General features: G+C 65.3%; 102 protein-coding genes and 1 tRNA gene (1 of these 103 running past the window's edge). 69 read left to right on the forward strand and 34 right to left on the reverse strand.

The features are described 5' to 3' along the window. Positions 1-8: 8 nt before the first annotated feature. Positions 9-7,046, forward strand: coding sequence for an Ig-like domain-containing protein (locus API01S_RS17770; protein WP_255221302.1), 7,038 nt, complete (start codon positions 9-11; stop codon positions 7,044-7,046). A 52-nt stretch (positions 7,047-7,098) separates the two neighbouring features. Here API01S_RS17770 and API01S_RS17775 read toward each other — a convergent pair whose 3' ends face one another. Together API01S_RS17775 and API01S_RS17780 are read right to left on the reverse strand one after the other, a co-directional pair. Further along, positions 7,099-8,028, reverse strand: a complete 930-nt coding sequence (locus tag API01S_RS17775) for an N-carbamoyl-D-amino-acid hydrolase (RefSeq protein WP_006216952.1) — start codon at positions 8,026-8,028, stop codon at positions 7,099-7,101. A 281-nt stretch (positions 8,029-8,309) separates the two neighbouring features. Then, positions 8,310-8,735 carry an Lrp/AsnC family transcriptional regulator gene (locus API01S_RS17780; RefSeq protein ID WP_006216953.1) on the reverse strand — a complete coding sequence of 142 codons (426 nt, stop codon included), beginning with the start codon at positions 8,733-8,735 and terminating at the stop codon, positions 8,310-8,312. A gap of 124 nt (positions 8,736-8,859) precedes the next feature. Here API01S_RS17780 and API01S_RS17785 point away from each other — a divergent pair, with 124 nt between their 5' ends. Both API01S_RS17785 and API01S_RS17790 read left to right on the forward strand, forming a co-directional pair. Then, positions 8,860-9,912, forward strand: a complete 1,053-nt coding sequence (locus tag API01S_RS17785; RefSeq protein WP_050730483.1) for an ornithine cyclodeaminase — start codon at positions 8,860-8,862, stop codon at positions 9,910-9,912. Positions 9,913-10,094: 182 nt separating this feature from the next. Then, entirely contained in the window at positions 10,095-11,588 is a 1,494-nt protein-coding gene (locus tag API01S_RS17790) for an EAL domain-containing protein (RefSeq protein ID WP_050730484.1), read from the forward strand. A gap of 34 nt (positions 11,589-11,622) precedes the next feature. Here API01S_RS17790 and API01S_RS17795 read toward each other — a convergent pair whose 3' ends face one another. The 3 genes from API01S_RS17795 to API01S_RS17805 form a co-directional block, all read right to left on the reverse strand. Continuing rightward, positions 11,623-11,835 carry a DUF1059 domain-containing protein gene (locus tag API01S_RS17795; protein WP_039882624.1) on the reverse strand — a complete coding sequence of 71 codons (213 nt, stop codon included), beginning with the start codon at positions 11,833-11,835 and terminating at the stop codon, positions 11,623-11,625. 130 nt (positions 11,836-11,965) lie between these two features. After that, positions 11,966-14,050, reverse strand: a complete 2,085-nt coding sequence (locus API01S_RS17800; RefSeq protein WP_082306139.1) for a putative bifunctional diguanylate cyclase/phosphodiesterase — start codon at positions 14,048-14,050, stop codon at positions 11,966-11,968. A gap of 199 nt (positions 14,051-14,249) precedes the next feature. Beyond that, on the reverse strand, positions 14,250-15,359 hold the full coding sequence (locus API01S_RS17805) for a YcjF family protein (protein ID WP_061305645.1): 1,110 nt from the start codon (positions 15,357-15,359) through the stop codon (positions 14,250-14,252). 214 nt (positions 15,360-15,573) lie between these two features. On the opposite strand from API01S_RS17805, the gene API01S_RS17810 reads away from it, so the two are divergent. The 4 genes from API01S_RS17810 (at position 15,574) to API01S_RS17825 (ending at position 20,586) form a co-directional block, all read left to right on the forward strand. Further along, entirely contained in the window at positions 15,574-16,977 is a 1,404-nt protein-coding gene (locus API01S_RS17810; RefSeq protein ID WP_061305646.1) for a sodium:solute symporter family protein, read from the forward strand. A gap of 26 nt (positions 16,978-17,003) precedes the next feature. Next, positions 17,004-18,050: an agmatinase gene (speB, locus tag API01S_RS17815; protein WP_061305648.1), complete on the forward strand. Its 1,047-nt coding sequence runs from the start codon at positions 17,004-17,006 to the stop codon at positions 18,048-18,050. Between the two features lie 374 nt (positions 18,051-18,424). After that, positions 18,425-19,438 carry a hypothetical protein gene (locus API01S_RS17820; protein ID WP_050730487.1) on the forward strand — a complete coding sequence of 338 codons (1,014 nt, stop codon included), beginning with the start codon at positions 18,425-18,427 and terminating at the stop codon, positions 19,436-19,438. Further along, positions 19,435-20,586 carry a glycosyltransferase family 4 protein gene (locus API01S_RS17825; protein WP_050730488.1) on the forward strand — a complete coding sequence of 384 codons (1,152 nt, stop codon included), beginning with the start codon at positions 19,435-19,437 and terminating at the stop codon, positions 20,584-20,586. Before API01S_RS17820 ends, API01S_RS17825 begins: the two co-directional genes overlap by 4 nt. Positions 20,587-20,604: 18 nt before the next feature. Here the strand turns inward: API01S_RS17825 and API01S_RS17830 are convergent, their stop codons facing one another. Both API01S_RS17830 and API01S_RS17835 read right to left on the reverse strand, forming a co-directional pair. Continuing rightward, positions 20,605-21,714, reverse strand: coding sequence for an S-(hydroxymethyl)glutathione dehydrogenase/class III alcohol dehydrogenase (locus API01S_RS17830; RefSeq protein ID WP_050730489.1), 1,110 nt, complete (start codon positions 21,712-21,714; stop codon positions 20,605-20,607). 27 nt (positions 21,715-21,741) lie between these two features. Then, the gene (locus API01S_RS17835; RefSeq protein ID WP_006216970.1) at positions 21,742-22,032 is read right to left on the reverse strand and encodes a metal/formaldehyde-sensitive transcriptional repressor; all 291 of its coding nucleotides are present in this window, start codon (positions 22,030-22,032) and stop codon (positions 21,742-21,744) included. Positions 22,033-22,161: 129 nt separating this feature from the next. Between API01S_RS17835 and hutC the strand changes: the two genes are divergently transcribed. From hutC to hutI, 7 genes are all read left to right on the forward strand, one after another. Next, positions 22,162-22,905 carry a histidine utilization repressor gene (gene hutC / locus API01S_RS17840; protein WP_174544682.1) on the forward strand — a complete coding sequence of 248 codons (744 nt, stop codon included), beginning with the start codon at positions 22,162-22,164 and terminating at the stop codon, positions 22,903-22,905. Beyond that, positions 22,902-23,504 (forward strand): HutD/Ves family protein, encoded by a 603-nt coding sequence (locus API01S_RS17845; protein ID WP_061305650.1) that lies wholly within the window; start codon positions 22,902-22,904, stop codon positions 23,502-23,504. Before hutC ends, API01S_RS17845 begins: the two co-directional genes overlap by 4 nt. A 123-nt stretch (positions 23,505-23,627) precedes the next feature. Beyond that, positions 23,628-25,340, forward strand: a complete 1,713-nt coding sequence (gene hutU, locus API01S_RS17850) for a urocanate hydratase (RefSeq protein WP_061305652.1) — start codon at positions 23,628-23,630, stop codon at positions 25,338-25,340. Between the two features lie 82 nt (positions 25,341-25,422). Beyond that, a complete protein-coding gene (locus tag API01S_RS17855) occupies positions 25,423-26,835 on the forward strand; it encodes a purine-cytosine permease family protein (protein ID WP_050730491.1) in 1,413 nt (470 codons plus the stop codon). Between the two features lie 45 nt (positions 26,836-26,880). Beyond that, positions 26,881-28,410 carry a histidine ammonia-lyase gene (gene hutH / locus API01S_RS17860; RefSeq protein ID WP_050730492.1) on the forward strand — a complete coding sequence of 510 codons (1,530 nt, stop codon included), beginning with the start codon at positions 26,881-26,883 and terminating at the stop codon, positions 28,408-28,410. A gap of 116 nt (positions 28,411-28,526) precedes the next feature. Further along, positions 28,527-29,933 (forward strand): amino acid permease, encoded by a 1,407-nt coding sequence (locus API01S_RS17865; RefSeq protein ID WP_050730493.1) that lies wholly within the window; start codon positions 28,527-28,529, stop codon positions 29,931-29,933. A 57-nt stretch (positions 29,934-29,990) separates the two neighbouring features. Continuing rightward, entirely contained in the window at positions 29,991-31,208 is a 1,218-nt protein-coding gene (gene hutI / locus API01S_RS17870) for an imidazolonepropionase (protein WP_061305654.1), read from the forward strand. A 126-nt stretch (positions 31,209-31,334) separates the two neighbouring features. Here hutI and API01S_RS17875 read toward each other — a convergent pair whose 3' ends face one another. The 4 genes from API01S_RS17875 to API01S_RS17890 form a co-directional block, all read right to left on the reverse strand. Continuing rightward, complete coding sequence (locus tag API01S_RS17875; protein WP_061305656.1) at positions 31,335-32,933, reverse strand: methyl-accepting chemotaxis protein; 1,599 nt, start codon at positions 32,931-32,933, stop codon at positions 31,335-31,337. A gap of 150 nt (positions 32,934-33,083) precedes the next feature. Next, positions 33,084-34,502: an MFS transporter gene (locus tag API01S_RS17880; RefSeq protein WP_061305658.1), complete on the reverse strand. Its 1,419-nt coding sequence runs from the start codon at positions 34,500-34,502 to the stop codon at positions 33,084-33,086. A 194-nt stretch (positions 34,503-34,696) separates the two neighbouring features. After that, complete coding sequence (locus API01S_RS17885) at positions 34,697-36,799, reverse strand: site-specific recombinase (RefSeq protein ID WP_061305660.1); 2,103 nt, start codon at positions 36,797-36,799, stop codon at positions 34,697-34,699. Positions 36,800-36,814: 15 nt separating this feature from the next. Further along, positions 36,815-38,506, reverse strand: coding sequence for an MFS transporter (locus tag API01S_RS17890; RefSeq protein ID WP_061305662.1), 1,692 nt, complete (start codon positions 38,504-38,506; stop codon positions 36,815-36,817). 502 nt (positions 38,507-39,008) lie between these two features. Here API01S_RS17890 and API01S_RS17895 point away from each other — a divergent pair. Next, a complete protein-coding gene (locus tag API01S_RS17895; RefSeq protein WP_050730498.1) occupies positions 39,009-39,440 on the forward strand; it encodes a ribosomal maturation YjgA family protein in 432 nt (143 codons plus the stop codon). Between the two features lie 51 nt (positions 39,441-39,491). Here the strand turns inward: API01S_RS17895 and API01S_RS17900 are convergent, their stop codons facing one another. Then, the gene (locus tag API01S_RS17900) at positions 39,492-39,707 is read right to left on the reverse strand and encodes a hypothetical protein (protein WP_084802454.1); all 216 of its coding nucleotides are present in this window, start codon (positions 39,705-39,707) and stop codon (positions 39,492-39,494) included. A gap of 237 nt (positions 39,708-39,944) precedes the next feature. Between API01S_RS17900 and API01S_RS17905 the strand changes: the two genes are divergently transcribed. The 4 genes from API01S_RS17905 to API01S_RS17920 all read left to right on the forward strand — a co-directional run bounded on the left by API01S_RS17905 (position 39,945) and on the right by API01S_RS17920 (position 41,731). Beyond that, a complete protein-coding gene (locus tag API01S_RS17905; protein ID WP_006226804.1) occupies positions 39,945-40,676 on the forward strand; it encodes a TenA family transcriptional regulator in 732 nt (243 codons plus the stop codon). Between the two features lie 74 nt (positions 40,677-40,750). Continuing rightward, positions 40,751-41,050: a 2Fe-2S iron-sulfur cluster-binding protein gene (locus API01S_RS17910; protein ID WP_006216988.1), complete on the forward strand. Its 300-nt coding sequence runs from the start codon at positions 40,751-40,753 to the stop codon at positions 41,048-41,050. A 4-nt stretch (positions 41,051-41,054) separates the two neighbouring features. Then, positions 41,055-41,381 carry a hypothetical protein gene (locus API01S_RS17915; RefSeq protein ID WP_061305666.1) on the forward strand — a complete coding sequence of 109 codons (327 nt, stop codon included), beginning with the start codon at positions 41,055-41,057 and terminating at the stop codon, positions 41,379-41,381. 5 nt (positions 41,382-41,386) lie between these two features. Beyond that, positions 41,387-41,731: a 2Fe-2S iron-sulfur cluster-binding protein gene (locus tag API01S_RS17920; RefSeq protein WP_061305667.1), complete on the forward strand. Its 345-nt coding sequence runs from the start codon at positions 41,387-41,389 to the stop codon at positions 41,729-41,731. A gap of 35 nt (positions 41,732-41,766) precedes the next feature. On the opposite strand, the gene API01S_RS17925 is transcribed toward API01S_RS17920, so the two are convergent. Continuing rightward, entirely contained in the window at positions 41,767-42,492 is a 726-nt protein-coding gene (locus tag API01S_RS17925; protein ID WP_061305857.1) for a GntR family transcriptional regulator, read from the reverse strand. A gap of 79 nt (positions 42,493-42,571) precedes the next feature. After that, positions 42,572-43,315, reverse strand: coding sequence for a sulfite exporter TauE/SafE family protein (locus API01S_RS17930; protein WP_006216992.1), 744 nt, complete (start codon positions 43,313-43,315; stop codon positions 42,572-42,574). Between the two features lie 224 nt (positions 43,316-43,539). Between API01S_RS17930 and API01S_RS17935 the strand changes: the two genes are divergently transcribed. The 4 genes from API01S_RS17935 to API01S_RS17950 all read left to right on the forward strand — a co-directional run bounded on the left by API01S_RS17935 (position 43,540) and on the right by API01S_RS17950 (position 48,236). Continuing rightward, positions 43,540-45,072, forward strand: coding sequence for a hypothetical protein (locus API01S_RS17935; protein ID WP_006216993.1), 1,533 nt, complete (start codon positions 43,540-43,542; stop codon positions 45,070-45,072). Positions 45,073-45,265: 193 nt separating this feature from the next. Then, on the forward strand, positions 45,266-46,699 hold the full coding sequence (locus tag API01S_RS17940) for an aldehyde dehydrogenase family protein (RefSeq protein WP_061305859.1): 1,434 nt from the start codon (positions 45,266-45,268) through the stop codon (positions 46,697-46,699). A 33-nt stretch (positions 46,700-46,732) separates the two neighbouring features. Next, positions 46,733-47,212, forward strand: coding sequence for a GlcG/HbpS family heme-binding protein (locus API01S_RS17945; protein WP_061305669.1), 480 nt, complete (start codon positions 46,733-46,735; stop codon positions 47,210-47,212). Positions 47,213-47,225: 13 nt separating this feature from the next. Then, the gene (locus tag API01S_RS17950; protein ID WP_061305672.1) at positions 47,226-48,236 is read left to right on the forward strand and encodes a 2Fe-2S iron-sulfur cluster-binding protein; all 1,011 of its coding nucleotides are present in this window, start codon (positions 47,226-47,228) and stop codon (positions 48,234-48,236) included. Between the two features lie 3 nt (positions 48,237-48,239). On the opposite strand, the gene API01S_RS17955 is transcribed toward API01S_RS17950, so the two are convergent. Continuing rightward, positions 48,240-48,677: a universal stress protein gene (locus API01S_RS17955; RefSeq protein WP_050730502.1), complete on the reverse strand. Its 438-nt coding sequence runs from the start codon at positions 48,675-48,677 to the stop codon at positions 48,240-48,242. 184 nt (positions 48,678-48,861) lie between these two features. Here API01S_RS17955 and API01S_RS17960 point away from each other — a divergent pair, with 184 nt between their 5' ends. From API01S_RS17960 to API01S_RS17985, 6 genes are all read left to right on the forward strand, one after another. Next, a complete protein-coding gene (locus API01S_RS17960) occupies positions 48,862-49,077 on the forward strand; it encodes a TOBE domain-containing protein (RefSeq protein WP_046805592.1) in 216 nt (71 codons plus the stop codon). 117 nt (positions 49,078-49,194) lie between these two features. Continuing rightward, the gene (locus API01S_RS17965) at positions 49,195-50,673 is read left to right on the forward strand and encodes a DUF3300 domain-containing protein (RefSeq protein ID WP_061305674.1); all 1,479 of its coding nucleotides are present in this window, start codon (positions 49,195-49,197) and stop codon (positions 50,671-50,673) included. Positions 50,674-50,677: 4 nt separating this feature from the next. Next, complete coding sequence (locus API01S_RS17970; protein WP_082306148.1) at positions 50,678-51,550, forward strand: DUF2950 family protein; 873 nt, start codon at positions 50,678-50,680, stop codon at positions 51,548-51,550. A 173-nt stretch (positions 51,551-51,723) separates the two neighbouring features. Next, entirely contained in the window at positions 51,724-52,704 is a 981-nt protein-coding gene (locus tag API01S_RS17975) for a YVTN family beta-propeller repeat protein (protein ID WP_006217004.1), read from the forward strand. Continuing rightward, the gene (locus tag API01S_RS17980) at positions 52,688-53,536 is read left to right on the forward strand and encodes a polysaccharide deacetylase family protein (protein WP_156487133.1); all 849 of its coding nucleotides are present in this window, start codon (positions 52,688-52,690) and stop codon (positions 53,534-53,536) included. The genes API01S_RS17975 and API01S_RS17980 overlap by 17 nt, the downstream gene beginning before the upstream one ends. 2 nt (positions 53,537-53,538) lie before the next feature. Further along, positions 53,539-54,546, forward strand: coding sequence for a sterol desaturase family protein (locus tag API01S_RS17985; protein ID WP_061305678.1), 1,008 nt, complete (start codon positions 53,539-53,541; stop codon positions 54,544-54,546). Positions 54,547-54,679: 133 nt separating this feature from the next. On the opposite strand, the gene API01S_RS17990 is transcribed toward API01S_RS17985, so the two are convergent. Further along, a complete protein-coding gene (locus API01S_RS17990) occupies positions 54,680-55,180 on the reverse strand; it encodes an acyl-CoA thioesterase (RefSeq protein WP_006217008.1) in 501 nt (166 codons plus the stop codon). A gap of 79 nt (positions 55,181-55,259) precedes the next feature. Further along, positions 55,260-56,840, reverse strand: a complete 1,581-nt coding sequence (locus tag API01S_RS17995; protein ID WP_254598414.1) for a DUF1254 domain-containing protein — start codon at positions 56,838-56,840, stop codon at positions 55,260-55,262. Positions 56,841-57,068: 228 nt separating this feature from the next. On the opposite strand from API01S_RS17995, the gene fdnG reads away from it, so the two are divergent. The 7 genes from fdnG (at position 57,069) to API01S_RS18035 (ending at position 66,162) form a co-directional block, all read left to right on the forward strand. Then, positions 57,069-60,137: a formate dehydrogenase-N subunit alpha gene (gene fdnG / locus API01S_RS18005; RefSeq protein ID WP_156487134.1), complete on the forward strand. Its 3,069-nt coding sequence runs from the start codon at positions 57,069-57,071 to the stop codon at positions 60,135-60,137. Between the two features lie 10 nt (positions 60,138-60,147). Further along, a complete protein-coding gene (gene fdxH, locus API01S_RS18010; protein WP_006217013.1) occupies positions 60,148-61,047 on the forward strand; it encodes a formate dehydrogenase subunit beta in 900 nt (299 codons plus the stop codon). Continuing rightward, positions 61,040-61,672, forward strand: coding sequence for a formate dehydrogenase subunit gamma (locus API01S_RS18015; RefSeq protein WP_006217014.1), 633 nt, complete (start codon positions 61,040-61,042; stop codon positions 61,670-61,672). The genes fdxH and API01S_RS18015 overlap by 8 nt, the downstream gene beginning before the upstream one ends. Before the next feature lie 76 nt (positions 61,673-61,748). Then, on the forward strand, positions 61,749-62,681 hold the full coding sequence (gene fdhE, locus API01S_RS18020) for a formate dehydrogenase accessory protein FdhE (protein WP_061305684.1): 933 nt from the start codon (positions 61,749-61,751) through the stop codon (positions 62,679-62,681). A gap of 1 nt (position 62,682) precedes the next feature. Beyond that, positions 62,683-64,110 (forward strand): L-seryl-tRNA(Sec) selenium transferase, encoded by a 1,428-nt coding sequence (gene selA, locus API01S_RS18025; protein ID WP_061305686.1) that lies wholly within the window; start codon positions 62,683-62,685, stop codon positions 64,108-64,110. Beyond that, entirely contained in the window at positions 64,107-66,053 is a 1,947-nt protein-coding gene (gene selB / locus API01S_RS18030; RefSeq protein ID WP_061305688.1) for a selenocysteine-specific translation elongation factor, read from the forward strand. The genes selA and selB overlap by 4 nt, the downstream gene beginning before the upstream one ends. A 13-nt stretch (positions 66,054-66,066) precedes the next feature. Beyond that, positions 66,067-66,162: transfer RNA gene (locus API01S_RS18035), tRNA-Sec, on the forward strand. Positions 66,163-66,212: 50 nt separating this feature from the next. On the opposite strand, the gene API01S_RS18040 is transcribed toward API01S_RS18035, so the two are convergent. Continuing rightward, the gene (locus API01S_RS18040) at positions 66,213-66,752 is read right to left on the reverse strand and encodes a TlpA disulfide reductase family protein (RefSeq protein WP_006217018.1); all 540 of its coding nucleotides are present in this window, start codon (positions 66,750-66,752) and stop codon (positions 66,213-66,215) included. A gap of 19 nt (positions 66,753-66,771) precedes the next feature. Further along, entirely contained in the window at positions 66,772-67,875 is a 1,104-nt protein-coding gene (locus tag API01S_RS18045) for a transglutaminase-like domain-containing protein (protein WP_061305690.1), read from the reverse strand. Between the two features lie 166 nt (positions 67,876-68,041). Between API01S_RS18045 and selD the strand changes: the two genes are divergently transcribed. Next, entirely contained in the window at positions 68,042-69,103 is a 1,062-nt protein-coding gene (selD, locus tag API01S_RS18050) for a selenide, water dikinase SelD (RefSeq protein ID WP_061305691.1), read from the forward strand. Between the two features lie 18 nt (positions 69,104-69,121). Here the strand turns inward: selD and API01S_RS18055 are convergent, their stop codons facing one another. Then, positions 69,122-70,039 carry a LysR substrate-binding domain-containing protein gene (locus API01S_RS18055; RefSeq protein WP_061305693.1) on the reverse strand — a complete coding sequence of 306 codons (918 nt, stop codon included), beginning with the start codon at positions 70,037-70,039 and terminating at the stop codon, positions 69,122-69,124. A 141-nt stretch (positions 70,040-70,180) separates the two neighbouring features. On the opposite strand from API01S_RS18055, the gene API01S_RS18060 reads away from it, so the two are divergent. Genes API01S_RS18060 through API01S_RS18070 form a run of 3 tightly spaced genes read left to right on the forward strand, consistent with a single transcriptional unit; the run spans position 70,181 to position 71,299 of the window. Then, positions 70,181-70,429 (forward strand): DUF2917 domain-containing protein, encoded by a 249-nt coding sequence (locus tag API01S_RS18060; protein WP_050730514.1) that lies wholly within the window; start codon positions 70,181-70,183, stop codon positions 70,427-70,429. A gap of 3 nt (positions 70,430-70,432) precedes the next feature. Beyond that, positions 70,433-71,062: a 2-hydroxychromene-2-carboxylate isomerase gene (locus API01S_RS18065; RefSeq protein WP_061305695.1), complete on the forward strand. Its 630-nt coding sequence runs from the start codon at positions 70,433-70,435 to the stop codon at positions 71,060-71,062. Positions 71,063-71,113: 51 nt separating this feature from the next. Beyond that, complete coding sequence (locus API01S_RS18070; protein WP_050730516.1) at positions 71,114-71,299, forward strand: hypothetical protein; 186 nt, start codon at positions 71,114-71,116, stop codon at positions 71,297-71,299. Here the strand turns inward: API01S_RS18070 and API01S_RS18075 are convergent. Together API01S_RS18075 and adh are read right to left on the reverse strand one after the other, a co-directional pair. Beyond that, complete coding sequence (locus API01S_RS18075; protein WP_039882642.1) at positions 71,286-71,663, reverse strand: DUF779 domain-containing protein; 378 nt, start codon at positions 71,661-71,663, stop codon at positions 71,286-71,288. The genes API01S_RS18070 and API01S_RS18075 overlap by 14 nt on opposite strands. Positions 71,664-71,756: 93 nt before the next feature. Beyond that, a complete protein-coding gene (adh, locus tag API01S_RS18080; RefSeq protein ID WP_061305697.1) occupies positions 71,757-73,286 on the reverse strand; it encodes an aldehyde dehydrogenase in 1,530 nt (509 codons plus the stop codon). Positions 73,287-73,581: 295 nt separating this feature from the next. Here adh and API01S_RS18085 point away from each other — a divergent pair, with 295 nt between their 5' ends. Further along, the gene (locus API01S_RS18085; protein WP_061305699.1) at positions 73,582-75,471 is read left to right on the forward strand and encodes a sigma-54-dependent Fis family transcriptional regulator; all 1,890 of its coding nucleotides are present in this window, start codon (positions 73,582-73,584) and stop codon (positions 75,469-75,471) included. A 92-nt stretch (positions 75,472-75,563) separates the two neighbouring features. Here the strand turns inward: API01S_RS18085 and trpC are convergent, their stop codons facing one another. The 6 genes from trpC to rpe all read right to left on the reverse strand — a co-directional run bounded on the left by trpC (position 75,564) and on the right by rpe (position 81,249). Beyond that, on the reverse strand, positions 75,564-76,352 hold the full coding sequence (gene trpC / locus API01S_RS18090) for an indole-3-glycerol phosphate synthase TrpC (protein WP_006217031.1): 789 nt from the start codon (positions 76,350-76,352) through the stop codon (positions 75,564-75,566). Continuing rightward, entirely contained in the window at positions 76,349-77,380 is a 1,032-nt protein-coding gene (gene trpD, locus API01S_RS18095) for an anthranilate phosphoribosyltransferase (RefSeq protein ID WP_050730521.1), read from the reverse strand. Before trpD ends, trpC begins: the two co-directional genes overlap by 4 nt. Positions 77,381-77,397: 17 nt before the next feature. Further along, positions 77,398-77,964, reverse strand: a complete 567-nt coding sequence (locus API01S_RS18100) for an aminodeoxychorismate/anthranilate synthase component II (RefSeq protein ID WP_006217033.1) — start codon at positions 77,962-77,964, stop codon at positions 77,398-77,400. 43 nt (positions 77,965-78,007) lie between these two features. Further along, complete coding sequence (gene trpE / locus API01S_RS18105; RefSeq protein ID WP_061305701.1) at positions 78,008-79,528, reverse strand: anthranilate synthase component I; 1,521 nt, start codon at positions 79,526-79,528, stop codon at positions 78,008-78,010. 266 nt (positions 79,529-79,794) lie between these two features. Continuing rightward, positions 79,795-80,502, reverse strand: a complete 708-nt coding sequence (locus API01S_RS18110) for a phosphoglycolate phosphatase (protein ID WP_006217035.1) — start codon at positions 80,500-80,502, stop codon at positions 79,795-79,797. An 18-nt stretch (positions 80,503-80,520) separates the two neighbouring features. Then, positions 80,521-81,249, reverse strand: a complete 729-nt coding sequence (gene rpe, locus API01S_RS18115) for a ribulose-phosphate 3-epimerase (RefSeq protein WP_006217036.1) — start codon at positions 81,247-81,249, stop codon at positions 80,521-80,523. Positions 81,250-81,377: 128 nt separating this feature from the next. Between rpe and apaG the strand changes: the two genes are divergently transcribed. The 5 genes from apaG (at position 81,378) to API01S_RS18140 (ending at position 86,222) form a co-directional block, all read left to right on the forward strand. Then, positions 81,378-81,752: a Co2+/Mg2+ efflux protein ApaG gene (apaG, locus tag API01S_RS18120; protein WP_039882644.1), complete on the forward strand. Its 375-nt coding sequence runs from the start codon at positions 81,378-81,380 to the stop codon at positions 81,750-81,752. A gap of 35 nt (positions 81,753-81,787) precedes the next feature. After that, complete coding sequence (mltA, locus tag API01S_RS18125; RefSeq protein ID WP_050730523.1) at positions 81,788-83,089, forward strand: murein transglycosylase A; 1,302 nt, start codon at positions 81,788-81,790, stop codon at positions 83,087-83,089. Further along, positions 83,086-84,255, forward strand: a complete 1,170-nt coding sequence (locus API01S_RS18130; protein WP_061305703.1) for a UbiH/UbiF family hydroxylase — start codon at positions 83,086-83,088, stop codon at positions 84,253-84,255. Before mltA ends, API01S_RS18130 begins: the two co-directional genes overlap by 4 nt. 154 nt (positions 84,256-84,409) lie before the next feature. After that, the gene (locus tag API01S_RS18135) at positions 84,410-85,201 is read left to right on the forward strand and encodes a DsbC family protein (RefSeq protein WP_061305705.1); all 792 of its coding nucleotides are present in this window, start codon (positions 84,410-84,412) and stop codon (positions 85,199-85,201) included. 64 nt (positions 85,202-85,265) lie between these two features. Further along, on the forward strand, positions 85,266-86,222 hold the full coding sequence (locus API01S_RS18140; RefSeq protein WP_039882647.1) for a D-2-hydroxyacid dehydrogenase family protein: 957 nt from the start codon (positions 85,266-85,268) through the stop codon (positions 86,220-86,222). A 69-nt stretch (positions 86,223-86,291) separates the two neighbouring features. Here API01S_RS18140 and ttcA read toward each other — a convergent pair whose 3' ends face one another. Both ttcA and folB read right to left on the reverse strand, forming a co-directional pair. Continuing rightward, the gene (gene ttcA / locus API01S_RS18145) at positions 86,292-87,263 is read right to left on the reverse strand and encodes a tRNA 2-thiocytidine(32) synthetase TtcA (RefSeq protein WP_061305707.1); all 972 of its coding nucleotides are present in this window, start codon (positions 87,261-87,263) and stop codon (positions 86,292-86,294) included. A 2-nt stretch (positions 87,264-87,265) separates the two neighbouring features. Then, on the reverse strand, positions 87,266-87,625 hold the full coding sequence (gene folB, locus API01S_RS18150; protein WP_006217044.1) for a dihydroneopterin aldolase: 360 nt from the start codon (positions 87,623-87,625) through the stop codon (positions 87,266-87,268). A 123-nt stretch (positions 87,626-87,748) separates the two neighbouring features. Here folB and API01S_RS18155 point away from each other — a divergent pair, with 123 nt between their 5' ends. The 5 genes from API01S_RS18155 to API01S_RS18175 all read left to right on the forward strand — a co-directional run bounded on the left by API01S_RS18155 (position 87,749) and on the right by API01S_RS18175 (position 92,218). Then, complete coding sequence (locus API01S_RS18155) at positions 87,749-88,651, forward strand: NAD(P)/FAD-dependent oxidoreductase (RefSeq protein ID WP_050730527.1); 903 nt, start codon at positions 87,749-87,751, stop codon at positions 88,649-88,651. A 182-nt stretch (positions 88,652-88,833) separates the two neighbouring features. Further along, positions 88,834-89,802 (forward strand): Bug family tripartite tricarboxylate transporter substrate binding protein, encoded by a 969-nt coding sequence (locus API01S_RS18160; RefSeq protein WP_061305710.1) that lies wholly within the window; start codon positions 88,834-88,836, stop codon positions 89,800-89,802. Beyond that, positions 89,803-90,468: a 3-oxoacid CoA-transferase subunit A gene (locus API01S_RS18165; RefSeq protein WP_006217047.1), complete on the forward strand. Its 666-nt coding sequence runs from the start codon at positions 89,803-89,805 to the stop codon at positions 90,466-90,468. It begins immediately after the preceding gene. 16 nt (positions 90,469-90,484) lie between these two features. Further along, on the forward strand, positions 90,485-91,222 hold the full coding sequence (locus tag API01S_RS18170; protein WP_061305861.1) for a 3-oxoacid CoA-transferase subunit B: 738 nt from the start codon (positions 90,485-90,487) through the stop codon (positions 91,220-91,222). Positions 91,223-91,255: 33 nt separating this feature from the next. Further along, the gene (locus API01S_RS18175; protein WP_061305713.1) at positions 91,256-92,218 is read left to right on the forward strand and encodes a Bug family tripartite tricarboxylate transporter substrate binding protein; all 963 of its coding nucleotides are present in this window, start codon (positions 91,256-91,258) and stop codon (positions 92,216-92,218) included. Between the two features lie 146 nt (positions 92,219-92,364). Here API01S_RS18175 and API01S_RS18180 read toward each other — a convergent pair whose 3' ends face one another. Beyond that, complete coding sequence (locus API01S_RS18180; protein WP_061305714.1) at positions 92,365-94,137, reverse strand: M61 family metallopeptidase; 1,773 nt, start codon at positions 94,135-94,137, stop codon at positions 92,365-92,367. A gap of 39 nt (positions 94,138-94,176) precedes the next feature. Here API01S_RS18180 and API01S_RS18185 point away from each other — a divergent pair, with 39 nt between their 5' ends. Then, positions 94,177-94,953, forward strand: a complete 777-nt coding sequence (locus API01S_RS18185; RefSeq protein ID WP_006217052.1) for an enoyl-CoA hydratase — start codon at positions 94,177-94,179, stop codon at positions 94,951-94,953. Here the strand turns inward: API01S_RS18185 and API01S_RS29345 are convergent. Beyond that, positions 94,940-95,278: a hypothetical protein gene (locus API01S_RS29345; RefSeq protein WP_167351721.1), complete on the reverse strand. Its 339-nt coding sequence runs from the start codon at positions 95,276-95,278 to the stop codon at positions 94,940-94,942. The genes API01S_RS18185 and API01S_RS29345 overlap by 14 nt on opposite strands. Here API01S_RS29345 and API01S_RS18195 point away from each other — a divergent pair. The 15 genes from API01S_RS18195 (at position 95,208) to API01S_RS18270 (ending at position 112,323) form a co-directional block, all read left to right on the forward strand. Next, positions 95,208-96,761, forward strand: a complete 1,554-nt coding sequence (locus API01S_RS18195; protein WP_006217055.1) for a DUF1254 domain-containing protein — start codon at positions 95,208-95,210, stop codon at positions 96,759-96,761. The genes API01S_RS29345 and API01S_RS18195 overlap by 71 nt on opposite strands. Before the next feature lie 361 nt (positions 96,762-97,122). Next, positions 97,123-97,623: an ATP synthase subunit I gene (locus API01S_RS18205; protein ID WP_254598462.1), complete on the forward strand. Its 501-nt coding sequence runs from the start codon at positions 97,123-97,125 to the stop codon at positions 97,621-97,623. A gap of 87 nt (positions 97,624-97,710) precedes the next feature. Next, a complete protein-coding gene (gene atpB, locus API01S_RS18210) occupies positions 97,711-98,592 on the forward strand; it encodes a F0F1 ATP synthase subunit A (protein ID WP_006217057.1) in 882 nt (293 codons plus the stop codon). 118 nt (positions 98,593-98,710) lie between these two features. Next, complete coding sequence (atpE, locus tag API01S_RS18215; protein WP_003815363.1) at positions 98,711-98,953, forward strand: F0F1 ATP synthase subunit C; 243 nt, start codon at positions 98,711-98,713, stop codon at positions 98,951-98,953. Between the two features lie 144 nt (positions 98,954-99,097). Next, positions 99,098-99,568 (forward strand): F0F1 ATP synthase subunit B, encoded by a 471-nt coding sequence (locus API01S_RS18220; protein ID WP_039882659.1) that lies wholly within the window; start codon positions 99,098-99,100, stop codon positions 99,566-99,568. Positions 99,569-99,580: 12 nt separating this feature from the next. After that, positions 99,581-100,120, forward strand: coding sequence for a F0F1 ATP synthase subunit delta (locus API01S_RS18225; protein WP_006217060.1), 540 nt, complete (start codon positions 99,581-99,583; stop codon positions 100,118-100,120). 28 nt (positions 100,121-100,148) lie between these two features. Beyond that, positions 100,149-101,690 (forward strand): F0F1 ATP synthase subunit alpha, encoded by a 1,542-nt coding sequence (gene atpA / locus API01S_RS18230; RefSeq protein ID WP_006217061.1) that lies wholly within the window; start codon positions 100,149-100,151, stop codon positions 101,688-101,690. 99 nt (positions 101,691-101,789) lie between these two features. Continuing rightward, on the forward strand, positions 101,790-102,695 hold the full coding sequence (gene atpG, locus API01S_RS18235) for a F0F1 ATP synthase subunit gamma (RefSeq protein ID WP_050730534.1): 906 nt from the start codon (positions 101,790-101,792) through the stop codon (positions 102,693-102,695). A gap of 43 nt (positions 102,696-102,738) precedes the next feature. Next, positions 102,739-104,142 (forward strand): F0F1 ATP synthase subunit beta, encoded by a 1,404-nt coding sequence (atpD, locus tag API01S_RS18240; protein WP_050730535.1) that lies wholly within the window; start codon positions 102,739-102,741, stop codon positions 104,140-104,142. A gap of 9 nt (positions 104,143-104,151) precedes the next feature. After that, complete coding sequence (locus API01S_RS18245) at positions 104,152-104,577, forward strand: F0F1 ATP synthase subunit epsilon (protein WP_006217064.1); 426 nt, start codon at positions 104,152-104,154, stop codon at positions 104,575-104,577. A 195-nt stretch (positions 104,578-104,772) separates the two neighbouring features. Further along, positions 104,773-105,624 (forward strand): helix-turn-helix domain-containing protein, encoded by an 852-nt coding sequence (locus API01S_RS18250; RefSeq protein WP_254598412.1) that lies wholly within the window; start codon positions 104,773-104,775, stop codon positions 105,622-105,624. A gap of 133 nt (positions 105,625-105,757) precedes the next feature. Then, positions 105,758-106,831: a uroporphyrinogen decarboxylase gene (gene hemE / locus API01S_RS18255; RefSeq protein ID WP_061305724.1), complete on the forward strand. Its 1,074-nt coding sequence runs from the start codon at positions 105,758-105,760 to the stop codon at positions 106,829-106,831. Positions 106,832-107,182: 351 nt separating this feature from the next. Then, positions 107,183-109,276 carry a primosomal protein N' gene (locus API01S_RS18260; protein WP_050730537.1) on the forward strand — a complete coding sequence of 698 codons (2,094 nt, stop codon included), beginning with the start codon at positions 107,183-107,185 and terminating at the stop codon, positions 109,274-109,276. A 104-nt stretch (positions 109,277-109,380) separates the two neighbouring features. Then, complete coding sequence (locus API01S_RS18265) at positions 109,381-111,444, forward strand: UvrD-helicase domain-containing protein (protein WP_050730538.1); 2,064 nt, start codon at positions 109,381-109,383, stop codon at positions 111,442-111,444. A 39-nt stretch (positions 111,445-111,483) separates the two neighbouring features. Then, the gene (locus API01S_RS18270) at positions 111,484-112,323 is read left to right on the forward strand and encodes an AraC family transcriptional regulator (protein WP_050730606.1); all 840 of its coding nucleotides are present in this window, start codon (positions 111,484-111,486) and stop codon (positions 112,321-112,323) included. A gap of 40 nt (positions 112,324-112,363) precedes the next feature. Here the strand turns inward: API01S_RS18270 and API01S_RS18275 are convergent, their stop codons facing one another. Next, positions 112,364-113,425 (reverse strand): threonine aldolase family protein, encoded by a 1,062-nt coding sequence (locus tag API01S_RS18275; protein WP_174544683.1) that lies wholly within the window; start codon positions 113,423-113,425, stop codon positions 112,364-112,366. 117 nt (positions 113,426-113,542) lie between these two features. On the opposite strand from API01S_RS18275, the gene API01S_RS18280 reads away from it, so the two are divergent. Further along, the gene (locus API01S_RS18280) at positions 113,543-114,394 is read left to right on the forward strand and encodes a class II glutamine amidotransferase (RefSeq protein ID WP_061305726.1); all 852 of its coding nucleotides are present in this window, start codon (positions 113,543-113,545) and stop codon (positions 114,392-114,394) included. A gap of 170 nt (positions 114,395-114,564) precedes the next feature. Then, positions 114,565-115,185 carry a hypothetical protein gene (locus API01S_RS18285; protein ID WP_061305728.1) on the forward strand — a complete coding sequence of 207 codons (621 nt, stop codon included), beginning with the start codon at positions 114,565-114,567 and terminating at the stop codon, positions 115,183-115,185. Between the two features lie 134 nt (positions 115,186-115,319). Here the strand turns inward: API01S_RS18285 and dapD are convergent, their stop codons facing one another. Next, positions 115,320-115,343, reverse strand: partial view of a 2,3,4,5-tetrahydropyridine-2,6-dicarboxylate N-succinyltransferase gene (gene dapD, locus API01S_RS18290; protein WP_050730540.1) — the final stretch only. Its footprint extends 954 nt past the window's final position; the window shows 24 of its 978 coding nt (coding positions 955-978); its start codon lies beyond the right edge, outside the window; its stop codon occupies positions 115,320-115,322.

Genomic DNA, 115,343 nt, shown 5'->3' on the forward strand with positions numbered 1-115,343 from the left:
CCGTCAGCGTGACGGTCTCCGCGGTGGTGGACATTGCCAACGACTCGGTGACGACCAACGAAGACACCCTGCTCAACATCAACGTCAACGCCAACGACACCTTCGAGAACGCGGGCCATACCATCACGGCCATCGACGGCAACGCCATCGTGGCCGGCGCGCAGGTTGCGGTGGCCAACGGCACGGTCTTGTTGCGGGCCGACGGCACCTTGGACTTCACGCCCACGGCCAACTACAACGGCTCGACCAGCTTTACCTACACGGTGACCTCTGGCGGCGCAGTTGAGACGGCCACGGTGACGGTGGTTGTCGCATCGGTGCCTGATGCCCCGATGACGGTGGACCCTGCTGTTCCGGGTCAGACCTTCGACCCGGCCACGGGCAACTACGCCACCAGCACCACCGAAGACACGGCGGTGACCGGCCAGGTCTTGGCGACGGATGGCGATGGCGACCCGCTGACCTACGGCGTGGGCACCGCGCCTGCGCACGGCACGGTAACCGTCAACGCTACGACCGGCGCGTACACCTACACGCCGACGGCGGACTACTACGGTTCGGACAGCTTCATCATCAGCATCGATGACGGGACCGGCCATGTGACGTCGTCTACGGTCAGTGTGACGGTGTCGGCGGTGGTGGATATTGCCAACGATACGGTGACGACCAACGAAGACACCCCGGTCAACATCAACGTCAACGCCAACGACTCGTTCGAGAACGCAGGGCATACCATTACCGCGATTGACGGCAACGCCATCGTGGTCGGTACGCCGGTGGCGGTCGCGAATGGGATGGTCACGCTCAAGGCTGACGGCACGCTGGACTTTGCACCGGCCGCCAACTACAACGGCTCGACCAGTTTCACCTATACGGTGAGCTCGGGTGGTGTCGATGAAACGGCGACGGTAACGGTCAGCATCACGGCCGTGCCGGATGCGCCGATGACGGTAGATCCTGCGGTTCCGGGTCAGACCTTCAATTCGGCGACGGGCAACTACGCTACGACCACCAATGAGGACACAGCTGTTACCGGCCAGGTCTTGGCGACCGATGGCGACGGCGACCCGCTGGCCTACAGCGTGGGTACTGCGCCTGCGCATGGCACGGTGACGGTCAATGCAGCGACCGGCGCCTACACCTACACGCCGACGGCGGACTACTACGGCAGCGACAGCTTCGTCGTGGCGATCTCTGACGGCACGGGCCAGGTGACCCTGTCCACGGTGAGCGTGACGGTCTCTGCGGTGGTGGACATTGCGAACGACTCGGTGACGACCAACGAAGACACGACGGTCAACATCAATGTCAACGCCAATGACTCGTTCGAGAATGCAGGGCATACCATCACCGCGGTTGACGGCAACGCCGTCGTGGTTGGAACGCCGGTGGCGGTCGCGAACGGCATGGTGACGCTCAAGGCCGACGGCACTCTCGACTTCGCGCCGACCGCCAACTACAACGGCTCGACCAGCTTCACCTACACGGTGACTTCTGGTGGCGCGGTTGAAACGGCGACGGTCAGCATTACGGTGACGGCGGTTCCGGACGCGCCGATGACGGTGGATCCGGCAGTCCCGGGTCAGACTTTCGATTCGGCCACCGGCAACTATGCGGTGAGCACGACGGAGGATGCAGCAGTCAGCGGCCAGGTTTCGGCAGTCGATGGCGATGGTGACCCGCTGGCCTACAGCGTGGGCACGCCGCCCGCGCACGGCTCGGTGACGATCGATCCCACGACCGGCGCTTACACCTACACGCCGACGGCGGACTACTACGGCAGCGACAGCTTCGTGGTGGCGATCAACGACGGCACGGGCAATATCACGTTGTCCACGGTCAGCGTGACGGTGTCGGCGGTGGTGGATATCGCCAACGATACGGTGACGACCAACGAAGACACGCCGGTCAACATCGCCGTCAATGCCAACGATTCGTTCGAGAACGCCGGGCATTCCATCACCGCGATTGACGGCAACGCCATCGTGGTCGGTACACCGGTTGCGGTTGCGAACGGGATGGTCACGCTGAAGGCCGATGGCACGCTGGACTTCGCGCCGGCCGCCAACTTCAACGGTTCCACCAGCTTCACCTACACGGTGACCTCGGGTGGCGTCGATGAAACGGCCACGGTCAGCATCACGGTGACGGCGGTTGCCGATGCCCCGATGACGGTGGACCCGGCAGTTCCCGGCCAGACCTTCGATTCGGCGACCGGCAACTACGCCACCACCACGACGGAAGACACGGCTGTTACCGGTCAGGTTTCGGCAGTCGATGGCGATGGCGACCCGCTGGCTTACAGCGTGGGCACTGCGCCCGCGCATGGCACGGTGACGGTCAATGCAGCGACCGGCGCCTACACCTACACGCCAACGGCTGACTACTACGGCAGCGACAGCTTCGTGGTGGCGATCTCTGACGGTACGGGCCAGGTGACCCTGTCCACGGTAAGCGTGACGGTGTCGGCGGTGGTGGATATCGCCGACGACACGGTGACGACCAATGAGGATACGACGGTCAACATCAACGTCAACGCCAACGACACGTTCGAGAACGCGGGGCATACCATTACCGCGATTGACGGCAACGCCATCGTGGTCGGTACACCGGTTGCGGTTGCGAACGGGATGGTGACGCTCAAGGCCGATGGCACTCTGGACTTCGCACCCGCTGCCAACTACAACGGTTCCACCAGCTTCACCTACACGGTGACCTCTGGCGGTGCAGTTGAGACGGCGACGGACAGCATCACGGTGACGGCGGTGCCCGATGCGCCGATGACGGTGGACCCCGCGGTTCCGGGTCAGACCTTCGATTCGGCGACGGGCAACTACGCCACCACCACGACCGAGGACACGGCGGTCAATGGCCAGGTGTCGGCAGTGGATGGCGATGGCGATCCGTTGGCGTACAGCGTCGGCACCGCGCCCACGCACGGTACGGTGACGGTCAACGCCACGACGGGTGCTTACACCTACACCCCGACGGCCGACTACTACGGTAGCGACAGCTTCGTGGTGGCAATCAATGACGGCACCGGCAACATCACGTTGTCCACCGTCAACGTCACGGTCTCGGCAGTGGTGGATATCGCCAACGACTCGATAACGACCAACGAAGACACCCCGGTCAACATCAACGTCAACGCCAACGACACGTTCGAGAACGCTGGGCACACCATCACCGCGATTGACGGCAACGCCATCGTGGTCGGTACGCCGGTGGCGGTCGCCAACGGGATGGTCACGCTGAAAGCCGATGGCACGCTCGACTTCGCGCCGACTGCCAACTACAACGGTTCCACCAGCTTCACCTACACGGTGACCTCTGGCGGGGTCGATGAAACGGCCACCGTCAGCATCACGGTGACGGCGGTTCCCGATGCGCCGATGGTGGTAGACCCGGCAGTTCCCGGCCAGACCTTCGATTCGGCTACTGGCAGCTATGCGGTGAGCACGACGGAGGATGTAGCGGTCAGCGGTCAGGTCTCGGCGGTGGACGGTGACGGCGACCCCTTGGCCTACAGCGTGGGCACTGCGCCCGCGCATGGCACGGTAACGGTCAATGCAGCGACCGGCGCCTACACCTACACGCCGACGGCGGACTACTACGGCAGCGACAGCTTCGTGGTCGCGATCAACGACGGCACGGGCAACATCACCTTGTCGACCGTCAACGTCACGGTCTCGGCCGTGGTGGATATCGCCAACGACGCGGTGACGACCAACGAAGACACGACGGTCAACATCAACGTCAACGCCAACGACAACTTCGAGAACGTCGGTCACGCCATCACGGCAATCGATGGCAACGCGGTGGTCGTGGGAACGCCGGTCGCGGTGGCCAACGGGATGGTCACCCTGAAAGCCGATGGCACGCTCGACTTCGCGCCGACGGCCAACTACAACGGTTCCACCAGCTTCACCTACACGGTGACATCGGGTGGCGCAGTTGAAACGGCGACCGTCAGCATCACGGTGACGGCGGTTCCTGATGCGCCGATGACGGTGGATCCTGCGGTTCCGGGTCAGACCTTCAATTCGGCGACGGGCAACTACGCCACCACCACGACCGAGGACACGGCGGTCAATGGCCAGGTGTCGGCAGTCGACGGCGATGGCGACCCGCTGGCCTACAGCGTCGGTACTGCGCCAGCCCATGGCACGGTAACCGTCAATGCAACGACTGGCGTCTACACCTACACCCCGACGGCGGACTACTACGGCAACGACAGCTTCGTAGTGGCAATCGATGACGGCACGGGCAACATCACGTTGTCCACCGTCAACGTCACGGTCTCGGCAGTGGTGGATATCGCCAACGACTCGATAACGACCAACGAGGACACGTCGGTCAACATCGCGGTCAACGGCAATGACACCTTCGAGAACGCGGGCCACACGATCACGGCCATCGACGGCAATGCAGTTGTCGTCGGGACGCCTGTCGCGGTCGCCAACGGCATGGTCACACTCAAAGCCGATGGAACCTTGGACTTTGCGCCAACCGCCAACTACAACGGCACGACCAGCTTCACCTACACGGTGACTTCTGGCGGCGCAGTTGAAACGGCGACCGTCAACATCACGGTAACGGCGGTGCCCGATGTACCGATGACGGTGGACCCGGCTATCCCCGGCCAGACCTTCAATCCGGCCACGGGCAACTACGCCACCAGCACCACCGAAGACACGGCCGTCAATGGCCAGGTCTCGGCGGTAGATGGCGATGGCGACCCGCTGGCCTACAGCTTGAGCACCGGGCCGGCACATGGCACGGTGACGGTCAACGCCGCCACGGGGGCCTACACCTACACGCCGACCGCTGACTACAACGGCGCCGACAGTTTCGTCATCAGCATCAACGACGGTACGGGCAACGTGGTGCACTCGACGGTCAGCGTGACGGTGGCGGCGGTGGCGGATATCGCCAACGACGCCGTGACGACCAACGAGGACACGACGGTCATCATCGCCGTCAACGCCAACGATACGTTCGAGAACGCGGGGCACGTCGTCACGGCCATCGATGGCCAGGGCATCACGGTGGGCTCATCGGTAGCGGTCGCGAACGGCTCGGTAGTGTTGAGGGCAGACGGCACCTTGGCCTTCACGCCGGGCGCCAACTTCAATGGGGCCACCAGCTTTACCTACACGGTGACCTCGGGCGGCGTGACCGAGACGGCAACGGCGAGCATCAACGTGACGTCCGTCAATGACGTCCCGGTCCTGGGCACCACGCGGGTGGGCGGCCAGGTGTTCGATCCGGCAACGGGCGAGTACACCATTCAAACCACGGAGGACACACCTGCGGTCGCGGTGGTGGGAGCGGTGGACGCCGATGGCGACCCGCTGCACTACACGGTCAGCACCCTGCCCGCGCATGGCGTGGTGACGATCAATGCCACCACCGGCGCGTATGTGTACACGCCCACCGGTGACTACAACGGCAACGACCGCTTCGTGGTGACCATCGCCGATGGCAGCGGCGGTTCGGTGCAGGCGGTGGTGAACGTCGTTATCTCGGCGGTGGCAGATATCACCAACGACACGGTCAGCACCAACGAGGACACGACGGTCAACATCGCCGTCAATGGCAACGACACGTTCGAGAATGCCGGACATGTCGTAACCGCCATCGATGGCCATGCGGTCGCGGTCGGCGTCCCGGTTCTGGTGGGCAACGGTTCGGTGACGTTGAGGGCCGATGGCAGCCTGGACTTCTCGCCAGCGGCCAACTACAACGGCACGACCAGCTTCACCTACACCGTGAGCTCGGGTGGCGTGAACGAGACGGCCACCGTTACGGTGAACGTCGCGGCGGTGAACGATAGTCCGGTCGTGCCGGGAGGCTCGGTGGATCTGCCGCTGGCCAATGGCGTGGACGTACCGGCCAGCCAGGGCTTGCTGGTCGGCGCGACGGATGCCGATGGCGATCCCTTGCGCGTCACCCAGATCAGCGTGGACGGTGTGGCAGGAAGCTCGCCAGCCGGTACGCCGATCGTGGTGCCGGGTCGGGGCACCTTGCTGGTCCGGGCAGACGGCAGCTACGTCTTCACGCCATCCTCGGGCTTCGTGGGTGACCTGATCGTGCACTACACGGTCAGCGACGGCAACGGCGGACTGACCGAAGCAACCATCCGCTTGCACAACACCTACATCCCGCGGTTCATGGAGCCGGATGATCCGTTCCTCTTCTTCTCGTTGCCGGGTACGGGCGAGGCGGGCGCGGGTGGCTACGGTGGTCCGCTGGCAAGCCAGGCGGAGTCGCTGTTGATCCAGGCCGTCAATGGCTTGGATTCGCTGAACGGCACGCCGGACCTGACGGAAGCGGGAACTGGCGCGGTGTTGGCGGCGGTCGATGGTGTCAACAGCCTGGACAGCCTGGGCTCGTTCAAGACCCAGGGGGCCGTGCTGCAAGCCGTCAACGATATCGCTCCGCTGCGAGGCTCGGACGGTTTGGGTGCGCGAGGCGGCCTGCATCATCTGCTGGGATCCGCGCTGGGTGGCGGCTTGGCGGATGGTCAGTCGGTGTTGTCGACCCTGCCGCTGGGTGGCGGATTGCAGCTGGACCTGTTGGGACGCGGCGATCAGCTGTTCTTCATCATCAACGGAGGAGTCGGGGCGGCGGGCATGCGCATCACGCTGGCCAACGGGGCGGCATTGCCCGATTGGGTGCAGACGGATGGGCGTGGCGTCCTGGTGATCAACCGTCCGGCAGGCATGGAATCCCTGAGCCTGCGCCTGACGCCGCAGTCAGGTCCGGGAGCAGGCGTGGGCCGGGTGATCTCGCTGGACTTCCTGTCGGGCACGATGCGTGAGTTGCGCGCGCCGGAGCAGCCTGCCCAGCGGCCGGAAACCCGGACCGAAGTCCGGCCCGAAACCGGCCCCGAAACCCGACCCGAAACCCGTGCTGAAATCCGGCCCGGAGCGGGGGCTGCCATGCCGGTACGGCTGGCCGGTGCGCCTTTCTCGACGCAACTGGCAGAGGCCGCCAGCCAGCATGACGTGGAGGACGCCGCGTTGATGGATCTGCTGAACTGATCCCCGGACGCGGCCAAGGCGGGCGGGCGCGAGCCAGCCCGCCTTGTTGCGTTCAGACAGGTAGGGTGGGCAAGGGATCGCCAGCGCCAGTGCGTTCGGTGATGAGCTTGTAGTGCTGGGGGCTGCGATGCTTGGCGAAGTTGAAGACGTGTTCGCGGAAGGTCTGGCCCATGGCCAGGTCGATGCGGGCCGTGATGACTTCGTCTTCCTCGCCGCTGGAACGCGCGACGATTTCTCCGGAGGGCGCCACGATCATCGAGCTGCCGATCATGTGGTGGCCGTCTTCATGGCCGCACTTGGCGGCCGCGCCGACCCACACCGCGTTCTGGTAGGCGCTGGCCTGCAAGACGATCTCGTGCGTAGTCGTGCGCAGGTGCGCGGGCTCGTTCCAGTGGATGTTCAGCGACGGCGTGTTGTAGCCCAGCACGATGAGCTCGGCGCTTTGCAACGACATCACGCGATAGGTCTCGGGCCAGCGGCGGTCGTTGCACAGGCACATGCCGATCTTGACGTCGTTGGTTTCCCATACGCCAAAGCCCAGGTCGCCGACTTCGAAGAACTTCTTCTCCAGATGCTGGAACGGCGCGCCGACCTTGTGATCGGAATGGCCGGGCAGATGGATCTTGCGGTACTTGCCGATGATCTTTGCGCTGCGGTCCACCAGGATGGCGGTGTTGAATTGCCGGCCTTCCGGCGTCAGCTCTGCGTAGCCCAGGTAAAAGCCGATGCCCAGTTCGCGGGCCGTGTCGAACAGCGGCTGCACGTCGGCGTTGGGCATGGATTTTTCAAAGAAGCGATCCACGGCCTCGCTGTCTTCCATCCAGTAGCGGGGAAAGAAGGTCGTCAGCGCCAGCTCCGGAAAGACGACGAATTCCGCCTGGCGGGCGGCGGCCTCGCGCATCATCTCGACCATGCGGCGCACGACGACGGCGCGGCTGTCGGCCAGGTTCACGGCGCCCATCTGGGCGACCGCCAGGCCCATTTTGCGGGAGGGGGTGGTGTTGCTCACGGTGTCTATCTCCAGGTGCGCTTGCCGCGCTGCTCGCGGTTGAAGGCGCAAGCATGCACGCGCTGGCGCCGTTGCGAAAGCGCGCACGGCGGGGCGGCCGGGCCGCTGGCTTGCAACGCTAAGTGGCTGATTGGACTGGGGATTCAGCTTGCGGCCGGGCGCAGGTCAGGGCCTCGCGCATAACGTCGCATCATGGACGCCATGCAAAGTTATATATCGGGTTTACCCTTATCCGACAGGCAGGCGCAGCGGGCTCAGATGGCTTTGAAGGTCTTCAGATGAATGCTGGTCTCGGTGGCCGAGATGCCCTTGAGCGTGCGCAGCCGGTCCAGCACTTCGGACAGTTGATCGATGGTGGGCACGCGCAGCTCGGCCAGCAGGTCCCAGCGCCCGTTGGTGTCGTGCAGGCCGGCCACGCTGGGTTCGCCCATCAGCAGGTTCACGATCTTGCGGGTTTCGTGGCCTTCAACGGCGATGCTCATCCACGCCACGATGTCATCGGTTTCGGACTCGGGGCGCAGGCGCACGGTATAACCGACGATGACGCCGCGCTCTTCGAGTTTGCGGATGCGGTTGTCGATGGTGCCGCGCGACACGTCCAGCTTCTTGGCCAGCGTCGCGATCGACAGGCGGGCATTGGCGCGCAGCAGTCCAAGCAGGCTTTGGTCTAGCGTGTCCATTGTGAAAAGTGCCAACCCGTGCTGTCAAAGTGCCAGAATCTTAGCGTTTCGTGTTGAATGTTGTCACTATGAATTGATTTGGGCATCGGCCAGAATTTCCTTTCCATAACAAGGGGAGAAAAAGATGACGACATTGCTGACGACCTCGGACGTCGCCCACATCGTGGCCCGGCAAGGCGCTCGCGCCGTCTTCACGGAGCTGCTGGACTATGTGCTGGCGGACTTTTTGCGATGGCAGGAATTCGACAAGTGCGCGCGCCTGGCCAGTCATTCCCCCACCGGCGTCATCGAACTGATGCCTACCGCCGATAGCGAGCTCTACAGCTTCAAGTTCGTGAACGGCCACCCTGGCAATCCCCACACCGGCCTGTCCACCGTGATGGCCTTTGGCGCGCTGGCGCAGGTCAGCACGGGCGAACCGCTCCTGATCAGCGAGTTGACGCTGACCACCGCGCTTCGCACCGCCGTGACGTCGGCGCTGGCCGCACGCGCGCTGGCCCGGCCCGAGTCCCGGTCGATGGCGTTGATCGGCAATGGCTCCCAGGCGGAATTCCAGGCGCTGGCGTTTCATCATGTGCTGGGCATCGACCTGCTGCACGTGCATGACGTGGATGCACAGGCCACCCGCAAGCTGCAAGCGAACCTGGCGGCTGTCGCGCCGTCATTGCGCGTGGTGGCCTTCGGCAGCACTGCGCAGGCCGTCAAGGGCGTGGACATCGTCACCACCGTCACCGCCGACAAGGCCTACGTCACCATCCTGACCCCCGACATGGTCGAACCCGGCATGCATATCAACGCCGTAGGCGGCGACTGCCCGGGCAAGACCGAACTGCATGCCGACGTGTTGCGCCTGGGCCCCGTCTTCGTCGAATACGAACCGCAGACGCGCATCGAGGGCGACCTCCAGCAAATGCCCGCCGACTTTCCCGTGACCGAACTGTGGCGCGTGCTGACGGGCCAGTCGCCCGGCCGCCAGGGCGCTGGTGACGTGACGATCTTCGATTCGGTGGGCTTCGCGCTGGAAGACTTTTCCGCCTTGCGCTGGCTGCGCGACAACGCCGCCCGGCTGGGCATCGGCGCGCGCATCGAAGTGGCGCCGCAGTTGAACGATCCCAAGAATCTCTTTGATGTGGTGCGCGCCGCCGCGAACGCGAAGGCCACGCCCGGGCAGGCGTAGCGCCGAGGGTGGATTCGCCAAAATGCGACGCCGGGCTAGGGCGCCGGGATCTTTTTCTATTGGGATAAGGCGGATGCGGTTACATTGCCTTACGCGCAGGCGCTCCGATCGAGAGACGCCGCCAGTGCCCACCCCCTTCCCCGTCGATGTCACGAATCCGAACCGCGGCTGCCGTCCTGCTGATGTCGTCCCTGGGCTTTCTGGCGGGCCTGACCGGCGGACGCTTGTTCGACCTGAATCAGGTCGATGACCAGCTTGCCGGCCACAATTCCCGCTTGCTGGCGCACGCCATGCGCGTGGCCCATGAAAGCCGTCGCCTGATCGACGCCGCCACGCACGCCACCGACCTGTGTTCGCCGTCCGACGTGGCCACTTTGCGGGTGCTGCTGTTCAACGCCACCTTCCTGCGAGATGTCGGCCGGCTGCGCGACGGCATGCTGGTGTGCTCGGCCGCCTGGGGCGTGCTCCAGACCCCGCACGCACTGCCGCCCGCCGCCTTCGCCACGCGCAATGGCGTCAGGTTGTGGGTGGGTGCGGCCAACATCATGGACCGCCGCATCATCGGCGACATGGCGGCGCAAAACAATGTGGTGGTGTTCACCGCGCCGGGCGCGTTCGACGGCTTCCCGGAACCGGGCGCCGGCATCGACGCCAAGCTGATCACCCGCGATGGGCGGCACGTCTACCGGCGCTTCGGGCGCATCGACGGGCTGGACCTGCAAGACGGCCAGGCGCCCGCAAATTACAGCCTGCGCGCCGAACGCGTCATCGCCGAGTGTGCAGACGAGCCCGGTTCGCCGGACATCTGCGCGGTGTCGCGCACGTTTGCCCACGGGTGGTTCGGCCTGCCGGCCTTGATCCTGGCCTGCACCGGCGCATTGACGGGCGGGCTGCTGGCGGGTCTGTGCGTGCTATGGCGGCAACAGTCCAAGAGCGATCGCAGCGCTTTGCGCCGTGCGATCCGGCGCGGCGAATTGCAAGTGTGCTATCAGCCGTTGCGCGAGCTGGCCACGCGCCGGCTGGTGGGTGTCGAAGCGCTGGCGCGGTGGCGCACGTGCGACGGGCAGGACGTGCCTCCGGCAAGCTTCGTGCCGATGGCCGAAGACATAGGCCTGGGCCGCGAGCTGTCACGGCGAGTCACTGAAAAGGCGCTGCGTGAATTGTCCGCCCGGCTGCGCGCGAACACCGAGTTCTACGTCAGCATCAACGTATCGGCGCAAGACCTGCAGGACGACGCCTACTCGGACTTCCTGCTGCGCATGGTGAACGACCAAGGCATCGCGCCGCGCCGGGTGGCGCTGGAGATCACCGAAGGCACGCCGCTGTCCGACGCCCCGGTGCTGTCCACGATCCGCGCATTGCGCCGTCAGGGTTTCCGGATCCTGATCGATGACTTCGGCACGGGCAATTCAAACCTGAACTACCTGGCCGAGATACAGGCAGACGCCATCAAGCTGGACCGCCGCTTCACCCAGGCTATCGGCACGGATCAGGCGGGCACGCTGATCATCGACCATGTTGTGGATATCTCGCGCGAGCTGGGTTTGGGGCTGATTGTCGAGGGCATCGAAACCGAAGCGCAGGCGCAATACCTGGCACAGCGCCAGCCCGCGACCATCGGTCAGGGCTGGCTATTGGGGCGCGCCGTGCCCGCAGAGGATGTTCCGGGCGCATAGCGCCCGGGAACGGCGCTTCGGCGTCACGCCGGGGTTACGCGTGCCGGGGCGCGTCGGTGGGAGGCGTGCCGTCGTGGAACATCGCCTTCAACTGCGTGCGCAGTTCGGGCGAGTCGGCATGTTTGTGGACGGTGGTGGCATGCTGCACAGCGGCTTCGAGCAGTTCATTTTCGGAATCTGCGGCCAAGGCCACCGAGCAATTCATTTCGCTCGGGTACTCCCGGCAGTCGATGTATTTGCGGGTCATGATTGTCTCCTTGCGCAGCGCCCGGGGGGCGCTTGCGGCAATGGCACATCCGACGCGCGGCATGCGGTGGCATCGGGCAGGATGGCGCGTCGCAGCGCACCCGATGATTGGAAAAGTATAGATCCGGACGCTACGCCGTTTCATCTGGCGGTGCGTCGTGCGACACCGGCCGGCCCAGCAGGTATCCCTGGAAGTGCGAGCAGCCCTCCTGCGTCAGCCGGTCCAGCTGCGCCGCGGTTTCGACCCCTTCGGCGGTGGTGGGTATGTCCAGGCTGCGGCCGATGCCGTTGATGGCGCGGATGATGGCCAGCGCTTCCTTGCTGGACTCGACGTCCTGCGTGAACGACTTGTCGATCTTGATCTTGTCGAAGTCGAACGAGCGCAGATAGCCCAGCGACGAATAGCCCGTGCCGAAGTCGTCCAGCGCCACCTTCACGCCCAGCGCCTTCAAGCGGTTGAGCGTATTCAGATTGGTGGCCGAATTGGCCAGCAGCACCGACTCGGTGATTTCCAGCTCCAGCCGCCGCGCCGGCAGGCCGGACGTGGACAGCGCCGACTCCACCAGCGATACCAGCGCGCTGTTGGTGAACTGGCTGGCCGACAGGTTCACCGCCACCGTTTCGTGGTCGTCCCAGCGCATGGCTTCGTGGCAGGCCTCGTGCAAGGTGAAGGCGCCCAACTCGTGGATCAGCCCGGTTTCCTCGGCGATGGGGATGAAGTCGCTGGGCATGATCAGGCCCTTGACCGGGTGCTGCCAGCGCATCAGCGCCTCGCGCCCCACGACGCGCACGTGGCTGACATCCAGGATGGGCTGGTAGTACAGCTGTAGCTGCTGCCCCATGATGGCCTGGCGCAAGTCCATTTCGACCTCGTGGCGCTTGAACGCGGCGGCCTCCATTTCAGGCTTGAAGAAGGCCATGCAGTTGCGGCCGTTGCGCTTGGCTTCATACAGCGCCATGTCGGCGTAGCGCAGCAGATGGTCGGCGGTGTGGTCGGGCGTTTCGGCCAGCGCGATGCCGATGCTGACGCTCATCGGCACGGTGTGGCCTTCGACTTCAAAGGGCTGGCGCACGGCGTCGATGATCCGTTCGGCCATCTTGCGCACGTCGTCCTGCTGGCCGATGTTGGGCAGCACCACGGCGAATTCATCGCCGCCCAGACGGGCCAGCGTGTCCTGTTCGCGCAGCACCTTGGGCAGGCGCCTGGCGAACAGGCGCAGCAGCTCGTCGCCGCAGGGATGGCCCAGCGTGTCGTTCACGCTCTTGAAATTGTCCAGGTCCAGGCACAGCACGGCGGTGCGGCGGTCGTCCGCGCAGTGGTTCAGCGCGCGCAGCAGCTGTTCGCGGAACAGCCGGCGGTTGGGCATGCCGGTCAGCGTGTCGTGATGCGCCATGTAGCGCACCTGCGCGTGCGCCGCGTTCTCGTCGGTGACGTCATCCGAGATCAGCAGCGCGTAGCGCGAGCGCGGGTCGTTGCTGTGAAAGACCAGCGAGCGGGTGCGCAAGGTGCGCATGCCGCGCGCGGTGGCCAGTTCCTCTTCCGCTTCGCGCAGCGCGCCGTCCGAACGCAGGGCGTCGTTGGTCAGGCGGTCGAAGAACTCGAACACGGGCGCAGGCAGGCATTGCTGCGCCGTCTTGCCCAGCATCTGCGCGCGCGTGGCGCCGAAGGTCGCTTCCGCCTGACGGTTGGCCAGCAGGATATTGCGCGATACGGCGTCCAGCACGAGCACGCACGACGGTATGTGCGACACCACCGCATCCAGGAAGCTCGATAGCGAGGTCAGTTCCGAGTTGTAGTGCTCGGCCAGCTCTTTGGCACGGAGCAACTGCTGTTCGCGTTCGCGGCGTTCGGTGACGTCGCGCGTGACCTTCGCAAAGCCGATCAGGTCGCCCGCGTCGTCGCGGATGGGATCGATGACCACATTGGCCCAGAACAGCGTGCCGTCCTTGCGCACGCGCCAGCCTTCCGCCTCAAAGCGTCCCTGCTCGCGGGCAGTGGCCAGACCGCGTTGCGGCAAGCCGGCGGCCTGATCCTCGGCGCTGTAAAAGCAGGCAAAGTTCTTGCCCACGATTTCCTCTTGCGTGTAGCCCTTGGCGCGCTGCGCTCCGGCGTTCCAGTTGGCGACCGTGCCGTCCGGGTGAAGCATGTAGATGGCGTAGTCGACGACACCCTGCACAAGGTGCCGGTACATGACGTCGGAATTGTCGATGATCATTGGATAGGGGCGGCGGGTAGCGGCCGCGTCATGCGGGGCCAGCCGGCGTATACGTGGGCGGTCCCGCGAATGGACTGAGGGATATACGGCTTTACGTCGTGGCGGGCGCAATAGTTAAGGCGCCCGCTTGAAAAGGGCGGAATCTATCGAATCTTGTCGTAGAAACACGATTCGTTGCACGGGGAGCCAAGGGCGAGCCTCAGAGCTTCACCCGCTGCCGCAGCGCTTGCGCGATCATGCCGATGTCGATGTCCTTGCCGGGATTTTTCAGGCAGAAGTCGTACAGCACGGCCACGTAGGCGTTGCCCAGCAGCTTGGTGATGGCGCCGGCCGTCGTCGCGGCGATGGTGCCGCCCACCGCGCTGCCCGCGCCGGGTATGAATTTCAGCATGCCCGAGACTACCGACCGCCCGATCAGCGTGGCGGCCGATGCGCCCAGCGTTGACGTCACCAGCGTGGTGATCGCGGTGGTGTCCAGCTCCATGCCGAAGGTGATGCCGATCTTGGCGATCATGCCCACCTGGATCGGCACCAGCGCGAAGGCGTCGGAAAACGGAATGGGCGCGGCCGCGGCCGACGCCGCCAGACCCGCAGCCACGTTCACTTCTATCTCAGCCCGCTTTTTTTTTACTTCCAGGGCCTTCTTGTTGCGGGTGGACAGCGCATTGGCGTAAGCGCGCTGCTGCCCCTCGGGGATGTGCTCGGCCGTGACTTCGATCAGCGTGTCCAGGCCCATCGGCGGCAGTTCCGCGTCCAGTTCTTCGATCCATTCGGGCAGCGCGCGCACGGCCACCACTTGCTTGGCGCGCGGCAGCAGCTTTTGCGCCTCGGCGACGAAGGCGCTGTTCTTGCGCGCCTTGGTCAGCACCACCACGACCGGAATGCCGGCGTTGGCCAGCATCTCGGCCAGTTCGATTTCAGCGTCTTCCACGCGGTGGCTGCTGTCCTGGATGCAGAGCCAGGCCACGTGCACGTGCTTGTCCTGATCCTCCGAGGCCGAGCGTTCCTGGATGAGGTCCGCCAGCTGTTGGCGCGAACGCGCGTAGTCGCTCACTTCCAGCCCGCGCGTGTCGATGATGGTCAGCGGATGGCCGGGCTTGGTGTATTCCTGCGTCGTCTGCGTCACGGGCTTGCCCGCGCCCGTCTTGGCCAGTTCGCCGCGAAAGACCGCGTTGATCAAGGTGCTCTTGCCGACCCCCGTCTTGCCCGCGATCAGGATGTTCACGCGGCCCGCGCCGCGCGTGGCCGTGCTGATGGCGTCGGCGATGGCGTCCTGCAAGGCGGGGGAATCGGGGCGGAGGGGCGACATGGATTGGCAGTGAGAGCGAAACAGATTGAACAACGATATCAGAGGAATCTGACGTAATTGGGCAACGATATCAGAGGAGTCCGACATTTGCGGGTCTCGCGATCTTTTTATCGCCGCTTCAACGAAGATCCCGCCTGCGTGAGCGATCCGGGGGCCTGACAGGCGCCACGGAGGCAAAACCTGAAAGCCCGTCGCGCGGCGAGGAGACATTCAAATGGTGTGGGACATCGGAGTGGTGGCGCTCTACCTGGGCGGCATGCTGCTGCTGGGCTGGTACGGCATGCGGCGGGCGAAGACGCACGAAGACTATCTGGTGGCGGGTCGCAATCTGGGGCCGGGCCTGTACATGGGCACCATGGCGGCGACGGTGCTGGGCGGCGCCAGCACGGTGGGCACGGTGCGGCTGGGTTACGAATACGGCCTTTCGGGGTTCTGGCTTTGCGGCGCGCTCGGCCTGGGCATCATCGTGCTGAACCGCGTGCTGGCCAGGCCCTTGCTGAAACTGCGCATTTTCACCGTGACGCAGATCCTGGAACGGCGCTTCACGTCCGGCGCCAAACACGTCAGCGCGCTGGTGATGACGGCCTATGCGCTGATGCTGGCGGCCACGTCCGTCATCGCCATCGGCACGGTGATGCAGGTGCTGTTCGGCTTGCCGTTCTGGGTGGCGGTGCTGGTGGGCGGCGGGGTGGTCGCGGTGTATTCCACGCTGGGCGGGATGTGGTCGCTGACGTTGACCGACATCGTGCAGTTCGTCATCAAGACGGTGGGACTGATGTTCGTGCTGCTGCCGATCTGTCTGATGCGGGTGGGCGGCTGGGACGCGCTGGTCGCGCAATTGCCCGCCGCCAACTTCACGCTGACCCACATCGGCTGGCCCACGATCATCACCTACTTCGTCATCTACTTTCTGGGCATCTTGATCGGCCAGGAAATCTGGCAGCGCGTGTTCACGGCCCGCGATGAGCAGGTGGCGCGCGTGGCGGGCACCGCAGCCGGGCTGTATTGCATTGTCTATGGGCTGGTGGGGGCGGTGATCGGCATGACCGCCAAGGTGCTGCTGCCCGATCTGGACAACGTCAACAACGCGTTTGCCGCCATCGTGCAGGTGGGCTTGCCCGATGGCATACGCGGGCTGGTCATCGCGGCGGCGCTGGCGGCCATGATGTCCACGGCCAGCGCCGCCATGTTGGCCACTTCGACCCTGGTGGCCGAAGACCTGCTGCCGGCATTGCGGGGCGGCCGCTCGTTCACCGACGTGCGCGTGCACCGTGGCATCACCCTGCTGGCCGCGCTCTGCGCCCTGGCCATCGCGTTGGTGGTGGACGACGTCCTTAGTGCATTGACCTGCGCCTACAACCTGCTGGTGGGCGGCATGCTGGTGCCCTTGCTGGGCGCCATCTACTGGGGCCGCGCCACGACCGCCGGCGCGGTGGCCAGCATGCTGCTCGGTTGCGCGCTTTCGATTGCCTACATGCTCAAGGACGGCCTGGCGGCCAACACGCCTGTCTACGCGGCGCTTGCCGCCAGCGCCACGAGCTTTGTGCTGATCAGCCTGCTGGGCCGGCCGGGCGCGCCGTACCGCGATGCGCCCGTTCCCCGCACCGACGCCAAGTAACCCGGATTTCGACAGAGGAGCATTCCATGGGCTTTACGCCAGAACGTCTTGCCGCGCTGCGCGCCCGCTTCGGCGGCGACAACGAAGCCGTTATCCACGACCCGCATTTCCGAGAGGTGGCCGCCAACATCATCGATGCCGACGGCACGCGCAGCGCGCCTTACGCTGGCATGCCCACCTTGCTGGACGCGGCCGCGCGCGCCGTGGATTGGCAGGCTCCCGACTTCGGCGACCTGCAAGTGGCGCTGACCGGCGTGCCGATGGACCTGGGCGCCAGCAACCGCAGCGGGTGCCGCTTCGGCCCGCGCGCGCTGCGCGCAGTGGAGCGGGTTGGCCCTTACCACCACGTCCTGCGCTGCACTCCCACGCGCGAGCTGCGCGTGGCGGATATCGGCGACGTGCCGATGCGCAGCCGTTTCAGCCTGGAGCAGTCGCACGAGGATATCGAAAGCGCCTACGCCAAGATCCATGCGGCGGGCGTGATTCCGGTGTCGGTAGGCGGCGACCATTCCATCACCTTGCCGATCCTGCGCGCGCTGGGCCGGCGCAAGCCCGTGTCGCTGATCCACTTCGATGCGCACTGCGATACCGGCGGCCCCTTCGATGGCAGCCGCTTTCACCATGGCGGGCCGTTCCGGCAGGCCGTGCTGGACGGCGTGCTGGATCCCTGTCGCACGATCCAGATCGGTATCCGGGGCGCGGCCGAATACCTGTGGGAATTCTCGTACGAGTCCGGCATGACGGTCATCCACGCGGAAGACATTCCGCGCCTGGGCATCGACGCCATCATCGCCCGCGCGCGCGAGGTCGTGGGCGACACGCCCGTGTACGTCACGTTCGATATCGATTGCCTGGACCCGGCGTTCGCGCCCGGCACGGGCACGCCGGAGGTCGGCGGCGTCAGCGTGCGCGAGGCGCAGGCCATTCTGCGCGGGCTGGCGGGCGTCGACATCATCGGGGGCGACGTGGTCGAAGTGGCGCCCGCCTACGACGCCACGGCCAACACCGCGCATGCCGGCGCGCAGATGCTGTTTGAAATTCTCAGCCTGGTCAGCGTGCGGCAAGCGCGCTGATCCGGGCTCAGGCGCGTGGGTCCGTTGCCGGCCGCGCGCCTTGCAATCACCTTTCGCTTTGGCGCAAAAGGTAATGGAACGTACGGGTGGCCCTCCGGCCTGGGCACCCTAGGATAGTGCGTACGCCAGGGTAAGCGCGCATTGCGGCAACGCGCGTCGGAAAGATGTCGCCGACTTTTCTTGGCGCAGGCTTACCCGTTGATTCCGCGATGCGGGACGCTGCACCCGCTGTGTCTCACGGGTTGATAAAAGGGGCGCGATCATCGGACTTGTCATGCTGTTACATCTCAAATGTTTCGGTCGTCCTGGCGCCTGATTGCCTCTCTTAGAATCGGGCCCTCGTAGGTTTCGCCGCGCTTTCAGCGGCACCGTTCATGACCCGTTTTGCCCTCGTCCCCCGTTTGCTGCGCTCTCGCCCCTTGACCAAGGGCTTTCGCTATCTTTACCGCTATACGCGAGACGGCGCCTATCGGCATAACGAGACGCTGTGGCCGCTGGTGAAGATCCGCCGCGACGCGAGCGACCGCCTGACGGCCTGCGACCTGGTGGGCGTGCGTGGCCCGGCGACGTTGCCCATGGCTGACGTGCCGCGAGACCTGTCGGGCGACGCGCATCTGATTCTGAGCGGGCCTTCCGTTGCCGAGATCGACTACGCGCAATGCAGGCTGGCCGCCGTCATGGGCGTGAACGGGTCGATCGCGCTGCGGCGCTCGCAGCCTTCGTTGCGCTTCGATTACTACGCGATGCTCGATGCCGGCTTCGTGAAGCGTCGGCGCGATCTGGTCGCCGAGGTGCTGTCGCAGGACCTGCTGCTGTTCGTCACGCCCGAGGTGTACCGCTGGATCGCGTTCCTGTTCGACGCCGAGGCGGTGAAATGCCGCATCGCCGTGTTCGAGGAAGTGCATCAACGCGCGCTGCAAGCCCGGGCGCGGCCCGAAGAACTGGATGCGCAACTGGCGCATGACCCTGAGCTGGTGTTGTTCGATGCCCATCACCCGCAGCACGCCCATGGTTTCAGCCTGAACCCGGCGCGCGGCATGTTTGGCGGCGGCACGGTCGCGTACACGGGATTGCAACTGCTGGCCTGGATGGGCGCGCGCACGCTGTATCTGCACGGCCTGGACCTGACGGCAACGCAGGGCCCGCGCTTCTATGAAAGCCCCGGCGCGCAGTTGCCGACCGCGCTGGACCGCCAGTTTGCGGGGCATATCGAACCGGCGTTTCGTCAGGCCAGCCAGCTGCTGCGCGAGCGTGGCGTCAAGGTCTACAACCTGTCCCTGCACAGCCGTCTGGGCGAGGATGTTTTTGAAAAGCGTCATTGGAGCTGTTTGCTCAAACAAGGGGAGGCGCCGCCTTCCCCGCAACTGCTCTCGGGCCTGTCACGATGAAAATTCTTTACACCAACTTCCACCAGGGCGATGGCGGTGGCCACACCACCTACGTCATGTCGCTGGCGCGCATGCTGCGTGAGCGCGCGCGCATTACCGTGGCCGCGCCGCGCGGCAGCCGACTGTTGGCCGAAGCGCACGCGCTGCCTGGTGTGGAGTCGATCGACCTGGAGTTCAAGAGCCGCCCCTGGCAGCAATTGAGCGCGTTGCGCCGGTTGCGCGCGCTGCTGCGCCGCGAAAAGTTCGACGTGATTCACGTGAACGGTTCCGCCGATCATCGTCTTTGCATGCTGGCGGCGGTGGGCATGGGTGCGCATCGGCCCTTCATCGTCTACACCCAGCACACCGACCGCAGCGCCAAGAGCCTGGGCGTGCGCATGCGCGCCAAGTGGGGCACGAACCGCGTGATCTGCGTGTGCGGCCATACGTTTCGCCGGATGAAGGAATCGGTGTTCCGCGACGAAGACCTGCGCGTGGTGCACAACGGCGTGGACACGCTGGAATTCCAACCCGTCAGCGCCGAGCAGGCTGCCCAGGCGCGCGCGGCGCTGTTGCCCAAGGCCATGCAGCGCCGGCTAGTGATCGGCAGCAATGCCGGCACGGCCGTCTACAAGAACTGGCTGGACATGGTGACTGCCGTATCGCTGCTGCCCGAGCATCAGCGCGATCAGGTCGTGATCCTGATCGCCGGCAAGGAGCCCGACGCCGAACAGCGTCAGCGCGTGGCCGATCTGGCCATGACGGATCAGGTGGTGTTTACCGGACTGCTTGAGGACGTGCGCCCATTCCTGGCGGCGCTGGATGTCGGTTTCGTGCTGTCCTCGCGCCTGGAGACGATTTCATTCGCGTGCCGCGAGATGATGGCGGCGGGCAAACCGGTGATCGTCAGCAAGGTGGGCGGGCTGACCGAGAACGTCACCGATGGGCACAACGGCTGGGTCGTGCCGCCCGGTTCGGTCAGCAGCGTGCTGGCGACGGTGTCCACGATCCTGAATGACCGCGCCATTGCCGCCAAGATGGGCGAGCAGGCCCGCCACACGGCGCTGCACGAGTTTTCGCTCGCGCGCTTCGTGGGGCAGACCGAAGAGGTGTATCGGGAACGCGGGGGCGTCCGACCGTCAGCGCGAACTGACGCCCTGATGTCGTGACGCCCCGGATCGTGATCCTTAGAAGTGGATCACGGTGCGGATGGACTTGCCTTCGTGCATCAGGTCGAACGCTTCGTTGATGCGATCCAGCGGCAGCGTGTGCGTAATGAAGGGGTCCAGGTCGATCTTGCCGCTCATGGCGTCTTCGACCATGCCCGGCAATTGCGTGCGGCCCTTCACGCCGCCGAATGCCGAACCGCGCCACACGCGGCCGGTGACGAGCTGGAACGGACGCGTGCTGATTTCCTGGCCCGCGCCGGCCACGCCGATGATGATGCTTTCGCCCCAACCCTTGTGGCAGCATTCCAGCGCCGCGCGCATCACGTGCACGTTGCCGATGCATTCAAACGAGAAATCCACGCCGCCATCGGTGAGCTCGACGATGACTTCCTGGATGGGTTTGTCGTAGTCCTTGGGGTTGACGCAGTCGGTGGCGCCCATGGCGCTGGCCAGCACGAACTTGTTCGGGTTCGTGTCCACGGCGATGATGCGGCCGGCCTTGGCCTGCACCGCGCCCTGGATCACAGCCAGCCCGATGCCGCCCAGGCCGAACACGGCGACGGTATCGCCTTCCTTGACCTTCGCGGTGTTGTGCACGGCGCCGATGCCGGTGGTCACGCCGCAGCCCAGCAGGCAGACCTTTTCATGCGGGGCGGCCGAGTTGATCTTGGCCAGCGAGATTTCGTTCACGACCGTGTATTCGCTGAACGTCGAGCAGCCCATGTAGTGGTACAGCGGCTTGCCTTCGTAGCTGAAGCGCGAGGTGCCGTCGGGCATCACGCCTTTGCCCTGGGTGGCGCGCACCTTCTGGCACAGGTTGGTCTTGCCCGACAGACAGAATTTGCATTCACGGCATTCGGCCGTGTAGAGCGGAATGACGTGGTCGCCCGGCTTGAGCGAGGTGACGCCCTCGCCCACTTCGATGACCACGCCCGCGCCTTCGTGGCCCAGCACGGCGGGGAACAGGCCTTCAGGGTCATCACCGCTCAGGGTGAAGGCGTCGGTGTGGCAGACGCCGGTGTGCGTGATCTGCACCAGCACTTCGCCGCGCTGCGGGGGCGCGACGTCGATTTCAACGATTTCCAGCGGCTTGCCGGGTCCGAATGCGACTGCTGCGCGTGATTTCATAGTTGTTGCTCCACGAATGTCGGGGGATTACTTCAGATAGGAACGGACGATGCGCATCAGCTGATCGACTTCGGCTGCGGCGTCGATACTGGCGTCTTGCGGGCCGCCCTGGGAGGATTGCAGGAAGGTTTCCCGGAGATGGCTTTCCAGCACCTCGGCCATCAGGCCGGTGGCTGCGCCGCGCAAGGCGGCCAGCTGCTGCAACAGCGCCCCACATTCCGTGCCTTCGTTGACCGCGCGTTCCAATGCTAACGCCTGCCCCTGGATACGGCGCAAGCGGGTGACAACACGTTTCTTTTCTTCCGGCGAATGCGGCACGGCAGGCTCCGAAAACGATACAGGGGGGGAGTATACGAAAAGCCGGCGGGAATTCGCAAGCCATGTGTACCTGTCTATACTAGACGCCGATTTGCGCCGCCTTTTCGGCCCCCCACCCAGGATCATTCCGTGGCTTCTTCTCCCCCCCGATTGCCCGTCCAGGCCAACCCCCTGCCCGCGCCGCTGTACGCGCAGGTCAAGCAGATGATTGCGCAGCAGATACGTACCGGCGCGTGGCCCGCGCACTATCGGGTGCCCTCGGAAAGCGAACTGGTCGACGAACTCGGTTTCAGCCGCATGACGATCAATCGCGCGCTGCGCGAGCTGACTGCCGAAGGGCTGCTGGTGCGGATGCAGGGGGTGGGCACGTTCGTGGCCCAGCCCAAGGCGCGCTCGGCGCTGTTTGCCGTCAACAACATCGCGGACGAGATCGCCGCGCGCAACCATAAGCATCACAGCCGCGTGGTGCGCCTGGCCGAAGAGCCGGCCGGGCCCGAGCAGGCGCAGGCGCTGGACCTGCGCGTGGGGCAGCCGGTGTTCCATTCGGTCATCGTGCACTTCGAGGACGACGTGCCGATCCAACTGGAAGACCGCTACGTCAATGTGCGGCTGGCGCCCGACTACCTGAAGCAGGACTTCACGGAGCACACCCCCTACGAATACCTGACGCGCGTGGCGCCGTTGAGCGAGGGCGAGCACGTCGTCGAGGCCATTCTGGCCAAGCCGCGAGAATGCCAGTTGTTGCAGATAGACCGCGACGAACCTTGCTTGCTGATCCGTCGCCGCACATGGTCGGGCGACCGCGCGGTGACGCTGGCGCGCCTGATCCACCCCGGTTCGCGCCATCGGCTGGAAGGCAAGTTCACGACATGACCCAACCCGACATCCGTTTGTATCGCGCCGCCGACTATCCGCGCATGCCATGGAAGAACGGCGGCGGCACCACGCAGGAAGTGACGTGCAATCCGGGCGGCAGCACCGCCGCGTTCGATTGGCGCCTGTCCATCGCCGACGTCGCCCAGGAGGGCGGGTTTTCGGCGTTCACTGGCTTGCAGCGGATCATCACGGTGCTGCAAGGAAAGGGCATCCAGCTGACGGTGGACGGCCAGCAACAAGCTCCGCTGACGCCGCGCCAGGCCTATGCGTTCGACGGCAGCGCGGCGGTGCACTGCCGCTTGCTGGACGGGCCGATCCGCGACTTCAACCTCATCTATCGGCCCGAACGCTATCAGGCGCGTCTGCAATGGGCGTGTGGTGCGAAACCCTGGACCTTTCACAGCTCGGCGCAAAGCGTGCTGGTGCTGAATGCGGGCGCGGCGCTGACCGTGAACGTCGACGGCGCGGACCACGCGCTGCCCGCGCAATACGACTGCCTGCATATCGATGGCCGGCAGGCGCTGGCAGCGTATCGCCTCGTTGGCGAGGGTGGCGTGGACGCTTGCATCATCGAGCTGCATCCCCGCCAGGGATAAAGAAAATCTCACGCGGTATCTTTTTCTCATTGGGGAAATCCCTGAGATAAATACCGCTCGTCTGAGCTTGTATATACAAGCATAGGCATCCTATGATGCGGGCAACCGTCGCGCGGGGGATCGATGCGCGCGGCAGAACCGATCAAGGAGACTGTCTTGGACCAATCGAATCGATATCGCGATGTCGTCATCCGCGCCCCGCGCGGCAACCAGCTGACCGCCAAGAGCTGGTTGACCGAAGCGCCGCTGCGCATGCTGATGAACAACCTGGACCCGGACGTCGCTGAAAATCCCAAAGAGCTGGTCGTCTATGGCGGCATTGGCCGCGCGGCGCGCAACTGGGAGTGCTACGACAAGATCGTCGAATCGCTCACGCAGCTGAACGAAGACGAAACGCTGCTGGTGCAGTCCGGCAAACCGGTGGGCGTATTCAAGACCCACGCGAACGCCCCGCGCGTGCTGATCGCCAACTCCAATCTGGTGCCGCATTGGGCCAATTGGGAACACTTCAACGAACTGGACGCCAAGGGCCTGGCCATGTACGGCCAGATGACGGCGGGCAGCTGGATCTACATCGGCAGTCAGGGCATTGTCCAGGGCACTTACGAAACCTTCGTCGAGGCGGGCCGCCAGCACTACGGCGGCGACCTGACTGGCCGCTGGGTGCTGACCGCGGGCCTGGGCGGCATGGGCGGCGCGCAGCCGCTGGCCGCCACACTGGCCGGCGCATGCTCGCTCAATATCGAATGCCAGCAAAGCAGCATCGACTTCCGGCTGCGCACCCGCTACGTGGACGAGCAGGCGACCGACCTGGACGACGCGCTGGCGCGCATCGCCAAGTACACGAAGGAAGGCCGCGCGGTGTCGATCGCGTTGTGCGGCAACGCCGCCGACGTGCTGCCCGAGCTGGTGCGTCGCGGCGTCAAGCCCGACATGGTCACGGACCAGACCAGCGCGCACGATCCGCTGAACGGCTACCTGCCTTCCGGCTGGACTTGGCCGGAATACCGCGAGCGCGCCAAGCGCGAACCGGCCGCCGTCATCAAGGCCGCCAAGCAATCGATGGCCGTGCATGTGCAAGCCATGCTGGCGTTCAAGCGCCAGGGCATTCCCACCTTCGATTACGGCAACAACATCCGCCAGATGGCGCAAGAGGAAGGCGTGGCCGACGCCTTCGACTTCCCGGGTTTCGTGCCTGCCTACATCCGGCCGCTGTTCTGCCGTGGCGTCGGCCCGTTCCGCTGGGCCGCGCTGTCGGGCGATCCGCAGGACATCTACAAGACAGACGCCAAGGTCAAGGAACTGATCCCCGACGATGCGCATCTGCATCGCTGGCTGGCGATGGCGCGCGAGCGCATCAGCTTCCAGGGCCTGCCGGCGCGCATCTGCTGGGTGGGTCTGGGCGAACGCGCCCGCCTGGGCCTGGCCTTCAACGAGATGGTGCGATCGGGCGAACTGTCCGCGCCCGTCGTCATTGGCCGCGACCACTTGGATTCCGGGTCCGTCGCCAGCCCCAACCGCGAAACCGAATCCATGCGCGATGGCTCCGACGCGGTGTCCGACTGGCCCCTGTTGAACGCCCTGTTGAACACCGCCAGCGGCGCGACCTGGGTGTCGCTGCATCATGGCGGCGGCGTGGGCATGGGCTTTTCGCAGCACTCCGGCATGGTCGTCGTCTGCGATGGCACGGACGAGGCCGCCGAACGCATCGCACGCGTCCTGACCAATGACCCGGCCACCGGTGTGATGCGCCATGCCGATGCGGGCTACGACATAGCCATCGAATGCGCCAACGAGCAGGGCTTGAACCTGCCGATGGTCACCCGCCCGCGCTGATCCGCCGCTGACCCCTATCCTTCCAACCGCGTGGGGCCGTGACCGGCATCGGTCCGCCCCACGCCACCCTTGAGGCAATGCGATGGCGCAAAGCAGCGAGACAGGGACCACGCCGCTTATCGAGCGGCGTTCCATCGACTACATTCCGCCCTCCGAGCGGCACGGCAGGCTCTACAGCCAATTCACGCTGTGGATGGGCGCCAACCTTCAGATCACCGCGATCGTCACCGGCGCGCTGGCGGTGGTGCTGGGTGGCGACGTGTTCTGGTCGCTGATCGGGTTGTTCATCGGACAGGTCTTGGGCGGCGTGGTGATGGCGTTGCACGCGGCGCAGGGCCCCAAGCTGGGATTGCCGCAGATGATCTCCAGTCGCGTGCAGTTCGGCGTCTACGGCGCGGCGATTCCCATCGTGCTGGTGTGCCTGATGTACCTGGGCTTCACGGCCACGGGCACGGTGCTGTCCGGCCAGGCGCTGGGGCAGCTGTTCGGGGTCAGCGACACCGTCGGCATCCTGATCTTCGCGTCGGTCATCGTGGTGGCGACCTTGTTCGGCTATCGCGTGATCCACATCATCGGACGCATTGCCACCGTATTCGGCCTGATTGCGTTCGTGTATCTGTTCAGCCGCGTGATCGCGGTGGGCGATGTGGGCCAGTTGTTGCAGATCCGGCATTTCGCCTGGGGGCCGTTCCTGTTGGCCGTGTCGCTGGCGGCGTCGTGGCAGATCGCCTATGGCCCCTACGTGGCGGACTATTCGCGCTACCTGCCCAGCAGCACGTCTTCGGTCAAGACGTTCCTGGCGGTGGGCCTGGGCTCGGTGCTGGGCGCGCAGATCGCCATGGTGCTGGGCGTGCTGGCCGCCGCGATGTCGGCGGGGCAGTTCGCGGGGCGCGAGGTCGCTTACATCGTGGGGCTGGGTGGCACGGGCACGATGGCGGCGTTGCTGTATTTCAGCATCGCCTTCGGCAAGGTCACGATCTCGACGCTCAACTCCTACGGCAGCTTCATGTGCGTGGCCACCATCGTGAGCGGCTTTCGCGGGCATGTGGAAATTTCCCGGCGCCAGCGCGCGGTGGCCGTGGTGCTGATCGTGGGCGCGGCGACGGCGGTGGCCCTGGTGGGCCAGCATTCTTTCCTGAACGCATTCAAGTCTTTCATTCTTTTCCTGCTGGCGTTCTTCGTGCCGTGGAGCGCGGTGAATCTGGTGGATTACTACTTCATCAACCGCGAACGGTATGACGTGGCCGCGCTGTCGGATCCGAATGGCCGGTACGGGCGCTGGAACCTGCCGGGCATCGCGGTGTACGCGGTCGGCGTGTTGGTGCAGATGCCGTTCATCTCGACCAAGCTCTACACCGGCCCGATGGTCGAACGCCTGGGCGGCGTGGATGTGTCGTGGATCATCGGCCTGATCGTTCCCAGCATTCTTTATTACCTATTCGCCCGCCGCGACACGCGGCTTGCGGCGCACGAGCCGGCGCAACGTCCGGCATGACAACAACATTGCATCAAGCCGGCGAGCCGGCGTAGGAGACCCCACATGGAATTGCATCTGAAGCCCGGCCATCTGACCCTGTCCGACTTGCGTCGCGTGTACCAGGAACCGGTGCGCTTGAGCCTGGACGCGGGCGCGGCCGACGCCATCGACGCCAGCGTGGCGACGGTAGAGCGCCTGATCGCCGAGGGCCGTACGGTGTATGGCATCAACACGGGCTTTGGCTTGCTGGCGTCGACCAAGATCGCGCGCGAAGATCTGCAAGCGCTGCAAAGTTCGCTGGTGCGGTCGCACGCGGCGGGCGTGGGCGAGCCGCTGGACGACGCCATGGTCCGGCTGATCATGGTGCTGAAGATCAACAGCCTGGCGCGCGGTTATTCCGGCATACGCCGCCACGTCATCGACAGCCTGATCGCGATGGTGAACGCGGGCGTCTATCCGCATATTCCGTTGAAGGGTTCGGTGGGCGCGTCGGGCGACCTGGCCCCGCTGGCGCACATGTCGATCGTGCTGCTGGGCGAGAGCCGCGCGCGCTATCAAGGCGAATGGCTGCCGGCGCAGGAAGCGCTGGCGCGGGCCGGCCTGGTGCCACTGACGTTGGCGGCCAAGGAAGGGCTGGCGCTGTTGAACGGCACGCAGGTGTCCACCGCCTATGCGCTGCGCGGCCTCTTCGAAGCGGAAGACATGATGGCGGCGGGCTTGGTGTGCGGCAGCCTCAGCGTGGAAGCGATGCTGGGATCGCGCGTGCCGTTCGACGCCCGCATCCACGCCGCGCGCGGCCAGCCGGGCCAGATCGCGGTAGCTGCTGTGTACCGCGATCTGTTGGGTCAGGACAGCGAGGTCGGCCATTCGCACGCCGATTGCGAAAAGGTGCAGGACCCCTATTCCCTGCGTTGCCAGCCGCAGGTGATGGGCGCGTGCCTGACGCAGATCCGTCATGCCGCGCACGTGCTGCAAATCGAATCGAACGCCGTGTCGGACAACCCGCTTGTGTTCGTGGCGCAAGGCGACGTGATCTCGGGCGGCAACTTCCACGCCGAACCCGTGGCGATGGTGGCGGACAACCTGGCGTTGGCGCTGGCCGAGATCGGCGCGCTGTCGGAACGGCGCATTGCGCTGATGATGGACAAGCACATGTCGCAGCTGCCGCCATTCCTGGTCAGCAAGGGCGGCGTCAACTCGGGCTTCATGATCGCGCAGGTGACCGCGGCCGCGCTGGCCAGCGACAACAAGGCGCTGGCGCACCCGGCCAGCGTGGACAGCATGCCCACGTCGGCCAACCAGGAAGACCACGTCTCGATGGCGCCCAACGCCGGCAAGCGCTTGTGGGCCATGGCGGAAAACGTGCGCGACATCCTGGCCATCGAGTGGCTGGGTGCGTGCCAGGGGCTGGACTTCCGCGAAGGGCTCAAGACCTCGCCCCAGCTTGAACAGGCGCGCCGCGCGCTGCGCGAGAAGGTGCCGCACTACGAAGAAGACCGCTTCTTCGCGCCGGACATCGCTGCCGCCAGCAGCCTGATTTCGGCACAGGTGTTCAACGGCCTGATGCCGGTGGGACTGCTACCCAGCCTTTGATTTCAAGGTTGCGGCGCTCTTCGGGCGCCGCCTTTGCAGCGCTGTGCGCAAGCGGCCATAGAAGCCGCTCGCACAGCGTTTGATGCTGTACGCCTATAACAAGGACGGAGAAGACAATGCAAGCGCAAACGCAGGATCTCAAACGGGGGCTCAACGCCAGGCATATCCGCTTCATGGCGTTGGGATCGGCCATCGGGACAGGCTTGTTCTACGGATCGGCCAAGGCCATCCAGGAGGCCGGGCCATCGGTGCTGATCGCCTATCTGATTGCCGGCGCGGCCGTATACATGGTGATGCGCGCGCTGGGGGAAATGGCGGTGAAGGATCCCGTGTCGGGCTCCTTCGGGCATTACGCCACGTGTTACCTGGGGCCGATAGCGGGCTTTCTGACCGGCTGGACCTACGCGTTCGAGATGATCATCGTCTGCCTGGCCGACATCACCGCGTTTGGCCTGTACATGGGCTTCTGGTATCCCGATGTGCCGCGCTGGATCTGGGTGCTGTCCATCGTGCTCTTCATCGGCGCGATCAACCTGTGTTCGGTCAAGGTGTTTGGCGAACTGGAATTCTGGCTGTCGCTGCTGAAGGTGGGCGCCATCATCGCGATGATCGCGGGGGGGCTGGGCATCATGCTGTTCGGCCTGGGCATGGATGCGGGCAGCGCGGCGACGGGCGTGCAGAACCTGTGGCAGCACGGCGGTTTCATGCCCAACGGCGTAAGCGGACTGATTGCCTCGCTGGCGGTGGTGGTGTTCGCCTTCGGCGGCATCGAGATCATCGGCATCACCGCGGGCGAAGCCAAGGACCCCGCAAAGACCATCCCGCGCGCGATCAACGCGGTGCCGCTGCGCATCCTGCTGTTCTACGTGCTAACGCTGTTCGTGCTGATGTCGCTCTTTCCGTGGACGCAGATCGGCAGCCAGGGCAGTCCGTTCGTGCAGATCTTCGATGGGCTGGGCATCAAATCGGCGGCAACCATCCTGAACATCGTGGTGATCTCGGCTGCCGTGTCGGCGATCAACAGCGACATCTTCGGCGCGGGCCGCATGTTGTACGGCATGGCTCAACAGGGGCAGGCTCCCCGCGCGTTCGGAGCGGTGTCGAAGTCCGGCGTGCCGTGGATGACGGTGGTGGTGATGACCGTGGCGCTGTTGCTGGGCGTGCTGCTCAACTACCTGATCCCCGAAGACGTCTTCATGCTGATCGCCTCTATCGCCACCTTTGCGACGGTGTGGGTGTGGCTGATGATTCTGTTGTCGCAAGTGGGCATGCGGCGCAAGATGAGTGCCGAGGAGGTTGCCCAGCTGAAGTTCCCGGTGCCCTTCTGGCCCATCGGTCCGGCGCTGGCCATCGTGTTCCTGGTGTTCGTGATCGGGGTGCTGGGCTATTTCCCGCGCACGCAGATGGCCTTGATCGTGGGCGCGGCGTGGATTGCCTTGCTGTGCCTGGCGTACCGTTATCTGGTCGTGCCGCGCGGTCCTCGTGGCGGCATGCCGGTGCCGGTGACGGAAGGGTCTGACTGATCCAATACGGCGCCCGTCGCCCAGCGCGGCGTGGCGCCGGCTTCAAGGAGAATTTGCATGAGACAGGTCTGGCGACATTGCCACGCCGCCACCATGGTGGACGGGGTGTATTCCGTGATCGACGAGGCCGCCATCGTGACGCATGCCGACCGCATCGAATGGATCGGCAAAGAAGCGGCGCTGCCGCCCGTCGACGCGGTGCATGAGCACGATCTGCGCGGGGCCTGGGTCACGCCGGGCTTGATCGACTGCCATACGCATCTGGTCTTCGGCGGCAACCGCAGCACGGAATTCGAACAGCGGCTGCAAGGCGTGGACTATGCCAAGATCGCGGCGCAAGGCGGCGGCATCGCCAGCACCGTGCGCGCCACGCGCGAGGCGTCGGAAGATGCGTTGTACGCCAGCGCCCGGCAGCGCGCGCTGCATCTGCTGCGCGACGGCGTGACCACACTGGAGATCAAATCGGGCTACGGCCTGGACCTGCCCAACGAACGCAAGATGCTGCGGGTGGCTCGGCGCTTGGGTCAGATGCTGCCCATGACCGTGCGGGCCACCTGTCTGGCCGCGCACGCCTTGCCGCCGGAATTCGCCGGCCGCCCGGACGATTACATCGACGAAGTCGCCCGCCGCATGTTGCCGGTGCTGGCGGCCGAAGGGTTGGTCGACGCGGTCGATGCATTCTGCGAGCATCTGGCGTTTTCGCCGGCGCAGGTCGAACGGGTGTTCCAGGCGGCGGCGCACCTGGATCTGCCCGTCAAGCTGCATGCCGAGCAGTTGTCCTCGCTGCATGGCGCCACGCTGGCCGCGCGTTATGGCGCGCTGTCGGCGGATCATCTTGAATACCTGACTGAAAGCGATGTGCTGGCGATGGCTCAGGCGGGCACCGTGGCGGTCCTGTTGCCCGGCGCGTTCTACGCCCTGCGTGAAACGCAGTTGCCGCCGTTGGACCTGCTCCGCCGCCATGGCGTGCCCATCGCGATTTCCACCGATCTGAATCCGGGCACGTCACCCGTGTTGTCGTTGCGGCTGATGATGAGCATGGCCTGCACGCTGTTCCGCATGACGCCCGAAGAAGCCCTGGCCGGTGCGACGCTGCATGCGGCGCGGGCACTGGGGCTGCATGTGACGCACGGTTCGCTGGAGGTGGGCAAGGTGGCGGACTTCGTGGCGTGGGACGTTGCGCACCCGGCCGAGCTGGCGTACTGGATTGGCGGCGATCTGCCCAAGCGCGTGATCCGTCATGGCGCGCTGGTGGATGTGACGCAGCTGGCTTGAGCGATGCACGGGCCGGATCGCGGCTCGCGCGCTTGAAGCTTCAAGAAAGAACGGGCACCGCGAATGCGGTGCCCGTGCTTCGGGAAATGCCGCCGCCCGGCGTGCGCCGAGCGGGTAGCGCCAGGGTCAGGCCGCGATGGCGAGGTGTCGCTGATCCTGGATCAACGTCGGCAGACGGAACGCGCTGACCGCGCCCTGCAAGCGCTGGGCCTGATCCTCCAGCGACGTGGCGGCCGCCGCGGCTTCTTCGACCAGCGCGGCGTTTTGCTGCGTCACCTGGTCCATCTGATTGACCGCCGTGTTGACCTGGTCGATGCCGGTCACCTGCTCTTGCGACGCCGTGGCGATGTCGTTGACCAGCAGGGTCAGCCGTTCGATGGTTTCCAGGATCTCCTGCATGGTGCGTCCCGCCGTTTCGACCTGGGTGGAACCCGCCTGGACGGTCGCGCTCGAGGTCGAGAGCAATTGCTTGATCTCTTTGGCCGCGCCCGCGCTGCGTTGCGCCAGTGAGCGCACTTCCGCCGCCACCACCGCGAAGCCCTTGCCCTCTTCGCCCGCGCGCGCGGCTTCGACCGCCGCGTTCAGCGCCAGGATGTTGGTCTGGAAGGCGATGCCGTCGATCACGCCGACGATGTCTTCGATACGGCCCGAGTCCTGCGCGATTTCGCGCATGGTGCTGACGGCTTCTTTCACGGCCAGGCCGCCACGCTGGACCACCTGGCTGGCGACGACCGCCATCTGGTTGGCCTGGCGGGCGTTCTCAGCGTTGCTGGTCACGGTGGACAGCAGTTCTTCCATGCTGGCGGCGGTTTGTTCCAGCGACGCCGCCTGCTGTTCGGTGCGGCTGGACAGATCCTGGTTGCCGGCGGCGATTTCGCTGGAACCGGCATTGATTTCCACCACGCCTTCACGCACGGCATGCACGGTGCGCACCAGGCTCTCCTGCATTTCCTGCAGGTAGGGGATGATCTGCCCCACACAGTTGCGGCCGTATGACGGCAGGGGCGTGGTCAGGTCGCCGCCGGCGATGCGGCGAAAGTGCGCTTTGATGGCGTCCAGCGGTCGGCGCACGAAGATCACCACATAGCGGTCGCCCAATGCCAGCAACAGGAGGCAGACGGCCAGCACGATAGCCATGCTGGTGTAGGCCTGCTGGCGCTTGGCGGCCGCGCTGTCCCACAGCTGCGTTTCGCGTTCCTTGGCGTAGGCCTCGTAGTTTTCGATGCTCTTGCCAAAGGCGCGGCTGGCGGTGACCACGGCGCTGGCCGCATGTTCGCGGGCACGGGCGATGTCGCCTGCTTCCAGGTGCTGGCGCTGCACGGCGATGCCGCCGTTGACCAGTGCGTCGAAGCCGGCCTGCATGGGTTGCAGCAGCGCGGCCGGCGCGTCCTTGGCGGCCAGTTCGATGAAGATGGCTTGCTGCTTGCGCGCCTCGTTCAGCGCGGCGTCGATGCTGCGGCCTTCTTCCGCCGCTTGAGCGGTCTTGCCTTCGCCCGCGTATTCCAGCTGACGCGACAGCCGCAGGCGGGCGCGCATGATCTGGTCGTTGACCCGTGAAAGCGTCGAGACTTCATGGAGCAATTTGCTACTGTCGGCAAGCGCTTCGCCAGCGCTGCGCAGACCGTTAACGCTGATCGCCGACAGTCCGATCACCAGCGCGCTGACGGCGAGCAGGGTGCACAGGATCATGCGGCGGATCGTGATGTCTTTCAAAAACTGTGTCATAGCGAGTCGTCCCCCCAAATACAGCGAGTGCTGCATTCACAACAACGACTGCGCCTCACAGATATTTAGGCGACTGTTGCACAACTTACCAATATGTCTACCCGTTCGACGAATATATCGACAAATAGCGCAACAATGTCGCGCAGATGACTATTTGGAAGGGCGCGCCACGGACGGAGACAGGGGCTCGGAGGCATCAAAGCGCAGGCGCGAGAAGCTGGCGATAGCGGCCAGCGCGGCGCACAACCCACCCAGCCACAAGGCGGCGACGGCGCCATGCGAGGTGGATACGTGAAAGCATGCCGCCACCAGCGCCGCGCCCGATGCCTGGCCCAATAAGCGCACCGTGCCGATCATGCCGCTGGCGCCGCCTGCGCGCGAGGCGGGCGCGGAGGTCATGATGGCGCGCAGGTTGGGCGATTGAAAAAAGCCGAAGCCCGCGCCGCAGATCGCCATGCGCCAGCAGATGTCCCAGACCGACGGCGCGGCGGGCAGCAGCGCCATCAGCGCCAGGCCCAGCGCCAGCAGCGACAGCCCGACCCCGCCCAGAATGCCCGCCGGGTAGTGGTCGGACAGGCGGCCGGCGATAGGGGCCATGATGGCCACCACCACCGGCCAGGGCGTGATCAGGAAGCCGGTATGGACCTGGCTGTAGCCCAGCACGGTCTGGAACATGAAGGGCAGCGAGACAAAAGCCAGCGCCTGCGCGGCGAAGGCGCAGACGGCGGTGGCGGCGGACAGGGCGAACAGCGGCCGGCGCAGCAGGTCGACGGCCAGGATGGGCGCGGGGTGGCCGGCCTGGCGCCGCATCAGCAGCCACAAGGTGGCGATGGCGCCGCCCCATTCCAGCGTGACGCGCGGCCACGGCGCGCCTTGCGCGAGTTCGTTGGAGCCCAGCACGAACAGTCCCAGCGTCAGCGCGCACAGTGCGGCGGCGATGCCGTCGAACGCATGCGGCGCGCGCGCCGTTTCAGGCAGGCCGCGCAAGCCCAGGACGGCCGCCACGATACCGATGGGCACGTTGATGAGGAATAGCCAATGCCAGGACCCCAGCAGCAGGATGGCGGATGCGGCGGTGGGCCCGGCCGCGAACGACAGCCCGACTACCATCGCATTCAGGCCCAGGCCCCTTCCCAGCATCGAAGACGGATAGATGAAGCGCAGCAGCGCGCCGTTCACGCTCATGACGCCAGCCGCGCCCAGCCCCTGCAGGATGCGCGCCACCACCAGCACCGGCAAAGACGGCGCCAGGCCGCAGGCCAGCGACGACAGCGTGAACACGATCAAACCCGCGATGTAAACGCGGCGGTGACCCAGGATTTCTCCCAGCGCGGCGGCGGGCAACAGGCCGGCCACCATGGCCAGCTGATAGCCGCTGATGACCCAGATCGAACCCGCGTCGCTGGCCTGAAGGTCGCGCGCGATGGTGGGCAGCGCGGTGTTGGCGATGGCCGTGTCCAGGCTGGCCATGCAAACCGCCAGCATGACGGCCAGCAGCGCGCCCAGGCGTTCCGAAGCAGGCAGGCCGGCGCCAGCCGGATAAACGGTGTTGCGTGAGAACGAGAGCATGAGGCGGCGTCAGGGGCGAGGCGTGCGGGGCGGGGCGTCCGGCAACGTGAGGACTGATTCTAATGCGGCATCGGGATTCAACGCTTCGTCAGGACGGCGAGGCGGAGGCGTAGGCCGGGCGCCCGCCCAAGCCGCGCCCCGGCCAGGCGACTGCAAGGAAGTCGTCACCGCCACCACCACGTGTTGACGAGCGCCTAGGGTGTGGCGGTGGGCGCTGGTCTGGGCTTGACCGGCCAGAACAGCGTCGCGGGCCGTTGCCAGATGCGTTGCCGCACGCCTGCCGACAGGGAATCGCGATCGCGGCGGCGCAGGTCGCGGGAACGCATCGCCACGTTGAAGGCCAGCGCGAAGCTGACGCCGACATTCAGGATGCCCGTCAACGCAATGCCCGCCACGGCCAGCCAGAACTCCTGCGTGTGCACGACCTGCCATCCCAGCGTGCCGATCACGGTGCCCAGCTGCCCGGCGCTCAGTGTCACGTGGCGCACCTCGACGTGCGGCCCGAAGAAGCTGACGATGGCCGGCCCCAATCCCAGCATCAGGCCCAGCGACACATTGCCCGCGATGCCCGAGATGTTGCGTTGCCAGAACCCCGCCCAGCGCGCCGCGCCGCGTTCGCCCAGCAGGTGCCGCGCGCGCCGGTTGTAGGCCATCACGTCATGCACGCGGTGCAGCGCAAACCAGTTGTCGGCCCAGCCCGCGATCAGGCTGGACAGCCACAGCAGCACGCCGGTGGCGGCGGCGTAGAGCGGCGTGGGTCCCCATGCCGAGAACGAGGCCAGCGTCTCGTGGGCTTTGTCGGCGTTGATCAGCGGCCGGTCCAGGCCATTGACCGCGACCCACTGCACGGCCCAGGCCAGCGGAAACACCACGGCCAGATTGCCCAGGATGGCCGCGGCGTTGGAGCGGATCATCGCCATCGTGTCGTCCAGGAAGGCGTCGCGCCCTTCGGGCGTGTAGGCGTCGTCCAGCCGGTGGGCCAGCGCGGGGCCGGTCATCGCGGGCTGCTTGGTGGCAAGCGTGAAATGGGAAAAGTGAATGACGAGAAACCCGCCCGCGTAGTTCAGCGACGCAAGCAGCCCCTCGATGAACTTGTCCAGATGCAGCGACACGATGAAAAATTTCAGATAGACCGTGAACACCATGACGAAGCCGCCGCCCAGCGACGCCTTGAGCATGGTCAGGTATTCCACCGCGTCCCGCGCGATGTAGTGCTCTCCCGTTTCGGCGGTGCGCTCCATGACGCGGCGCGCCAGTTGCGCGAAAGACGAAGCGGCCAGGTGGCGGATGCTGCTGCGCGCCTGGGTCGAGCGGATCAGCTCGGCGGTCAGGTGCACGAACTTGTGCCGCTGAGTGGGGTCGACCCAGACTCCCAGCAGCAGTTCGATACGGGCCACGCGCAGCTTCATGCGTTCGATCTGGAAGACCACTTCGACCGATACGCCGTTCTTCTCCAGTTCGTCGTACACGCCCTGGGCGGCGGCGCGGCAGCCGTCTAGCAGCGCGCGGAACATGTTCAGGCGGCGGCCGAATACGTCGCGCGGCGTGTCCGGCGTGGTGGCGCACAGCTCGGTCGCCGCCGTGGCCAGCGCGAAGAAGGGAGATTCCTCGACCCGGCCGGGCAAGCGCGAGCGGATGTCCTGGCTCAGGCCGGTGGCGCGAACCTGGCTGACCAGCACCTGGATGCTGCTGGTCAAGGCCTGTTCCAGCCGGGGCGAAAGCGGCTCGGCGCCGCTGGCGTCGGGAGCCAGCGGGTGCGCCACCGCGTCACCCGAGCGAAACAGCCTGCGCATGCGGGCCAGGGTGTCGTCGTCCAGCGACTCGATCCACGCGGCATCGCCCGCGCGCCGGAAGATCAGGGAGAACAGCCCAAACATGTCGGGGCGGTTGGGCGGCGGCGGCAGCAGGCGGGCTTGGGCGCGTTCCCAGAATTCGCCCCAGAAGCCCGGGTGCGACGCCACGCCGGTGTCGCACAGCAAGGACGTGGGGTCGTTGTCGGCCACCAGCGAGCGCAAGGTGGCGGCCACGCGCGCGGCGCGTTCGGGATTGTGTTCCAGCACTTGCAGCACGTAGCGCAAGCGCGCGTGCTGGGGGTGGCGGACGGACTCGGCGGCCCCGTCGGCGGGCAGCGTGGGCGCGGCCGGCGCGCTGGGGCGATCAAGCCAGCGGCACAGATCCACCATCCACATGTTGCGGTCGGCCAGCGGTGCGTCGGGATCGGCGCTGGCGAGGATGACGTCCAACTGCGGACCGCCGTGGCGCGCGGCCCGCCACTTGCGCCAAAGGGATGTGAGCATGGGCGGCCTCGCGGGTCAGGGGGCTTCGGGGTGGCGGCGCAGGGAGAACCCCTGCGCTTCATTCATGGCCAGGTAGCTGACGTTGCGCGACACCACCGGCGGTTGCTCGCCGCCATGCAGGGCCCGCACCTCGTCCAGCACCATCTTGTCGGCCAGCGTCATGCGATCGATCATGCGCAGATACTGCATCCGGCTTTCCACAAGGAACACTTCGCGCCAGATGCCTTCGCGTTCCAGGTCGCGGAACAGTTGCCACTGCTGCGCGCCATTGCGCAGTCGCAGCAGCCGCAGGGGATGCGCGGCGGCGATCAGCGCGCGCAGCTTGTCCTGGTCGATCTGGTATTCCACCGCGACCAGCACTGCGCCATGCTGCGTATTGAAGCCGGCGGCGGCCATGGCGGGCTCAACGTCGTCCACGCGCGCGAGCGATTGCGCGTCCACGTGCTCAGGCAGACGCGAGCGGTACAGCAGCGCCACCGTGATGCCCAGCATGATGCCGGCGGTGGTCAGCGCCCCGGACACGCCCATGGTGCCGGCAAAGTGGCCCCACATGAACGAGCCGGCCGCCAGCCCGCCAAAGATGGCGGTCTGGTACAGCGCCAGCGACCGGGCCTTGACCCAGTCCGGCACCAGCAGTTGCACGGTGGTGTTGTAGGTCGCCAGTACGCCGATCCAGCAACTGCCCGACACCAGCAACGCCGGGAACGCCACCCATAGCGTATCGGTCAGGCCCAGCGCCGCGAGGCACACTGCCAGCAGCGCGGCGGCCACGGTGATCAGCGCGCTGGCGCCCCAGGCCTGCCGGATGCGCCGCACGACGACGCTGCCCAGAATGGCGCCCACGCCCAGCGCGCCCAGCATGTAGCCATACAGCAAGGCGCTGCCGTCCGCGTGTTCGTGCGCCAGCAAGGGCAGCAAGGCCCACAAGGCGCTGGCCGACAGGCCAAAGGCGAACGAGCGCAGCATCACCACGCGCGTCACCGTTGAATGCTGCGTGTAGCGCAGCGCGGCGACGACGCCTTCCAGCAAACCCTCCGGCGGCAAGCGCCGCACGGGCACCACGCGCCGCCAGCGCCAGATGGCCCAGACCAGGGCGCCGTAACAGACGCAGTTCAACAGGAAGACCCACGGCGCGCCCATCGCACCCAGCAGCAGGCCGCCGATGGCCGGACCGACCGCTCGCGCCACGTTGAAGTTCACGCTATTGAGCAGCACGGCGCTGCCCACGTGTTCACGCGGCACCTGCTCGCCCACGGCGGCTTGCCAGGCCGGGGTCACGACGGCGCTGCCGATGGCGATGCAGAAGACCGATGCGATCAGCGTGATCGGGTGCAGTAGGCCCGCGAACGCCAGGATGGTGATGAAGACGCCACCTGCCAGCTCAAGCAGCATGCCGGCCAGCATGACCTTGCGGCGGTCGTAGTTGTCGGCAAGCACGCCGGTAAGAATGGACAGCGCCACCAGCGGGAAGGCGGCGGCCACCTGGATCATGGCGACCATCAGCGGGCTGCTCTGCTCGGTGGTGATGATCCACGCGGCGGCGACGGACTGCGCCCAGGTGCCCAGGTTGGCGAACAGGTTCGCAATCCAGATGATGCGAAACGCGGGGAATGCGAAGGGGGACAGCGTGCTGACGGTCAGTGGCGCGGCGGGTGCGGCGGGCGCTTTGGGCGGCAGGTCGGCGGAGGGAGAGACGGGTTGGAGCATAGGGGCTCGGGGGCGCGTCTTGGTCTGCCCGGTGGACCGGGCGTTGCACGGGTGATCAATGGTACGCCGGATTCAGCGCGGCGGTGCAGCGCGCCGGGCGGTGGATAACACTGTGGGTAAGCCAGTGGATTGGCAGTGGAAAGCCGGTGGATAGGCGGTGGACAACGCGGGATAACTTGGGGCTGACGCCAGGGGCGGAAAGGCGGACGAGGCAATTTCCAGGCAGGGATAGCTTGGTGGTGTCGATGATCCGCAATGAGCATGCCGGCGAATAACTTTTAGTGACGCATGATTGGCTGCTGTTTCCGGGTTTTCCCGGGGATATGGGGTACGCTGCCCGGGGTTCGCGCGGGTGGCCTGCTTGCTGTCCGGACGCTTCGTATTTTTCGGTGCGTTCGGCTTGCGCGGGCGGTCCGCGCTATCTGTCGAACTGCTTGTTCGAACCGCCTGTCCGCGATTTGGGGCCGGCGCTTCAGCCATTTACCTTCTGCCGTTTCCTGCCATGACCCTGACCTTCAACGGGCGCGCGTTCGTCGCCCTGCTTGCCGTTACCGCGCTGCTGGCGCTGATTGCGCTGTATGGCGCGCCCTATCCGTTCCTGCGCGGCTTCCTGGGCGATGTGATCGCGGTGGGCTGGGCATATCTGGTGTATCGCACGTTCATCCGCGCGCAGGTCCTGCCGCTGGCGATCGCGGCGTTGCTCACGGGATATGCGGTGGAGTTTTGCCAATATCTGGCAAAGCAGTATGGCCTTCAGATCCAGCAGCCGATCCTGCGCGTGGTGCTGGGCAGCGTGCCCGACTGGTGGGACGTGCTGGCCTATACCGTGGGGTTCGTGGTGGTGCTGCTGTTGGCTGGCGCCAACCAGCGTCGCCAACAGGCCGTATCTCTACAGAATGCACGCTTGCGCGCCAGCCTGCGTGCTCGCCGCTAACCTGCGCGAATAAAACGGCCCCGGGGTAGACGCCCCGGAGCGGTCCAGACATCAACCTGCTTGATACATCGGCTCGTCGTCGTTACGACGGGCTGCGGTCGCTTGCGCGCGCAGCGGTTGCAGGCGGGCATTGCGGAAGGGGGCGAACAGTTCGGCCCACGACGAAGGGAACAAGGGCGTGGCGTGGCGCACCGCATCGCGGCGGGCGTAATGCGTCAGCAGCTGCTGGCCGATGGGGGCGTCTCCAAGAGGATGGCGGGTATTCATGGTATTTCCGTATTGCATTGAAAGTGTATTCATTGTACTAGCGGCGCCCGCCCTCGTCCAGTCCGCCCCGGCCTACGCTCGCAGGCTGTTAACGCGTTGATATCTAAGGATCTGCCCCCTTTTTGCCAGGCTTTCTCCGGGAATGCCCTAGCAGTCTTAAACAGTAGACGGTATACAATGTTCATCATGCCCGGGCTAAACCAGCCTGGAATCCCTCCCACTGGACTGGAGCCCGTCATGGCCGAACTGATGAACCGAGATGAATTCCGTACCGCGTTGGAAAACGCGATCAAGGGCAAGAGCGCCAACGCGTCGCCCTTTTCCATCGCCTGGGCCGAAGGCAAACTCAGCCGCGAACACCTGTCGCGCTGGGCCGAGAACCACTATCACTATGTGGGCCCGTTCGCCGATTACCTGGGCTACCTGTACGCCCGCACGCCGGATACCTACACCGAGGCCAAGGACTTCCTGCTGGCCAATATGTATGAAGAAGAAATCGGGGGCGATCGCCACACCGACCTGCTGATCCGCTTTGCCGAAGCCTGCGGCACGACGCGCGAACGGGTCACCAACCCGGACAACATGTCGCCCACCACGCGCGCGCTGCAAAGCTGGTGTTATGCCGTGGCCATGCGCGAGGACCCCATCGTGGCCGTGGCCGGCCTGGTCGTCGGCCTGGAATCGCAGGTGCCGTCCATCTACCGCAAGCAGACGCCGACGCTGCGCGAAAAGTACGGGTTCACGGATGAGGAAGTGGAATTCTTCGACCTGCACATCGTGTCCGACGAGATCCATGGCGAACGCGGCTATCAGATCGTGCTGGAACACGCCAACACGGTCGAGTTGCAGCAGCGCTGCCTGAAGATCTGCGAAATCGGCGCGCAGATGCGCCTGCTGTACACCACGGCGTTGTACACCGACTACGTGCAGCACGAGATCAAGCTGCCCGAACTGGGCTTGGCCGCCTGATTCATCGCGGGTGTTTCATCGGGGGCGCGCCGCGTGGGCGTCGCGCCCCGCCCGCAGCCCTGGACGACAGACTCATGCCTACCGTTGTATTTCATAAAGGCGGCCAGACCTACACCGACGTGGTGAAGGACAACACCAATCTTGTGGTGCGGGCCGGCATCAAGCAGTTTCCGTATCCGCATCTGCGCTACGAATGCGGCATGGGCAAGTGCGCCAAGTGCGCGTGCCGGGTACTGGCCGGCGCCGAGCATTTGCCGCCGGTCAATTGGAAAGAGAAAAAGCAGCTGGGCGATCGCATCGACCAGGGCTACCGGCTGGCCTGCCAGCTGTGGCTGAACCACGATGTCGAGCTGGTTCAGGATGCGGAGGCATAACGCGATGGACGCTTCCTATGTGATCCTGACGACCAAGCCCGGCGTATTCCACACCGAAGTCGGCGCCGACGTCGACATCATCGAAACCTACGACTACGTCTTCTACGGGCGCATGCTGGCGGTCTTTCGCATCGCCCGGCTGCATGGCCCGACGCGCCTGACGGTGACCGAAGACACCCCGCCTTACGTCGTCAACCGCGTGCCGTCCAAGTTCCTGGAGAAATTCCCGTCGGTCGAGGCCGCTCGCAAGGAGCTGGCGCACCTGACGCGTTTTGGCAGCATGGAATCCACCTTGACGCTGCGCCCCGCCGCCGCCGTCGCGGAGCATTGATACACATGGTTCAGATTACATTTCTATCGAACGGCGCCAAGGTTGCGACCGCACCCGAGAACAGCAACCTGCTGCGCGTGTCGCTGAAGGAAAAGGGCGGTATCCCGTTCAAATGCGGTGGCGGCCTGTGCGGCACCTGCAAATGCCGCATTGAAGAAGGGCTGGAAAACACCGACGCGATCAAGCCGAAAGAGCGCAAGCATCTGCGTCCCGAAGACTTCGAAGCCGGCTACCGCATGGCTTGCCAGACGTTCGTCAACGGCGACGTCAAGGTGTCGTGGGTCGTGCAGAACGGCAAGGGCGTGGTGGTGGGCGTGGACCCGGTCGACGCGCCGGTGCCATCCGCCTGAAGTCAGGCGGACAGAAAGTCCGCCCGTTTGCGGTTTCAGTCCGCCGCGTCGTGCTGCGGCTGTTGCTGCTGGGTGTCGGTGTATGCCTTGGCTGCGTTATGCACGTGCTGGCTGGCCAGCAGCGCGGCCAGGTCGCCATTGCCGGCGATGACGGCGTTCAGGATCTGCGAATGCTCGTCCCAATTGGCCTTGGCGCGATGCATGTTGCTGGGCGCGAACAGCAGCGCCGTGCGGTCGCGCAATGAGCGCATCAGATCCGTCAGCACCATGTTGCCGCCGATGGTGGCCAGCATTTCGTGGAACTGCGAATTCAGCGCCAGGAACTTGTCCAGCTGTTCGCCGCGAGCGGCTTCGGTGCCTTCGCGCAGGAAGGCCTGCAAGCGTTCGACCGTCTTCGCGTCGCGCCGCTGGGCCGCCAGCTTGGCGTTGAGCCCTTCCAGCGTGGCGCGCACTTCCACCATGTCATAGGCAACCGCATCGGACAGCACGGACACCGACGCGCCGCGACGCGGCTCGATGGTGACCAGCCCTTCGGCGGCCAATGCCCGCAGCGCTTCACGCACCGGGATGCGGGATACGCCCATCTCTTCTGACAAACGGCCTTCGACGAGGCGGTCTCCGGGGGTGAATTCCCCGCTGAGGATGCGTTCGCGCAGCTTGTCACGGATGACGGCGAACAATTGCGGGTGTTGCTCGCCGATCTTCAGCGAGGCGGAAGACGGCATCTGGGCGGCTTGCGGGCTGACAGGCGAAGTAGTCATGGCGAGCATGTATGGATTAATGGATACATTCTCCATTGTATTACCGGGTGTAGCCAAGCGCCGTGACGAAAACCGCGCATCAGGCGCCCCAGAAGGCTTTGACCAGCACGCCCACCGCACCCAGCGCGCACGCAACGAGCAATACGGTGCGCACGGCGTGGGGCGGCAGCAGCGATCGCAACCGGTTGGAGACTGCGAAACCTGCCAGCAGGAAGGGCGCCAGACTCAGCGCCAGACCGAGGTGATAGCCGGTGTAGCGCTTGGCCAGCGCCAGCATGGCCAGGGAGAAGATCGAGCCCAGGAACAGCACCACGCCCAGCGTGGCCCGCAGCCGGGGCGGCGCCGTGTGTTGGAGCACGATGGCGATGGGCGGCGCGCCCACCGAGGTCATCGTGCCCATGATGCCGGAAGCAACTCCCGCGCCCGACACCCGGCCGGGCGTGGCCGTAAAGCGCAGGCCCGCCGCGCTCAGGGCCACGGCCACCAGGATCATGCCGGCGAACAGCACGCCCAGCGTCTGAGGGGCAAAACGCGCCATGGCGTAGATGGCGATCAGCGTGCCCACCGCGCGCCCGACCAGGGCGTAAGACACGGAAGACCAATCGATGAAGGCCCGTTCACGCAGTGCCGTGAGCAGAGAAATGAACCCGCCCAGCGTCAATAGCGGGCCGGGGGCCAACTGCGGAAAGAACATCGCCGCCACGGGGGCGGCGAACATGGCGAAGCCGATTCCGCCCACGCCCTGCGCCACGGCCGCGCCGAACACCACCACGGCCATCGCGGCGTAATGCCAAAGATCGGGGAACGACAGGGTGGCGGGCATGGGCTACAGCCTTTTATGTATACGATAGTCAGCACCAGAATTCTGACTTGAATAGGTCGCCGGCGAAAACCCAGGGTAAACCCGTGTTTTATCGGGCTTATTCATCGATTTTTCAGAATTATCGGTTTCCCTAGGCGCTGCATATTTCGATTGGTATGGCTCTCAACGAAATATAGTATACCGATTGTGGCGATCTAACAGCCACGTCACAAGGGGAATCGCGCATGCAAGCGGACGTCGTGCTCACTGCTGCTCACTGGATGTATCTGATCAGCGTGGCCGCCATCATCCTGACGATGATTTTGCGGGCCAACGTGGTGGTGCCATCGGTAATCGGCACCTTTCTGGTGGTACTAGCCATCACAGGCAATCCGATCAGCGCACTGATCGGTATCTTTTCGGCCAGCTTCGTGGCCGCCAAGGAGTTGTTCAATATTTTCCTGGTCATCACGTTCATGACCGCCCTGCTCAACTCCTTGAAAACGTTGCAGGCGGACGTGCGGATGGTGCAGCCGTTCCGGCGCGTGATGCGGGGCGGGCATTCGTCCTTTGTCATCATCGCGCTCTGTACGTATGTGATCTCGCTGTTCTTCTGGCCGACCCCGGCTGTGCCGCTGGTGTCCGCCATCCTGCTGCCGGCAGCCATCGCGGCCGGCTTGCCGCCGCTGGCGGGCGCCATGGCGATCGCCATCGCCGGCCAGGGCATGGCCTTGTCATCGGATTACGTGATCGGCGTGGCTCCCAGCATCAGCGCCAAGGCGGCCGGCGCGGCAGTCAGCGCGGCGGTGGTGGCCGACCGCGCGTTGGTGCTGTCGCTGATTACCGGCGCGGTCGCGCTGGTGGCGGCCTACCTGCTGATCCGCAAGCACATCGTGCCCGCCAATTCTGCGCTGCTGGACGCCTGGCAGGCCCGCGCGCAGGACGGCAGCCTGGCCAAGATCGAACAATCAGGCTCGTTCGACAAGGCGGAACTGGCGCGCGGCACGATGGGAGCCGACCCCGCGTTGCCCAAGGGCCCCGTCATCACCGAAGAGGAACGCCGCCGCGTGCGCTGGTCCAAGACTTTCGCCGTGGTGACGCCGCTGGCCTTCCTGGCCGTGATCGCGGTGATGGTCCTGCCCCGGATATTCCCGACCCTGCCCGCCTTGCGCGGCGGCGACGCGGCGGCGCTGGTGGGCGGCGTGGCCTTCGTGGTGATGATGCTGGTGACGCTGGCCGCCGAGGGTCCGCGCAAGATGCTGGACGTATGTCCGGAGCACGTCACCGACGGGTTCGTCTTTGCCTTCAAGGCCATGGGCTCGGTGCTGCCGATTGCCGGCTTCTTCTTCATCGGCGCCAACGAAACCGCCGCACAGATCCTGGGCGTGCCGCAGGCGCAAGCCCCGGGGCTGCTGTTTGAAGTGATTTCCGCCGGTCAGCATCTGATCCCCGAGAACCATTTCCTGGTGGCGTTCGGCGTGCTGCTCGTCGGCATGATCACCGGCATCGACGGCTCCGGCTTCGCCGGCTTGCCGCTGACGGGCACCTTGTCCGGCGCGCTGGGCCCCGTGGTGGGCGTGGACCCCGCGACGCTTGCCGCCGTGGGGCAGATGGGCGCCGTCTGGACGGGCGGCGGCACGCTGATCGCGTGGTCGTCCCTGATAGCGGTAGCCGGCTTTGCGCGGGTGAACGTGCTGTCACTGGTGCGGGCGCTGTTGCTGCCCGTGCTGTTGGCCTTGTTCGTGTCCACCATCTGCGCGGTACTGATCTGGGGCTGATCCGCCAGCGCGGCCGCAACGAAGGGGCCCCGCAGCGGGCCCCTTTTTTACGCCGTTCCTGGGGTTATCACGGATCGTCGCCTACTGATTAAAGTATACAATGTTCAGAAATTACCTCAGACGCCCGCATTCGGGCCATCCCCGCACCGGTAAAGGAAGCGCTCCCGTGGACGATCTTTCGCAGCAGACATTCATGAACCATATCGGCGGCGCCTGGGTGCCCAGCGCCACCGGCCGCACCGCGCCTAACATCAACCCGGCGGATACCCGCGACGTGGTGGGCAACTTTCCGGTCTCGGACGCCGAAGACGCGCGCCGCGCCCTGCAAGCGGCTGATGCCGCGTTTGCCGCGTGGCGCGACACGCCGATCTCCAAGCGCGCCGCCATCCTGTTCCGCGCCGCGCAGTACCTGGAAGACCATGCCGACGCCTTCGCCCGGGAACTGACTCGGGAAGAAGGCAAGGGCCTGAACCTGGCAAAGGACGAAGTGCTGCGTTCGGCGCAGACGATCCGCTTCTACGCGGTCGAGGGCCAGAGCTTTACCGGCGAAACCTTCGTCAACGACGACCCGGACATGGTGGTCTACAGCCAGCGCGAACCGCTGGGCGTTGCCGCCGTGATTTCGCCGTGGAATTTCCCCATTTCCATTCCCGCCCGCAAGATCGCGCCCGCGCTGATCGCGGGCAACACCGTCGTCTTCAAGCCGTCGTCCGACGCGCCGCTGTCCGGTTACCGCCTGACCGAAGCCTTTGTGCAGGCCGGCCTTCCGGCAGGCGTGCTCAACCTGGTGATTGGCCCGGCAGCGGCGGTAGGCGCGGCAATCACCAGCGCGCCCGTCGTGCGCGCCATCTCGTTCACCGGTTCGACCGCGGCGGGCGAGCAGATTCACCGCAGCGCTGGCCTCACCACGCGCACTCAGATGGAGCTGGGCGGCAAGAACCCGCTGATCGTGCTGGCCGACGCCGACCTGGATCGCGCGGTGGACCTGGCGGTCAAGGGCGGGTTCTCGTTGAGTGGCCAGGCCTGCACCGGCACCAGCCGCGTGCTGGTCGATGCGAAGGTGCGCCAGGCGTTCACCGACAAGCTGGTCGCGCGCGTCAAGGCGCTGACGATCGGCAATGGGCTGGAGCGCAATTTCGACCTGGGTCCGCTGGCCACCCGCAAGCAGTTGGATAACGTATTGAGCTACGTGGCGATCGGCAAGCAGGAGGCCACCCACTTGTGCGGCGGCGACACGCTGACCAGCCCCGGTTTTGAGCACGGCTATTACGTCACGCCCGCGCTGTTCACCGATGTCACCCAGCAAATGCGCATCGCGCGCGAAGAGATATTCGGACCGGTCATCGCGATCATCGAAGTCGATGGCTACGAAGACGCCATCGCCAAGGCCAACGACACGGAATACGGCCTGTCCGCCGCCATCGCCACCACCGACGCGCGCTACGCCCACCGGTTCGCGCGCGACATCCAGGCGGGCACGGTGAAGATCAACCGCACCACCACGGGCAACCTGATCAACGCGCCGTTCGGCGGCCTGAAGGCGTCCAGCACGTCCACGTTCCGTGAATCGGGACGCGTGGGCCTGGAGTTCTACACGCAGATCAAAACCATCTACCGCGCGGGCTGATTGCGCGGTTTCACACTGAAAGAGGCTACGAACATGAAACAGATCTACCGCCTGGAACTGGAAGAAGCGCGCCTGATGGTGCGCGCCGCCATCGCCAAGTCGCAGGAAATCGGCGTGCTGGAATCCATCTGCATCGTCGATGACGGCGGCTATCCCATTGCGTTGGAACGCATGGACGGCGCCCGCATCACCGGGCCGCAGATCGCCTGGAACAAGGCGTTCACCGCCGCCGGCCACAAGCGTTCGACGCACCTGTTCAACACCGCGCCCAATGGCCCGGCGCTGCCGGGCAACGAAGCGTTCGGCATCCAATGGAGCTTCGAAGGCAAGTTCGCCGTGTTCGTCGGCGGGTTCCCGATCGTGGTCAACGACGAGGTCATCGGCGGCGTGGGCCTGAGCGGCGGCAACGGCGAGCAGGACACGCAGGCCGGTCTGGCCTCGCTGGCGGCCCTGGCCGAATTGTTGGAACCGCGCGGCATGAAAGTGCTGGTGCAGGCCGACATCAAGAAATAAGCGAGGCCCCGCGATGGCATACCGCGTCCACATCCTGCAAACCGGCGAAGCCTTCGTGGCGGGCGCCGATGAATCCCTGTTGGAAGCGGCCGAACGCGCGTCAGTGAAGCTGCCGCACGAATGCACGTTCGGCGGCTGCGGCACGTGCCGCATCAAGCTGGAATCGGGCGCGGTCGGCTATGAGGAATTTCCGATGGCATTGACGCCCGAGGAAGCCGCCGAAGGCTATGCGCTGGCTTGCCAGGCGCGCGCGCAGAGCGATCTTTGCATCAGCGTGGCCAGCAGTCGGCAGACCTTTCCCGAGCCGCGCCAGCTGGCCGCCACCGTGCACCGCATCGAGCCCTACACGGACGACATCATCCACCTGACGCTCGCACTGCCCGACGGACCGCTGGACTATGTACCGGGCCAGTACATGAACGTGCTGCTGCCCGATGGCGAGACGCGCAGCTTTTCGATGGCCTCGGCCTCGTCGGATGGTCTGGTGGACTTTCACGTGCGCCGCATTCCCGGTGGCCGTTATACCGATCAATGGCTGGGCCAGGCGCAAGCCGGCGCGCCGCTGACGATCGAGGCTCCGCTGGGCGTCTTCAGCTATCACGAAGAGGACTGGCGTCCGCTCATCCTGATTGCCACGGGCACCGGCATCGCCCCGATCAAGGCGATTCTGGAATCGTTGCTGGACAAGGAAGACTGCCCGCCCGTCACCTTGTACTGGGGCATGCGCACGCAGGCCGACCTGTATCTGCAAGACGAGATCGAAAGCTGGGCGGGGCGCTTGTACGAATTCAACTTCGTGCCGGTGCTGTCGCGCGCGGATGCGGGCTGGCAAGGGCGTCGCGGCCATGTGCAGGACGCGGTCCTGCAAGACCACGACGACCTGTCCGAGCACGCCATCTACCTGTGCGGCGCGCCCGCGATGGTGCGCGACGCCAAGCATCTGCTGGCCGGACGCGGCGCCAGCCTGGACCACATCTACGCCGACAGCTTCACGTTCCAGCACGCGCTGGAAGCGGCGGCCTGACGGCTATCGGAACACCAGCACGGGCAGGCGCGTCTTGGCCAGCACGCGCTGGGTTTCGCTGCCCAGCAGGAAGCCCGTCATGCCGTGGCGCCCGTGCGAGCCCATGATGATCAGATCGCAGCCTTCGGTCTTGGCCGTTTCCACGATGGCCTCGTGCGGATGGTCGTTGACCACCACCACGGCGCTGCAAGGCACCAGCGCATGGCGCGCTTCCATCTCAAGCCCGTCAAGGTAGCTTTGCGCGCTCTTGCGGGTCTGGTCGTTGTGTTGCGCCTGTGTGGTGCCCAGCATTTCGGCCTGGTAGACCAGCAAGTGGTCCTCGGGAACGGCGCGAATTAGCGTGATGGTGGCGCCCATTTCCTTGGCAAAGACAAGGGCGCGCTTGAATGCCGATTCGGATAGCAGCGAGCCATCCACGGCGATGAGCAAATGCCTGTACATGTTGCCTCTCCTTTAGGAAAAGGAATGTCGAGCAACGGCGAAATCAGTATATGCCCGCCGTTGTGCGCCATCCAGTCCCGCGTAAGGAGGATGCCTGCCGCGCATAAGGACATGCCGACTAAGTATTTTTGCGCGTCGCCGCCGGATGAAAGAATGCCTGTCCCCCTTCAAGCCGGAACCCGCCATGACCATTCAATCCATCAACGCCCGCAACCAGTTTCGCGGCAAGATCAAAGAGATCATTCTTGGGCCGGTCGTCTCCGAGGTGGACGTCGACACGCCAGCCGGCATCGTGACGTCGGTGATCACGACGCGCTCGGTCAAGGAGCTGGACCTGCAGGTGGGCACCGAGGTGCTGGCGTTCGTCAAGGCGACCGAGGTGTCCGTCGCCAAGCTGTGAACCGGGCGCGCGGAAAAATATTCCCTTGCTCCGTCGATAGGCATATATTGTCTTCGCGTTATACGGCAGTTCCCTCGTGGCTTTCAGCTTCATGCTTTGCCTCTCGGAGAACGGTTCATGCGTCGACTGCAAGCGTGGTTCATCGGCTGGTTGTGCCTGGGGCTGGCGGTCTGCCTGCCGGTGGCGGCGCAGACGCAGCTGGACAAGGGGCAGTTGGATCAGCTGATGGCGCCGGTGGCGCTGTACCCTGATTCCTTGCTGTCGCAGATTCTCATGGGGTCGACCTACCCCGACGATGTGGCTGCGGCGGCCAAATGGTCGGCGGCCCATACCTCTGAGTCAGGTGACCAGGCGGTCAAGGCGGTCGAGGCCGAGCCCTGGGACCCCAGCGTCAAATCATTGGTGGCGTTTCCGTCCGTGATGGACATGATGGGCCGCCAGCCTGAATGGGTGAAATCCGTGGGCGACGCTTTCCTGGCGCAGCCCGATGCGGTGATGGATTCCGTGCAGCGCCTGCGCGTGCAGGCGCAAAAGGCCGGCAACCTGAAAAGCACGCCGCAGCAGACGGTCACCTCCAGCACCACCAACGAAAAGACCGTGGTGGTGATCCAGCCGGCCGATCCCCAGGTGGTCTACGTGCCCAGCTACAACCCCAGCGTGGTGTACGGGGCCTGGGCCTATCCCTCCTACCCGCCGTACTACTACCCCCCGTCACCCGGCTCCGTCTTCGGGACGGCGCTGGTGTCGGGCATCGGATTCGGCCTGGGCGTGGCGGCGGTCAATTCCATGTGGGGCGGGTTCGACTGGGGACACGGCGATGTCGATATCGACGTGAACCGCTACAACAACGTCAATGTGAACCAGCGCATCGACAACGCGCGCAACAACAACGTGTCGTGGCAGCACAATCCCCAGAATCGTGGCAACGCGCCGTATGCCGATTCGGCCAGCCGCCAGCGCTTCGACAGCCAGCGGCAGGCGGGTTTGCAGAACCGGCAGTCGGGGCAGCCGCGCGCCGGCCAAGGCCAGGGCCAGGGCGCGCGAGCGGGCGGCGCGGCCGCCGCGGGAAATTCGCGCGACGCCGCGCGAGACCGGGCGGCACAATCATTCGAGGGGCGGACCGGGCAGCCCATCGCCGGCCATAACGACGCGGGTGGCGCGCGCGGCCAGGGCGGCGCCAATCGAGGCGGACAAGGCGCTTCCAATCGGGGCGGTGAAGGCGCGGCGAACCGAAGCGGGCAAGCTGCGGCCAATCGAGGCGGTGAAGGTGCGACCAATCGCGCGCAGAACGCCGGGGGCGCGGGCGCGCATAGCGGTTCCTCCGGGCCGCGCTCGTCCAGCAGCGTCTCCACGAACGACCGGCAGGCCGCCGCGCAACGCCAGCGTGCTGACGAGACGGCCGCGCGCGATCGCGCCCGGGCGTCCAACAGCAGCAACGCATTGAGCGATGCCGGCAACGGCGACCGCATGCGCCAGCAAAGCCACCGCAGCGATATGAATCGTGGAGCTAGCGCCGGCGGCGGCCATCGCAGCAGCGGCGGCGGCGGACGCGCGGGCGGTGGTGGCGGCGGTGGCCATTTCGGCGGCCGGAGATAGCACCATGGACAAAGGAACTTTCATGACGAATGCCTGGGTTCGTGCGCGCGCGGCCAACGCCGTGGCGGTGCTGGCGCTGGTTCTGGCCACGCCCGTGGCGGCGCAAAGCCTGTATCCGACGGCGCAGGCCGCGGCGGACGCGTTCACCGACGCGCTGGCTACCAGCGACCCGGCGGCCATGGCCAAGGTGCTGGGTCCCAACCACAAGCAATTGGTGCCGGGCGGCGTGCCGCAACAGGATATCTATCGCTTCCTGGCGGCGTGGTCGAAAAAGCACGAGGTCATTGCCGACGGCGGCCGTTCCTGGCTGGCGGTGGGCGATTCCGGCTGGACCATGCCCGTGCCCATCGTCAGCTCGGGCAAGGGCTGGCGTTTCGACCCGGTGGCGGGCAAGGCAGAACTCACGCGGCGCGCCATCGGCCGCAACGAGTTGGCCGCCATCGACACGCTGCAACAGCTGCAAGCCGCTCAAACCCGCTACAAGGACGGCGTCGGCCAAGGCCGTTACGCCAGCCGCCTGGTCAGCCGCCCGGGCGCCATGGATGGCCTGTACTGGCCCGAGGTGCCCGGCGCGCCGCCCCAGGCTTTCGGCCCCGACGCGTTGGCGATGGGCCCGGAGGTGCCGGAGCAGGACGCGTATTTTGGTTATCGCTACAAGATCCTGCCGGGCGAGCACGACAGCGCCTACCGCATCGTGGCGTGGCCGGCGCGTTACGGACAGACCGGCATCGGAACCTTTGTGATCGGTCCGCAAGGGGGCGTGCTGGAGTCCGACCTGGGGCCCGCGTCCGCGCGCCGCGCCCAGGCTTTGCGCGAACGCGATATCAGCGCCGGCGCGTGGGTGGATGCCGACGCGCAACCCGTTGGCGCCAAATGACTTTCCGGCATTTTGGGGTCAGCCAGGGCGGGGTTGTTGCCAAGTCGCAACAGGCGCAAGCGAATGCCGCCAAAGCCCCGCTTGTTGCCCTATTGAAAGGTGGCTGTGCCTAAAATGACGGGCACTGGGATCGGTGCCCGATCCTCTTTTGCCGGACCTTGAAATTGAACCCCTTGCATTTTGTCCGCTACGCCCTGGCCGGCGTAGGGATGGCGCTTAGCGCAGCGGCGGCATCCGCCCCGATCTTCGTCCTGAATTCCCTGGACGCCAATGTCAGCATCGTCGATCCGGTGTCCTACAAGGAACTGCGCCGCGTGCCTACGGGCAAGGAGCCGCACCACCTGTACCTGACCCCCGACGAAAAGTCCCTGATGGTGGCCAACGCCACGGGCAACACGATCACCATGATGGATCCGAAGACGGGCGAGGTGCAGCGCACCCTGACCGACATCGTTGATCCCTACCAGTTGCAGTTTTCGCCGGACATGAAGTGGTTCGTCACCGCCGCCAACCGGCTGGACCATATCGACATCTACGCCTGGCAGCCGCAGAACAAGGGCGCCGAGCTGAAGCTGGTCAAGCGCGTGCAGGCGGGCAAGACGCCCAGCCACATCATGATCGACAAGGCCAGCACCACGGCCTATGTCACCTTGCAGGACAGTGATCAACTGATCTCCATCGACCTGGCCACGCAGACGCCGAAGTGGACGGTTTCGGTGGGCAAGACGCCGGCCGACGTGTTCCTGACGCCCGACCAGAAGACGCTGCTGGTGGCGTTGACCGGCGATTCCTTCGTGGAAGCCTACGACGTCAGCAACGGTCCGGCCAAGCTCATCAAGCGCATTCCCACCGCCGCGGGCGCGCACGCCTTCCGCGCCCAGGGCGACAAGCGCCACCTGTTCGTCAGCAATCGCACCGCCAATTCCATCAGCCGCATCGACATGCAGACGCTGACCGTCACTGACACCTTCGCGGTGCCGGGCGGCCCGGATTGCATGGACGTGCTGGCCGATGGCAAGACGCTGCTGGTCACGTCGCGCTGGGCGCGCAAGCTGACCGTGGTGGACCTGGTGCAGAAGAAGGTCGTCAACCAGGTGCCGGTGGGCAAGTCGCCGCACGGCGTCTGGACGCTGAACCATGCGCCAACCCGGTAAGAGCTTGCCCGCCATGGCCGCTCGTCGGCCATCCGCATGGCGACGCCCCACGTTTGCGGGCGTGATCGCCACCGCGCTGGTGTTCGCCCTGCCGAAGGCGAACGCCGCCGCGCCGGTCACCTGCGACAAGCCCGTCTACCTGACGTTCGATACGGGGCACATGGGTGTTGCGCCCCTGATCGCGGACGTCTTGCAGCGCCATCACGTGAAGGTCACGTTCTTCCTGGCCAACGAACGCACGAAGACGGACGGCTCAAGCCTGGACGACGTGTGGGCGCCCTGGTGGAAGGCGCGCGTCGCCGAAGGCCATGCCTTCGGCTCGCATACCTATGACCATGTCTATTGGCAGGGCGATCTGCCGGACGGCAAATTCCGCGTCAAGCCCAGCGCGGGGCCCGACACGGGCAAGCGCGCCGACTGGACCGCCGAACAGTATTGCGCCGAGATCAAGCGTTCCGCCACGCGCTTTCAGCAGATGACGGGCGCGAAGATGCTGCCGCTGTACCGCGCGCCGGGCGGCAAGACCTCGCCCGCCCTGCTCAAGGCCGCCAAGGCTTGCGGTTACGAGCACGTAGGCTGGTCGCCCGCCGGTTTCCTGGGCGATGAACTGCCCAGCGACAAATTCCCCAACGCCAAGCTGCTGGACCAGGCGCTGCGCACGATCAAGCCCGGCGACATCCTGCTGGCCCACCTGGGCATCTGGTCGCGCCAGGACCCCTGGGCGCCCGCCGTGCTTGAGCCCTTGATTGTGGGCTTGCAGCAGAAGGGCTATTGTTTCGCTACCTTGGACAACCATCCGGCCTATCGCGACTGGATCGCCTTGCATCACTGATCATGGATACGCTTAGTCAATTCTTCGGAGCGTGCCAGCAATGGCTCTTCGAAACGCTGATCCAGCCCGCGCTGTTTCATCTGGGGATGAGCAATTTCATCGAAGACGGGTACGACGCCACCATGTGGCTGCTCGTCGGGCTGGTGCAGATCGCCGTGCTGGTCCTGGTGTTCGGCCCGCTGCAACGCCTGCGTCCCGTTGAGCCCGTCACCGACCGCCGCCAGATCGGCATCGACGTGCTGTACACACTGATCCACCGGCTGGGCGTGTTTCGCCTGGCGTTGTTCTTCACGATCGAACCCTTCTGGGACAGCGTGTTCGGCCAGCTGCACGTGTGGGGCTTCGCGCCGTTCCAGCTTGACCAGTACTGGCCGGGCGTGACCGACAAAGCCTGGGTCAGCCTGATCATCTATCTGCTGCTGTTCGACGCGGTCGATTATTTCTACCATCGCGCGCAGCACCGCTTCGGCTGGCTCTGGGCGTTGCATGCCGTGCATCACAGCCAGCGTCAGATGACGATGTGGAGCGATGACCGCAACCATCTGCTGGACGACATGCTGCGCGACGTGCTGGTCGTTTTCGTGTCGCAACTGGTGGGCGTGCCCCCGGCGCAGTTCGTGGCGATTGTGGCCATCACGCAATTGGCGCAAAGCTTCTCGCACGCCAATCTGCGCATGCACTTCGGCGCGCTGGGCGAACGCCTGCTGGTCAGCCCGCGCTTTCACCGGCACCACCATTCCATCGCCTACGACGCATCCACGCCCGGCCCGGTTGGCGGCTATAACTTCGCCGCGCTTTTCCCCATCTGGGACGTGCTGTTTCGCACCGCGCGCTTCGGCGTGGGCTACGGTCCCACGGGCATTCACGACCAGCAGGCGCAGCTGGGGGGACGCGACTACGGCCGCGGATTCTGGTCGCAGCAATGGCTGGGCTTGAAACGCATGGTGGGGCGCGACCGCGAGCCAGCGTCCGCGCCGCCACCACCTCCGGGCGCGGCAGAGCGGGCTTGATTGCACGGTCTTTTCACACGGGGCGGCGCCATTGGGTGTCGCCCCGTGTGCTTTGCGGCACTGCTCAGGCCTGGGTGTGCGCGGTAAGCGACCCCGGCACCGAGCGATGACGCAGGTGGATTGACACCCTGCGTTATGCCGCGTCGTGCGTGGTTTCGCGCTTGATCTCGTCGTGGCGGCGTTCCATTTCCTGGCGCAGTTCGCGGCGCAGGCGCGCGGCTTCGAAGCGTTGCTTCTCTTCCAGATTGCGCGGCGCCAGCGGGGGCACGGCGGTGGGCGCGCCCTGGTCGTCCACGGCCACCATCGTGAAGTAACAGCTGTTGGTGTGGCGCACCAGCTTTTTGCGGATGTCTTCGGTCACGACCTTGATGCCGATTTCCATCGACGTGCGGCCGGTGAAGTTCACCGCCGCCAGGAAAGTCACCAGTTCGCCCACGTGGATGGGCTCGCGGAACACGACCTGATCCACCGAGAGCGTGACCACATATTGGCCCGCGTAGCGGCTGGCACAGGCGTAGGCCACCTGGTCCAGGTACTTCAAGATCGTTCCGCCGTGTACGTTTCCTGAAAAATTCGCCATGTCCGGCGTCATCAGGATGGTCATCGACAATTGGTGGCTAAAGGCGTCGTCCATGGCGGGCGCTCATCAATCAAAAAATAAAACGCCTATGGTAGCGGCAGCCGCCTGTCACCGAGCCGTCATCCTGCGCGATCTAGGGTTTCTTCGTGGGCGTGGCGGCCGTCTGGCTGGGGCCCTTTGTTGCCGGCGTCGTGGCCTGGGGCGCGGGCGCCGACGACGCGGCGGGCGGCGTTTCCGTTGGCGCAGGCATGGTCGGCTCGCTGTCCGCAGGCGCGGCCTCCGCCTGCGGCTGCGGGTCGTCGCGCAGCAGGGGCGGCGGCATCCACAAACCGTCCAGCAAGGCAGGTTGCGGGTCATACACGCGCAGCAACAGCGTGACCGCGCCAGCAGGCGGCAGCGGTAGCCAGTTGGCCTGGTCTTCGGGCGGAACGGGCGTCTGGCTGAAATGCAGATCCAGCGAGCCATCGGCGTTGTAGCGCAGCGGCTGGCGGTCGCTCAGGGCGTGGCGATCAAGCACGTTGGCGCCAGGCATGCCCTGGCTATCGTAGGCGGCCAACGACCACAGCGCGCCGGCGGGCGGCAATTGCCCGCTCTCGAAATGCATCAGGTAGCGATGCGCGCCCTCGATCGGCCTGCCCTGGCTGTCGGCCGCGAGCAGCAGCACCGCCAGGTCTTCTGGCAGGCCGGAGCCGGGCTGCGCCTGGGCGGCCAGCGCACGGCGCAGGTAGGCGTTGCCATAGACGCCCACCTGCGCCGTTTCCTGTTGCCACCCGTTCAGGCTGCGCAGCGTTGTGCCCGCCGCCGCCTGCATGCGCTCGCGCGCGGCGCGCAGGCCCCGGCGCATGCCCTGCTTGGCGGGGTGGTCGAGTTTGTCGAAATCAAATGGCCTGCCGGGGATCAGTCCCACTTGGCGCAGTCGGGCCAGCACGGGCTGATCGGTGGCGTGCGGCGGGTTCTTGCGCAGCAGCTCGGCGGCGTAGGCGAAGAACGCATCGGTCGGCATCGATTCCACCTGCTCGCGCACGGAGATCTTCAGGTCCAGATTCGGGTCGGACTTCACGCGCTGCGACTGCGCGGGCAGATTCCATTGCGATAGCGGCGTCAGCGCATAGCCGTCCTGCATCGTGTTGACCGCTGCGTAATCGGTCGGCCCGTCCGTCTGGATCAGCAGCCTGGCCCAGACGTGCGCGGTTGGGGCATCGATGCGAGCCATGCCCGAGGGCAGCGTGCCGGTCCAGCCGGGCGGCACGATCACGGTGTTGGACTTGCCGGTGCCCGTGGTGCGCTTGCCCAGCACGGCGAACGCGTCCGTCCACATGTCCAGGAGCGTCAGGGTATACAGCCGGCTTTGGGTGTCCGGCGCCGACAGCACGACGGGGCCGGCGGTCAGATCGACCCAGGCGGTGCTGCGCAGCATGTCGGGATTGGCCCAGGGCGAGGCCGCGCCGGGCCGGGGCAGCGTGCGGCCGTGCAGGAACGCGTTCGCCGCCGCGCCGTGCGTACCCTGCGACGGATGCGTGAACTGCCGCCGTGTCAGGTCCATCGTCAGCAAGGGATAAAAGTACAGATAGCCCTCCATGGCCGCTTGATGGGCCGCCTCGGTGGCGGCGGCGGCGGGCGTCAGCCGGACGGACGCGGGCGCGGCCATCACAGGCGAAACAGGCAGCGTGGCAAGGCAGGCAAGAGACAGGGCCAAGGGGGCAAAGCGGCGCATCGGCATTCCAACGGTCTGGCGTGAAGCGGGACTGTAGCAGCCGACAGGTCCTGCAAAATCTGCGAACAACTTCCATTTTGCGGCCAAATCGGCGCCTGCGGCGCATTGCGCCATGGCGCGCGGCTTCGTCTTGGGAATATACTTATTGAAATATCCTTGGAAGTTGTAGGGCTTCTCCTTCTCGGGCAAGCCACCGGCTTTCGTCATTCACCCGGAGAGGAGTGCTTCATGGTCAACATGAATCGCCGCCAGTTCTTCAAGGTGACAGGTGCCACCCTGGCAGGCTCGAGCCTGGCATTGCTTGGGGTAGCCCCCGGCACGGCCATGGCAGAAGTGCGCCAGTACAAACTTGCGCGCATGACTGAAACGCGCAACACCTGTCCCTACTGTTCGGTCGCCTGTGGTTTGCTGATGTACGGTCTGGGCGACGGCGCCAAGAATGCGCGCGCCAGCATCATGCATATCGAAGGCGACCCTGATCACCCCGTCAACCGCGGCACGCTCTGTCCGAAGGGCGCAGGTCTGATCGACTTCATCCACAGCCCCAACCGCCTGAAGTACCCGGAATACCGGGCGCCCGGGACGGACAAATGGGTGCGGATGTCGTGGGACAACGCGCTGACCCGCATCACCAAACTCATGAAAGCCGACCGCGATGCGAACTTCGTCGAGAAGACCGCGGACGGCAAGACAGTCAACCGGTGGCTGACCACCGGCATGCTGGCCGCCTCGGCAAGCAGCAACGAGGTCGGCTACGTTACGCACAAGACCGTGCGCAGCATGGGGATGTTGGCGTTCGATAACCAAGCACGTGTCTGACACGGCCCGACGGTGGCAGGTCTTGCCCCGACGTTTGGCCGTGGAGCGATGACGAACCATTGGGTCGACATCAAGAACGCGGACGTAGTGCTGATCATGGGTGGCAATGCCGCCGAGGCCCACCCGTGCGGGTTCAAATGGGTCACGGAAGCAAAGGCCCACAATAAGGCGAAGCTGATCGTTGTGGATCCGCGCTTTACGCGCTCGGCATCCGTGGCGGATTTCTACGCGCCCATACGCACCGGCACCGACATCATCTTCCTGGGTGGCGTCATCAAGTACCTGTTGGATCAAGACAAGATCCAGCACGAGTACGTGCGCAACTACACCGATTTTTCCTTCATCGTTCGTGAAGACTTCACGTTCGAGGCGGGCTTGTATTCGGGCTACAACGCCGACAAGCGCACCTACGACAAGGCAAGCTGGGACTACGAGCGCGGCGAGGATGGCTTCGTCAAGACGGACCCGACGCTGGCGCATCCGCGCACCGTCTACCAGCTGATGAAGAAGCACTATTCGCGCTACACCGAAGAAATGGTCGAGCGCGTATGCGGCACGCCCAAGGACAAGTTCCTGAAAGTGTGCGAAATGCTCGCTTCCACCGCCAGTCCCAACCGCGCATGCACGATCCTGTACGCGCTGGGCTGGACGCAGCACTCCATCGGTTCGCAAATCATCCGCACGGGCGCGATGGTGCAGCTGCTGCTGGGCAACATCGGCATCGCCGGCGGCGGCATGAACGCGCTGCGCGGGCACTCGAACATCCAGGGCCTGACCGATCTGGGCCTGATGTCGAACCTGCTGCCGGGCTACATGACGCTGCCCAACGAACCCGAGCAGGACTACGCCAAGTACATCGAGACCCGTACGCTCAAGCCCTTGCGCCCCAACCAGCTCAGTTACTGGCAGAACTACAACAAGTTCCACGTCAGCCTGATGAAGGCCTGGTGGGGCAAGGCGGCCACGGCGGAAAACAATTGGGCGTTCGACTACCTGCCCAAGCTGGACAAGCTGTACGACATGCTTCAGGTCTACGAGCTGATGGTCCAGGGCAAGATGAACGGCTATATCGCGCAGGGCTTCAACCCGCTGGCGGCCGCGCCCAACAAGGCCAAGCTGAACGACGGCTTCGCCAAGTTGAAGTACCTGGTCATCATGGACCCGCTCGTCACCGAGACGTCGGAATTCTGGCGCAACGCGGGCGAGGCCAACGACGTGGACCCGTCAAAGATCATGACGGAAGTCTTCCGCCTGCCCACCACCTGCTTCGCTGAGGAAGACGGCGCGCTGGTGAACTCCGGGCGCTGGCTGCAATGGCACTGGAAGGGCGCCGAGCCTCCGGGCGAAGCCAAGAGCGACATCGAAATCATGTCGCTGATCTTCACGCGCCTGCGCAAGCTGTACCGGGAAGAAGGCGGCAAGTATCCGGACCCCATCGTCAACCTGTCCTGGCCGTATTCGAACCCGGAAAACCCCACGGCTGAAGAACTGGCCAAGGAGTATTCCGGGCGCGCGCTGGTCGACCTCGTCGACCCCAAGGACCCCACCAAGGTCACGCGCAAGGGCGGCGAGCAGTTGGCGGGCTTTGCCGAACTGCGCGACGACGGCTCCACGGCCAGCGGCTGCTGGATTTTCGCTGGCGCCTGGGGCCCCGGCGGCAACCTGATGGCGCGGCGCGACAACAGCGATCCCACCGGCATCGGCCAGACCCTGAACTGGGCCTGGGCGTGGCCGGCCAATCGCCGCATCCTGTACAACCGCGCCTCGTGCGACGTCGCAGGCCAGCCCTTCGACCCGCGCCGCAAGCTCATCAGCTGGAACGGCAAGATCTGGGCCGGCGCGGACATCCCCGACTTCAAGGGCGATGAAAATCCTGACGGCGGCATGGGTCCGTTCATCATGAACCCGGAAGGTGTGGCGCGCTTCTTCGCGCGGGCGGGAATGGCCGAAGGGCCGTTCCCGGAACACTACGAACCCTTCGAAACGCCGCTGGGCTACAACCCGCTGTACCCGAAGGCCAAGGGCGTGACCAGCAATCCGGCCGCGCGCGTCTTCAAGGACGACCTGGCCGCGATGGGCACGGTGGACAAGTTCCCCTACGTGGCCACCACCTATCGCCTGACCGAGCACTTCCACTACTGGACCAAGAACGTCCGCATCAACGCGATTCTCCAGCCGGAGCAATTCGTCGAGATCGGCGAAGCGCTGGCCAAGGAATTGGGCATCGCCAATGGTTCGCGCGTGAAGGTGTCGTCCAACCGTGGCTACATCAAGGCGGTCGCGCTGGTCACCAAGCGCCTGCGTGCGCTGACCATCGAGGGCAAGACGGTGCATCACGTGGGCATTCCCATCCATTGGGGCTTCGTGGGTCTGGCCAAACCCGGCTTCCTCACCAACACCCTGACGCCATTCGTGGGCGACGGCAATTCCCAGACACCGGAATTCAAGTCGTTCCTGGTCAAGGTCGAGAAGGCTTAGGAGAACCGACATGTCCATGCAATCCCTAGACATCAAGCGGCGCTCCGCCACGACCACGCCGCCGCCCGGCATCCGCGAGCCCATCACGGGTTCCGTGGCCAAGCTGATCGACGTCTCCAAATGCATCGGGTGCAAGGCTTGCCAAAGCGCCTGTATGGAATGGAACGATCTGCGCGACGAGATCGGCACCAACGTGGGCGTCTACGACAACCCGGCCGACCTGACCGAGCATTCCTGGACCGTCATGCGCTTCTCGGAATACGAGAACCCCGCAGGCGATCTTGAATGGCTGATCCGCAAAGACGGCTGCATGCACTGCGAGGACCCGGGCTGCCTGAAAGCCTGTCCCTCGCCGGGCGCCATCATCCAATACAACAACGGCATCGTGGACTTCCACGAAGAAAGCTGTATTGGCTGCGGTTACTGCATCACCGGCTGCCCGTTCAACGTGCCGCGCATTTCCAAGAAGGACCACAAGGCGTACAAGTGCACCTTGTGTTCCGACCGCGTGGCCGTCGGCCAGGAGCCGGCCTGCGTGAAAGCCTGTCCTACCGGCGCCATCGTCTTCGGCACCAAGGAAGACATGAAGCAGCATGCCGAGGAACGGATCGTGGACTTGAAGTCGCGCGGTTTCGACCAGGCCGGTCTGTATGACCCGCAAGGCGTGGGCGGCACCCACGTCATGTACGTGCTGCACCATGCCGACCAGCCTGGGCTGTACCACGGCCTGCCCAAGGATCCACACATCAGCCCCATGGTGTCGTTGTGGAAGGGCCTGGCCAAACCGCTGGGTGTGGCCGCGATGGCCCTGACCGCCCTGGCGGGATTCTTCCATTACGCCCGCGTGGGCCGAAACGAGGTGTCGGAGGAAGACGAGCGCCGCGCCGAAGAGGAGATCCGCCATGACTGAAGACCGCCGTCACGTCCGCATCAAGCGCTATTCGCCGGGCGAACGCACCAACCACTGGATCATCGCCTTCACGTTCATCCTGTTGGCGCTGTCCGGGCTGGCGCTGTTTCACCCGTCGATGTACTGGCTGACCAACCTGTTCGGCGGCGGCCCCTGGACACGCATCCTGCACCCCATCATCGGGGTGGTGATGTTCGTGTGCTTCGTCGTGTTCGCCGGCCACATGTGGCGGCACAACCTGATGACGCGCGCCGACCGCCAGTGGCTGCGGCAACTGAACGACGTGGTCGAGAACCGCGAAGAGAAGCTGCCCGAAGTCGGCAAGTACAACGCCGGCCAGAAGCTGCTGTTCTATGTGCTGATCCTGTGCATGCTGGGGCTGTTCGCCAGCGGCATCGTGATCTGGCGCGAGTACTTCGCGTTTTACTTCCCGATCTGGGTGGTGCGTGCCGCGTCGGTGGTGCACGCCGTCAGCGCGCTGGTGCTGATCTGCTCGATCATCGTGCACATCTACGCCGCGATCTGGGTCAAGGGCTCGCTTACCGCGATGCTGCGCGGTTACGTAACGGCAGGATGGGCGTGGAAGCACCATCGCGCCTGGTTCCGCGAACAGATCCGCAAGTAGACGGTTTTATCCTGATCCCACGGCTGCTATCCTTCTTTGAAGGCTGGCAGCCGTGTTTGTTTTCTTGGAGACGCAATTGCAGCGAATTCTTCCGCGCGGTGAAATCGAAGCGCTGGACCACAACGTCATACCCCGCGTCAGCCTGCCTGAGCGCGGTTCGATTTTTTCGACGCGCGCCGCGCGCCTGCGGCAGTTGGCGTCCGACAGCCCCGTGGCCGACTACCTGCTGCTGATGGCGCAGCTGGTCGACGCCCAGCACCGCGCCTTGCAGGACTGCGCCGCGCCGGGCGTGTCCGAAGACCGGCTTGCGTTGGCGCAGGCGCACGGCATGCCGCCGTTGCAGGCCGTGGGTTGGCCGCGTGATCCGATGTGGCTCGGCATCCTGGCGCGTCTGGTGGATGACGTGGCGCGCGCCCCGCAAGTGCCGGCCGAAGCCGTCGAGGTCTGCGCGGCGCTGCGCCGCGCCATCGATGAAGACCCGGAATCCCTGGAAGACCTGGCGGAAGCGCTGCTGGCCGAGCAGGAGCAGGGCGTGGACGGCGCCGCCGCGCCCTTCGTCATGGCCGCCCTGCAAGTCTATTGGACCGATCTGGCCAGCCGTTTCGATGCCAAGCAGTTGCCAGTCGTCAGCCCCTTTGGCGTATGCCCCGTCTGCGCCAGCCTGCCGGTGGCCAGCGTCGTGCGCGTGGGCGGCCAGTTCGAAGGCTATCGCTACCTGTGCTGCAGCTTGTGCGCCACCCAGTGGCACATGGTACGCGTCAAATGCACCCACTGCGAAGATGTGGAATCGGTCGCCTACCAGGCCATCGACGGCCGCTCGCCCGCCATCAAGGCCGAAACCTGCGATCACTGCCACACCTATCGCAAGATCTTCTACCAGGACAAGGACCTGTACGTAGAGCCCGTCGCCGACGACCTGGCCAGCCTGATGCTGGACGTGCTTGTGGGCGAGGCAGGCTACTCGCGTGCCAGCGGCAACCCGCTGCTGTGGCATGGCAACGAGCAATAGCATGGTGGAACACGTGTCGGAAGACAGGGCGGCCGCTTCGGACATCCCGCCGCTGGATCGTCTGCTGAACGCCGAGGCAATGCGCGCCGCGCTGGACACGCACGGTCGCACGCAGGTCGTTGCGGCATTGCGGCGTGATCTGGACGCCTTGCGCGAGCGCGCGCTGGCGGGCGGCCTGATGTTGGCAGAGCTTGACGCGGGGGCCGTCGCGGCTCGCGTGGGGGCGGCGTTGGACAAGGCCGCGCGGCCCCGTTTGCGCGCCGTCTACAACCTGACCGGCACCGTGCTGCACACCAACCTGGGCCGTGCGCTGCTGCCGGACGAAGCGGTGGCTTCGGTGCTGCGGGCGCTGACGTCGCCCGCCAATCTTGAATTCGACCTGGACACGGGCGGGCGCGGCGACCGCGACGATCTGATTGACGAGCTGCTGTGCGAACTGACGGGCGCGGAAGCCGCCACCGTCGTCAACAACAACGCCGCCGCCGTGCTGCTGATGCTCAATGCGCTGGCTGATCGGCGCGAGGTCGTGGTGTCGCGCGGCGAGCTCGTCGAGATCGGCGGGGCATTCCGCATTCCCGACATCATGAAGCGCGCGGGCGCCAAGCTGATTGAAGTGGGCACCACCAATCGCACCCACGCCGCTGACTACGAAACCGCCATCGGCTCGCGAACGTCGATGCTGATGAAAGTGCATTGCAGCAACTATGCCGTGACCGGTTTCACCAAGAGCGTGAGCGTGGCCGACGTGGCCGCGCTTGCACACGCCCAGGGGTTGCCGGCCACCGTCGATCTGGGCAGCGGCACGCTGGTGGACCTGACGCAGTTCGGCCTGCCCCGTGAAGACACGGTGCGCGACACCATCGCCGCCGGCGCAGACCTGGTCACCTTCAGCGGCGACAAGTTGCTGGGTGGTCCGCAAGCGGGTCTCTTGGTTGGCCGCGCCGACCTGATCCGCAAGATCAAGAAAAATCCGCTCAAGCGCGCGCTGCGCGTCGGCAAGCTGACGCTGGCGGCGCTGGAGCCCGTGCTGCATCTGTATCGCGCCCCGGAATTCCTGGCCCAGCGCCTGACCACGCTGCGCCTGTTGACCCGACCGCAGCGCGATATCCAGCCGTTGGCCGAACGACTGCGCGGCGTGCTGGCGCATGCGGTCGGCGCCAACTACGCCGTGCAAGCCGTGCCCATGTTCAGCCAGATCGGCAGCGGCGCCTTGCCGGTAGACCAGTTGCCCAGCTTTGGCCTGGCGCTGCGCTACACCGGCAGCGGACGTCCCGGCCGGCATCTGGACAAGCTCGAAACCCTGCTGCGCGGCCTGCCGACGCCCGTTATCGGCCGCATCGCCGACGACGCGCTCTGGCTGGACCTGCGCTGCCTGGAGGCCGGCGACGAAGCCGCCTTCGCCGCGCAACTGGCGGAGCCCCTGGCATGATCATCGGCACCGCCGGGCACATCGACCACGGCAAGACGACGCTGGTGCGCGCGCTGACCGGCGTGGACACCGACCGGCTCAAGGAAGAGAAGGCGCGCGGCATCTCCATCGAACTGGGTTACGCCTACACGCCGCTGGCTAACGGCGACGTGCTGGGTTTCATCGACGTGCCCGGCCACGAGAAGCTGGTGCACACCATGGCGGCCGGCGCCAGCGGCATCGACTTCGGCTTGCTGGTGGTGGCGGCCGATGACGGCGTCATGCCGCAAACGCGCGAGCATCTGGCCATCCTGACCTTGCTGGGCGTGGCGCGCGGCGCGGTGGCGCTGACCAAGGCCGACCGCGCCGACGCCGAACGGCTGGCCGGCGTGCAGGCCCAGATCGCCGAGCTGGCGGCCGGCACCTTCCTGGCCGGCGCGCCCGTGTACACGGTCAGCGCATCGCAGCCCGAGGACAACGGCACGGCGCAACTCAAGCATTACCTTCATGAGCAGGCCGAAGCGCTGCAACGGCGCGATGCCGATGGCCTGTTCCGGCTGGCCGTGGACCGGGTGTTCACGCTGGCGGGCCATGGCACCGTCGTGACGGGCACGGCCCATTCCGGGCTGGCGCGCGCGGGCGATGAAGCGGCCGACCTGCGCTTGATGCCGGCCGGCACGCGCGTGCGCGTGCGCAGCATCCATGCGCAGAATCAGCCCAGCGATACCGGCGCGGCCGGCCAGCGCTGCGCCTTGAATCTGGCGGGCATCGACAAGCAGTCGATCTCGCGCGGCGACTGGATCGCGGACGCGCGCTGTTTTCTGCCGTCGCGTCATCTTGACGTGACGCTGTCCCTGCTGCCCTCCGCCGACGCGCCCTTGCGCGCCTGGGCTCCGCTGCACGTGCACATGGGCGCTGCGCGCCACGTCGCGCACGTGGTGCCGCTCAGTGTCGAGACGCTGGCGCCGGGCCAGTCCGCCTGGGTGCAGCTGGTGTTCGACGAACCGGTATGCGCCATGCCGGGCGACCGCTACATCGTGCGCAACGCCCAGGCCACGCGCACGGTTGGCGGCGGCCGCGTGCTGGACCCGAACGCACCGGACCGCAAGCGCCGCGCCGCCGTGCGCATGCAGACCCTGCAAGCGCTGTCTGACATGCTCGATGGAGGCGGCCTGCCTCCGGTGCTGGCACACGCGCCGCTGGGTCTGGACGAAGGCGCATTGCAGCGCCTGACCGGCCGCTCGGTGCGCGACATGACTGCGCCCGAAGGCGCGCTGTGGGTACATCCGCGCAACGCGCAGGCGCCGCGCACCCTGATCCTGGACACGCATTGGGATGCGCTGCGTCAGCGTGTCGAAGCCGCATTGGCGGCGTTTCATCTGAGCGCGCCAGACGAGCCCGGCCCGGACGGCGCGCGCCTGCGCCGCATGGCGATGCCCGTGGGGCCCGACGCGCTGTGGACGGCCGTGCTGGACGATCTTCAACGTGATGGCCGCGTGCTGCGTAATGGCCCGTGGCTGCATCTGCCTGCGCACACGTCCACGCTGGCCGATGCCGAAACTGCGCTGGCCATCCGACTGCTGCCGTTGCTGGAGGCGGGCGCGTTCGATCCGCCTTGGGTGCGGGACCTGGCGCGCACGCTGCGCGAACCCGAGGATCGCGTCCGGCAATTGCTGCGCAAGCTGCTGCGCCGGGGCGAGGTCGCGCAGGTCGTCAAAGATCTGTTCTATCACCGCGATCAGGTGCGGGTGCTGGCGGGCATGGCGGCAGAGCTTGCCGGGCAGTCCGCGGGTCTTAACGCGGCAAGGTTTCGTGACGTCACGGGCCTGGGCCGCAAGCGCGCCATCCAGATCCTGGAATTCTTCGATCGGGTGGGCTACACGCGGCGCGTGCGCGACACACACGTGCTGCGTGGCGATAGCGCCTATGCGGCGACGCAAGACGCGCCGCAGCCGGTATCATAGGCAGCTTCGCCGAGGAAGGCATCCGTGCCCGGCGGTACGGCTGGGCTTCAAACCCAGTTGGGGGCGTCAGACGTTCCCAGGTAGGTTCGACTCCTGCTGCCTTCCGCCATTTCTTTTGGCTTGGGTGCAGTGCGCATCCCGCCCGATCGGGCGCACAGGCTAGACGCGCAGCAAGCGCGTCACCACGCCCGTCACGCGATCCGACTTCCAATCCAGCTCGCCCAGATGCCAATACCGGATCGACCCACCACGGTCCACCAGGTAGTTGGCGGGCAGCCCGATCGCTTCCCACTTCTTGGAGACGGCGCTGTTGCGGTCATGCAGCACCGTGCCAGCCACGGGGATCTTCGACAGGAAGGTCGACACCTTGCCCAGCGCCTCGCCCACGTTGACGGCGATCATCCGCAGGCCTTCTTCACGATGCCGCTTCACCATCGTCGACATCAATGGGAATTCATCGCGGCACGGTTCGCACCAGGTCGCCCAGAAGCTGACGATGGTCACGCTGCCGCGCCAGGCCGACAGCTTGTGCTCGCGGCCGGACAGGTCTGGCAGCACCAGCGGGGGCGTCGGCGCGGTCCACGGAGCCCAGTCAGGGCCCGTGGCGGTTTTCAGCGCGGAATCGTCGGCGGCCCTGGCCCACTGCGGCAGCGCCGCCAACAACAGGCCGGATTCAAGCAAACGGCGGCGGCTGATCAAGGCGGCGTCCTTCGTCGGGTCAGACGGAAACAGGCTTGGCGGTGAGGCGGTAGCGGAAGCTGTCGGGGTCCAGGCTGTCGAGCCGGCCCGCGCTGGTTTCGCCATTGGGATACATCAGGAAAGGCACGGGGTCGTGCGCCGAGCCTGGCAGCACCACGTCATGGCCGTGGTTGTAGGCCACCCAGTTCATTTCCCAGGCGCCGAACAGCATGACGCGGGCCGCGCGCACCTTGGCGTCGGTCAACGGCAGTTCTCCGGGCGGCTCTTCCAGCATCACCTTGCGCACGTCGGCGGGGTCGACGGGAATCCAGCCGTAGCCGGCGGCATAGAACTCGGCGCGGCAGTGCTGCGCCTTGGTGACGTCGCCCGCCTTGCCCAGGCTTTTGTAGCCCAGTTCGGAATTGGCCACGCGCACGCCGTAGGCGTCGCGGGCGGGAATGCCGGCGGCGCGCGCCAGGGCCACGAACAGCGCGTTGATGTCGGCGCATTTGCCGTTCAGGTCATTGGCGGCAAGCATGTAGCGCACGTCGCCTACGCCACAGCCGCGCGTTGCGGCAGTGCGGCAAGTGTTCTCGACCACCCATTCATAGATGGCGCGGGCGCGCGCCAGGTCGCCACGATGGCCGCGCGTGATCTGGTCGGCGGTGGTCTTGACGATGCCGTCCGTGGGCAACAGCGCGGTGGGCTGCACGAATTCGCGCAGCGTCGCCGGGTCTTCCCGCGCGGCGTCCGCCGCAGGCGGGCGCGTCAGGTCCACGCGGCGGTTGCGGGTCTCGAAGCGGCTGGTCACCGTCACGCTGCGGGGCGTGTTGCTGTCGGGCCATTGCACGGCCAGCATCTGCACGTCGTAGCCGGGCGCCCGCATCAACTGGGCGGTACCGTTACCGCTGACGTTCCAGGTGGTTGCGACGCCGCGCTGGTAATCGGTGTCGGTGGCGTAGGGCACCGGAATCCAGATGCGCGCGTGGGCGCCGGGATCGGTCACGCTGATGTCGGAGGTCAGTTCGAAGCCGCGCCAGCCGGCGGTGACGGGCGCTTGCTGCGCGCGCAACACCTGGGGCAATGCGGTGGTGGAAGCGGCGCACAACGCGCCTGTCAATTGAAGAAAATGCCGGCGATCCATAGAGCCCTCACGCACGGTGAAGATTGGCTGTCGGTGCGCCCGGGGCCGGGCGGCCGTCCGTTGCTACGAAATTCAACGCATACTTGCATGATGCATACCGCCGAAACATCATAGGGCCAAGGGCGGGGCCGATGCTATCCTTTTTTACCGTTCTCCGGAGACCGAAATGACCCAGGATGTAGCGACCGCGGCCGTGCCGCGCTTGACTTCGCTTTCGCACGGAGGCGGCTGCGGCTGCAAGATCGCGCCGGGCGTTCTATCTGAACTGCTCAAGCGCTTCGGCCCCGCCGCAAGCTATCCCAACCTGATGGTGGGCACCGAAACCGCCGACGACGCGGCGGTCTACCGGCTCAACGACGAGCAGGCGCTGATCGCCACCACCGATTTCTTCATGCCCATCGTGGACGACCCGCATGATTTCGGCCGCATTGCGGCGACCAACGCGCTGTCGGACGTGTACGCGATGGGCGGCACGCCCATCATGGCGCTGGCCATCGTCGGCATGCCTATCAATGTGCTGCCGCATAGCGTCATCGCCGACATCCTACGCGGTGGCGAGTCCGTCTGCGCGGACGCGGGCATCCCGGTGGCGGGCGGCCACAGTATCGATTCGGTCGAGCCCATCTATGGCCTGGCGGTGATGGGCCTGGTGCACCCCAGCCGCGTCAAGCGCAACGCCGATGCGCGCGCAGGCGACGTGCTGATCCTGGGCAAGGCGCTGGGCGTGGGCATCCTGTCGGCCGCGCTGAAAAAGAACCTGCTGGATGAGGCCGGCTACCGCGTGATGATCGACACGACGACCCGCTTGAACCGGCCGGGGCCCGCCCTGGCGGCGCTGGACGGTGTGCATGCCGTGACGGACGTAACCGGCTTCGGGCTGGCCGGCCATGCGTTGGAAATGGCGCGCGGCGCCAACCTGACCGCGCGCTTGCGGCTGGACGCGCTGCCGTGGCTGCCCGGCGTGCAAGCCTTCGCCAAGGACGGCGTGATCACCGGCGCATCGGGTCGCAACTGGGCGTCGTATGGCGAATCCGTGCGGTTGGGCGCTCGCGTGACCGACACGCAACGCGCATTACTGACCGACCCGCAAACCTCGGGCGGCCTGCTCGTGTCCTGCGCGCCGGAAGCCGCTGACGCGGTGCTGGCGCTGTTTCATGATCATGGTTTCGATCAGGCGGCGATCATCGGCGAGATGGTCGCCGGCGAGGCGCGGGTGCAGATCGACTGACGACGCGGCGCTGGCGCTTCAAACCCCCAGGTCGCGCGCCGTGGCGGCGGCCTGCTCGATCAGCCATTGCGCCACCACATCGGCATCCGGCGTGCTGCGCCGCGCGTTGCGCACCAGCCAGTAGGCATGATCGGTGGCCAGCGCCGCCTCGCCGCCCACCGCTTGCAAACGTCCATCGGCCAGCATCGGCGCAATCAGCGCCAGCCTGCCCAGCGCGATGCCATGGCCCGCCAACGCCGCCAGCACGATCTGGTCGTATTGATTGAAGCGCAGCATGCCCTTGGCGCGCGTGCGGCCCAGGCCGCGCGCGGTCAGCCATTCCGACCATTGCAGCCACGGCCGCGTGGGGTCATCGAATTCCAGCAGTACATGGCGCTGCAATTCGCGCTCGTCCAGTTCGCCCGCCTGGAGCGACGGGTGCGCCACCGGCATCACCGATTCCCCGAAGAGCCAGGCGGCGCCGTCCGGCACCATGTCTGCCGGGCTGTAGCGGATGGCGATGTCCACGCTTTCACGGTCGATGTCGATCAGCCGGTTGTCGGCCGCCACGCGCACGTCGATCTGTGGATGCGCGGCCTGGAAGTCGCCCAGCCGGGGCAGCAGCCACAACGAGGCCACGCCGATCGTGGTGGTGACGGTGACGGGGGTGCGCCGCTCGGGGGCGCGCAGCTGTTCGGTCAGGTCGCCCAGTTGGCTCAACCACGCGTCCGCCATGCGAAAGAGTTGCGCGCCTTCCGACGTGAATGACACGCTGCGAAAGCCGCGCACCAGCAAGGGCACGCCCAGATGATCTTCCAGCGCGCGGATCTGTCGGCTGACTGCCGATTGCGTCACATGCAGGTCCTCGGCGGCCAACGTGATGCTCATGCGCCGGCCCACGGCGACAAAGCCGCGCACCAGATCCAGCGGAGGAAGTTTCGAAAGCGGATATGGCATTCGCAAAACTCATGCGTGTTGGACGGAAATGTTGCTTGAGCAATAGTACGCCGGCAGCGTTCAATAGGAACCATGCGACGTAGGACCAGGCCCCAGGCTGAGTGTCCAACGTGATCGCCGCCGCGGCGGCCGGGAGTTGCCATGATCCAGTTGCGCTGCACCACGGGAATGTCATTCCGTTTGGCCAGTGGCTCGACTATGCTGCTCAGGCGGGCCTCGGGCGTGCGCATCGTGTGCCGATCCGGCACGGTGTGGATCTCCGAGTACCGCCGTTTCGATGACAGCGTGCTCCAGGCAGGCGACTGCCTGACCGTCGGTAGCGATCGCGACGTCGTGCTCAGCGGCCTGCCGGATGCGCAGGTCGCGCTACTTTCCCAGCCGGAGCCTTGAGAAATGACCGCGCCTTTGACCGACACACCGCGCATGCAGATGTGGTTCGATTTCGCCAGCCCGTACAGCTACCTGGCCATCGAGCGCGTCGAGGCCCTGGCAGAAGAGGCCGGTGTGCGAGTGGACCTGCGCCCCTTCCTGCTGGGGCCGATCTTCCAGGCGCAAGGGTGGAACGACACGCCGTTCCGGCTGTTTCCCGGCAAGGGCGCCTACATGATGCGCGACATCGCCCGGCTGGCCGACAAGTACGGCGTGGTCTATAACCGCCCACGCCTGTTTCCGCGCATGAGCGTGCTGCCCGCGCGCATCGCGCTGATGGGCCAGGATCAAACCTGGTGCCGGGATTTCTGCGTGGCGGTCTTTCGCGCCAACTTCCAGCATGACCTGGATATCCAGGCCGAAGACGTCGTGCACGATCTGCTGACCGACCTGTCGCTGGATGCCGATGCGCTGATCGCCCGCGCCAAGTCCGAAGCCGCCAAGGAAGCGCTGCGCCGCCAGGTGGACCGGGCGCGCGATCTGGGTTTGTTCGGTGCGCCCACCTTCTTCGTGGGCACCGAAATGTTCTGGGGCAACGATCGTCTGGAAGACGCGCTGCAATGGGCGCGCCGCCCCGTGCCGGCCAGCGTCTGAACGGCGCGAGGCTTGCCCCGAGTTCCGATTTTTTTGTCACCGCAGTCAGCAATGAAAAACGCCAGCAATGCCTATCGCGGCGCGCCCATGCCGGGCGGCCGTTCGTTCACGCAGTTTCGCGCCGCGCGGATACGGCGCGTCGTTTTCCAATGGAATCGCGTCGTCCATGGCCAAGACCCGCGCGCTGACGACGCAGATTCCGGCACCGCCAAGGACGATCCCGTCACCCCTTCGTGACGGGCGCGACGCGCGCCCATTCGTCGTCCGAGTAAAGGCGCGAGCGCAGCAGGAAGCGTTTGCCTTCCGCGCTGTCCAGCGAAAATGCGCCGCCGCGCCCGGGCACGGCGTCGATGATGAGCTGCGTGTGCTCCCAATACGCGAACTGGTCTTCGCCCATGTAGAACGGGCAGCCCTCCAGTTGGCCCAGCAGCACGTCCGAGCCGCCTACCATGAACTCGCCCTGGGCGTAGCACATGGGGGAGCTGCCGTCGCAGCATCCGCCCGACTGGTGGAACATCAAAGGGCCGTGCTTGGCGCGCAAGGTGTCGATCAACTCGCGTGCCGCGTCCGTCGCGACTACGCGAGGGGTGGGTTCATCCATGGCGTCTTCCTGGTTTCGATCTGCGATCAAGCGGGCCAACGCGCCGGGCCCGCAGGCCCGGCGCGTCTGGTCACACGGTTCGCACGCAGTGGATCAGAAGAAACCCAGCTTCTTCGGCGAATAGCTGACCAGCAGATTCTTCGTCTGCTGATAGTGGTTGAGCATCATCTTGTGATTCTCGCGTCCGATGCCCGACTGCTTGTATCCGCCAAACGCCGCATGCGCGGGATAGGCGTGATAGCAGTTCGTCCACACGCGGCCCGCCTTGATCGCGCGGCCCATCCGATAGCACGTGTTTGCATCGCGCGACCACACGCCCGCACCCAGGCCATAGAGCGTGTCGTTAGCCAATGCCAGCGCGTCGTCCGCATCCTTGAACGTGGTCACCGCCACGACCGGCCCGAAGATTTCCTCCTGGAACACGCGCATCTTGTTGTGGCCCTTGAAGACGGTGGGCTGCACGTAGTAGCCGCTTTCCAGGGCGCCCTGCATCTGCGCGCGCGATCCGCCCGCCAACACCTCGGCGCCTTCCTGCTTGCCGATGTCCAGGTACGACAGGATTTTTTCCAGCTGCTCGGTGGACGCCTGCGCGCCCAGCATCGTGTCGCCGTCCAGGGGGTTGCCCTGCTTGATCTGGGCCACGCGCTTGAGCGCACGCTCCATGAATTTGTCGTACAGCGATTCCTGGATCAGCGCGCGGCTGGGGCACGTGCACACCTCGCCCTGGTTCAGCGCGAACATCACGAAGCCTTCGATCGCCTTGTCCAGGAAGTCGTCATCCTGCGCCGCCACGTCGGCGAAAAAGATGTTGGGCGACTTGCCGCCCAGCTCCAGCGTGACGGGGATGATGTTCTGCGACGCGTACTGCATGATCAGCCGGCCCGTGGTGGTCTCGCCGGTGAAGGCGATCTTGGCGATGCGCTTGCTGGAAGCCAGCGGCTTGCCGGCCTCCAGGCCAAAGCCCGTCACCACGTTCAGCACGCCCGGGGGCAGGATGTCACCGATCAGTTCCATCAACAGCAGGATCCCCAGCGGCGTCTGTTCGGCCGGCTTGAGCACCACGCAATTGCCGGCGGCCAATGCCGGCGCCAGCTTCCACGCGGCCATCAGGATGGGGAAGTTCCACGGAATGATCTGGCCGACCACGCCCAGCGGTTCGTTGAAGTGATAGGCCACCGTGTCGCTGTCGATTTCCGACAGCCCGCCTTCCTGGCTGCGGATGCATGAGGCGAAGTAGCGGAAGTGGTCGATCGCCAGCGGGATGTCGGCGGCGCGTGCTTCGCGGATCGGCTTGCCGTTGTCCCAGGTCTCGGCCGTAGCCAGGCGTTCCAGATTGGCTTCCATCACGTCGGCGATCTGCATCAGCATGCGCGCGCGTTCGGCAGCCGGGGTCGCTCCCCATTTCGGCGCGGCGCGGTGTGCGGCGTCCAGCGCCATTTCCACATCGCGCTCCTTCGAACGCGCATTGCGCGTCAGCACCTGGCCGGTTACCGGCGTGACGTTGTCGAAGTACTCGCCGTCGGCCGGCTTTTGCCACTTGCCGTCGATGAAATTGTCGTACTGCGTTTTCAGGTCCAGACGAGTGCCATACGTGTCCGGGGTGATGCGGGTCGCGATGTCCATGCTTGTCTCCGATATGTGGGATAGCGGCAGTCGACTGCCTAACCCCTATCAAGCAAAGAGCATGCCAAGCTGCGGGCTTCCCCGCTGGACAGCGCGCGCCCTCGCGTGCGAAAGTTGACTTACCCGTGCAACAGGGCTGCCGTGGTCGATGCTTGACCCGGCCTTCCCCGGGCAACGCCACCCTGCCAGGGCAGCGGCCCGCGTAGCAGGCGCGGCATGAGACGACATTCAATGCCGTTTTTTGCGACATTGTCGCGGAACAGGTGTCGCAGAACGCCTGTCCTAGGAGACACGCATGGCCACTCGTTCCCGTCAGCAGGCGCTGACGCAAGCGCGCCTGCTGTTCAACCAGCAGGGAGCGGTGCCCGGCGGCATCGTCGCTGAACCCATCTTGCGATCCTGGCGTCGCTGCGCCGACCTGGGCTTCGACATGCGGGGCGTGCGGCGCGCCGAACTCATGACCCAAGGCGAACTGCGCGAGGCCCAGCAGCGCAACGAAGCGCTGCGCCGCCTGTCCGAGCCCGCCTTGTCATACCTGCGCCGCGAGGCAGGAGGCAGCGGCAATCTGGTCATTCTGTCCGACGCTCAGGGGCTGGTGCTCGATAGCGACGGCGATGCGGCGTTTGCCAGCCGCGCCTCGCGCGTGGCGCTGATGCCCGGCGCGCCCTGGGACGAGGCCGCAGCCGGCACCAACGCCATCGGCACGGCGCTGGTCGAGGGCCGCCCGATCACCGTCCATGGCGCGGAACATTACTTTGAACCCAATCGCATCCTGACCTGCGCGGCGGTGCCCATCACCGACAACGAGGGGCGCACGCTGGGCGTGCTGGATTTATCCAGCCAGGCGCGCGACATCCGTCCCGACGTGCTTGAACTGGTGCGCGCGGCGGTGGACATGATCGAACATCGCTTGTTTGAGCAGGCCTATGCGCACCACGCCGTGCTGCGGCTGCACGATGCTCACTCGGGCCTGGGCGCGCCGGGTGAAGGGCTGCTGGCCTTTCAGGGCGATGTGCTGATCGGCGCGAATCGGCGCGCCTTGCAAGCGCTGGGGCTGGCCGCTACGGCATTGGGCGTGTACCGCTATGGCGATGTGTTCGACGGCGAACTTGAACATTGCCCCGACGCCGCTGGCCGCGTGCACACGCGCGCGGGCATGAGCTATCACGCGCGGCTGCGCATGCCGCGCTCGCGTGCGCCGCAACCCGTGACGCCGGCCTTGCCGCCCGTGGGCGCGCCGCGTCCGGCCACGCCCAGTTTCGACGCCGCAACCCTGGGCGCGCTGGCCCGCGCCGTGCATCTGTCGGATGCGGGCGTGTCCATCCTGCTGCAAGGCGAAACGGGCGTAGGCAAAGAAGTGTTTGCGCGGCAGCTGCATGCACGCGGCAAGCGCGCATCCGGCCCCTTCGTGGCGGTGAACTGCGCCGCTTTGCCTGAAAGCCTGATCGAATCCGAACTGTTTGGCTACGAAGAAGGCGCCTTCACCGGCGCGCGCCGGCAAGGCAGCAAGGGCCTGCTGCGCCAGGCGCATGGCGGCGTCTTGTTCCTGGATGAAATCGGCGATATGCCGCTGCTGCTGCAATCGCGCCTGCTGCGCGTGTTGCAAACGCGCGAGGTCTCGCCGTTGGGCGCGGCGCGTCCGGTGCTGGTGGATTTTGCGCTGGTCTGCGCCACCCATCGGCCCTTGGCCCACGAGGGGGCCGACGCGCCGGTACGCCCCGACCTGTATTTCCGTATCGCCGAATACACGGTCACGCTGACGCCGCTGCGCGCGCGACCCGATCGCCTGGAATTGCTGCGCGCATTGTGGGCGGCGCAAGGCCCGGGGCCGGCGCTGCCGCCCGCCATCGAAGCGCGGCTTGCCGCGTATTCGTGGCCGGGCAACTACCGCCAACTGGCGGCGGTGTTGCGCACCTTGCACGTATTGGCCGGCCCGTCGGGCGTGGTGGATGCGGACATGCTGCCCGCTGAACTGTCGCAGCCTTCTGGCGCATGCCGCGCGTTGGAGGCTCCGCCTGCGCCAGACGGCGGGGCGGCGGATCTGCAATCGTTGACGGATGCAGCCATACGCGACGCGCTGGCCGCGCACGGTGGCAATGTCAGCCGCGCCGCGCGTGCATTGGGTGTGCACCGCAGCACGGTGTATCGGCGCGCGGGTACTCTGGGTGCGTCGCGCCCGAGATAGCGTTGCAAGAGGCAGGCAAGGAGCGCGTCGCAAAAACGCGCTGAGAGACGCGCCGGGAGACCCGTCAAAAACGGGCCCTGACCGCTGGCGCTTTAGCCTACGAGGCGCGCGAGTTCCGCGCCGGGGTCCTTGGCGCGCATGAAGGCTTCGCCCACCAAAAAGGCGTTGACCTTGTGGTCGCGCATCAGCTTGACGTCTTCCGGCTTGAGGATGCCGCTTTCAGTCACGACACGCTTGCCCGCGGGAATGTTGGGCAAGAGGTCCAGCGTGTTGTTCAGGCTGGTCTCGAAGGTGCGCAGGTTGCGATTGTTGATGCCCAGAAGCGGCGTCTTCATCGTCAGCGCGACATCGAGTTCGCGTGCGTCATGCACTTCCACCAGCACATCCATGCCCAGTTCCATCGCCAGCGTTTCGTAGTCGCGCAGTTGCGACGGCGTCAATGCGGCCACGATCAGCAGCACGCAGTCAGCACCCATCGCGCGGGCGGCGATGATCTGATACGAATCGATCACGAAATCCTTGCGCAGCACCGGCAGCGAGCAAGCCGCGCGCGCCTGGCGCAAGTGGTCGTGTGAACCCTGGAAAAATTGCACGTCGGTCAGCACCGACAGGCAGGCCGCGCCATGCACGGCATAGGACGAGGCGATCTCTGCGGGGGCGAAGGTGTCGCGCAGCACGCCCTTGGACGGCGATGCTTTCTTGATTTCAGCGATGACGCCGGCCTTGCCCTGCGAAATCTTGTCTTCGATGGCTTGTGCAAAACCGCGCACATCCTGGCGCGCCTGCGCTTCACGCAGGACTTCGGCTTCGCTGCGCATCTGGCGAGCGGCGGCGACTTCCTCAACCTTGACGGCGAGGATCTTCGCGAGAATATCGTTCATTTCTGGAATTTCCGGGTATATGCGCAGAATTCTTCCAGCTTGGCTCGCGCCGCGCCGGTTGCGATCATTTCAAATGCTAGCGCTAAGGCTTCGGGAATGGAATCGGCTTTATTGCCGGCGTAGATGGCCAGGCCTGCATTCAGGGCGACGATGTCGCGGGCCGTGCCCTCGACATTTTCCAGCGCCTCGATGACAAGTTCGCGTGACTGCTCGCGATTGGACACCTTGATGGACCGGTTGGACATCATGGATAGCCCGTAGTCTTCGGGATGGATTTCATATTCCCGTATTTGACCATCTTTCAGCTCGCCCACCAGCGTGGCGCCGCCCAGCGAGGCTTCGTCCATGCCGTCCTTGCCGTGCACCACCAGCACGTGGCGCGAACCCAGGCGTTCCAGCACGCGCACCTGGATGCCGACCAGGTCGGGGTGGAACACACCCATCAGCTGATTCGCGGCGCCTGCCGGATTGGTCAGCGGGCCGAGGATGTTGAAGATGGTACGCACGGCCAGTTCCTTGCGCACGGCCGCCACGTTCTTCATCGCGCCGTGGTGCGCGGGCGCGAACATGAAGCCGATGCCGGTGGCGGCAATGCACTCGGCCACTTCTTCCGGCGACAGGACCAGATTTGCGCCCAGGGCTTCCAGCACGTCGGCGCTGCCGCTGGAGGACGAGGCGCTGCGGTTGCCGTGTTTGGCGATCGGCACGCCGGCCGCCGCTGCCACGAACATGGCGGTGGTCGAGATATTGAAGGTGTGGCTGCCGTCGCCGCCCGTGCCGCACATGTCCAGCAGGTCTTGCGGATTGGGAGTGACTACCGGCGTGGCGAATTCGCGCATGACCTGCGCGGCCGCCGTGATTTCGCCGATGGTTTCCTTTTTCACGCGCAGGCCCATCAAGAGCGCGCTGGCAATCTGCGGCGACATCTCGCCGCGCATCAGCATGCGCATCAGATGCAGCATTTCGTCGTGGAAAATTTCGCGGTGTTCAATGCAGCGCGTCAGGGCTTCGGTGGGGGAAATGGTCACGATGCGTCCTTCTTGTCTTAGGCGAGGTTCAGAAAATTGCGCAGCAGGGCATGGCCGTGTTCGCTGAGCACGGACTCGGGATGAAACTGTACCCCGTACAGCGGCAGGGTCTTGTGACGCACGCCCATGATGTCGCCATCGGGCGCCGTGGCCGTCACTGCCAGGCAGTCGGGCAGGGTGGCGGGGTCGATGGTCAGCGAGTTGTAACGGATCACGGTGTAGGGCGTGGGCAGGTCCTTGAAGATGTCGGTGCCCGTGTGCGAGATCCGCACCGTCTTGCCGTGCATGATCTGCTGCGCGCGCACGATGTCGCCGCCGTAGGCCGCGCCAATTGCCTGATGGCCCAGGCACACGCCCAGGATGGGCTTCTTGCCGGCGAATGCCTGGATCGCGGCGACCGAGATGCCGGCCTCTGCCGGCGAGCACGGGCCGGGCGACACGCAGATGCGGTCCGGGTTCAGCGCGGCGATTTCCTCCAGCGTGATCTGGTCGTTGCGCGCCACGCGCACGTCTTCGCCCAGTTCGCCGAAGTACTGGACCAGGTTGTAGGTAAACGAATCGTAGTTATCAATCATCAACAGCATTTTTTTCTCCGTGCGGGCAGGGGGCGTTCGGCCGTGGCCGGAATCAGATGGGTTCGTCCAGGCCGTGCTGGACCTGCTCGGCGGCACGCAGGACGGCGCGCGCCTTGGCTTCGGTTTCCGCGTATTCGGCTTCGGGGTTGGAATCGGCCACGATGCCGGCCGCGGCCTGCACGTACAACGTGCCGTCCTTGATGACGCCGGTGCGGATGGCGATGGCCACGTCCATTTCACCGCCGTAGCTGAGGTAGCCGGCCGCGCCGCCGTAGATGCCGCGGCGCACGGGTTCGAGTTCGTCGATGATCTTCATGGCCTCGACCTTGGGCGCGCCCGTCAGGGTGCCGGCCGGGAAGGAAGCGCGCAGCACGTCCATGCTGCTCATGCCGGGGTTCAGGTTGCCGGTGACGTTGGACACCAGGTGCATCACGTGCGAATAGCGTTCGATGACCATGGTGTCGCTGACCTTCACGGAGCCCACTTCGGCCACGCGGCCCACGTCATTGCGCGCCAGGTCGATCAGCATGACGTGTTCGGCCACTTCCTTGGGATCGGCCTTCAATTCGGCGGCCAGGGCGGCGTCTTCCTCGGGGGTTGCGCCGCGCTTGCGCGTGCCGGCCAGCGGGCGGATGGTGATCTGCGACTTGGGCACGCCGTTGTCGACGATGCGTTCCTGGCGCACCAGGATCTCGGGCGATGCGCCCACGACCTGGAAATCGCCGAAGTTCCAGAAGTACATGTAGGGCGAGGGGTTCAGCGAGCGCAGCGCGCGGTAGAGCGACAGCGGCGAATCGCGGAAAGGCTTGGCGATGACCTGGCCGATCTGCACCTGCATCAGGTCGCCGGCGGCAATGTGTTCCTTGGCGCGGTGCACGGCCGCCAGATAGTCTTCCTTCTTGAAATCGCGGCGCTCTTCGGTCTGCATGCTGGCGTGGCTGTATGGGATCTCCACGGGGCGTCGCAGGCGGGCGCGCAGATCGAGCAGACGCTGGTGGGCACGGCTGTAGGCTTCGGGCTGGCTGGGATCGGCGTACACCATCAGGTAGATGCGGCCGGCCAGGTTGTCCACGATGACCAATTCGTCCACGTGCATCAGCATCAGGTCAGGAGTACCGCCTTCCATGCCCGCTGGAAACGGTTTGACGGCCGGACCCAGGCAGGGCTCGATGTGGCGCACGGTGTCATAGCCGAAGTAGCCGGCCAGGCCGCCGCAAAAACGCGGCATGCCCGGACGCAGCGCCACCTTGAAGCGGCTTTGGTATTGCTCGATGAAGGCCAGCGGGTCGCCTTCGTGCGTTTCCACGACCTTGCCGTCATGCAGCACTTCCGTCAGCGTGCCGCTGGCGCGGATCACGGTGCGGGCCGGCAGGCCGATGAAGGAATAGCGGCCGAAGCGTTCGCCGCCCACCACGGATTCCATCAGGCAGGTCATGCGGCCGGCCTGAGAACCGGCGTGCGCCAGCTTCAGGTAGATGCCCAGCGGGGTATCCAGGTCAGCGTAGGTTTCGGCCACCAGCGGGATGCGGTTGTAGCCTTGTGCGGCCAGGGCCTTGAATTCGATTTCGGTCATGTCGGGTCTCGTCAGCGATGTTTGATTTGCTTTGGACCGGGAGCACAACAAAAAAGCCCGGTCCAGGTTACTGGTTCCGGGCTTGGCTCTGTGTTTACACAGCTACGGCACTAGGCGGCATACGCGTCCAGGGCCGGGAGGGATCATCGCCACCCGGAAGACAAACGCCACCAGCGCCACGAGGCGCCGAGCATTTGGTTCTGGGGAGAAGCGTTCATTGATCCGGGTATTTTTTGCGGGTTCGTTTTCAGTGTTGCCGACGCAGATCAGGAGGCGATTTTCGCGGCGTTCTGGTTTTGGTTCCAGAGCGCAACCCACTGAGCGGCGTTCACAAGCGTGTCAACTATACCATCGACATCCAGCTCCCGCACGTCACGACCTTCGTTGTAGCCATACGGCACCACCAGCACCTGCGTGCCGGCCGTGCGGCCCGCCTGGGCGTCGTTGATCGAGTCGCCGATGGTGACGGCTTCGGTCACTTCTACGCCCAGCAGGTCGCAGGCATGCAGCACCTGGTCGGGATCCGGCTTGCGGCGCACGCAGGTATCGCCGCAGACGACTGCGTCGAAAAAGCCGGCCAGGCCGGTGCGTTGCAGGAGCGGCAGCGTGAATTCGGTGGGCTTGTTGGTGACCACGGCCAGCTTCAGGCCCTGGTCGCGCATGTGCTTCAAGCCGTCGATCACCCCGGGGTAGATCTGCGCGCGCTCGCCGTTGACCAGGTGATAGTGGCGGTAGAAGGATTCACGCGCCCGGGCGAATTCTTCGGCCGACGGGTCGGGGGCGTCCAGGCTGCCCGCCAGGCTGCGGCGCACAAGGTTGTCCACGCCCTTGCCGACGAACGTGGCGACCACGTCTTCGCGCAGCACGGTCATGCCCAGGTCCACGCGCATGGCGTTGGCGGCGAAGGCCAGGTCGGGGATGGAGTCCAGCAGGGTGCCGTCCAGGTCCAGCAGCGCGGCGCGAAAAGCGGTCATGTCGATGATTCCTGCAACTTAGGCGGCGATGGTTTCGCCAATGGCGATCTGTTCGCGCATGGATTTGATGATGCCGGCGTAATCGGGCTTGCCGAAAATGGCGGAGCCGGCCACGAAGGTGTCGGCGCCGGCGCGGCGGATCTCGGCGATGTTGTCGATTTTGACGCCGCCGTCCACTTGCAGCACGATTTCCTGGCCGCCCGCCTGGGTCCAGGCGTCGATCCGGGCGCGTGCCTCGCGCAGCTTGGTCAGCGTGCCGGGAATGAAGCTCTGGCCGCCAAAGCCCGGGTTCACCGACATGATCAGGATCAGGTCGATCTTGTCCATGACGTAATCCAGGTAGCTCAAGGGAGTGGCCGGGTTGAAGACCAGGCCGGCCTTGCAGCCGTTTTCGCGAATCAGGGACAGCGTGCGGTCCACGTGGCGGCTGGCGTCAGGGTGGAAGCTGATGTAGTCGGCGCCCGCCTTCGCAAACATCGGGACCAGGTCGTCCACCGGCTCGACCATCAGATGCACGTCGATCGGCACCTGCACGTGGGGGCGGATCGCCGCGCACACCATCGGGCCGATGGTCAGGTTGGGGACATAGTGGTTGTCCATCACGTCCACGTGGATCCAGTCGGCGCCAGCGGCGACGACGTTGCGGACTTCCTCGCCCAGGCGGGCGAAGTCAGCCGACAGGATACTGGGGGTGATGCGGGTGGAGGCCGTGGAGGTAGACATGATGTTCGGGATTGGGGAAGGCATAATGTGCCATTATTGCAGCTTGAGGCTCGGGTTCGGGAATGGCCCGGTACCGCGGGTCCGAAATCTGCGTCTTTCAAACGCCCGGCGCCGATCTCCGGCTCGCGCGTCCAGCCACACAGGGAAGGACTGTGAAACCTTACGACCTGAGCGTCTCTGTCTCTCCGCGCTTCGTGCCTGAACAGTCCGATCCCGGCGAACAGCAATTCGTGTTTGCCTATACCGTCCGCATCACCAACACCGGCGAACATCCCGCCCAGGTGATCAGCCGCCACTGGATCATCACCGATGGCAACCAGCGCGTGCAGGAAGTGCGCGGGCTGGGCATCGTGGGCCAGCAACCCTTGCTTGCGCCCGGCGAAACCTTCGAATACACCAGCGGCTGTCCGCTGCCCACCCCCGTGGGCACGATGCGCGGCACCTACCACTGCGTCGGCGAGAACGGCATTCCGTTCGAAGTGCCGATCTCCGAATTCGTCCTGGCCATGCCTCGCACCCTGCATTGAATGGCCCCGCCCGTCGCCCGTTTTTTTCTTAGCTCATGAAGCGCATCCTCTGTCTGTCCCTGCTGCCGATTCTGCTGGCGGCATGCTCCACGCCCTCTGAAATTCCTCCTGGTCCCGGCGAGCCCGGTACGCCCGGCACGCGCGCCCCGGCCGCCGACGGCCCCCTGGTGGTGCCGCCGTTGTCTGCGCTGCCCGATACCCCGCCGCGCGCGCTGGCCGGCAAGTTCAAGGCCGGCACCTGGGCCGAAATGCCCGGCTGGACCGCCGACGACCTGAACCAGTTCTGGCCGCTGTTCCTGCGTAATTGCAAGGGCCTGATGCGGCCGACCAGCGGCAACCTGGCCGCGCCGTCCCGCGCCACCCCGCGCGCCTGGCAGCCCGTATGCGCCGCCGCCGTCGATCCGGCGCGCGCGCCGGCAGCCGGTGACGGCGAAAGCGTGCGCCGCTTCCTGCAAACCTATCTGCAACCGTGGCGCTTGAACGCGCCGGACGGCAAGCCCGCCGCCAACACGGTCACCGGTTACTACGAACCCCTGGTGCGCGGATCGCGTCGCCAGGGCGGCAATTACCAATGGCCGCTGTACGCCGTGCCGGCCGACCTGCTGACCATCGATCTGGGTTCGGTCTATCCCGATCTGGCCGGCAAGCGGGTGCGCGGCAAGCTGGACGGCAAGCGCGTGGTGCCCTACGACACCCGCGCCGCGATCGAATCGTCCGGCCGCAAGCCGCCCGTCGTGGTTTGGGTGGACGACCCGGTGGATAACTTCTTCCTCCAGGTGCAAGGCTCGGGACGCGTCCAGCTGACCGACGGGCCCGATGCCGGCAAGACCATCCGCGTGGCCTATGCCGACCACAACGGCCAACCCTATGCGTCCATCGGCCGCTGGCTGATCGACCGGGGCGAGCTGACCGCCGATCAGGCGTCCATGCAGAACATCCGCGCCTGGGCGCAGCGCAATCCGAAGCGCGTGCCCGAGATGCTGAACGCCAACCCGGCCGTCGTCTTCTTCCGCGAAGAACCGGTCATCGACCCCGAACAGGGGCCGAAGGGCGCGTACGCGATTCCGCTGGCACCCAAGCGCTCGATCGCCGTGGACGCCACCTTCGTGCCCCTGGGCACCCCGGTCTACCTGGCCACCACCTTCCCGGCCTCCGACCGCCCGCTGCAAAGGCTGGTGTTCGCGCAGGACACGGGCACGGCCATCCGGGGCGCCGCGCGCGCCGACTTCTACTGGGGTTATGGCGAAGAGGCCGGCCAACAGGCGGGCCGCATGAAACAACGGGGCCAGATGTGGGTGCTGTGGCCCAAGCAAGCTGGGGAGCCCTCGGCAAGATGAGCCATCAAATCATCGTTTGCGGGGCCGGCATCGTCGGCCTGTCCACCGCCCTGGCTCTGGCCCGGCGCGGTCAGCGCGTCGCCGTGCTGGCGCCGCGTTCGTCCGTGCCCGCGGCTGATCCGAACCATTTCCATCCGCGCGTCTACGCCATCTCGCCCGCCAGCCAGCGTTTCCTGGCGGATCTGGGCGTCTGGGACGCCATGCCCGCCGCCCGGCTGATGCCGGTCCAGGCCATGGAGATCCACGGCGATGCCGACGGGCAGGTCAACCTGAACGCCTGGCAGGCCGCGTTGCCGCAACTGGCCTGGATCGTCGAGTCCGGCGAAATAGAGCGCGTATTGATCCAGGCGGTGCGGATGTTCGGCATCCCCTGGCTGGAAGACCGCTGCACCGGCTATCAGGATGGCGCGGTCGATACCGAAAGCGGCGCGCGTATCCAGGCCGAACTGTTCGTGGGCGCCGATGGCGCGGCCTCGCCGCTGCGCACGGCGGCCGGCTTGAAGCACGACGCCGTCTCGTACAACGACACGGGCCTGGTGGTGCACCTGGACGCCGAGCACGCCCACCACGGCACCGCCATCCAGTGGTTCCGCGACGATGGCGTACTGGCGCTGCTGCCGCTGCCCGACACGGCCGACGGCCCGCAGGTGTCGATGGTGTGGTCCATGCGCAGCGAATTGGCGCAGGCGCTGCTGGCCCTGTCTGCCGACGAGCAATCGGCGCGGCTGGAAACCCTGCTGGCCGATGCGTCCGAGGGCCGGCTGGGCCGGCTGAAAGTGCGCAGCAAGCTGCACGGTTTTCCGCTGACGCTGGAACGCGCGCAGATGGTGGCGCCCGGCATCGCGCTGGCGGGCGACGCCGCGCACCGGCTGCATCCCCTGGCCGGGCAAGGGCTGAACCTGGGTCTGGGCGACGTCGAGGCGCTGGCCCGCACGGTCGCCGGCCGCGAACCCTACCGCTCGGCGGGCGACATCCGCGTGCTGCACCGTTACCAGCGCGCGCGTGCCGAACCGGTGCTGGCGATGCGCCTGGCTACCGACGGGCTGCACAAGCTTTTCGCCTCGCACGCGACCCCGCTGGTGTGGCTGAGAAACGCGGGCATGCACTGGGTGGAAAAGACGCCGCTCATCAAGCGCCGACTGATCGCCGGGGCTTCGGCCAACTGACGCGGCTTTGAGGTTTTCTTTTGGAACCTTGAGAGGCAGAAGGCGTCTGAATAACACTTCTCCTTTCCGCGTGCTCCGGCATTTCGTCGGGCCCGGCTCCCTGCCGGATGAGTTACGCTTTCCCCCAAAGAACACGATAAGTACAGGAGCACCCATGAGTTTCCGCATATCCGCCGCGTTGGCGGCTTGTTTTCTTGCCGGCGGGCTGGGCTTGGCTGCGCCCGCGCCCGCGCTGGCGCAGGCGCCCGCCCAAGGCAAGGCCGTTTCCACGGATTCGGTCGGCCAGCCCGGCAAGGGCGAAAAGAGCGTTTCGACCGCGCAGCTGGACGCCGTCAAGGAACGTTTCGAGCAACGCTTCAATGGCATGGACGTGACCGCCGTGCGCCTGACGCCTTACGGCATTTTCGAAGTGCAGCTGGGCATGGACCTGCTCTACACGGATGAAAAGGTCACCTGGGTCATGGAAGGTCCGTTGATAGACGCCATGACTCGCCGCGATGTCACGCGCGAGGCGCAGGAAAAACTCAGCGCCGTCTCGTTCGACGAGCTGCCGCTGGATCTGGCCATCAAGCAGGTCAAGGGCACCGGCGCGAAAAAGGTCGCTATCTTCGAAGATCCGAACTGCGGCTATTGCAAGCAGCTGCGCAAAACCATGGAAGACCTGACCGACGTCACCGTCTACACCTTCATGTACCCGATTCTTTCGCCGGATTCCAAGGACAAGGTCCGCGATGTCTGGTGCTCGAAAGACCAGGGCAAGACCTGGGACGACTGGATGGTGCGCAACAAGAAGCCGGCCACCGCCAACTGCGACGTGCCTGAAGACAAGCTGCTTGCGCTGGGCCACCGCCTGATGGTGCGTGGCACGCCCACGCTGATCTTTGCCGATGGCGGACGCGTCAGCGGCGCCATTCCGCTGGACCAACTGAAAGAACGCTTGAACTGACCGGCGCGGATCGCGCCGGCCGGGTGGCTGGCGCGGCATGCGCCTTGCCACCCGGAGACGACTCTTGAAAATCGCAATACTCGACGATTACCACGACGTAGCACGGCGTTATGCAGATTGGCCCTCGCTGGGCGGTGACGCCGAGGTGCAGGTCTTCAACAACTTCATTCCGACCGAACAGGTCGAGGCCACGTTGGAGCCCTTCGACGTGATCGTGGCGATGCGCGAACGCACGCCGTTCCCCGCCGAACGCATCCGCGCCTTGCCGCGCCTGCGGCTCTTGATCACCACCGGCATGCGCAACAACGCGATCGACATGCAGGCCTGCACGGAGCAGGGCATCGTCGTCTGCGGCGCGCCCGGCAGCGCCGACGCCAATACCGCCACGGCCGAGCTGGCCTGGGCGCACATCCTGGGTTTATTCAAGCATCTGCCCGCCGAAGACGCGGCCATGCGGCGCGGCATGTGGCAAACCGGCATGCCCGAACCTTTGGCCGGCAAGCGCCTTGGCGTGCTGGGCCTGGGCAAGCTGGGTGCCGCAGTGGCGAAGGTGGGCCTGGCCTTCGGCATGGACGTGGTGGCCTGGAGCCCCAACCTGACGGACGAACGCGCCGAAGCGGCCGGGGTCAAGCGCGTGGACAAGCACACGCTGTTCGCCACGTCCGACGTAGTCAGCCTGCATTTGATCCTGTCCGAACGCAGCCGCCACGTGGTGGACGCGGCCGCGCTGGCCGCGATGAAGCCGACTGCCTATCTGGTGAATACGTCGCGCGCCGGGCTGGTGGACAACGAAGCGCTGATGGACGCGCTGGTGAAATTCCGGCTGGCCGGCGCGGGGCTGGACGTGTATCCCGAAGAGCCCCTGTCGCCTACCGACAGCGTGCGCGACCTGGACAATGTGATCCTGACGCCGCACCTGGGCTACGTCAGCCGAGAGAACTTCGAGGCGTTCTACCAGAACGCCCTGGATGCGGTGAAGGCGTTCCGCGCCGGCAAGCCCATCCGCGTCCTGAACGCGTAGCGCGTCGCGCTGGCGGTGGCGTGGCAAGCGGTCCCGGTACTACCCGGGATCGGCCTCGCCCCAATCGCCTTATCCGCGCGTAAACATCACCTTTTTCTCGACAATGCCGTTCGCCTCGGAGGCTTGCGGCGTATCGCCGCAGGCTTCGTCGGCGTTCTCATCCGGGTCGACCGCGTCGAACGCGGTGTCGCCATTGGCGTCCGGCACGCCCGTGGGCTTCAAGCCGACGAAATCGAACAGGTCGCGGTCCATCAGGTGCGACGGCACCACGCGGGACAAGGCGTTGAACACGTTCCACGAACGGCCCGGATGCTGCTTGTCCCAATCCTTGATCATCCGACCCACTTCCTTGCGCTTCAGGTTTTCCTGAGAGCCGCAAAGATTGCACGGGATGATGGGGAATTGCTTGAGTTCGGCGTAGGCGATCAGGTCCGTCTCGGCTACATAGGCCAGCGGGCGGATCACGGTGTGGCGGCCGTCGTCGGACACCAGCTTGGGCGGCATGCCCTTGGCCTTGCCGCCATAGAACAGGTTCAGGAAGAACGTGGCCAGGATGTCGTCGCGGTGGTGGCCCAGCGCGATCTTCGTGGCGCCCAGTTCAGAGGCGACGCGGTACAGGATGCCGCGCCGCAAGCGCGAACAGAGCGAGCACATCGTCTTGCCTTCTTCCAGCACGCGCGTGACGATGGAATACGTGTCCTGCGTCTCGATGTGGAAGGGCACGCCCAGATCTTTCAGATACTGGGGCAGGATGTGGTCGGGAAAACCGGGCTGCTTCTGGTCCAGGTTGACGGCAATCAGCTCGAACTTGAACGGCGCGCGCTTTTGCAGTTGCAGCAGGATGTCCAGCATCGCATAGGAATCCTTGCCGCCCGACAGGCAGACCATCACGCGGTCGCCTTCTTCGATCATGTTGTAGTCGGACAGGGCGCGCGTCGTTTCGCGCGCCAGGCGCTTGGTCAGCTTGTTGCCTTCGTGGCGGGCCTTTTCTTCGGCTTCGGTGCGAAAGCGGACGGCGGGGGGCGGGGCGATATCGTTCATGGTCAACGCGTGATCTGGATTTCCACGCCTACCGCCGCGCAGTCGGAAAAGGCCATGGGCTTGCTGATGCGCAAGCGCAGCGAGCGGATTTCCTGGAAGTCGGCCAACAGGCGCGCGGCGACTTGTTCGGACAGGGTTTCGATCAGGTTCACATGCGCCTGCGTGCATTCCTCGACGATGGCCTCGCGCAGACGGCGGTAGTCCAGCACGCTGTGGATATCGTGGTCGTCCACCGAACGCTGGATGTCCACATCGAACTCGGCGTCGACATGCAGGGGCTGGGTGGCGCGGCGCTCGTGTTCGAGGATGCCGATGCGGGCGTCGAGCGCAAGCCCGGAAAGGATGATGCGACGTGTGGGCATGATGAAAACCTGGGTGGGACAGCCGGAATTGTAAGGGGACGGCGGATCGGGGGCGGCGCGCTGGCTACAATTGCGCCACGTCCGGGCGCCCGTGAGGCGCCGGCGCGGTCGATAAGGGTGGAAATGCAACACATGCACGATGCGGTCATTGTAGGCGGCGGCCCGGCCGGCGCGTCCTGCGCCCTCTGGCTGGCCAGGCTTGGTTTGTCCCCAATATTAATCGAGGCCAGCGCCCAGCTGGGCGGCCTGGCCCAGGACAACCCGTTCGCCGACGACTGGATCGCCGTGCTGCCCGGGATGACCGGTCAACAGGTGGCCGCCAACATCGACACCAGCGTGCGCGCCGCCAATGTGCCGCTGCGCATGCAGACCCGCGTCGTCGACGTGCTGCCCTGCAAGGGCGGCATCCAGGCCACGCTGGCCGCCGCCGACGGCAGCCAGAGCCAGGTGCGGGGCCGCGCGCTGGTCATTGCTTCGGGCGTGCGCGCCAAGGGGTTGCCGGATCATCCTGCCGGCGCGTCGTGGCCTGGCGTGCTGGTCGGGCCGGGCTCGCCCATCGTCGCGCAAGACTATTCCGGCCTGTCGGTAGCGGTGCTGGGCGGCGGCGACAACGCCTTTGAAAACTACGTCTATGTGCGCAATCGCGGCGCCCGCGCCGTGCATCTGTATGCCCGCAGCGTCCGCGCCCAGCAGCAATGGGTCACGCGAGCCGGCCGCGAAGGCGTGCGCATCGGCCCCTACACCGTCGACCCCGCCCGCCGCAGCGTCGACGGCCAGCAGTACGACCTGATCCTGGTGTTCTACGGCTGGGAGCCGCAAGCCGCATTCGCCGATGGCCTGCAACTGGCGCGCGACGAGCGCGGCTACATCCGCACCGACTTCGCCACCGCGCAGACCAGCGTGCCGGACATCTACGCCATCGGCGAAGTGGCCCACCGCATGCATCCCTGCGTGGTGACGTCGATGGCCGATGGCGTGGTGGCGGCCAAGGCCATCCAGCGCCGCTGGGAACGCGCGGGCGACTGAACCCGCAAGGCATGCGTCTTCCGGCGCAGCGCGGTCGGGCTGATCGTCCCGATGCGGCTTGCCCCGCGCGGCGTTAAGCGCAGGCGAAGCCTGTCCTCCAGATTGCAGAATTGGCATTTGCCTGCGCGGCGCACACACTTGCCCGACAAGTTGGTCATCCATGACCGCGTTCGGAGACAAGCATGTTGCAAGCGCATCGCTGGCTGGCCGCGGGCGTGGTGGCAGCCGCCATCGCGGCTCCGGCCCATGCCGCCTGGCCGGATCGGCCGATCACCCTGATCATTCCGGCAGCGCCCGGCGGCACCACCGACATCTCGGCGCGGCTGATCGCCGACAAGCTCGCGGGCAAGCTGGGCCAGCAGATCATCGTCGAGAACCGCGCCGGTGCGGCCGGCATCATCGGCGCGCAGACGCTGGCGCGCGCCAAGCCCGACGGCTACACGCTGCTGATGGGCAACATCGGACCCAACGCCATCAACTACGCGCTGTACAAAACGCTGCCCTACCAGGCCGCCGATTTCGCTCCGGTCACGCTGGTGATCTCGGTGCCCAACGTGCTGGTCGTGAATGCGGCATCGCCCGTGCGCAGCGTCGCCGACCTGCAGGCGCAAGCTCGGCGCGATCCGACGCAGGTGTCGTTCGGCAGCTCCGGCGCGGGTCAATCGCCGCATCTGTCTGGCGAACTCTTCAAGCAACGCGCGGGCGTGGCCGGCACGCATATTCCGTACAAGGGCGCGGGCCCCGCCGTGGCCGCGCTGCTGGGCCAGCAGTTCACCTTCATGATCGACAACCTGCCCAGTTCGATGCCCTACATCCAGTCGGGCAAGCTGCGCGCGCTGGCCGTCACCAGCGATCAGCGGCTGGCCGAGTTGCCGGACGTGCCCACGATGGCCGAGGCCGGCGTGCGCGACATGGTGGTCACCGCTTGGTTCGGATTGATCGCGCCGGCCGGCACCCCACCAGAGGTGATCGACAAACTCTACGCCGCCACGCGCGACGTGGTGCGCAGCCCTGACATCAGCGGCCGCTTCAAGTCCATGGGCGGCCAGGCGGGCGGCAACACGCCGGCTGAATTCTCGGCCTTCATCGACCAGGAACGCACGCGCTGGAAACAGATCGTGGACACGGCCGGACTGGCCCAGGAGCAATAGATGATCGACAAGATCCAAGCGTCCATGGCCGAGGCCGTGGATGCCATTCCCGATGGCGCATCCGTGTTGGTGGGCGGCTTCGGCGAGGCGGGCGTGCCCTACGAATTACTGCAATGCCTGGCCGATTCGGGGAGGCGCGACCTGACCATCATCTCGAACAATGCCGGCACCTTTGAACGCGGTATCGCCGCGCTGCTGATCCGCAAGCAGGTCAGAAAAATCATCTGCTCGCATCCCCGACCGCCCAATTCCGAGGCCTTCGCGCGCGCCTATCGCGCCGGCGAGGTCGAATTGGAATGCGTGCCGCAAGGCACCCTGGCCGAACGGCTGCGCGCGGCGGGCGCGGGCCTGGGGCCGTTCTACACGCCTACCGGCTACGGCACCGAGCTGGCAGAAGGCCGCAAACAGGAAGTGATCGACGGCGTGGGCTACGTGCTCGAACAACCGCTGCGCGGCGACTATGCCTTGATACGCGCTCACCTGGGCGACCGCTGGGGCAACCTGATGTACCGCCACGCGGCGCGCAACTTCAATCCGGTGATGTGCATGGCGGCCGGCCACGCCATCGCGCAGGTGGACGAGATCGTGCCGCTGGGCACGTTCGTGCCGGAACAGGTCATGACGCAGGGCATCTTCGTCAAATCCGTGGTGCGGGTGGAGGGCTGACATGCAGGGTACGCAAATGCAAACGCAAGGCACGCAATTGCACAACACGCAGTCGCAGCAGCCCGTCGCCGGCTTGACCCGCCAGCAGATCGCGCAACTGCTGGCCAGCGACATCCCCGATGGTTCCATCGTGAACCTGGGCATCGGCATGCCGACGCTGGTGGGCGACTATCTTCCGCCCGACAAAGACATCCTGCTGCATAGCGAAAACGGCATCCTGGGCATGGGCCCGGCCGCCAGCGGCAAGGACGTGGACCCCGACCTGATCAACGCCAGCCGCCAACCCATCACCTTGCTGGATGGCGCGTCCATCACGGAGCACACGGTGTCGTTCGCGATGATGCGCGGCGGCCATCTGGACTATGCCGTGCTGGGTGCGTTCCAGGTATCCGAAAAAGGCGATCTGGCCAACTGGAAGACCGACGCGGCCGACGCCATTCCCGCCGTGGGCGGCGCGATGGACCTGGCGGTGGGCGCCAAGCAGGTGCTGGTCACGATGGAGCATCGGGGCCGCGACGGTACGCCGAAGCTGCTGCGGCAGTGCTCCTATCCGCTGACCGGCAAGGGCGTGGTGACACGCATCTACACCGATCTGGCGGTGATCGACGTGACGCCCGCGGGCTTGGCGGTCCATGCGATGGTCGCCGGCGTCACCGAAGCCTTTCTGCGCTCGGTGACCGAGGCGCCGCTGATCTTTCCCGCCGCGCCGCGCACGATCGTGCTGGATCCGGCTGGCGCGCCGCGCTACGCCTGACGCGTTGAGCCCTGCCTGGGCAAGGAGACTTCGATGATTCGTTCAATGCTGGCCGCAACCGTGCTTGGCCTGGCGGCCATGAGTGGCGCGCATGCCGCGTCCACCTATCCCGACAAGCCCATCACGCTGTTGATTCCGTATCCTCCGGGCGGCAGCGCCGACATGCTCGCGCGGCCGCTGGGCGCGGAGTTGCAGAAGAAGTGGGGCCAGCCGGTGGTGCTGGAATACAAGCCGGGCGCGGGCGGGGCAATCGCGTCGGCGCAACTGGCGCGGGCCAAGCCCGATGGCTACACCTTGCTGATGGTGCTGGCAGCGCATGCCATCAACCCCAGCCTGTACCCCTCGCTGCCGTACGACACGAAGAAGGATTTTGCGCCGGTATCGTTGGTGGCGACCTTGCCCATGCTGGTGGCCGCTCCGTTGTCCACGCCCGCCAACACCATTCCCGAACTAATCGCCTATGGCAAAAGCCATCCGGGCAAACTCAGTTTCGCGTCGGCCGGCAACGGCAATACCAGCCATCTGGCCGCCGAGATGTTCAAGAACCAGACCGGTGTCGACATGATGCACGTGCCGTACAAAGGTAGCGGTCCGGCCGTCGTCGCCCTGCTGGGCGGCGAGGTGTCGTTGATGTTCGACAGCATTTCGACGTCGCTGCCGCAGGTGCAGGCGGGCAAGCTGAAGGCCATCGCGGTCACGGGCGAACGCCGCTCGCCTTTGCTGCCGGACGTGCCGACCGTTGCGGAAAGCGTGCCGGGTTTCGTGGTGAACGGCTGGTATGGCGTGCTGGCGCCGGCAGGCACGCCGCCCGCGGTGGTCAACGCCTTGAGCCAGGGCATTGCCCAGGCCGTGGCGGTGCCCGCGCTCAAGCAGCAGTTGGCGGGCTATGGCTACGAGACGGTGGGCTCTACGCCGGAAGCCTTCGCCAGCCATATCAACCGTGAACTGCAAACCTGGAAGCAGGCGGTCGAGCGCTCGGGCGCTAAGGTGAATTGAGGCGTCGGGGCGCGTCGGGCGTGGCCCGCTCCGCGCACTCCGGTCAGCGCGCGGTGTTCTGAACGCTTCACCAGTCGCACCCCGCTCGGCGCGCCCCGCTCGGCGCGCCCCGCTCGGCGCGCCCCGCCAGTCGCACCCCGCTCGCCCTACACCGTCAACACGCAGTCCAGCGCTTCGGGCGCATTCAGCTTCACGCGGAAGGCGCGCAGCTCGTCGCGGCGGAACACATGCACCATCACGCGGTCGCCGGGCAGGTATTGCGACAGCAGCATGTCCAGGCCCGACGGCGCGTCCACCCGCAAACCATCCAGCGCCACCAGCACGTCACCCGCCGACAGCCCGCCCCGGTGGCCCGCGCCGCCTTCCAGCACGGCGGCGAGCGTCAGCGCGTCTCCTTGCTTGCGCGTGCGCACATCCAGCGTCGGAATGTTCACGGACGTTTTCCATTGCAGCGTGATGCCCTGTTCGGCCAGCAGCTCGGCCAGGGGCACGTCGGCCGTGCCATAGGCGTAGCGCGCGATGAAGCGGCGCGTGTCGACGCCGGTGGCTTCCTGGATCAGCCCGGGCAGCGCGTCTTCGGGCAGGCCTTGCGGCTTGCCTTGATAGAAGTCGCGGCCATAGCGGTCCCACAACAACCGCATGACGTCGTCCAGCGAATGCACGCCACGGCTTTCCCGGCGGATCAGCAGGTCCAGGCCCAGCGCCACCAGTGCACCCTTGGTGTAGTAGCTGACCAGCGCATTCGGTGAGTTTTCGTCCTGCTTGTAGTAGCGGGTCCAGGCGTCGAACGAGCTTTCCGCCACCGACTGCTTGGCGCGGCCCGGCGTGCGGGCCACGCTGGTGATGGTCTTGGCCAGCAGACGCAGATATTCCGATTGAGAGATTGCGCCCGAGCGCAGCAACAGCAAATCGTCGTAGTAAGACGTGAAGCCTTCGAACACCCACAGCAGGCGCGTCAGATCGGGCTGTTCAAGATGGTAGGGCGCGAACGCCTGGGGCTTGATCCGCTTGACGTTCCAGGTGTGGAAGTATTCATGGCTGACCAGGCCCAGAAAGCCGCGATAGCCTTCGCCCTGGCCTTGCTGGCCCAGCACGGGCAGGTCCTTGCGCGCCGTCATCAACGCAGTGCTGGCGCGATGTTCCAGACCGCCGTAGCCGTCGCCCGTCACCATCGTCATGAAGACGTAGCGGTTGGCGCTGTCCAGGAAGGGCGCGCGTTTGGTGCGCGGTTCGAAGAATTCGATCTGGGTGTCGCAGATTTTTTTCACATCGGCGGCGATGCGCGCCAGATCCAGATTGGGCGCGACGCCCGTGAAGACAAGCTCGTGCTCGGCGCCATGCGACGTGAAGCGGGCCACCTGCGGCGTGCCCATCTCGACCGGGTGGTCGATCAGCGCATCGTAGTCGGGGGCCAGGTACAGCCCGAAGCCGTGCCGCCGCGCGGCGCCCTTGTGGCCCGCCGCTTCCGGCAGGCTGGTGTAGACCTTCCAGCCGTCGATGCCGCGCGGGGGAGCAAGGTCGAGCAGGCAGGGCAGGTGGTCCTGGCCATGCACGCGCAGAAAGACACTGGTGCCGTTGAAAAAGCCGTGCGTCTCGTCCAGGTGCGCGCCGCGTACCGACAGGTCCCAGGCATAGACCACGTATTCCACCCGCAATGGGCCGTCGATGGGCGCGGCCTGCCAGGTGTGGTTATCGATTTTGTCGACATGCACGCGGCGCGATCCCGCATAAGCCGCCAGGGATTCGATCTGCCGTGAGAAGTCGCGGATCAGATAGCTGCCCGGAATCCAGGCCGGCAACGACAAGCGCTGGCCGTCGGGCGAGGGGGCGTCAATCGTTAGGGTTATCCGGTAGCGGTGTCCGGCCGGGTCAAAGGGCGTCAGGCGGTAAAGTACGGGGCAAGCGTTGTCTTTTTTCATGCTCGTATCTTATTTCATACTTCCTACTGGAGACATTCAATGAGCGAGTCGTTTGTACTGGTCGAAACCCGGGGCCGCGTGGGTCTGCTGACGCTGAACCGCCCCAAGGCGCTCAACGCGCTGAACGATCAACTGATGGATGAGCTCGGCGCGGCGCTGCTGGCGTTCGAAGATAACGCCGACATCGGTTGCGTGGTCATCACGGGCAGCGAAAAGGCGTTTGCGGCGGGCGCGGACATCGGCGCCATGAAAGACTGGACGTACATGGATGTGTACGGCAGCGAATACATCACCCGCAACTGGGAAACCCTCAAGCGCATCCGCAAACCCGTGATTGCCGCGGTGTCCGGCTATGCGCTGGGCGGCGGCTGCGAACTGGCAATGATGTGCGACATCATCATCGCCGCCGACACCGCCAAGTTCGGTCAGCCCGAAATCAAGCTGGGCGTGATTCCCGGCGCGGGCGGCACGCAGCGCTTGCCGCGCGCGGTGGGCAAGGCCAAGGCCATGGACCTGGCGCTGACCGCCCGCATGATGGGCGCCGAGGAAGCCGAACGCGCGGGCCTGGTCTCGCGCGTGGTCGCTGCCGACAAGCTGATGGAAGAGGCGCTGGACGCCGCCACCGTGATCGCTTCCATGTCACTGCCGTCCGTGATGATGGCCAAGGAATGCGTGAACCGTGCGTTCGAAGGCTCGTTGAACGAAGGCCTGCTGTTCGAGCGCCGAGTGTTCCATTCGCTGTTCGCCACCGAAGACCAGAAGGAAGGAATGGCGGCATTCACCGAAAAGCGCAAACCGGACTTTAAACACCGTTAAGCCTTGTTACCGCCGCAAATTGCCGGCGGATTTCACTCGGTAACCCCAGCGCGCCCACTGCGGCGCGCTTTTTCATGCGCGTGGAGGACTGCTCAGGCCGTTGCGCCTTGAAACGTCTGGGCAGCACCTTGTTGCAGACTTCTTCCCTATGCTGAACGAGCGTCATCAAGAGGTGCCGCGCCAGAGCGGCTTGCCCCAACTGGCAAGTCCCGCGCGGCGGCTCGCTAGCAAACAAAATCAAGAAGGAGCCTTGCATGCGTACATTTATCGCTAACCGCCGGTGGTCGACCGCGGTACTCGCCGGCGCGTTGAGCGTCTGCTTCATGACCGCCTCCCAGGCTCAATCGCCGCAGCCCACGCTGCGCCTGGTGTCCGAAACGCCTTACCCGGCATCGTCCGCACCCGCCCCGCAAATGAGCGAACAGGAGCTGCGCGACACGGCTATCGACGCGTACGTGTACGCCTATCCGATGGTGCTGATGGAGCTGGCGCGCCGCAAGGCGACCGCCGTGCAGACGCCGCTGGATGGCCGCGCGCCGGTCAACCAGTTCGGCCACAAGACCGCCTTCCCCGATCCGCGCGCCTCTGATACGCCGTGGCCCAGCGCTGACGCGCTCTATTCCAGCCTGTGGTTCGATGTCTCGCAAGCGCCGTTGATCGTGAACCTGCCGGATACCGGCGGCCGCTATTCGGTGCTGTCCGCGCTGGATATGTGGAGCGACGTGTTCGCCTCGCGCGGCACGCGCACCAATGGCCCGGGCGCGCAGTCGTTCGTTATCGTCGGTCCCAACTGGCAAGGCACCGTGCCGGCCGGCATGGACGTCATCCATAGCCCCACGTCTACGGGTTGGCTGATCGGTTGGACGCAGGCCGGTGGGCCGCAGGACTATGCAGCCGTCAACCAGATCCAGGCCGGCATGACCGCGACGCCGCTGATCGCGCCGATGGCCTCGACCACGCCCAACCGCAATCGCAACGCTGGCAACGCCTACCCGCAAACCGGTTCGCGCGTGGGCTCGGCGCCCATCGGCGCAGGCTTGCCCATGCCGATGCCCGTGACCGTGCCCGACGGCACGCCCGCCGAGCAGGCGGCCAGCATGGACGCGGCCTCGTTCTTCACGCTGTTCTTCGATGTCCTGCGCAACAACCCGCCGCATGCCAACGACACGCCGATGCTGGACCGCATGCGCCGCATCGGCCTGGATGGCCGTCAGCCGTTCTCGTATGGACGCCTGAGCCCGGCCGTGCAGCAGGCGCTGGCCGATGCGCAACCGCTGGCGGGCCGCCGCATCGCGGACGGCGTGGGCCGACTGGGCACGCCGATCAATGGCTGGAACACTGTGCTGTCGGGTATCGGCACCTACGGCACCGATTACTCGCGCCGCGCCGCCATCGCCTACGCGGGCCTGGGCGCGCCGACCCCGGAAGACGTGCTGTATCCGGTCACCGTGTCCGACTCGAAGGGCCGCCAGCTCAATTCGAACGAAGACTACGTGCTGCACTTCGACAAGGGCCAACTGCCGCCGGCCAACGCGTTCTGGTCGCTGCATGTCTATAACGACAAGCACGGCTTCGGCGAGAACCCGGCCAACCGCTACGCACTGCGCAGCACCGATGGCCTGAAGTACAACTCGGACGGTTCGCTGGACATCTACATCCAGCGTCGCGACCCGGGCGAGAAGAAGCGTTCGAACTGGATCAGCACGCCGACCGCCGATGGCCCGTTCCTGTTGAGCATGCGCCTGTACTGGCCGCAAGACATGGCGCTGGATGGTCTGTGGGCGCCACCGCCCGTCAAGGAAGACTGATCGCCACATTGAGTTAGCACCGCTCGATGGAACTAAGAACGGCCCTTTGAACAAGGGCCGTTTTTTCGCCTGAGGCGTGCTCGGGCAGGCTCGCCCCGCGTCCCTAATTTCAATGCCGCGCAGGCGTTGTTCCCACCTTACAAACGGCCGAAAGTTCATTTGCTTGGGCAAAAAGATTCACGCTATACTCTGCGGGTTTGACGCTTGCGGGATAAGAACACGTGGCGGCCGGGTAGGTGGGTAACAGAGCGAAATAGCTTTGATCCACGAGGCAACGCCGGTTCTGACAGGGTAGTAGCAGCGGGGATGCTTGATGCAGAAGTTGATGCGCGGGTCAGCGCAAAGCTCAGCACAAAGCTTGATGCAAGGCGCGTTGCAAGATGAGCAGCAGCGCCAGCAACAAGGTTTGTCGGGCCAGGATGATGACGGCCAAAGCGAAAGCGATGACGACATCAAAGTTCTGGTTCTTAGCGATGCGGACCGAGCGGCGCTTGATGCGCAGGCAAGCCGAGGTCTCCTGTTGGCATTGGCGGCGCAAGGCGCCATGGGGCTCGCAGCGGCAGTAATTGCGGGAGTTTTCGGAGGGGCGGCGGCTGGTTGGTCGGCGCTGGCGGGGGCGGGAGCGTATTTCATACCCAATGCATTGTTTGCATTGCGCCTGGTTGTCAGCGTTCGGGCCGGTAAAGCCAATCCGTTTACCTTTCTTTCTGGTGAGTTGATCAAGTTGTTCGCAACGGCATTGCTGTTGTGGATGCTTTCGCGTGTGGCGCAGGACAGCCTGGTCTGGCCCGCTGCATTGCTCGGTCTGATACTCACATTGAAGGGCTATCTCCTGCTATTGATGTTCCGCAAGTTGTCTTAGCGCCGAGCAGTAAGTAGCGGCAAACGTGATCGTGGAATCGTCCGGCTCGCAAGGGTTCGGGCATACAGCAAATAGGGTAGGATTCAAATGGCTGCTGCCAGCGACGTGTCGCCTCAGTCCGCGTATATTCAGCATCACCTGGTGCATCTGAACAATACCGGTGAAAAACAGAGCGCAATTGCTCAGTTCGACATCATCAATTACGACTCGTTGTTCTGGTCCGGCCTGATGGGTCTGATCGTCATCTTCTTTCTGTGGCGCGCTGCTCGCCGCGCCACCAGTGGCGTGCCGACCCGCTTCCAGGCTTTCGTGGAAATGATCGTCGACATGGTCGACGACCAGGCCAAGGGCATCGTCCACAACGCCAAGAGCCGTCTTTTCATCGCCCCGCTGGCGCTCACCGTGTTCCTCTGGATCATCCTGATGAACGCGCTGGACTTGCTGCCGGTCGACCTGCTGCCCTCCATCTGGCGCCTGACCGGCCTGGGTGCCGAGCACGGTGATCCCCTCTATTACCACCGCATTCTGCCGACGGCCGACTTGAACGTGCCGATGGGCATGTCGCTGGGCGTGCTGCTGCTGATGTTCTATTACGGCATCAAGATCAAGCACCCGGGCGGCTTCGTCAAAGAACTGTTCACCGCGCCGTTCCATGCGCATGGCATTGGCGCCGTTGTGCTGGCCCCGTTCAACCTGCTGCTGAACCTGATCGAATACGCCGCCAAGTCCGTGTCGCTGGGCATGCGGTTGTTCGGCAACATGTTTGCCGGCGAACTGATTTTCATGCTGATCGCCCTGCTGGGCGGCGCCTGGACCGGCTTTAACGGCGCCAGCATCGGCTTGGGAATCGGCCACATCCTGGCCGGCTCCATCTGGGCGATCTTCCACATCCTGATCGTTCTTCTGCAGGCCTTCATCTTCATGATGCTGACGCTGGTTTATCTCGGCCAGGCGCACGAAGGCCACTGATCCCCCGAATTTCCCGCGCTGGTCACCCGGCCAGCGTGGGATAGCAAGATTATCTTGCATTGAGCTGTACCCCTTATTTTTCAATTTTTGACTTCAGATTTCTAACCAAGGAGTTGTCATGACCAACGTCGCTTTCGTTGCCCTCGCTTGCGGTCTCATCATCGGTTTGGGTGCTATCGGCGCTTGCATCGGCATCGCATTGATGGGCGGCAAGTATCTGGAAGCTTCGGCTCGTCAGCCTGAGCTGATGAACGCTCTGCAAACGAAGATGTTCCTGCTGGCCGGCCTGATCGACGCTGCATTCCTGATCGGCGTGGGTATTGCCATGCTGTTCGCCTTCGCCAACCCGTTCGTCGGCTAAGGCAGCGCCCGCCGGCGAATAGGCGGGTCATGACGTTGGCGGCGATGTGGGCAACAGCCCCGTCGCCGGCCAGCAAAGTATCGAGTGCTCCGTGACGCCCCTTTCCGGGTGCGGTCGGAGCCGCAAGGTGTTAAAGGAACGACCGTGAATCTGAACGCGACGATCATTTTCCAGATGCTCGTGTTCTTCGTTCTGGGCTGGTTCACGATGAAATTCGTGTGGCCTCCTCTGACGAAGGCGATGGACGAGCGCCGCCAAAAAATCGCCGACGGCCTTGCCGCCGCCGAGAAGGGCAAAGCCGACTTGGCTCAAGCCCAGGCGCGCGTCAGTCTGATCGAGGCTTCTGCCAAGTCCGAAAACCACGCCCGCATCATCGAGGCCGAAAAGCAAGCCGCCTCCCTGATCGAGCAAGCCCGCCGTGAAGCGGAAGCTGAACGCGCCCGTATCGTGGCTCAAGCTGCTCAAGATGCCGCGCAGGAAGTCCAGCGCGCTCGTGACGCATTGCGCGACGATGTTGCCGCGCTGGCTGTCAAGGGTGCTGAACAGATCCTCAAGCGCGAGGTTGACGCCCGCGCCCACGCCGAGCTGCTCAACCAGCTTCGCGCGCAGCTTTAATCCGGGACCGTCATGGCTGAACTTTCCACTGTTGCCCGGCCCTACGCTGAAGCGCTATTCAGCGCAGCGCGCGACGACAAGGCCGGCTTGCCGGCCTGGGCCGACCTGGTCAGCGAAATGTCGCAGGTCGCCTCCAACCCCGACGTGCGCGAGGCCATGGCCGACCCGCGTCTGGGCGATAAGCAGCGCGTCGAGCTGTTCTCCGGCCTGATCAAGGCCGAACTGCCGCAGGCCGCCCGTAATTTCATCGAGTTGCTGGTTGAGAACGACCGGCTGCTGCTGCTGCCCGACATCGCCTCGCAATTTGTGGTGCTGCGCAATCGTCACGAAGGCACGGCGCAGGCGGAAATCACCAGCGCGTTCGAACTGAGCGACGCCCAGGTCAAAGAACTGGTCGCCGCCCTCGAACAAAAATTCGGCCTCAAGCTCAAGCCCAGCGTCACCGTCGACCAGTCGTTGATCGGCGGCGTGCGCGTGGCTGTCGGCGACCAAGTGCTCGATACTTCCGTACAAGCCCAATTGGTCCGCATGCGCGATCAGCTCGCCGCTTAAGGCAACTAACAGGATTCCAGGAGTCAATATGCAACTCAATCCCTCCGAGATCAGCGAACTGCTCAAGAGCCGCATCGAGGGCCTGGGCGCTTCGGCTGATGTCCGTACTCAGGGCACCGTCGTGTCCGTGACCGACGGTATTACCCGCATCCACGGCTTGTCCGACGTGATGCAGGGCGAAATGCTCGAATTTCCCAACAATGTTTTCGGTCTGGCGCTCAACCTTGAGCGCGATTCCGTCGGCGCCGTGATTCTGGGCGACTACACCGGCATCTCCGAAGGCGACCAGGTCAAGACGACCGGCCGCATTCTGGAAGTCCCGGTCGGTCCGGAACTGAAAGGCCGCGTGGTCAACACGCTGGGCGAACCGATCGACGGCAAGGGCCCGGTCAACGCCAAGGAAACCGACATCATCGAAAAAGTGGCGCCTGGCGTTATCGCCCGCCGCTCGGTGTCGCAACCGCTGCAAACCGGCGTCAAGGCTATCGACTCGATGGTGCCGATCGGCCGTGGCCAGCGCGAGCTGATCATTGGCGACCGCCAAACCGGCAAGACCGCTGTCGCTGTCGACACGATCATCAGCCAGAAGGGCAAGGGCGTCACCTGCGTGTACGTCGCTATCGGCCAGAAGGCTTCCACGATCAACAACGTGGTCCGCAAGCTGGAAGAGCACGGCGCGATGGAATACACCATCGTCGTGGCCGCTTCGGCTTCCGACTCCGCCGCCATGCAATACCTGGCTGCCTACGCCGGTTGCACGATGGGCGAATACTTCCGCGATCGTGGCGAAGACGCCCTGATCGTTTATGACGATCTGACCAAGCAAGCCTGGGCCTATCGCCAAGTGTCGCTGCTGCTGCGCCGTCCGCCGGGCCGTGAAGCCTACCCGGGCGACGTGTTCTACCTGCACTCGCGCCTCTTGGAACGTGCAGCCCGCGTGAACGAAGACTACGTCGAAAAGTTCACCAACGGCGCCGTCAAGGGCAAGACCGGTTCGCTGACCGCGCTGCCGATCATCGAAACCCAGGCAGGCGACGTGTCGGCCTTCGTTCCGACCAACGTGATCTCGATCACCGACGGCCAGATCTTCCTGGAAACCGACCTGTTCAACGCCGGTGTCCGCCCCGCAATCAACGCCGGTATCTCGGTGTCGCGTGTGGGTGGCGCTGCTCAGACCAAGGTCGTCAAGAAGCTGTCCGGCGGTATCCGTACCGACTTGGCGCAGTACCGTGAATTGGCCGCCTTCGCTCAGTTCGCTTCCGACCTGGACGACGCAACCCGTCGCCAGCTGGAACGCGGCAAGCGCGTGGTGGAACTGCTCAAGCAGCCGCAATACCAGCCGCTGCAAGTGTGGGAACTGGCCGTCACGCTGTACACGGTCAACAACGGCTACCTGGATGACGTGGACGTGGCCCAAGTGCTGTCGTTCGAGAAGTCGCTGAAGGATCAGCTGAAGGCCAAGCATGCGGCCATGATCCAGCGCATCGAAGACACCAAGGAACTGTCCAAGGACGACGAGGCCGAATTGGCCACCGCCGTTCAGGAATTCAAGAAGCACGGTGCTTTTTAAGAAAGTGATGGGTTAGGCGTCTGCGACGCCTCACCCGTCCTTACCGGATGGTTGAGGCGACTCGCGGAACCCATCGGCCAGTCTTCACAGGAAAGCGCAATGCCCGGAATTAAGGAAATCCGAACCAAGATCAAGAGCGTGCAAAACACGCGCAAGATCACCAAGGCGATGGAAATGGTCGCCGCATCCAAGATGCGCAAGGCGCAGGAACGGATGCGTGCCGGTCGTCCGTACGCCACCAAGGTGCGCGAGATTGCTGCGCACCTGATGCAAGCCAACCCCGAGTACAGCCACCCGTACCTGGTCGAACGCGAAATCAAAGCGGTCGGCGTGGTCATGGTGACGACGGACAAGGGTTTGTGCGGCGGCTTGAACACCAACATCACTCGCGTGACGTTGGGCAAGCTGAAAGAGTTCGAGAAAAACGGCGTTGCCGTGCAAGCGACCGCTTTCGGCAACAAGGGCGTGGGTGTGCTGACCCGTATCGGCGCCAAACTGGTTTCCCAGGAAGTGCAACTGGGCGACAAGCCGCAACTGGACCGCCTGCTGGGCGCGATCAAGGTGCAGCTGGACGCCTACCTGGAAGGCCGCATCGACGCGCTGTACGTGGCCTCGACTCGCTTCGTCAACACGATGAAGCAGGAGCCGCTGTTCTTGCGCCTGCTGCCGTTGGCCAATGGTTTGGAAGATCCGTATCAGACGGGCGCCGAAACCTTGTCCAAGACGTCTGAAGTGAAGTCGGACTACAGCTGGGATTACATCTACGAACCCGACGCCCGTAGCGTGATCGACGACCTGCTGCAGCGTTACGTTGAAGGCCTGCTGTATCAAGCCGTGGCCGAGAACATGGCTTCGGAGCAGTCGGCCCGGATGGTCGCCATGAAGGCGGCGTCGGACAACGCCAAGAAGGTCATCGGAGAGCTGCAACTGGTCTACAACAAGACCCGTCAGGCCGCGATCACCAAAGAAATTTCGGAAATCGTAGGGGGCGCTGCCGCCGTTTAAGGCCAGGCAGCTCCCATCTAAAGCTATCAAGCAAGGAATCGACATGAGCAACGGAACCATCGTTCAGTGCATCGGCGCCGTGGTGGATATTCAGTTCCCCCGCGATCACATGCCCAAGATCTATGAGGCGCTTACCCTGGCTGACGACGAGTCTTCGTCGTTCGCTGAAAAGGGTCTGACGCTGGAAGTGCAGCAACAGTTGGGCGACGGCGTGGTGCGTACCATTGCGCTGGGCTCCAGCGACGGTCTGCGCCGCGGCATGAAGGTCACGGGCACGGGCGCTCCGATCTCGGTGCCGGTCGGCACCGGCACGCTGGGCCGCATCATGGACGTGCTGGGTCGTCCCATCGACGAAGCCGGTCCGATCCAGCACGAAGAAAAGCGTGGCATTCACCAATCGGCTCCCCGTTTCGACGAACTGTCGCCGTCGGTGGAACTGCTGGAAACCGGCATCAAGGTTATTGACTTGGTCTGCCCGTTCGCAAAGGGCGGCAAGGTCGGCCTGTTCGGCGGCGCCGGCGTGGGCAAGACCGTGAACATGATGGAACTCATCAACAACATCGCCAAGCAGCACAGCGGTTTGTCGGTGTTTGCCGGCGTGGGTGAGCGTACCCGCGAAGGCAACGACTTCTACCACGAAATGGAAGAGTCGAACGTTCTGGACAAGGTTGCGATGGTGTTCGGTCAGATGAACGAACCCCCGGGCAACCGTCTGCGCGTGGCGCTGACCGGCCTGACGATGGCCGAGAAGTTCCGTGACGAAGGCCGTGACATCCTGTTCTTCGTGGACAACATCTACCGCTACACGCTGGCCGGTACGGAAGTGTCCGCACTGCTGGGCCGTATGCCGTCGGCCGTGGGTTATCAGCCCACGCTGGCTGAAGAAATGGGCAAGCTGCAAGAGCGCATCACGTCGACCAAGACCGGCTCGATCACCTCGATCCAGGCCGTGTACGTCCCTGCGGATGACTTGACCGACCCGTCGCCTGCCACGACCTTCCAGCATTTGGACTCCACCGTCGTGCTGTCGCGTGACATCGCTTCGCTGGGTATCTACCCGGCCGTGGATCCGCTGGATTCGTCCAGCCGCCAGCTCGACCCGCAAGTCGTGGGCGAAGAGCACTACGCCGTTGCGCGTGGCGTGCAGCAAACGCTGCAACGCTACAAGGAACTGCGCGACATCATCGCGATTCTGGGCATGGACGAACTGTCGCCGGAAGACAAGCAGGCCGTGGCCCGCGCGCGTAAGATCCAGCGCTTCCTGTCGCAGCCGTTCCACGTGGCTGAAGTGTTCACGGGCTCGCCCGGCAAGTACGTTCCGCTGGCTGAAACCATCCGTGGTTTCAAGATGATCGTGGACGGCGAATGCGACGCGCTGCCGGAACAGGCCTTCTACATGGTCGGCTCGATCGACGAGGCCTTCGAGAAGGCCAAGAAACTGCAATAAGGAACCGATATGGCTACCCTGCATGTGGATGTCGTCAGCGCAGAGGAAGCGATCTTCTCCGGTGAGGCGAAGTTCGTGGTGCTGCCTGGCGAAGCGGGTGAACTGGGCATCTTGCCCGGCCACACCCCGCTGATTTCGCGCATACGCCCCGGGACGGTCAAGATCGTTCGTGCCGACCAAGGCGAGGAAAACATCTTCGTCGCCGGGGGCATTCTGGAAGTGCAGCCGGGCAGCGTGACGGTTTTGGCCGACACCGCTATCCGTGCTTCCGACCTGGACGAAGCTCGCGCCGTGGAAGCTCGCAAGAAGGCCGAAGAGGCCCTGGCGAACGCCAAGGACAAGGCGGACATCGCAGTTGTCGAAGCAGAACTCGCCATGCTGGCTGCGCAAGCCATCGCGGCGCGCAAGCTGCGCCAAGGCGGCCGTTCGCACTAAGCGGCAAAGCAATACACCGGGTTCGCCCGGCATGAAAAAAGCGGCCTTCGGGCCGCTTTTTTCATGCGCGCTCGATTTGGCCATGTGCCGGGCTGGCCCTGCCGCGTGCTGACCGCAATGCGTTCGATACGAATAGCTGGGCCGGATCTGCAACAGTAGCCTTCAACTTTGCCTGATATGCCAAAGGGGAATGCGTTGCGAGAAGTCCTGGATTGTGGGGTACTGCTGGCCCCTGGTCACGAGGCCGCCATGCGCGATTGGGTGGTTCGGCATCAAGGCGAGCTGCCGCGCATCCGCCTGCATGTCGTGCCGCTGGATTCGCCGGCGGTGCTGCCGCCGTCGCAAGCAGGCCTTGCCGTGCCAGGGCTTGCAAGCTCGCCGACCGACGTGCAGGCGCTGGCCCGCATGGCCGTCTCTTTGCGCCGCTATGACAGCTGCGTGCTGCCCGTGGCGCCCTCGTCGGTGGCATGGGCGCGCATGGCGCTGTCGATGGCCGGCGCCACGCTGACCACGCCATTGCTGCTGCTGATGGAAGGCATGAAGGCGCCCGCGATTGAAGATCTGCTGGGGCTGGGTGCTACCGATTTCATGGCGCAGCCGGCCTGCCTGGAAAGCATGCGGGTCCGGCTGGGGCGTCTGCGCCGAACCGGAGCCGGCCGGGGCGCGCGATGGCAGCAGGGTGGGCAGGCCCAGGTGCAGGAGCCTGCCGCCAGGTATCACGAACACGCCGACTTTGATGAAGGCATGCCGCCGCGCGGCATGCGTCCGCGCGTGGCGCCCGAGATCCTGCAACAAGGCTTGGCGAAGTTGCGCGACGGCAGGCGGCCGCCAGCGCACGAAGCCTTTCGGTTGGCGAAGTCGCGGGTGGTGGATGGATTCGAGCGCGAGTACATCCAGCACGCCTTGTCGCGCCACGGCGGCAACGTGGCGCAGGCGGCGCGGGCCTCTGCCAAGCATCGGCGCGCTTTCTGGGCCTTGATGCGCAAGCATGGAATCGAGGCGGCCCCGTTTCGTCAGGCCGCCCAGGCGCGGGCGATGCGTGGCTGATCCATGCATCAATCAGCGGCTGGCGCGTCGCGCCACGCAACGGTTTGCGCCTTGGCAAACGGCGCGTGCGGACTTCCCGTGTCTTGTCAGCCAGGGGAAGTAAAATCACGGCTTCCGATCAACGAGGATAGTCGTGTCTGCTTCCAGCTTGAAGAACGATGTGTTCTTGCGCTCGCTCCTGCGCGAGCCCGTGCCCTATACCCCGATCTGGCTGATGCGCCAGGCGGGTCGCTACCTGCCGGAGTACCGCGCCACGCGGGCCCGCGCAGGCTCTTTCATGGGCCTGGCTCAGAACCCGGACTACGCCATGGAAGTCACGTTGCAGCCGCTTGCGCGCTTCGACCTGGACGCCGCCATTCTGTTTTCCGACATCCTGACCGTGCCGCATGCGATGGGCCTGGGCCTGGACTTCGCCGAAGGCGAAGGCCCGCGCTTTGCCCACCCGGTGCGCGACGAGCAGGACGTGGCCCGCCTGGCCGTGCCCGACATGGACAAGCTGCGCTACGTCTTCGACGCCGTCAGCGTCATCCGCCGCGAGCTGGACGGCAAGGTGCCGTTGATCGGTTTCGCGGGCAGCCCGTTCACCATCGCCTGCTACATGGTCGAAGGCAAGGGCAGCGACGACTACCGCCTGATCAAGACCATGCTTTACTCGCGGCCCGACCTGTTGCATCGCATCCTGGAGATCAACGCCGAGGCCACGCTGCAATATCTGAACGCGCAGATCGCCGCCGGTGCGCAAGCCGTCATGCTGTTCGACAGCTGGGGCGGGGTATTGGCGGACGGCTTGTTCCAGCAGTTTTCGCTGGCGTACACGAAGAAGGTCGTCGATGGCCTGACCCGCGAAAACGAAGGCCGGCGCGTGCCGGTCATCGTCTTCACCAAGGGCGGTGGACAGTGGCTTGAGCAGATCGCGGCTTGTGGCTGCGATGCGGTCGGCCTGGACTGGGCCGTTGATCTGGCCGCTGCGCGCCGCCGCACGGGCGACTCGGTCGCCTTCCAGGGCAACCTCGACCCGATGGCGCTCTTTGGCGGCGGCCCCGCCGTGCGCGCCGAAGCGCGCCGCGTGCTGGACGCTTTTGGCCCGGTGGGCAAGGGCGGCCATGTCTTCAATCTGGGACATGGAATTTCACGTTTCACTCCGCCTGATGCCGTAGCCGAATTGGTTGAAGAAGTCCACCAACATAGCCGCTCGCTGCGCGGGTAAGTGAGTGAACGCTTCGGCCCCAAGGGCCGAAGTTCGAGGGCCCCGGCGAGTACTTGTGCACAGCAAGAATTTGCCTGGGGAATACCCTTTATAAGCTGGCTTACAATCTCGGAACGTTGCGTAGGTTATTGTTTTTAAACGGGAAAAGCGAGTTTTCCACCGGATTGCACCGTGTCGCGCAATCCAGGCTTATTCCGAAAGTTGATGTTGCCCCAGCCTTTTCCCCAAAGTTATCCACAGGCGCTGCTTGAACGGGCGCGATCGCCCGGGCGACAATTGCGGGCCTGCGCGTCCCTCCCTCTCATCTAAGCCTTTTGGATTAATCCTTGTCCGTGACCCGTTCGATCTTCCATGTCTGAATTGCCGCCGAGCACCCCCGTCGCCGAGGCCGTTTGCTGGGTGCGCGTGGCGCTGGACGTGCCCCTGCCCGGTCCGTTCGACTATCGCAGCGATGCGCCTGTCGCGGTGGGCCTGCGGGTGATCGTGCCGTTCGGGCGGCGCAAGATGATAGGCGTGGTGGTGGACAACCCGGCCGAGCCGTCTTACGACCCCAAGCAGATCCGGCCCATTGAACAGGTGCTGGACGACCTGCCCCCGTTTGACGAGGATTGGCTGCGGCTGGCGCGTTTCGCCGCGGATTACTACCAACGGCCGCTGGGCGAAGTCATGTTGCCGACATTGCCGCCGCCGCTGCGCAAGCCGACGGCGTATCAGGGCAAGCGCTCTGCCGGCGGGCCCGTGGCGCGGCTGGACAACCGCAAGCGCAAGGCGGTACGCACGCCTGCCAAGGCAGACCAGGCGCCAGAATTGAATGACGCCCAGCGCGCCGCCGTGGACGCCATCGGCGCGCTGACATCCTTCAAACCCGTGCTGCTGCACGGCGTCACGGGCAGCGGCAAGACCGAGGTGTACCTGCGCGCCGCCGAACAGGTGTTGAGCCAGGGCCGACAGGTGTTGCTGATGGTGCCCGAGATCAACCTGACGCCGCAGTTGGAAGGCGCGCTGCGTGCGCGCCTGGAAGCGCTGGTGGGGCCGGATGGGCTGGCCGTCATGCACAGCGGTTTGTCCGACGGCGAACGCCTGGAGGCGTGGGCGCGTGCCCAGCGCGGCCAGGCGCGCATGCTGCTGGGTACGCGGATGTCGGTCTTCGCGCCGCTGGGCAAGCTTGGCTTGATCGTCGTGGACGAAGAACATGATGCGTCCTACAAGCAGCAGGACGGACTGCGCTACTCCGCGCGCGATCTTGCCGTGTGGCGCGCGCATGACCTGAATATTCCCGTCGTGCTGGGCTCGGCCACGCCGTCCCTGGAAACCTGGCAGCACGCCGAACGCGGACGCTATCTGCGCCTGACCTTGCCAGGCCGCGCCCGTTCCAGCACCTTGCCGTCCATGCGTCTGGTGGACACACGCCGCTTGCAGATGAAGCACGGCATGTCGCCGCAACTGCTCGATGCCATCGGCCAGCGCCTGGAGCGCAAGGAGCAGTCGCTGATCTTCCTGAACCGGCGCGGTTATTCGCCGGTGCTGCACTGCCAGTCCTGCGCCTGGGTCAGCAATTGTCCGCGCTGCACCGCCTTTACCGTGCTGCATCGCACCGACGGGCGCGGGCATCGCTTGCAGTGCCACCATTGCGGCTATCAGGCGCCGGTGCCGCGCGCCTGCCCGGAGTGCGGCGATCAGGATCTGGCCCCCATGGGCCGCGGCACTCAGCGCGTCGAAGAGCATCTGGCCGAGCTGTTCCCCGGCGCACGCATCTTGCGCATCGATGCCGACAGTACGCGCAAGAAGGGCAGCGCCGAAGCCTTGTTCGCGTCCGTGCATGCGGGCGAGGTCGATATCCTGGTCGGTACGCAGATGGTGGCCAAGGGCCACGATTTTGCGCGGCTTGGTTTGGTCGGCGTGCTCAATTCCGACTCGATGCTGTTCGCGCACGATTTTCGCGCGCCCGAACGGCTGTTCGCCCAGCTGATGCAGGTGGCCGGCCGCGCAGGCCGTCATCAGGGCAACGGCGAAGTGCTTATTCAGACCGGCTATCCCGAACAGCCCGTGTATCAGGCGCTGTTGCGGCACGACTACGCGGGTTTTGCGCGGCATGCGCTGCATGAGCGCGAAAGCACCGGCCTGCCGCCCTTTGTCTATCAGGCGCTGCTGACCGCCGAGGCGCGTGAACTCAAGGTTGCGCAGGCCTTCCTGGAGCGCGCCCGCGTGTTGCCCGAAGGGGAATGGGCGGCCGACTTCCCCGGCCTGGACGCGATCATGCTGTATGACCCGGTGCCGCTGCGCGTGGTGCGCGTGGCCAATATAGAACGGGCGCAGTTGCTGGTGGAAAGCAGCAGCCGGCCCGCCTTGCAGGCGTTCCTGGCCTCGTGGTCGCACCACCTGCCGTACATCGCCAACGAGGCGCGCGTGCGCTGGCAACTGGAAGTCGATCCGCTTGAAATCTAGCGGCCGCCACCCATGCGCCATGCAGGCGATTGTTCTATGATCTTCTTCCTCTATCGCGCTGGCGCGGCAGGCGCTTGGCGCCTGCGCCCGTTTTAAAGCTCAACATGTCCGCTAGCGAAACCATTGCCCAAGGTATGAACCCCGCCCAACGAGAGGCGGTGCTTTACCTGGACGGCCCGTGCCTGGTGCTGGCCGGCGCCGGCAGCGGCAAGACGCGCGTCATCACGCAGAAAATTGCGTACCTGCTGCGTGAATGCGGCTACATGGGCCGCAACGTCGTGGCGCTGACCTTCACCAACAAGGCCGCGCGCGAAATGGACGAGCGCGTCAAGACGCTGGTGGATCGCAAGCTGTCCAAGGGGCTGATCATCAGCACGTTCCATTCGCTGGGCGTGAAGATGCTGCGCGAGGAAGCGCGCAACGCGGGCCTCAAGCCCACGTTTTCGATCCTGGACGCCGACGACGCCATGTCGATCATCCAGGAGCTTCTGGCCACCACCGACAAGGCCCGCCTGCGCCACGTGCAGGGGATCATTTCCTTGTGGAAGAACGCGCTGATGGAGCCCGATGACGCCGCGCGCGAAGCGGTCACGCCGGGCGACGTGGAAGCCGCCAACATCTACCGCAGCTATGCCGCCACGCTGGCGGCGTATCAGGCGGTGGACTTCGATGACTTGATCCGCATCCCCGCGCTGCTGCTGTCCAGCAACGAAGAGGTGCGCACGCGCTGGCAGAACCGCGTTCGTTATTTGTTGGTGGACGAATATCAGGACACCAACGTGTGCCAGTACCGTCTGGTGCAATTGCTGACGGGCTCGCGCGCGATGTTCACGGCGGTGGGCGACGACGACCAGGCCATCTACGCCTGGCGCGGCGCCACCATCGAAAATCTGGCCAAGCTCACCACCGACTACCCCAACATCAAGCTCATCAAGCTTGAACAGAATTACCGGTCGGTGCAGCGCATCCTGGCTGCCGCCAACGCGGTCATTGAAAAGAATCCCAAGCTGTTCGACAAGAAGCTGTGGTCAGACCTGGGCGTGGGCGAACCGATTCTTGTGTCCGCCATGGACGGCGAAGAGCAGGAAGCGGAATCCATTGCCATGAAGGTGTCGGCCGCGCGCTTCGAACGCCAGGCGCAGTGGAAGGACTTCGCCATCCTGTATCGCAGCAATCATCAGTCGCGCATTCTGGAACAGGCGCTGCGCAACTTGAAGATCCCGTACACGATCTCGGGCGGCCAGAGCTTCTTCGACAAGGCCGAAGTGCGCGATGTGCTGTCGTACCTGCGCCTGCTAGCCAATGACGATGACGACCCCGCCTTCATCCGCGCGGCCACCACGCCCAAGCGCGGCATCGGCCAGGCTACCTTGCAGGTGCTGGGGCAGTACGCCGCCACGCGTGAACTGTCGCTCTTGGCCGCCGTGGCCGAGACCGGCGTGGAAAGTCTGCTGGCGCCGCGTCAGCTAGAGCCGCTGCGCACCTTTGCCGAGTTCATTCGCCGCATGCAATGGCGAGCAGGGCGGGGCGCGGTGTCGGGCAAGGACGCGACGCCCGCCGAGCCGGCCGGCGTCATCCTGGACGACCTGCTCGAAGCCATCCAGTACGAGCGCCATCTGTTCGAACTGTTTGAAGAACGCCCCGCGCAAACGCGCTGGCAGAACGTGCTGGAACTGACCGGTTGGCTCAAGCGCAAGGCCGAAGAAGACGACATGACGCTCTTCGATCTGGTGCAGCACGTGGCGCTGGTCACGATGCTGGAACGCGGCGAGGAAGACGAGCCCGATGCGGTCAAGATGTCGACCTTGCACGCCTCCAAGGGGCTGGAGTATCCGCACGTGTACCTGGCGGGCGTCGAAGAAGGCCTGTTGCCGCACCTGGGCAAGGACGACGAAGTGGGCGACCCCGCCCGCGCGGCCGAGAACCTTGCCACCCGCATTCAGGAAGAGCGACGCCTGATGTACGTGGGCATCACGCGCGCGCAGCGCAGCCTGAACCTGAGCTGGTGCAAGCGCCGCCGCCGCGCCCGCGAAGACCTGGTGCGCGAACCTTCGCGCTTCATCGAAGAGATGGGCTTGGGCGACGTGCGCATACAGGAAGACGAGGCCACGGCCGCCATGAATCCCAAAGAGCGCATGGCGATGCTCAAGGCGCTGCTGAAAAAGTAGCCGCGACCGTCGCCACGTAACGCCGTGCCTTCCGCCACCATGCCCCCCGCCCTCAAAGACGACGTCCGCTACCTGCCGGTACGCAGCACGCCGGGCCTGGTGCTGGGGCAGGCGCGGCTGTCCCGGTTCCAGTTCGATCGCCACTACCATGAGGACTATCACATCGGCCTCGTGACGCAGGGCGTGCAGCGGCAGTGCTTTCGGGGGCAGAGCATTCTGTTGGGCCCCGGTGGCATCGCACTGATGCCGCCCGGTGAAATCCATGACGGTTGCGGCGCGGGCGATCCTGGCGCGGCGTATGTGCTCAAGACGTTTCGGATCTCGCCCGCGCTGATGCGCGCCTGCATCGAAGACGTATCCGACACCGACGCGCGCGAGCGGTTTTTTGGCACGCTGGTGCAGGACGCCGACATGGCGCGCCGCTTCATGGCCTTGCATAGCGTGTGGATGTCAGGTGCGCCGGACGAACCGCTGGCCCGCCAGTCGCAGTCGCTGAACCTGATGGCCGACCTGTTCGTCCGCACGCGCACGGTGAAGCCGCAGGTGGTCAAGGGCGGCCTGTCAGCCGCACATCGGCTTGCAGTGCGCGACTATTGCCTGGCGCACCTGAGCGACAAGATATCGTTGGACGATCTGGCGCGGCTGTGCGGTCTGAGTCGCTTTCAATTCCTGCGGCGCTTCACGCATTCGGCGGGTCTGACGCCGCACGCGTGGTTGGTGCGTCTGCGGCTGGAGCGCGCTTGCGCCGCCTTGGCCAACGCGCGAATCTCGGTCGCCGACGTGGCCGCCGACGTGGGCTTTTACGATCAAAGCCATTTCAATCGCGCGTTTCGCGCGGCCTATGGCGCGCCGCCATCGGCCTATCAACCCACTGCGTAGGCCGCAACGCCCGCGATGACGCGGGCGATGGTTCGCGCGTTCAGCGCACTCGGGCGCGCAGTGCGGACAGGAAGTGGTCGACGTCCTGTTCGGTGGTGGCAAACGAGGTCACCAGGCGCACGACGCCCGGGCCCCAACGATCGTGATAGAAGCGAAAGCCGTCTGCCAGCAGGCCGTCGATGGCGGCGGCGGGCAATTGGCAGAACAGGATGTTGGCGTCGGCCTTGCCCTGCATCGTCACGCCGGGCAGGCCTTGCATGCCTGCCGCCAGCCGCGCGGCCATGGCGTTGGCCTGACGCGCGTTGCGCAGCCAAAGGCCATCGTCCAGATACGCGTCCATCTGCGCAGACAGCAACCGCATCTTTGAAAACAGATGGCCCCCGCGCTTGCGCCGGAACGCCAGGTCGCGCGCGCGATCGCGGTTGAACAGCACGATGGCTTCTGCGCCCAGCACGCCATTCTTGGTGGCGCCGAACGACAGGATCTCGACGCCCGCTTTCCACGTCATCTCCGCCGGCGTGCAATCCAGGCTGACCAGCGCATTGGCAAAGCGCGCGCCGTCCATGTGCAGGGGCAGGCCGGCATCGCGGCAGACGCCGCCGATGGCCCGGATTTCATCCAGCGTGTAGACGCTGCCGGTTTCCGTGGCCTGCGTGATGCTGACGCAGGAAGGCTGGACCGAATGCACATCGCCCACCTTGCGGCGCGCCTCATCGGCGAGCTGGGCGGGGTCGATCTTGGCATCGTCGCCGCCCAGCAGCACCAGCCGCGCCCCGTGGGTAAAGAACTCCGGCGCACCGCATTCATCATTGGCGATGTGGCTCTGCGCATGGCACAGCACGGAACCCCACGGCGGCGTGAGCGCCGACAGGCTCAACGAATTGGCGGCCGTGCCGGTGGGCACCAGCAGCACGTCGACCTCGTGCTCGAAAATGTCGGCCAGCCGGCGTTGCACGGTCAGCGTGCAGTCGTCTGCGCCGTAGGCGGGGGCCTGGCCGGCATTGGCGCGCAGCAGCGCCTGGATCACTTCGGGGCTGGCGCCTGCGATGTTGTCGCTGGAAAAGCCCATTTGCAGGGCGGGGACGGATGAGGGCGTGGTCACGATACGGTTCCGGCTGATTCAGGAAAGCCATCACTATGCCGGGGCGAACGCGGCCAAGCTTGTAGAAAATTGCGGCTGGCTCCTACACTGGGCGTGTCCTGATTCAAGGAGTGCGTCATGTGTCGCTGGCTGGCTTACAACGGTAGTCCCCTGCAGATGGAAAGCGTGCTGTTCAAGGCCAAGCACTCGCTGATCGATCAAAGCCTGCATGCGCGCATGGGCGCGACCACCACCAATGGCGACGGCTTCGGGCTGGGCTGGTACGGCAGGCCGATCAATGGCCAGATCGAACCGCCGTTTCGCTACCGCAGCGTGCATCCCGCCTGGAACGACCGCAATCTGCGCGAAGCGGCGCGTGCCATCCACGCGCCGTTGTTCGTGGCGCACATCCGCGCGGCCACCGACACCCCCGCGCAGGAAACCAACTGCCATCCGTTTCGTCACGGCCAGTGGCTGTTCGTGCACAACGGCGTCATCCGCGACTATCCGCTGTTGCGTCGCGATCTGATGCTGATGATCGCGCCCGCCTATTTCGGTTCGCTGGAAGGGTCCACCGATTCCGAGGTGATGTTCCTGCTGGCGCTTACCTTCGGCCTGGATGAAGATCCCATCACGGCGCTGGCGCGCATGGTGGGCGCGGTGGAAGAAACGGGCCGCCGCCACGGCGTGACCCACCCCATCAACATGACGGTGTGCGCGCTGGACGGCCACAGGCTGATCGCGGTGCGCTATTCCAGCGAAGCGGAGTCGCGCACCCTGTTTCACAACACCTGCGTGCGCCATCTGCGCGAACTCTATCCGCAGGATGCGCAGATCGCCGCGCTGGACGAAGACGCGTTCCTGCTACTGTCCGAGCCCTTGAGCGAGATGCCTGGCGCCTGGGAAGAGGTGCCCGAGGCCACCGCCATCATCGCGGGAGGCGGCGACGTGCGCCACTATCCGTTCGCGCCGATTGCGCCGGGGCCGTGATGCAAGCGCCGCACGGCGTGTCCAGGCGCTTGATCTGGCCAGAAATCGGCGAAATTCAGCGATAAATAGGGGTCATCAAGCACGCATCGCTCATATAAGCGAGAATGCGTGTCGCATGACGGTGCGACGTCCTGGGCCGCGAAAGCACCCCAACTCAATAAGGAAGTTGCATGACAGATAGCAAAAACCCGCAGGTCTCAGACGCATTGGCGGTGTTTACGCACACGGGGAGCGCCCCGGTTCGCTTTGAATTGCATGACAAGGGCGTGGTCTGCCAACAGGGCGACGCGCGCAACTACACCGCTTTCGCGGATGTCCTGGATCTTTGCCTGTTCCCCGCCGAAGCGGGCGCTACGGCAGGTCCGATCAACCAATTTGCTTACCGTGCGCGCGCGACGCAAGACTGGACCATCGTGTCCGGCGACGTCAGCGACTTCGCCCAGTTCATGGATGCCTTCCGCTCGCGCTACGTCGCGCAGCGCCTGCCCGTGCTGGAAGCGTTGATCGCCAACGGCGAGCGCGTTGTGTTCCGGTATATCGAGTCCGGTGATTTCCCCGCCTTGCAAACGCGGGAATTGGCCCTGTCGGCTGAAGGCCTGCATATCGACGGCGCCACCTGGCCTTTTGAGTCGTTGCAGCGTATCGACCTGAACGACTGGACCGAAACCATCAGCCTGCAAGACGACAGCGGCAAGACGGTGTTTTCGTGCGTGGCCACGCGCATCCTCAGCTCGGACCTGCTGGTCAATCTGGTGTACGACCAGTTGGGGCAGACGGCGGAATACGCCTGAGGGGCAACGCCCCAAGCGGTGTGGATAGCACCGCCTCAAGCGGCGTAACGGGCGCGCTTGATCTGCAATGAAGAAGGGCCGCCATCGTCAGACGAGCGGCCCTTTTGCATATTGCGCGATGCAAGACCCGCGTATCAGTGCCCCGCGTGCAGTGCGGG

Source organism: Achromobacter piechaudii NBRC 102461, from assembly GCF_001571245.1.
GTDB lineage: Bacteria > Pseudomonadota > Gammaproteobacteria > Burkholderiales > Burkholderiaceae_B > Achromobacter > Achromobacter piechaudii.

Excerpts from the sequence above, each read along its gene's own strand:
- API01S_RS17775 (WP_006216952.1), bottom strand. The coding sequence starts at position 8,028 with ATGGGCCTGGCGGTCGCCCAGATGGGCGCCGTGAACCTGGCCGACAGC.
- API01S_RS17780 (WP_006216953.1), bottom strand. The coding sequence starts at position 8,735 with ATGGACACGCTAGACCAAAGCCTGCTTGGACTGCTGCGCGCCAATGCC.
- API01S_RS17785 (WP_050730483.1), top strand. The coding sequence starts at position 8,860 with ATGACGACATTGCTGACGACCTCGGACGTCGCCCACATCGTGGCCCGG.
- API01S_RS17790 (WP_050730484.1), top strand. The coding sequence starts at position 10,095 with ATGTCGTCCCTGGGCTTTCTGGCGGGCCTGACCGGCGGACGCTTGTTC.
- API01S_RS17795 (WP_039882624.1), bottom strand. The coding sequence starts at position 11,835 with ATGACCCGCAAATACATCGACTGCCGGGAGTACCCGAGCGAAATGAAT.
- API01S_RS17800 (WP_082306139.1), bottom strand. The coding sequence starts at position 14,050 with ATGATCATCGACAATTCCGACGTCATGTACCGGCACCTTGTGCAGGGT.
- API01S_RS17805 (WP_061305645.1), bottom strand. The coding sequence starts at position 15,359 with ATGTCGCCCCTCCGCCCCGATTCCCCCGCCTTGCAGGACGCCATCGCC.
- API01S_RS17810 (WP_061305646.1), top strand. The coding sequence starts at position 15,574 with ATGGTGTGGGACATCGGAGTGGTGGCGCTCTACCTGGGCGGCATGCTG.
- speB (WP_061305648.1), top strand. The coding sequence starts at position 17,004 with ATGGGCTTTACGCCAGAACGTCTTGCCGCGCTGCGCGCCCGCTTCGGC.
- API01S_RS17820 (WP_050730487.1), top strand. The coding sequence starts at position 18,425 with ATGACCCGTTTTGCCCTCGTCCCCCGTTTGCTGCGCTCTCGCCCCTTG.
- API01S_RS17825 (WP_050730488.1), top strand. The coding sequence starts at position 19,435 with ATGAAAATTCTTTACACCAACTTCCACCAGGGCGATGGCGGTGGCCAC.
- API01S_RS17830 (WP_050730489.1), bottom strand. The coding sequence starts at position 21,714 with ATGAAATCACGCGCAGCAGTCGCATTCGGACCCGGCAAGCCGCTGGAA.
- API01S_RS17845 (WP_061305650.1), top strand. The coding sequence starts at position 22,902 with ATGACCCAACCCGACATCCGTTTGTATCGCGCCGCCGACTATCCGCGC.
- hutU (WP_061305652.1), top strand. The coding sequence starts at position 23,628 with ATGCGCGCGGCAGAACCGATCAAGGAGACTGTCTTGGACCAATCGAAT.
- API01S_RS17855 (WP_050730491.1), top strand. The coding sequence starts at position 25,423 with ATGGCGCAAAGCAGCGAGACAGGGACCACGCCGCTTATCGAGCGGCGT.
- hutH (WP_050730492.1), top strand. The coding sequence starts at position 26,881 with ATGGAATTGCATCTGAAGCCCGGCCATCTGACCCTGTCCGACTTGCGT.
- API01S_RS17865 (WP_050730493.1), top strand. The coding sequence starts at position 28,527 with ATGCAAGCGCAAACGCAGGATCTCAAACGGGGGCTCAACGCCAGGCAT.
- hutI (WP_061305654.1), top strand. The coding sequence starts at position 29,991 with ATGAGACAGGTCTGGCGACATTGCCACGCCGCCACCATGGTGGACGGG.
- API01S_RS17875 (WP_061305656.1), bottom strand. The coding sequence starts at position 32,933 with ATGACACAGTTTTTGAAAGACATCACGATCCGCCGCATGATCCTGTGC.
- API01S_RS17880 (WP_061305658.1), bottom strand. The coding sequence starts at position 34,502 with ATGCTCTCGTTCTCACGCAACACCGTTTATCCGGCTGGCGCCGGCCTG.
- API01S_RS17885 (WP_061305660.1), bottom strand. The coding sequence starts at position 36,799 with ATGCTCACATCCCTTTGGCGCAAGTGGCGGGCCGCGCGCCACGGCGGT.
- API01S_RS17890 (WP_061305662.1), bottom strand. The coding sequence starts at position 38,506 with ATGCTCCAACCCGTCTCTCCCTCCGCCGACCTGCCGCCCAAAGCGCCC.
- API01S_RS17895 (WP_050730498.1), top strand. The coding sequence starts at position 39,009 with ATGACCCTGACCTTCAACGGGCGCGCGTTCGTCGCCCTGCTTGCCGTT.
- API01S_RS17900 (WP_084802454.1), bottom strand. The coding sequence starts at position 39,707 with ATGAATACCCGCCATCCTCTTGGAGACGCCCCCATCGGCCAGCAGCTG.
- API01S_RS17905 (WP_006226804.1), top strand. The coding sequence starts at position 39,945 with ATGGCCGAACTGATGAACCGAGATGAATTCCGTACCGCGTTGGAAAAC.
- API01S_RS17910 (WP_006216988.1), top strand. The coding sequence starts at position 40,751 with ATGCCTACCGTTGTATTTCATAAAGGCGGCCAGACCTACACCGACGTG.
- API01S_RS17915 (WP_061305666.1), top strand. The coding sequence starts at position 41,055 with ATGGACGCTTCCTATGTGATCCTGACGACCAAGCCCGGCGTATTCCAC.
- API01S_RS17920 (WP_061305667.1), top strand. The coding sequence starts at position 41,387 with ATGGTTCAGATTACATTTCTATCGAACGGCGCCAAGGTTGCGACCGCA.
- API01S_RS17925 (WP_061305857.1), bottom strand. The coding sequence starts at position 42,492 with ATGACTACTTCGCCTGTCAGCCCGCAAGCCGCCCAGATGCCGTCTTCC.
- API01S_RS17930 (WP_006216992.1), bottom strand. The coding sequence starts at position 43,315 with ATGCCCGCCACCCTGTCGTTCCCCGATCTTTGGCATTACGCCGCGATG.
- API01S_RS17935 (WP_006216993.1), top strand. The coding sequence starts at position 43,540 with ATGCAAGCGGACGTCGTGCTCACTGCTGCTCACTGGATGTATCTGATC.
- API01S_RS17940 (WP_061305859.1), top strand. The coding sequence starts at position 45,266 with ATGAACCATATCGGCGGCGCCTGGGTGCCCAGCGCCACCGGCCGCACC.
- API01S_RS17945 (WP_061305669.1), top strand. The coding sequence starts at position 46,733 with ATGAAACAGATCTACCGCCTGGAACTGGAAGAAGCGCGCCTGATGGTG.
- API01S_RS17950 (WP_061305672.1), top strand. The coding sequence starts at position 47,226 with ATGGCATACCGCGTCCACATCCTGCAAACCGGCGAAGCCTTCGTGGCG.
- API01S_RS17955 (WP_050730502.1), bottom strand. The coding sequence starts at position 48,677 with ATGTACAGGCATTTGCTCATCGCCGTGGATGGCTCGCTGCTATCCGAA.
- API01S_RS17960 (WP_046805592.1), top strand. The coding sequence starts at position 48,862 with ATGACCATTCAATCCATCAACGCCCGCAACCAGTTTCGCGGCAAGATC.
- API01S_RS17965 (WP_061305674.1), top strand. The coding sequence starts at position 49,195 with ATGCGTCGACTGCAAGCGTGGTTCATCGGCTGGTTGTGCCTGGGGCTG.
- API01S_RS17970 (WP_082306148.1), top strand. The coding sequence starts at position 50,678 with ATGGACAAAGGAACTTTCATGACGAATGCCTGGGTTCGTGCGCGCGCG.
- API01S_RS17980 (WP_156487133.1), top strand. The coding sequence starts at position 52,688 with ATGCGCCAACCCGGTAAGAGCTTGCCCGCCATGGCCGCTCGTCGGCCA.
- API01S_RS17985 (WP_061305678.1), top strand. The coding sequence starts at position 53,539 with ATGGATACGCTTAGTCAATTCTTCGGAGCGTGCCAGCAATGGCTCTTC.
- API01S_RS17990 (WP_006217008.1), bottom strand. The coding sequence starts at position 55,180 with ATGGACGACGCCTTTAGCCACCAATTGTCGATGACCATCCTGATGACG.
- API01S_RS17995 (WP_254598414.1), bottom strand. The coding sequence starts at position 56,840 with ATGCGCCGCTTTGCCCCCTTGGCCCTGTCTCTTGCCTGCCTTGCCACG.
- fdxH (WP_006217013.1), top strand. The coding sequence starts at position 60,148 with ATGTCCATGCAATCCCTAGACATCAAGCGGCGCTCCGCCACGACCACG.
- API01S_RS18015 (WP_006217014.1), top strand. The coding sequence starts at position 61,040 with ATGACTGAAGACCGCCGTCACGTCCGCATCAAGCGCTATTCGCCGGGC.
- selA (WP_061305686.1), top strand. The coding sequence starts at position 62,683 with ATGGTGGAACACGTGTCGGAAGACAGGGCGGCCGCTTCGGACATCCCG.
- selB (WP_061305688.1), top strand. The coding sequence starts at position 64,107 with ATGATCATCGGCACCGCCGGGCACATCGACCACGGCAAGACGACGCTG.
- API01S_RS18045 (WP_061305690.1), bottom strand. The coding sequence starts at position 67,875 with ATGGATCGCCGGCATTTTCTTCAATTGACAGGCGCGTTGTGCGCCGCT.
- selD (WP_061305691.1), top strand. The coding sequence starts at position 68,042 with ATGACCCAGGATGTAGCGACCGCGGCCGTGCCGCGCTTGACTTCGCTT.
- API01S_RS18055 (WP_061305693.1), bottom strand. The coding sequence starts at position 70,039 with ATGCCATATCCGCTTTCGAAACTTCCTCCGCTGGATCTGGTGCGCGGC.
- API01S_RS18060 (WP_050730514.1), top strand. The coding sequence starts at position 70,181 with ATGATCCAGTTGCGCTGCACCACGGGAATGTCATTCCGTTTGGCCAGT.
- API01S_RS18065 (WP_061305695.1), top strand. The coding sequence starts at position 70,433 with ATGACCGCGCCTTTGACCGACACACCGCGCATGCAGATGTGGTTCGAT.
- API01S_RS18070 (WP_050730516.1), top strand. The coding sequence starts at position 71,114 with ATGAAAAACGCCAGCAATGCCTATCGCGGCGCGCCCATGCCGGGCGGC.
- API01S_RS18075 (WP_039882642.1), bottom strand. The coding sequence starts at position 71,663 with ATGGATGAACCCACCCCTCGCGTAGTCGCGACGGACGCGGCACGCGAG.
- adh (WP_061305697.1), bottom strand. The coding sequence starts at position 73,286 with ATGGACATCGCGACCCGCATCACCCCGGACACGTATGGCACTCGTCTG.
- API01S_RS18085 (WP_061305699.1), top strand. The coding sequence starts at position 73,582 with ATGGCCACTCGTTCCCGTCAGCAGGCGCTGACGCAAGCGCGCCTGCTG.
- trpC (WP_006217031.1), bottom strand. The coding sequence starts at position 76,352 with ATGAACGATATTCTCGCGAAGATCCTCGCCGTCAAGGTTGAGGAAGTC.
- API01S_RS18100 (WP_006217033.1), bottom strand. The coding sequence starts at position 77,964 with ATGCTGTTGATGATTGATAACTACGATTCGTTTACCTACAACCTGGTC.
- trpE (WP_061305701.1), bottom strand. The coding sequence starts at position 79,528 with ATGACCGAAATCGAATTCAAGGCCCTGGCCGCACAAGGCTACAACCGC.
- API01S_RS18110 (WP_006217035.1), bottom strand. The coding sequence starts at position 80,502 with ATGACCGCTTTTCGCGCCGCGCTGCTGGACCTGGACGGCACCCTGCTG.
- rpe (WP_006217036.1), bottom strand. The coding sequence starts at position 81,249 with ATGCCTTCCCCAATCCCGAACATCATGTCTACCTCCACGGCCTCCACC.
- mltA (WP_050730523.1), top strand. The coding sequence starts at position 81,788 with ATGAAGCGCATCCTCTGTCTGTCCCTGCTGCCGATTCTGCTGGCGGCA.
- API01S_RS18130 (WP_061305703.1), top strand. The coding sequence starts at position 83,086 with ATGAGCCATCAAATCATCGTTTGCGGGGCCGGCATCGTCGGCCTGTCC.
- API01S_RS18135 (WP_061305705.1), top strand. The coding sequence starts at position 84,410 with ATGAGTTTCCGCATATCCGCCGCGTTGGCGGCTTGTTTTCTTGCCGGC.
- ttcA (WP_061305707.1), bottom strand. The coding sequence starts at position 87,263 with ATGAACGATATCGCCCCGCCCCCCGCCGTCCGCTTTCGCACCGAAGCC.
- folB (WP_006217044.1), bottom strand. The coding sequence starts at position 87,625 with ATGCCCACACGTCGCATCATCCTTTCCGGGCTTGCGCTCGACGCCCGC.
- API01S_RS18155 (WP_050730527.1), top strand. The coding sequence starts at position 87,749 with ATGCAACACATGCACGATGCGGTCATTGTAGGCGGCGGCCCGGCCGGC.
- API01S_RS18160 (WP_061305710.1), top strand. The coding sequence starts at position 88,834 with ATGTTGCAAGCGCATCGCTGGCTGGCCGCGGGCGTGGTGGCAGCCGCC.
- API01S_RS18165 (WP_006217047.1), top strand. The coding sequence starts at position 89,803 with ATGATCGACAAGATCCAAGCGTCCATGGCCGAGGCCGTGGATGCCATT.
- API01S_RS18170 (WP_061305861.1), top strand. The coding sequence starts at position 90,485 with ATGCAAACGCAAGGCACGCAATTGCACAACACGCAGTCGCAGCAGCCC.
- API01S_RS18175 (WP_061305713.1), top strand. The coding sequence starts at position 91,256 with ATGATTCGTTCAATGCTGGCCGCAACCGTGCTTGGCCTGGCGGCCATG.
- API01S_RS18180 (WP_061305714.1), bottom strand. The coding sequence starts at position 94,137 with ATGAAAAAAGACAACGCTTGCCCCGTACTTTACCGCCTGACGCCCTTT.
- API01S_RS18185 (WP_006217052.1), top strand. The coding sequence starts at position 94,177 with ATGAGCGAGTCGTTTGTACTGGTCGAAACCCGGGGCCGCGTGGGTCTG.
- API01S_RS18195 (WP_006217055.1), top strand. The coding sequence starts at position 95,208 with ATGCGTACATTTATCGCTAACCGCCGGTGGTCGACCGCGGTACTCGCC.
- API01S_RS29345 (WP_167351721.1), bottom strand. The coding sequence starts at position 95,278 with ATGAAGCAGACGCTCAACGCGCCGGCGAGTACCGCGGTCGACCACCGG.
- API01S_RS18205 (WP_254598462.1), top strand. The coding sequence starts at position 97,123 with ATGCAAGGCGCGTTGCAAGATGAGCAGCAGCGCCAGCAACAAGGTTTG.
- atpB (WP_006217057.1), top strand. The coding sequence starts at position 97,711 with ATGGCTGCTGCCAGCGACGTGTCGCCTCAGTCCGCGTATATTCAGCAT.
- atpE (WP_003815363.1), top strand. The coding sequence starts at position 98,711 with ATGACCAACGTCGCTTTCGTTGCCCTCGCTTGCGGTCTCATCATCGGT.
- API01S_RS18225 (WP_006217060.1), top strand. The coding sequence starts at position 99,581 with ATGGCTGAACTTTCCACTGTTGCCCGGCCCTACGCTGAAGCGCTATTC.
- atpA (WP_006217061.1), top strand. The coding sequence starts at position 100,149 with ATGCAACTCAATCCCTCCGAGATCAGCGAACTGCTCAAGAGCCGCATC.
- atpG (WP_050730534.1), top strand. The coding sequence starts at position 101,790 with ATGCCCGGAATTAAGGAAATCCGAACCAAGATCAAGAGCGTGCAAAAC.
- atpD (WP_050730535.1), top strand. The coding sequence starts at position 102,739 with ATGAGCAACGGAACCATCGTTCAGTGCATCGGCGCCGTGGTGGATATT.
- API01S_RS18245 (WP_006217064.1), top strand. The coding sequence starts at position 104,152 with ATGGCTACCCTGCATGTGGATGTCGTCAGCGCAGAGGAAGCGATCTTC.
- API01S_RS18260 (WP_050730537.1), top strand. The coding sequence starts at position 107,183 with ATGTCTGAATTGCCGCCGAGCACCCCCGTCGCCGAGGCCGTTTGCTGG.
- API01S_RS18265 (WP_050730538.1), top strand. The coding sequence starts at position 109,381 with ATGTCCGCTAGCGAAACCATTGCCCAAGGTATGAACCCCGCCCAACGA.
- API01S_RS18270 (WP_050730606.1), top strand. The coding sequence starts at position 111,484 with ATGCCCCCCGCCCTCAAAGACGACGTCCGCTACCTGCCGGTACGCAGC.
- API01S_RS18280 (WP_061305726.1), top strand. The coding sequence starts at position 113,543 with ATGTGTCGCTGGCTGGCTTACAACGGTAGTCCCCTGCAGATGGAAAGC.
- API01S_RS18285 (WP_061305728.1), top strand. The coding sequence starts at position 114,565 with ATGACAGATAGCAAAAACCCGCAGGTCTCAGACGCATTGGCGGTGTTT.